This is a genomic window from Streptomyces venezuelae (genome assembly GCF_008642275.1).
GTDB classification, from domain to species: Bacteria; Actinomycetota; Actinomycetes; order Streptomycetales; family Streptomycetaceae; genus Streptomyces; species Streptomyces venezuelae_E.
Map to the genome: position 1 here is coordinate 1347831 of NZ_CP029189.1, position 111905 is coordinate 1459735.

Genomic DNA, 111905 nt, shown 5'->3' on the forward strand with positions numbered 1-111905 from the left:
TGTCCATCGCGCTCGACCCCCTATCGGTCCCTGCGGGTTCCGTCCGGCCCGAACGGCGCCCAGAACTGGCTGAAGGCGGTCGCCGAGTCCCCGAAGAGCCCGTCGCGGCCCTCGACGATCCGGCCACCGCGCCACCGCATGAAGTGGAAGACCGGGTAGTCCATCCGCTCGTACGGGGACGTGCTCGTCTCGTCCGCGCCGTCCCGCAGAGCCACGTTGCGGCACACGTCGGCGCTGCAGTCCTCGCCGACGAGGACCGCCTGGATGTCCATCCGGAAGGTGCCGCCCGTGAGCTTGTGGGTCTGCCCCATCAGCTCCAGGAAGGCGTCCAGGCTCTCGTACCAGCCGGCCAGCGGGTGGCCGCCCGGCACCAGCCAGCGCAGGTCCTCGGAGTAGTAGTCGAGGATGCGCGCCCGGTCGCCGGAGCCGAGGGCGGCGTAGGCCGCCTCCACCCGCTCCCGTGTCACTTCGGTCATCGTCGCTTCTCCTTCGCCGGCGCTCAGAGCGAGCCGGAACCGGGCATCGGCGCCAGGTCGTTGACGGTGTACTGCCTGATCAGCGGTCCGTCCGGACCGGCCACGACCGTCCAGGTCTGGTCGGCGTCGAAGCCCAGCCACTGGCTGCGGGCGGCCGGCGGGTCCCAGATCTTGGCCTGCCAGTTGACGAGGACCCGGACGACCGCCCGGTCGCCCTCGATGACGGGCTCCACCTTGGTGACGGTGTGCACCTCGTCGAAGAAGCGGTGGGTGACGGCCGCGTACCAGCGGCCGAACCCCTCGTGCCCGAGGAAGGTGTCCTCGGGGACCTTGAACTCCAGGTCCTCGGTGATCAGGGCGAGCACGTCGTCCAGACCCACGTGCTGGTCCAGCGCCACGTACCAGTTCTCGGCGAAACTGCGGATCGCGTCCTCGGTCAGCTGCCGCTCGGCGGGCATGCGCTCTCCTCCTGTCCGTGCTGCGTGAGTGCTCTGGTCAGATCTGGACGTCCACGAGGAACGGTCCGGGGTGGGACAGCATCCGGCCCACGGCGGCGACCGCCTCGTCCGGCTTCTCCACGCGCATTCCGCCGGCGCCCAGCGACCGGGCCAGCCCCGCGAAGTCGATCTCGGGGTGGGAGAGGTCGAAGGAGTGCGGGAAGCCGTGCTCCGGGATGTCCCGCTCCCGCCAGTACTGGGCGATGTTGTCGTCCAGCAGCCGGTACTTGCGGTTGTTGCACACCACGAACTTGGCGTCGATGCCGTGCCGGGCCGCCGTCCACAGCGCCTGGTACGTGTACATGGACCCGCCGTCGCCCGCGAAACCGACCACCAGCCGCTCCGGCCGGGCCAGCTTGGCCCCGACCGCGCCCGGGAAGCCCACGCCGAGCGAACCGCCCCTGGTGAGGTGGTAGTCGCCGGGACGCTCCGCCGGCAGGTACCGGGTGACCAGCGGCGAGGTGGTCAGCGCCTCGTCGAAGACGATCAGGTCCCCGCCGGTGCGCTCGGCCAGGGTCCTCAGGAAGACGGCCATCGGCGTGCCGTCGTCCGTCTCCGGCCCCGTCTGACGCACCTCGCGGACCCGCTCCCGGATCCGTACGTCGATCCGGGCGGCCGCGGCGGCCCGGCGCTGGGGGGTCAGCTGCCGCTCCAGTACCCCGGCCAGCGCGCGCAGCGCCTGCCGGGGATCCGCGGCCAGGCCCAGGTCCACCGGGTGGTTCTTGGCGATCTCGTAGGCGTTGAGGTCGATGTGGACGACCTTGGCGCCCGCCCTGAAGGGGCTCTCCAGCTCGGGGAAGACCTCCGGGAAGACATAGGTGCCGACGATCAGCACCCCGTCGGCGTCCCCGACGAGCTCCTTGCTGTGCGGTCCGAACATGTGCCCGGTCTGGCCCCGCCGCAGCGGGTGCGACGCCGCGATGTTCACCTCGGACGAGTCGACCTCGTACACGTCGGCGCCCAGCAGCTCGGCGACGGCGACCAGCTCGGCCTGTGCCCCGGAAAGCGCGACCCCGTCCCCGACCAGGATGACCGGCCGCTCGGCGGAGGCGAGCAGGGCGGCCGCCCGCCCCACCGAGGCCGGCGAGGGCGCGACGTCCGTGAGGACCTCCGTGGACGGCAGGACGGGCTCGGAGTTGAGCTCGTCCAGCACGTCCATCGGCAGCGCCACGAACACGGGCCCGCGGGGCGGGGTGAGCGCGATCTTCACGGCCCGCCGGACGGTGCGGAGCACGGACCGCGGGTCGGTGACCCGCGTCGCGTACTTGGTCACCGGCCTGGCCATCGCCACCAGATCGCACGCCATCTGCGCGTCCATGGCGTCGTAACGCACCCCCGCGTCGCCGGCGACCACGACGAGCGGGGTGTGACCGCGCAGCGACTGGTAGAGCATGCCGATGCCGTTGCCCAGGCCGACGCCGGAGTGCAGCTGGAGCAGGGCCGCGCCGCCGGTCGCCCGGGCGTACCCGTCGGCGATGCCGGCGGCCACGGTCTCCTGGAGGGCGAGGACGTAGTGGAAGTCCTCCGCCGCGTCCACCGCGTCGAGGAATCCCTGTTCCACCGTCCCCGGATTTCCGAACATCACATTCAGGCCGTCGGCCTTGAACTGCTCGATCAGCCTTTCCCGTCCGGGAGTGGCTTCCATGAATTCCCCCTCGACTCTCGTATTTCCCAACGGCCTCCGGGATCACCAGCCGTATCGGGTGAGACCGTCCTCCAGGACTTCCACGATCTTCTGCCCCGTGAGATAGGAGTCGGGGGTGGAACGTCCGGTGACGAAGGGGAAGTCGACGATGACCGACACCGGCTTGCCGAAGTTCCCGTGGTAGGCGCCGCGCGGTCCCGTCGCGTCGCGCAGGATGTATTCCAGCGGGTACGGCGGCGGCCCCATGTTGAAGTCGGTACCGAGGAATCCGGTCCCGTCCTTGTAGTCGTACTCCTTGCAGTGACCGGTCACGTGCTTGCCCCAGATGATGCTCTTGCGGTCGCCCCAGTCGCGGGCGAAGGCCAGGCAGGCGACGCCGTAGCACTCGGCGGCGACGACCTTGCCGGCCTTCTCGAAGGCCAGGATCAGGGCGTGCACACGCTCGTTGTTGGCGAGGTCGGCGATCGGGCCGCTGCCGCCGACGATGAGGATCGCGTCGTAACCGGCGATGTCGGCGTCGAGCTTGTCGAGATCGCGGTGGTACTGCTCCAGCTTGGGCAGATAGCCCTCGTCGCTCGTGTACGGGCGCTCGGGGACCCACGCCTCGATGTCGAGCGGCGAGTCCAGCCGGCTCGACTGCTCGAACTCCCGCCCCAGCCGGGCGTTCTCCTCGGTGGTGACCGAACGTCCCAGCGGAGGATCGATGTAGTTCGCGTCGAGGCTCGGCGGAAGAGCGTGTGCACGCTTTCCGGTCGGCGTGGCGAATACGACCTCGTAGCCCCGCTCGTCGAACTTGGACACGGGGCCTATCAGTTCCTCGGCCCAGTAACCGTGTTCCGAGACAATGACCAGAATCTTTCTGCTCACGAATTCCTCCAGGCGCCGCCTGTTGTCGTTGGCGTCCCCCACACTGGCCGCGCCCGGGGGCTTCGTCAAAGCGCTGGTATGCGACTTCGTGAGGTAGCGGGCCAGGTCGTGGCGGCACCTCAGGAAGTCGCTCGCAGACGTCATGAAGTAGCTTCAGGACTACCTGACTTCGGCCGAATCGATGAACCATTCCGGCGGCTCCGCCCTATCGTCTGGACGCGCCGTGAATCACGGGCGTACGAGCCGGTTCGGTGGACGAGCGACACCGAGGGCGTCCGCACGGGCGACAGCACTCGCGACAGGACACGCGAGTGCACGGGCAAGAGCGCAAGAGCACGAGGAGAGGGACGGGGACGATGACGATGGACCTGTTGTGCACACACATCGATCAGATACGTCCGGTGAAACCCACGGCCGTGGGCTGCGAGGAGTGCCTCGCCTCCGGCGACACCTGGGTACACCTGCGGCTGTGCCTCAGCTGCGGGCACGTCGGCTGCTGCGACTCGTCGAGGAACCGTCACGCCACCCGGCACTACCGGACCACCGAGCACGCCATCGCGGCCTCCCACGAGCCCGGCGAGGACTGGGCCTGGTGCTACGCCGACCAGCTGATGCTGGACCCGGCATGAGCGCGGCCCCGGAGAGTTCCGCCGCCACCGCTTCCGCCTCCGGTCCGGCGGCCGCGGCTGCCGAACGCGCGGAGCACAGGAAGCCGGTCATCCTCGCCGTGGACGACGATCCGCAGGTGCTGCGCGCCGTCCGCCGCGATCTGCGCAGCGCATACGGCGACCGCTACCGGGTGCTCGGCGCCTCCTCGGCGGCCGACGCCCTGAAGATCCTGGACTCCCTCGACGAACGCGGCCACGACCCGGCGCTGTTCCTCGTGGACCAGCGCATGCCGGACGTGACCGGCGTCGAGTTCCTGCTGGAGGCGGTCAGCCGCTTCCCCGACGCCCGCCGCGTCCTGCTGACGGCGTACGCGGAGACCGACGCCGCGATCACCGCCATCAACCGGGTCCGGCTGGACTACTACCTGCTCAAGCCCTGGGACCCGCCGCACGAGCGGCTCTTCCCGGTCCTGGACGACCTGCTGTCGGACTGGCTGGCCACCTACCGGCCGGCGTACGACGGGATCATCGTCGCCGGCCACCTCGTCTCCCCCGGCACCCACGCCGTCCGGGACTTCTTCACCCGCAACGGCCAGCCGTTCCGCTTCCTCAACGTCGAACGCGACCCCGAGGCGCTGACCCTGCTCGCCGCCCAGCCCGACGGGGCGCTCCCCCTCGTCCGCTTCCCGGACGGGTCGGTCCTCTCCGCCCCGACCGACACCCAGCTCGCCCAGCGCCTGGGCCTGGCCACGACCGCCTCCCGCCCGCACTACGAGTGCGTCATCGTCGGCGCGGGCCCGGCAGGTCTGGCCGCGGGCGTCTACTCGGCCTCGGAGGGCCTGTCGACCCTCATGCTGGACTCCCGCGCGCCGGGCGGCCAGGCGGGCACCTCCAGCCTGATCGAGAACTACCTCGGCTTCCCCTCGGGCCTCTCGGGCGGCGACCTGACCCGCCGGGCCACCATCCAGGCCTCCCGCTTCGGCGCCGAGATCCTGCACCCGGTGGAGGTGGTCTCGCTGACCCGGGACGACCCCGCGAAGATCCTGACCCTGGCGGACGGCACGGAGATCTCCGCCGAGACGGTGCTGCTGGCCACCGGGGTCTCGTACAACCGCCTCGACGCCCCCGGCGCGGACCGGTTCGAGGGAGCCGGCCTCTACTACGGCGCGGCCACCACGGAGAGCTCGGCGTGCATCTCGCAGCACGTGTTCATCGTCGGCGGGGCGAACTCCGCGGGCCAGGCGGCGGTGCACTTCGCCAAGTACGCCGCCCGGGTGACGATCCTGGTCCGCGCGGCCTCCCTGGACGCGAGCATGTCCCGCTACCTGATCGACGAGATCGACCGCACCCCGAACATCGAGGTGATGGTGCGCACGACGGTGGTCCGGCTGGACGGCGACGAGCACCTCGAACGCCTCACCCTCCACGACGCGGACACGGGTGAGGACACCGAGATCCCGGCCCGCTTCATGTTCACCTTCATCGGGGCCCGCCCGCACACCGACTGGCTCGCGGGGGTGGTCGAGCGCGACGAGTACGGCTTCGTCCTCACCGGCTCGGACCTGATCTCGAACGGCGGTGAACTCCCGGCCGAATGGAGCCTGGAGCGTGCCCCCTACCCCCTGGAGACGAGCGTCCCGGGAGTCTTCGCAGCGGGCGACGTCCGCGCCCATTCGGTGAAGCGGGTCGCCTCCGGGGTGGGCGAGGGGGCGATGGCCGTCTCCCTGATCCACCGCTACCGCTCGATGGGCTGAGAGCGAACGCCGCGCCGCGAGCCTTGCGATCAAGGCCACAACGGATGCAACGTTGATTACATGATTACAGCCGAACAGAGCGAACAGCTCCGCGCGTGGTTCGCCGAGCGCCTGCCGGTCGACGTCTACGAGTCCCTGGACTCGGTCACCCTCGACCGCGAGGAGATCACGGTCGTCGGCGTCATACCCGCGGCCGAATCGGTCAAGGAGTTCCGCGAACGCACCCGCGAACAGCGCATCGAGGTGGCCCGCGAGGCCGAGGAGCTCTACCGGCGGAAGGTCGCCTGGGGCGTGCGGGTGGGTGAGGAGACGACCCTGTTCACCCACCTCGCCGTCCCGGTGATGACCCGCCTGCGCCAGTCCGAACGCCAGGTCCTCGACACCCTGGTCGCCGGCGGCGTGGCCCGCAGCCGGGCCGACGCCCTCGCCTGGTGCGTCCGGCTCGTCGGCCGCAACACGGACGAGTGGCTGACCGAGCTGCGCGACTCCCTGGACAAGGTCCAGCGGGTCCGCGCCCAGGGCCCGGACATCTCCGAACCCACCGACTCCATGAAGTCCGACTCCGATTGACGAATCCGCCCCACGGCGGCGCGTGATCGCGTAAGGCTGGCGACGACCTACACCCAGGGAGAGGCACGCACCCATGACCACCACCGTCGAATACATCCGCTACCGGATCGCATTGGACGACCAGTCGGCCTTCGAGGACGCGTACGCCCGGGCCGCCGAGTCCCTGGCCGCTTCGCCCGAGTGCATCGACTACGAGCTGGCACGCTGCGAGGAGGAGAAGGAGCGCTACATCCTCCGGATCCGCTGGACCTCGATCGAGGACCACCTGGGCGGATTCCGCAAGGGCGAGCACTTCCCGGCCTTCTTCAACGCGATCCGTCCGTACGTGACGGCCATCGAGGAGATGCAGCACTACCTCGTCACGGGCGTCGTCGGCACGGGAAAGGCCGCCGGATAACGATGAGCACCACACCCACCATCTACGAGTGGATGGGCGGAGCGGAGGCGATGAACCGCCTCACGGACGCCTTCTACGCCCACGCCCTGCAGGACGAGATCCTGGCCCCGGTCTTCGCCGGCATGGACTCGGAGCACCCGCAGCACGTCGCGGTCTGGCTGTCGGAGGTCTTCGGCGGCCCCGCGGACTACACCGCCCACCACGGCGGCCACCAGCACATGGCCACCAAGCACCTGGGCCGGGCGATCACCGAACAGCAGCGCCGCCGCTGGGTGGATCTGCTGATGGACACGGCCGACGAGGTCGGCCTCCCGACCGACCCGGAGTTCCGGGGGGTGTTCGCCTACTACATCGAGTGGGGCACCCGCATGGCCCTGATCTACTCGGGCCCCAACCCACCCCCGGTCGACGCGGCCAAGATCCCGGTCTGGTCCTGGGGCCAAACCCCACCCTGGATCCCGAACACCCCCGAAACCTGACGAGGTGGGGGCAGGCCCACGCCCGCCCCCACCTTTCCGGCACCATCCCGCCCCACCGGCACCATCCAGCCCGCCCGGCACCATCCGGCCCGCCCGGCACCATCCAGCCCCGCCGGCGTTTGAGGCGCTCTTTCAGCCCCGCCGGCGTTTGAGGCGCGGGGTCCGGGGCGGAGCCCCGATCATTCAGCCCCGCCGGCGTTTGAGGCGCGGGGCCCGGGGCGGAGCCCCGGCAACCGGCCCGGGCCCGGCCTCACCCTCGGCCAGAACCACCACCAGCTCCGGCCCGCCGCCCCCAGGCGCCCGCTCCCGCCAGAAGTCCACGCCCTCCTCCAGCACCTCAAGCAACGTCTCCCACTCCCCCGGACAGGCATCGGCGTACCCACGCCAAGAGGTCACCGCCACCAGCCACCCCCCACCACGCGGCATCCGCATCGGCATCGGCTGCGGCAACCACGACAGGTCCCGCAGCGCATCGGCCAGCGCGTCCCAGTTCCCGCCGACCCACTCCGGCAGGAGCAACGCATCCGCGCACCGCCGCATCAGCCCGGCCTTGCCACGTACCCCGCCCAGGTCCAGCCGTACGGTCGTCCGGCCCGCCGCTTCGGCGGCTTCGAGCGCCGGGGCGAGCGGCTGCGGGTCAAGGCTCATCGGAGAACCGCCTTGAAGGTGTCGTAGTGGTCGTCCGTGTAGAAGAACTCCCCACCCTCACCCGTCACGATCCGACGGGCTCCGCGATCACGCTCTCCCGGCGTCCGCACGGTGTACTCGTGGTAGTAGCCACGTTTCTGCTCGGGCAGGGCCTTCTCGAAGTTCCCGAAGACCGTGCCGTCCTGCCGGTGGGGATACGGCCCGCCCTTGTCGATGAGCGCGAGCACGTCGCGGGCCTGCCGCGGCAGCCCGTCGGCCCGCACGGCGGCCATCCCCTTCGCCCAGCCCGGGAGCCCGGAGGCACTCGCACTGGCGGCGGCAGGGACGGGTCCCTGGCCGCCACAACCCACCGCACCGACCAGCGCGGCACAAAGGAACAGGGCCCCCAGCAAACGCAGCAACGATCGGGGCACGTTCCGAAAGATCATGCACCGATCGTGCCAAATATCCGATTCGCTCGCGAATCGCCCGGTGGCCTCAGAGCGCGGCCATCTTGGTGTAGGGACTCAGGATTCGCTTCTGGACCGAACCGAAGTCGACGAGAACAGCGATCCCCTCCTCGATTCCGACGACACGGCCGAGACCGTGCTCGTCGTGGGTGACCCGGTCGCCGACGTTGAACTGCCGGATGGGCTGCTCCACGGGGGCCTTGAACGGGCTGGACGGCAAATGGCGGCGAGGTACTGCTGACTTTGTCATTGGAACCAGTATGCGCCCCGCAGGCCGCCGCGCGGCCCGCCGTTCGGATCTCAATTCCAGCACCATCCACATCGAAGGCGGCGGCAACGGCCGCCACGGCCCGTCATGCCCGGTCAGGGCCCGGACCGAGCCCGTCAGTCGTCCGGGTCGGCCCGGTCCAACGCCGGCCGCAGTCCTGGGGCCGACTCGGTGAGGAGGTAGTCGGCGACCGCCGTGTCGGTGACGAGGCTGGTCACCAGCCCCGACCTCAGCACGGCCCCGATCGCCGCGGCCTTGCGCAGTCCGCCCGCGATCGCCACGACCTCGGGGATCCGCCGCAGCCGGTCCGCCTCCACGGTGATGCACCGTTCGCCGAGGTCCCGGCCGACGCGACGCCCCTCGGCGTCGAACAGGTGCGCGGACATCTCCGCGGCCACGCCCAGCGAGGCGTAGTGCTCCCGCTCCTCGTCGGTCAGCATGTCGTGCACCGTCGAGATACCCGGCTCCCACGAGCCGATCGACACCGCCGCGACCGTCACCTTGTCGAAGTACTCGAAAGCGCGCGCGATCCCCGTCTGGCTGCGCAGCGCCGCCGCGGTCGCCGGATCGGGCAGCAGCATCGGCGCGTAGATCGGGTGCGCGTCACCGCCCGAGACCTGCGCGGCCCGGCGTACGGCCTCGACCGAACCGCGTTCGGCCGTCCCCGCGTCGTACACGCCGGTCAGCTGCACCACGGTGCACTGCGGCAGCCGGTGCAGGGAGGCGGCCATGTGAATGGTCGACCGCCCCCACGCCAGGCCCAGTACGTCGCCTTCGTTGACCAGCTCGCCCAGCAGATCGGCGGCGACCGCGCCCAGGTTCTCCGGGTCGGGCGCGTCCTCGGTGGCGTCGGCGGGCGACTCCACGACGACGGCGTGCCGGAGCCCGTACCGGGCCCTGAGCGCGTCCGACCGCTCGGCATCGAGCTCGGCCGGTACCCGGATCTCGATCCGTACGAGGTCACGTTCGAGGGCGGTCTCCAGGACCCGGGCCACCTTGAAGCGGCTCACGCCGAACTCCTCGGCAATCTGGATCTTGGACTTGCCCTCCAGGTAGAAGCGGCGTGCCATGGCCGCCGCCTGCACCAGCTCCGCGGGTCCCATCCGCAGGGCTGACCGTCCCGCCGACATTGCAGACACCGCGCTCTCCTCACTGCTGTTCACACTCTCGACTCGCCGTTCATCCTGTCAGATCCGACGGCCGTTGATCAGCCTGGACAGCTCCCGTTCACCGAGCTGTTCATCAACCCTTGGTTCAGTGGTCGCACGCCCACGGCGCGGCGGCGATCGCCGCACCCGCCTGCTCACGCAGCGTGCGCACGGCGGTGGCGGGATCGACCGCCCCGTAGACCGCGCTGCCCGCCACGAAGACGTCCGCTCCGGCCTCGGCACAGCGCTCGATGGTCGAGGCCGAGACCCCGCCGTCGACCTGGAGCCACAGCTCCAGACCGTGCTTCGCGATCAGCTCCCGGGTACGGCGGATCTTCGGGAGCATGATGTCGAGAAAGGGCTGGCCGCCGAAGCCGGGCTCGACCGTCATGATCAGCAGCATGTCGAGCTCGGGAAGGATGTCCTCGTACTGCTCGATCGGCGTCGCGGGCTTGAGGGCCATCGAGGCCCGCGCCCCCTTGGCCCGGATCTCCCGGGCGAGCCGTACGGGCGCGGCGGCGGCCTCGGCGTGGAAGGTGACCGAGCCCGCGCCGGCCTCCACGTACTGGGGGGCCCAGCGGTCCGGGTCCTCGATCATCAGGTGAAGGTCGAGCGGGATGTCCGTGGCCCTGCTCAGGGACTCCACGATCGGCATACCGAGGGTCAGGTTCGGGACGAAGTGGTTGTCCATGACGTCGACATGCAGCCAGTCGGCCCCCTCGACGGCCTTCGCCTCCTCGGCGAGACGGGCGAAGTCGGCGGACAGGATGCTGGGATAGATCTGAGCGGCCATGCCCCAAGCCTGCCATGCCCCCACCGGGTTCCGGCCACGACCCCGCAAGTCTCCCCACGCGGGACCGCACAGCAAGCCCACCCCCGGCACAGCCGTACCGGGGGGCGGGATCCGGCCGGGCGGGGGTGGGGGCGGGGGTTCCGGGTGCGGAAGCCGAGAAGCGGGCGGGGCTTCGGATGAGCGGGAGCCGCCGGGGCGGTGGTCGGTGATGCGGGTGGGGTTTCCCGTCAGTCCCATCGTCCCTCCGGGGCGGGCCGGTCCCTCAAGGGCGCTCCTCCTACGTCGTCGCGTCGCTACGCGATGGCCTCCGGCCACCCTTGACCGACCGACCCGCCCCGGAGACACGAAAGACTGCCGGGAAACCCCCAGAAGAACGGGCCGGTCGATACTTCCAGGGACGGGGCGGTCGACGATGCCCGGCAGGGTCGGGCGTGGGGACGACCGGGAGACGAGCCCGTCCAGACCCGAGCCCGGGGCGGTGCCGAGGAGGCGCACCAGATCGCTACGCGCTCCTCAACTCGCTGCGTCTGGCGACCGTCTGTGGCTGGACATAGGCCGCCCACGGCCTCGATCCGTCCTTTCGACCTGCGTCCGACGGCCGGCCTGGGCTGGGCATAGGCCGCCCACGGCCTCGATCCGTCCTGCGTCCGACGGCCGTCGCGCGTGGCAGGGGCTTCCGGAGGGCGGTGTTCGGTGCCCTCCGGGGTTCCCTACGCCGTGCGCCTCAGGAGTGCCAGGTACATCGCGTCCGTGCCGTGCAGGTGGGGCCACAGCTGGATGTCCGGGCCGTCGCCCAGGGCCGGGACGCCCGACATGAAGGGCCTCGCGTCGATGAGTTCCGCGGACACCGGGGAGTGGCCCGCGCCACGGCCCTTCAGGACGTCGTCCACGACGACCCGGGTCTCCGCGAGGTGCGGCGAGCACGTCGCGTAGCCGACGACGCCGCCCACCCGCACCGCCGCCAGCGCCTCACGCAGCAGCCCGCGCTGGAGCGGCGCGAAGCCCTCCAGATCCTCCGGGCGGCGGCGCCAGCGGGCCTCGGGGCGGCGGCGCAGCGCGCCGAGGCCCGAGCAGGGGACGTCCATCAGGACGCGGTCGAAGGAGCCCGGCAGCCAGGCCGGGCGGGTGCCGTCGGCCGCGATGACCTGGTACGGGCCGGGGTTGCCGGCGAGGGATCGCTCCACGAGCCGGGCCCGGTGCGGCTGCTTCTCCGAGGCCAGCAGGAACGCCCCGCGCTGCGCCGCGAGCGCCGCGAGCAGCGCCGCCTTGCCGCCCGGGCCCGCGCAGCCGTCGAGCCACCGCTCGTCGCGGCCTTCGACCGGTGCGGCCGCGAGGGCCATGGCCACCAGCTGGCTGCCCTCGTCCTGGACGCCCGCACGGCCGTCGCGGACCGCCTCCAGCGCGCCCGGTTCGCCGCCCTCGGCCATCCGGACGGCGTACGGCGACCAGCGGCCCGGCAGCGCCGAGTCCTCGCCGACGGCCTCCAGGAGTTCCTCCGGCGTGGACCGGCCCGGGCGGGCGACCAGGGTCACCTCGGGCCGTTCGTTGTCGGCCTCCAGCAGGTCCTCGATGCCCGCACGCCCGCCGCCCAGCGAGTCCCACAGGGCGCTGACGACCCACCGGGGGTGCGAGTGGTACACCGCGAGGTGTTCCTCGGCGTCCTCCTCGTAGGGCGGGGCGACGCGCTCCAGCCAGCCGTCCAGATCGTGCGCGGCGATCTTGCGCAGGACGGCGTTCACGAACTTGGCGCGCCCGTCTCCGAGCACCACCCGGGCCAGTTCCACGCTCGCCGAGACCGCGGCGTGCGTGGGGATGCGGGTGCCGAGCAGCTGGTGGGCGCCGAGCGAGAGCACGTCCAGCACCGGCGGGTCCACCTCCCGCAGCGGGCGGTCGATGCACGCCTTGATGACGGCGTCGTAGGTGCCCTGGCGGCGCAGTGTCCCGTAGACCAGCTCGGTGGCCAGTGCCGCGTCCCGTGCTTCGAACTTCTCGTCCTGGCGGGCCTTCTTGAGCAGCGGCGGCAGTACGAGGTTGGCGTAGGCGTCGCGCTCGTCCACCGCCCGGAGCACCTCGAAGGCCAGCATCCGGACGGGGTCCTTCTGCGGCCGGCGGTAGGGCTTGGCCTGCTTGCCACCGGCGCCTGCGGGGGCGGGCTTGCGACGGGGCTGACGGGGCTGTTCGCTCACGTGAAAGGTGCTCCGGGGTTACGAGTGCTACGGGTGATACCGGTGTGGGTACTGCGCCTGTTACGGGTGCGAGTGCCGCCGGTGCTGCGGGCGTTTCGGGCGTCCGGGTGGCTCCGGTCCCGAAGCCCGCCCGGCCCGGCCTCCCGGCCGGGCAGGTGGTGCGTGGGTACGGCCGCGTCCGGGCGGCGTCCCCACCGGTCAGCCTACGTCGGCTCCGCCGAGCCGCTCGCCGGGAGCGATCCGTACACCGCGCGCCCAGTCGGCGGCGCGCATCGGCTTCTTGCCCTGCGGCTGCACCCACAGCAGTTCCACGGCATGCGAGCCGGTGCCCGCGTACACGTTGTTCTTGGCGGGGGCCAGCTCGCCCGGCGCCAGGTCCGTGCGGTCGGGCACCAGGCCCAGCGAGATCAGCTTCAGGCGTTCCCCGCGGAAAACGGTCCAGGCGCCCGGGGCCGGGGTGCAGCCGCGCACCACGCGGTCGGCGCGCATCGCGGGGGCGGTCCAGTCGATCCGGGCGTCCTCCACGGTGATCTTGGGCGCGTGGGAGACCCCGTCGTGGGGCTGTTCGACGGCGCGCAGGGTGCCGTCCTCGATGCCGTCCATGGTGGCGGCGAGCAGCCCGGACCCGGCGAAGGCGAGCCGGGTGAGCAGGTCGCCGCTGGTGTCGGTGGGCCGGATCTCCTCGGTGAGGATGCCGTAGACCGGGCCGGTGTCCAGGCCTTCCTCGATGCGGAAGGTGGAGGCGCCGGTGACCTGGTCGCCGGCGATGATCGACTGCTGGACGGGCGCGGCTCCGCGCCATGCGGGCAGCAGCGAGAAGTGCAGGTTGACCCAGCCGTGCCGGGGGATGTCGAGGGCGCTCTTGGGGAGCAGGGCGCCGTAGGCCACGACCGGGCAGCAGTCCGGGTCGATCTCGCGCAGCCGGGCCTGGAAGTCGGGGTCGCGGGGGCGGACGGGCTTGAGCACCTCGATGCCCGCTTCCTCGGCGCGTTCGGCGACCGGGCTGGCGACGAGGCGGCGGCCGCGGCCGGCCGGTGCGTCGGGCCGGGTGACGACGGCGGCGACCTCGTGCCGCCCGGAGGCGATCAGGGCGTCCAGGGCGGGTACGGCAACCTCGGGGGTGCCTGCGAAGACGAGCTTCACTGGGGGACTACCTCGCTATCTCGGCTGTCAGCAGCACACCAGTCTATGGGGCGCCGGTCGGGCCGCCCACCTGTGGTGTTGAGGGGGCGTACGGACAAGCGCGCGCCCCTCGCATATGCCGACACGCCCCCACAGCGTGACCTGGGCGACGGGTGGCGCGTTGGTCAAGAGAGATTGACCAAAACGGGCCGCGTGTGAACGGTTTCTGCGGCCCGATCCGCCCTTCAGCACCGGTTCGAGAGGCTTCTTCATGGCCGACCACGCCACCCACGACGCTCAAGCCCGGGCCAGCCTGCACCTCCTGGTACGGGACATCGAGCGGGTTCGCCGGCAGGTGGATGCCCTGCGTACGCTCACCGCCCAGCTCGGCAACGTGTACCGCCCGCGTCGATCGGGTCCCTCCACCGGCTTCGTCGTCTACGGCCGGGCGCCCGCGCCGACGGTCCGCCTCGCCCAGGAGCTGCGGGACAGCGTCGAGACGCTGGTCACCGCGGCCGTGGACTTCGACCGCTCGCTCGGATTCTCGTGGGATGCGGTCGGTTCGGCGCTCGGTGTCACCAAGCAGGCCGTGCACCGGCGCTACGGGGCCCGGCGGGCGCAGTCCGCCGAGTCCGCGGAGCCGCTGGCCGAGGGGACGACCACCCGGACCCTGGGTCCGCTGCCGACGGTGCCGGCGGCCCGCTCGATGCCGCCGCAGCCGGTGCGCGAAGAGGCCCAGGCGGCCGCCGCCGCGGCGGTTGTCCCCGGGCGCGGGCTCGCGGAGGCGCCCCGCTCCCCCGCCTTCCCCGGCCCGCGCAACGGCTGAGCCGCGTCCTGCCGCCGGGACGCCGACCCCCGACGGCCGGCCCGCGCCGGTCCGGCGCGCCTGAGTCCGCCCCCGGTGGGACGACCGTACGGGTCGCCCCACCGGGGGTTTCGGCGTTCGGCGACGGCTTCGCACCCATCGCACGCACCGCTCCTCACCGCCCGGCACGGCACCACTGCGCACGGCCGCGCCCACACCGCCCCGCACCGCGCCGGCGCGGCCGCGTCAGCCGATGTCGGGCGGGTCGATGCGGACCCGGACGGCGTCCGCCGCCGGACCGCCCTTCGCCATCCGCGCGGCCTGCGCCGACTTCAGGGCGGCCGCCAGGGCGGCTCCGCTGCCGGGCGGCACCCGGACCAGTGCCCGCTCCCCGGGGGACCCTTCCCCGCGGCGCCCGGGGAGCGGTACGGGCCCCAGGATCTCCGCGTCGGGCGGCAGCCCGGCCCCGGCCAGGAAGGCCTCGACGGCCTCGCCCCGGCCGGCCACCGCCGCCATCCGGGACACCGGCGGGAAACCGAGCTGGGACCGCTCCGCGAGCTCCCGTACGGCATGGCCCACCGGGTCCCACCGGACGAGCGCCTGGACGGGCCGCAGGGTCGGCTCGGCGACCACCACGACCTGGCCGTCGCCCCGGACCAGGGAGGCGGCCGCGATCCACCGCCGCAGCGCGTCCTCACCGGCCCGCAGGTCGGGCCGGGTCAGCATGGCCCAGCCGTCGAGCAGCAGTGCGGCCGCGTACCCGGCGCCGGCCACGACCGGCTCGGCGCCGGGGGTGCACACCACCAGCGCGGGCCGGTCCGGAACCTCGTCGAGTACGTGGTCGCGGCCGGAGGTCCGGACGGCCACGGCCGGGAAGGCCCGCCCCAGCTCCTCGGCGGTGCGCCGCGCGCCGACCACCTGGGCCCGCAGCCGGAACGACCCGCATTCCTCGCAGTGCCAGGACGGCTCGCCGCGCCCGCACCAGCCGCACCGCAGGTCCCGCTCGTCGGGGGCCTCCAGCGGTCCCGCGCAGACCGTGCAGCGGGCGGGGGTCCGGCACCGCTCGCACGCCAGCCGCGGCACATAGCCGCGCCGCGGTACCTGGACCAGTACGGGCCCGGTCTTCAGTCCTTCCCGTACGGTCTCCCAGGCCAGGCTCGGCAGGCGTGCGGCCCGGGCGGCCTCGTCGCGGGCGAGCAGTTCGTCCCCGACGGTCCGGATCCGGGGCGCGCAGGCCCGTACGGTCTCGCGGTCGGCGATCAGGGGCCTGGCCCAGCCGGACTCGACCAGCTGGGCGGCCTCCACGGTGCAGCTCGTGCTGCCCGCGAGGAAGCCGCAGCCGTCGCTCACGGCGCGCAGTTCCAGGACCTCGCGGACGTGCGGGAAGGGTGCGTTGTCGTCGCTGTGGCTGGAGTCGCCGTCGTCCCAGACGGCGACCAGTCCGAGGTCCCGTACGGGTGCGAACATCGCGGCCCGGGTGCCGATGACGGCCCGCACGGAGCCGCGGTGCACGGCCAGCCACTGGCGGTAGCGCTTCTCGGGCCCCGACTCGGCGGTCAGCAGGGCGTGCCGGCCTTCGCCGAGGAGGGCGGTCAGCGCGTCGTCGACGCGGGCGGCGGTCCGCCCGTCGGGGAGCACGGCGAGGGCCCCGCGCCCGGAGGCCAGGGTGGCGGCCATGGCGCGGGCGAGTTCGTCGGCCCAGCCGGGGCCGGGCAGTGCGGTCCACACGGCGCGCGGGGCGGCGCCCGTGGCGAGGGCGCGCAGGAAGCCGGGGCCGGAGCCGTACCGCTCCCAGCCGCCGGGCTCGGGGGCGGCGGGCGGCGGCAGCGGCTCCGGGGAGGGCTTGGCCTCGGCCTTGGCGTTGCGCGGAGGCAGGGCGAGCTGGAGCACGTCGGCGAGGCTGCCGGCGTACCGGTCGGCGACGGCGCGGGCCAGGGCGAGCATGCGGGGGCTGAGGACCACCTCGGGCGAGACCACGTGGGCGAGGGCGGCCAGTGCGCCTTCGTAGTCGGACTCGGCGCGGCGCTCGACGATGAAGCCGTCGATGAGGCTGCCGCCCTCGCGGCGGCCGCCGCGTACGTGGTGGGAGCCGGCGCCGAAGCGGACGCGGACGCGGACGCCGGGCTGGGCGGCCTCGGAGAGCTCGGCGGGCACGGCGTAGTCGAAGGTCCGGTCGAGGTGGAGCACGCCCTTGTTCACGAGGACCCGGGCGACGGGCAGCTCCTCGGCCAGGGCCGCGCCCCGCCAGGTGCGCGGCTTCGCCTTGGGCGCCTTGGCCTTCGCCTCGGCGACCATCTCCCGGATCAGCGCGAGCTGCTCCGGCGGGCCCCCCGCGTCGGTCTCGCTCTCGCCGTTGTCGCTGCTCACAGCAGCATTCTTACAAACGGCACCGACAGCGGACGCTCTCCCGGCACCGAGGTGGGCGGCGCGGGCAGCGGCTGTCCGACGCGATACGGCCCCGGACCAGCGAGGGTCCGGGGCCGTACGTGTCCGCCGTGGGGCGGGGTGTGCCTACAGGCCGGCGGCCGCGCGCAGCGCGTCCACGCGGTCGGTGCGCTCCCAGGTGAAGTCCGGCAGCTCACGGCCGAAGTGGCCGTAGGCGGCGGTCTGGGCGTAGATCGGGCGCAGCAGGTCCAGGTCGCGGATGATCGCGGCCGGGCGCAGGTCGAAGACCTCGCCGATCGCGTCCTCGATCTTCTGGACCTCGACCTTGGCGGTGCCGAAGGTCTCGACGAAGAGACCGACGGGCTCGGCCTTGCCGATGGCGTACGCGACCTGGACCTCGCAGCGCGAGGCGAGGCCGGCGGCGACCACGTTCTTGGCGACCCAGCGCATGGCGTAGGCGGCGGAGCGGTCGACCTTCGACGGGTCCTTGCCGGAGAAGGCGCCGCCGCCGTGCCGGGCCATGCCGCCGTAGGTGTCGATGATGATCTTGCGGCCGGTGAGGCCGGCGTCGCCCATCGGGCCGCCGATCTCGAAGCGGCCGGTCGGGTTCACCAGGAGGCGGTAGCCCTCGGTGTCGAGCTTGATGCCGTCCTCGACGAGCTGGGCCAGGACGTGCTCGACGACGAACTCGCGGATGTCGGGCGCGAGCAGCGAGTCGAGGTCGATGTCCGAGGCGTGCTGGGAGGACACCACGACGGTGTCCAGGCGCACGGCCTTGTCGCCGTCGTACTCGATGGTGACCTGGGTCTTGCCGTCGGGGCGCAGGTACGGGATGGTCCCGTTCTTGCGGACCTCGGAGAGCCGACGCGACAGACGGTGCGCGATGTGGATCGGCAGCGGCATGAGCTCGGGGGTCTCGTCGCATGCGTAGCCGAACATCAGGCCCTGGTCGCCGGCGCCCTGCTTGTCCAGCTCGTCCTCGTCGCCCTCGACGCGCTTCTCGTAGGCGGTGTCGACGCCCTGCGCGATGTCCGGGGACTGGGCGCCGATGGACACCGACACGCCGCAGGAGGCGCCGTCGAAGCCCTTCTTCGAGGAGTCGTAGCCGATTTCGAGGATCTTGTCCCGGACGAGCTGCGCGATCGGCGCGTAGGCCTTCGTCGTCACCTCTCCCGCGATGTGCACGAGACCCGTGGTGATGAGGGTCTCCACGGCGACGCGCGAGGTGGGGTCCTCGGTGAGGAGCGCGTCGAGGATCGTGTCGCTGATCTGGTCAGCGATCTTGTCGGGGTGGCCCTCGGTGACGGACTCCGAGGTGAACAGACGACGGGACACAACGCTCCCTGGGGTTGCAGCGGCTGCTGGCTGATCATTTGGCGGAACCACATCGGGGGCTGCGCCCGATCACGTTCCGGATGCAGTTTATCGGTCGCCACCGTTTCCTGGACCACCCGTCTCGCCTTATGGGAGCCGTGTGACCTGCGGCACTCCCATTCTTGCGCACGGAGGTGACCTGGAGAAGAGGAACGGACTCAGGCGCGTCGCGGCTCCAGGCGGACCGCCACCTGGTCCCACATCACGTCAGCCAAGGCTTCCTTCGGACCATAGGGCACCTGAGTCTCAGTGCCGTCAGAGGCCAGGATGACCGCTTCATTCTCCTCGGAACCAAAGGTTCGGGTCTCCCCGACCTCGTTCACGACGAGCAGGTCGCAGCCTTTTCGGGCGAGCTTCGCGCGGCCGTTCGCGAGGACGTCGTCGGTCTCGGCGGCGAATCCCACGATCACCTGTCCGGCCCTCGCGCGATCGGCCGAGAGCTCCGCGAGAACGTCCGGATTGCGTACGAGCGCCACCGGCGCCGGCTCCTGTCCGTCCTTCTTCTTGATCTTTCCGCTCGCGTATTCGGCGGGCCGGAAATCGGCGACGGCCGCGGCCATCACCACGGCGTCGGCGTCCGCGGCGGCCTTGAGCACGGCCTCCCGCAGCTGCACGGCCGTCCCCACGCGTACGACGTCCACCCCGGCCGGGTCGGCCAGCGCGGCGTTGGCCGAGACCAGGGTGACCCGGGCCCCCCGGGCGACCGCGGTACGGGCGAGGGCGTAGCCCTGCTTGCCGGAGGAGCGGTTGCCGAGGAATCGGACGGGGTCCAGCGGCTCCCGCGTTCCGCCCGCGCTGATCACCACGTGCCGCCCGGCGAGGTCCGCCTCGGCCACTCCTCGGGCCAGGACGCGGCGGCAGACCTCGAAGATCTCCTCGGGGTCGGGCAGCCGCCCCTTGCCGGTGTCCTTGCCCGTGAGCCGGCCGACGGCGGGTTCGATGACGAGAGCACCGCGGCGGCGCAGTGTGGCCACGTTCTCCTGGGTGGCGGGGTGCTCCCACATCTCGGTGTGCATGGCCGGGGCGAAGACCACCGGACAGCGGGCGGTGAGCAGGGTGTTCGTGAGCAGGTCGTCGGCGAGTCCGTGGGCGGCCTTGGCCAGCAGGTCGGCCGTGGCGGGGGCGACGACGACGAGGTCGGCGGACTGCCCGATGCGCACGTGCGGCACCTCGTGGACGGATTCCCAGACCTCGGTGGAGGCCGGGTTCCCGGAGAGGGCGGACCAGGTGGCCTCCCCGACGAAGTTCAGGGAGGAGGCCGTGGGCACCACCCGCACGTCGTGGCCGGACTCGGTCAGCCGGCGCAGCAGCTCGCACGCCTTGTAGGCGGCGATGCCACCGCTGACTCCCAGTACGACCTTCGGCTTGTCCACCACGTACTTCCCTTCGACGGCTGCGACGCGTTCGGCTCTGATCGTCGTCGTACCCACCCATGACACACCACAGGCCCGGCAGATGTTCTGCCGGGCCTGTGGTGAAAGGGCTTCTGGCGCTCTACTGGGCCGGGGCCTCGATGGCCTCGGAGGTCAGCAGACCGGCGTTGATCTCGCGCAGCGCGATCGAAAGCGGCTTCTCGTGGACGTGGGTGTCCACCAGCGGGCCGACGTACTCGAGCAGGCCCTCACCGAGCTGCGAGTAGTACGCGTTGATCTGACGCGCGCGCTTGGCCGCGTAGATCACGAGGCTGTACTTCGAGTCGGTAGCCTCGAGCAGCTCGTCGATCGGCGGGTTGATGATGCCCTCGGGCGCGGTGATGGAAGAGGACACGCTCTACCTTCCGAAGATGGGTGAAAGATTGGGCCGTCCTGGAATCGACCGAATCAAGAAGATCGATCAACGATCAGACAACTGCCATCAAGGCTAGCAGCTCACGGGCTACGTCCTCGACGGAGGTGTTGACCAGGGTGGTGTCGAACTCGGATTCGGCAGCGAGTTCGATCTTGGCGGCGGCCAGCCGGCGCTCGATGACCTCCGCCGATTCGGTGCCCCGGCCGGTCAGCCGGCGGACGAGCTCGTCCCAGCTCGGCGGAGCCAGGAAGACCAGCTGGGCGTCGGGCTTGGACTCGCGGACGAGCCGTGCGCCCTGGAGGTCGATCTCCAGCAGCACCGGTTCGCCGTTGTCCAGGCGTTCCAGCACCGCGCCGCGGGGGGTGCCGTAGCGGTTGCCCGCGAACTCGGCCCACTCCAGCAGCTCGCCGTTGGCGATCAGCTTGTCGAACTCGTCGTCATTGACGAAGAAGTAGTGGACTCCGTGTCGCTCACCGGGCCGCGGCTTGCGGGTGGTGGCCGACACCGAGAGCCATACCTCGGGGTGAACCTTGCGCATATGCGCGACGACCGTGCTCTTGCCGACCCCTGAAGGGCCGGAGAGCACGGTCAGCCGCGGACGAACCTCTGCTGCCATAGAGCGATTATCCAGGTTCTCGGGACTGCCTGAGAACGCCGGGAGAACTTCAGGCGACGCCTCAGGCGCCGGTGCTGCCGAACTCGCGCTCCAGAGAGGCGATCTGGTTGGAACCGAGACCTCGGACACGCCGGGACTCGGAGATGCCGAGACGCTCCATGATCTGCTTGGCGCGCACCTTGCCCACGCCCGGCAGGGACTCCAGCAGGGCGGAGACCTTCATCTTGCCGATGACGTCGTTCTCCTGGCCCGTCTTGATGACCTCTTGGAGCGAGGCACCGGAGTGCTTGAGTCGATTCTTGACCTCGGCCCGCTCCCGGCGAGCCGCGGCGGCCTTTTCGAGCGCGGCTGCGCGCTGTTCAGGGGTAAGGGGCGGAAGAGCCACGCCTACGTCACCTCGGATGTCGAACTGTCGGATACGGACCGGTGGGCAGCCCGAAGGCACCACACCTGGCGAGCTCCCGAACAGCGATCGAAACGCGTTCGCTGCACGTTCACTCTGGTCGGAGACTAGCGGCCAACAACGCTCCAGTCAGCGAGAACGGACGAAAAGTCCTGGTCAGCCTCCACTGAACCGTACATCACGGACAAAATACCCCGGTTTTGTCCGATGAAGAGCGTTCGAGTTTCGCCAAGAAGTGCGAGAGGCCGAGCCGCGGAGGTGCGGACGGCCTCTCCGGAGGACCGGATCACGCGGTGACGGCCGCGTGGATCTCGTCCGCGAAGCGCCGCGCCGAGTCGCGCAGGGCACTCACGTCCGGACCGTGCTTCAGGACTCCCCGCGAGACGTTCGGGACCACGTTGCGCACGGCCTTGCCGAAGACACCCGGCAGGTCCGCCGCCGTCGCGCCCTGCGCGCCGATGCCGGGGGCCAGCAGCGGCCCGTTGATGTCGAGGTCGAAGGAGGACAGATCACCCAGTGTGGCGCCGACCACCGCGCCGAAGGAGCCCATGGGCGCGGCGTCCGCGTTCTCCGCCGCCAGGTGCGCCAGCATCGTCGCGCCGATCGTCCGGCCGTCCTCGCGGACCGCCCGCTGGACCTCGGCGCCCTCCGGGTTCGAGGTCAGCGCCAGGACGAACAGGCCCGCGCCCGACTCCCGGGCCAGGTCGACCGCCGGCTTCAGCGATCCGTAGCCCAGGTACGGGGAGACGGTGAGCGCGTCGGAGAACAGCGGCGACGCCGGGTCCAGGAAGGCCGAGGCGTACGCCGCCATGGTCGAGCCGATGTCACCGCGCTTCGCGTCCATGACGACCAGGGTCCCGGCCGCCCGGGCGTCCGCGACGGCCCGCTCCAGGACGGCGACGCCCCGGGAGCCGAACCGCTCGAAGAAGGCCGCCTGGGGCTTGAAGACCGCCACCGACTCGGCGAGCGCCTCGACGACCGTGCGGGAGAACCGCTCCAGGCCCGCGATGTCGTCCTGCAGGCCCCACTGGGCCAGCAGGGCGGCGTGCGGGTCGATGCCGACGCACAGCGGACCCCGGGAGTCCATCGCCGCGCGCAGGCGGGTGCCGAACGGGGTCACAGTCACTTGGTGGCCTTTCGGGTCTCGGCGCCCACCGCTTCGGCGAGCGTCGCGTACGGGCTGTTGGCCAGGCGCGCGGCGAGGCCCTTGTGGATGGCGCGGGCGTAGAACGGGCCCTCGTAGATGAAGGCGCTGTAGCCCTGGATCAGCGTGGCGCCGGCCAGGATCCGCTGCCAGGCGTCCTCGGCGTTCTCGATGCCGCCGACCCCGACCAGGACCAGGCGGTCCCCCACGCGGGCGTACAGGCGGCGCAGGACCTCCAGCGAGCGCTCCTTGACCGGGGCGCCGGAGAGCCCGCCGGTCTCCTTCACCAGGGACGGGGCGGACTTCAGGCCCAGCCCCTCGCGGGCGATGGTGGTGTTCGTCGCGATGATGCCGTCGAGGCCCAGCTCCAGGGCCAGGTCGGCAACCGCGTCGACGTCCTCGTCCGCCAGGTCGGGCGCGATCTTCACCAGGAGCGGCACCCGGCGGCCGGTCACCGTACGGTCGGCTGCCTCGCGCACGGCCGTCAGCAGCGGGCGCAGCGACTCGGTGGCCTGGAGGTTGCGCAGGCCCGGGGTGTTCGGGGAGGAGACGTTCACCACGAGGTAGTCGGCGTGCCGGGCGAGGCGCTCGGTGGAGGTGACGTAGTCCCCGACGGCCTCCTCCTCGGGCACGACCTTCGTCTTGCCGATGTTGACGCCGACGACCGTCTTGAAGACGGCCTCGCGGGCGGCCAGGCGGGCCGCCACGGCCGCCGAGCCCTCGTTGTTGAAGCCCATGCGGTTGATCAGCGCGCGGTCCGCCACGAGGCGGAAGAGGCGCTTCTTGGGGTTGCCGGGCTGGGGCTCGGCCGTGACCGTGCCGATCTCGACGTGGTCGAAGCCGAGCATCGACATGCCGTCGATGGCGACGGCGTTCTTGTCGAAGCCCGCGGCGAGGCCGAAGGGGCCGTGCATGCGCAGGCCGAGGGCCTCGGTGCGGAGCTCCTCGTAGCGCGGGGCCAGGGCGGCCGCGGCGAAGGTGCGCAGCACGGGGGTGCGGGCGGCCAGGCGGATCCAGCGGAAGGCCAGGTAGTGGGCCTGTTCCGGGTCCATCCGCTTGAAGACCAGGTTGAAGAAGGTTTTGTACATCGTCGGAAAATCCCTCTGCGCTCGTGAAGAGGGGGACACCCGTCGTGAAACCGGTGTCCCCCTCCCCGTGTCCGGGCTGGCTGTACTGCCTGGGTCAGTCGCGGGCCGCGGTCAGGTGCTCCGCGTGCTCCTGGAGGGAGCGGACGCCCACGTCGCCTCGGTTGAGAGCGTCGATGCCCTGGACGGCGGCGGCGAGCGCCTGGACCGTGGTCAGGCAGGGGACGCTGCGGGCCACGGCCGCCGTGCGGATCTCGTAGCCGTCGAGGCGGCCGCCGGTGCCGTACGGCGTGTTGACGATCAGGTCGACCTGGCCGTCGTGGATCAGCTGGACGATGGTCTTCTCGCCGTTCGGGCCCTCGCCCTCGCTGAGCTTGCGCACGATGGTGGCGTTGATGCCGTTGCGGCGCAGGACCTCGGCGGTGCCGGAGGTGGCCATCAGCTCGAAGCCGTGGTTGACGAGCTCGCGCGCCGGGAAGATCATCGAGCGCTTGTCGCGGTTGGCTACGGAGATGAAGGCGCGGCCCTTGGTGGGCAGCGGGCCGTAGGCGCCGGCCTGCGACTTGGCGTAGGCGGTGCCGAAGACGGCGTCGATGCCCATGACCTCGCCGGTCGAGCGCATCTCCGGGCCGAGGACGGTGTCCACGCCGCGGCCGTGGATGTCGCGGAAGCGCGACCACGGCATGACGGCCTCCTTGACGGAGATCGGCGCGTCGATCGGCAGGGTGCCGCCGTCGCCGGTCTTCGGCAGCAGGCCCTCTTCGCGCAGCTCGGCGATGGTGGTGCCGAGCGAGATGCGGGCGGCGGCCTTCGCGAGCGGGACGGCGGTGGCCTTCGAGGTGAAGGGGACGGTCCGGGAGGCGCGCGGGTTGGCTTCCAGGACGTAGAGGATGTCGCCGGCCATCGCGAACTGGATGTTGATCAGGCCGCGGACGCCGACGCCCTTGGCGATGGCCTCGGTGGAGGCGCGCAGGCGCTTGATGTCGAAGCCGCCGAGGGTGATCGGGGGCAGCGCGCAGGCCGAGTCGCCGGAGTGGATGCCGGCTTCCTCGATGTGCTCCATGACGCCGCCGAGGTAGAGCTCGTGGCCGTCGTAGAGGGCGTCCACGTCGATCTCGATCGCGTCGTCGAGGAAGCGGTCGACCAGCACGGGGCGGGTCGGGGAGATCTCGGTGGACTCGGCGATGTACGACTCCAGGCGGGTCTCGTCGTAGACGATCTCCATGCCTCGGCCGCCGAGCACGTAGGACGGGCGTACGAGGACCGGGTAGCCGATCTCGTCGGCGATCGCCTTCGCGCCCGCGAAGGTGGTGGCGGTGCCGTGCTTGGGGGCCGGCAGGCCCGCGTCGGCGAGGACCTGGCCGAAGGCGCCGCGGTCCTCGGCGGCGTGGATGGCCTCCGGGGAGGTGCCGACGACGGGGACGCCGTTGTCCTTGAGGGCCTGGGCGAGACCGAGGGGGGTCTGGCCGCCGAGCTGGACGACGACACCGGCGATGGGCCCGGCCAGCGACTCGGCGTGGACGATCTCCAGCACGTCTTCCAGCGTCAGCGGCTCGAAGTACAGGCGGTCGGAGGTGTCGTAGTCGGTGGAGACGGTCTCCGGGTTGCAGTTGACCATCACGGTCTCGTAGCCGGCGTCGCTGAGGGCGAAGGAGGCGTGGACGCAGGAGTAGTCGAACTCGATGCCCTGGCCGATGCGGTTCGGGCCGGAGCCCAGGATGATCACCGCGGGCTTGGTGCGGGGCGCGACCTCGGACTCCTCGTCGTACGAGGAGTAGAAGTACGGGGTCTTCGCGGCGAACTCGGCGGCGCAGGTGTCGACCGTCTTGTAGACCGGGCGGACGCCGAGCGCGTGCCGGACCTCGCGGACGACGTCCTCGCGCAGGCCGCGGATCTCGGCGATCTGGGCGTCGGAGAAGCCGTGGCGCTTGGCCTCGGCGAGCAGCTCGGGGCCGAGCTTCTCGGCGGCGGTCAGCTCGTCCGCGATCTCCTTGATGAGGAAGAGCTGGTCGACGAACCAGGGGTCGATCTTCGTGTACTCGAAGACCTCCTCCTGGGTGGCGCCGGCGCGGATGGCCTGCATGACGGTGTTGATGCGGCCGTCGGTCGGGCGGACGGCGGTGGCGAGCAGCTCGTCCTTGTCGCCGGTGGGGCCGACGAAGGTGAACTGCGAGCCCTTCTTCTCCAGGGAGCGCAGGGCCTTCTGGAGGGCTTCGGTGAAGTTGCGGCCGATGGCCATGGCCTCGCCGACCGACTTCATGGTGGTGGTGAGGGTGGCGTCGGCGAGCGGGAACTTCTCGAAGGCGAAGCGCGGGGCCTTGACGACGACGTAGTCGAGGGTCGGCTCGAAGGAGGCCGGGGTCTGCTCGGTGATGTCGTTGGGGACCTCGTCGAGGGTGTAGCCGATGGCCAGCTTGGCGGCGATCTTGGCGATCGGGAAGCCGGTGGCCTTCGACGCGAGCGCCGAGGAGCGGGAGACGCGCGGGTTCATCTCGATGACGATGACGCGGCCGTCGGTCGGGTCGATCGCGAACTGGATGTTGCAGCCGCCGGTGTCGACGCCGACCTCACGGATGATCGCGATGCCGATGTCGCGCAGCCGCTGGTACTCGCGGTCGGTGAGGGTCATCGCGGGGGCGACGGTGATCGAGTCACCGGTGTGGACGCCCATCGGGTCGAAGTTCTCGATGGAGCAGACGACGACCACGTTGTCCTTGGTGTCGCGCATCAGCTCCAGCTCGTACTCCTTCCAGCCGAGGATGGACTCCTCCAGGAGCACCTCGGTGGTCGGGGAGAGCGTGAGGCCCTGGCCGGCGATGCGGCGCAGCTCGTCCTCGTCGTGGGCGAAGCCGGAGCCGGCGCCGCCCATGGTGAAGGAGGGGCGGACGACGACGGGGTAGCCGCCGAGGGTGTCGACGCCCTGGATGACGTCGTCCATGGAGTGGCAGATGACCGAGCGGGCGGACTCGCCGTAGCCGATCTTGGCCTTGACGGCCTCGACGACGCCCTTGAAGAGGTCGCGGTCCTCGCCCTTGTTGATGGCCTCGACGTTGGCGCCGATGAGCTCGACGCCGTACTTCTCCAGCACGCCCTGCTCGTGCATGGAGATCGCGGTGTTGAGCGCGGTCTGGCCGCCGAGGGTCGGCAGGAGCGCGTCGGGGCGCTCCTTGGCGATGATCTTCTCGACGAACTCGGGGGTGATCGGCTCGACGTACGTGGCGTCGGCGATCTCCGGGTCGGTCATGATCGTCGCGGGGTTGGAGTTCACCAGGATGACCCGCAGGCCCTCGGCCTTGAGGATGCGGCAGGCCTGGGTGCCGGAGTAGTCGAACTCGGCGGCCTGTCCGATGACGATCGGGCCGGAGCCGATGACCAGGACGGACTGGATATCGGTGCGCTTAGGCACGCTCGGCCTCCATCAGGGCGGTTTCCATCAAAGACGTGAAGCGGTCGAAGAGGTACGCGGCGTCGTGCGGGCCGGCGGCCGCCTCGGGGTGGTACTGGACGCTGAAGGCCGGCTGGTCGAGCAGCTGGAGGCCTTCGACGACGTTGTCGTTCAGGCAGACGTGGGAGACCTCGGCGCGGCCGTAGGGGGTCTCGGTGACCTTGTCGAGGGGCGCGTCGACGGCGAAGCCGTGGTTGTGCGCGGTGATCTCGACCTTGCCGGTGGTGCGGTCCTGCACCGGCTGGTTGATGCCTCGGTGGCCGTACTTCAGCTTGTAGGTGCCGAAGCCGAGCGCGCGGCCGAGGATCTGGTTGCCGAAGCAGATGCCGAAGAGCGGGGTCTTGCGGGCGAGGACGTCCTGCATGACCGAGACCGCGTGGTCGGCGGTGGCCGGGTCGCCCGGGCCGTTGGAGAAGAACACGCCGTCGGGCCGGACCGCGTAGACGTCCTCGACGGTGGCGGTGGCGGGCAGCACGTGCACCTCGATGCCGCGCTCGGCCATCCGGTGCGGGGTCATGCCCTTGATGCCGAGGTCGACCGCGGCCACGGTGAAGCGCTTCTCGCCGATGGCGGGGACGACGTACGTCTCCTTGGTGGCGACCTCGGCGGAGAGGTTCGCGCCCTTCATCTGGGGCTGTTCCTGGACCTTGGCCAGCAGGGCCGCGTCGTCGGCGACGATCGCGCCGGAGGCACCGGTGAGGGCCGTGCCGGAGAAGATGCCGACGCGCATGGCGCCGCGCTCGCGCAGGTGGCGGGTCAGGGCGCGGGTGTCGATGCCGGAGATGCCGACGACGCCCTGCTTGGCCAGCTCCTCGTCCAGCGAGCGCCGGGAGCGCCAGTTGGACGGGACGCGGGCGGGGTCGCGTACGACGTAGCCGGCCACCCAGATGCGGGAGGACTCGGGGTCCTCGTCGTTGACGCCGGTGTTGCCCACGTGCGGCGCGGTCATCACGACGACCTGCCGGTGGTACGACGGGTCGGTGAGGGTCTCCTGGTAGCCGGTCATGCCGGTGGAGAACACGGCCTCGCCGAAGGTCTCCCCCACAGCGCCGTAGGCGCGGCCGCGGAAGATCCGACCGTCCTCCAGGACGAGTACGGCGGGAGCTTTGGCTGCTCCCCTGGTGGAGGTCGTCATCGTTCGGCGCCTTCCGTCGTGATGGATGAGTTCTGTGTTACGAGCGTGTCGATGCTTCGAACCCAGGCGGCGTGTTCGGCCGCGCGGTCGGAGCGGAATCCGGAGTCGATCAGCTTGTCGCCGTGCGCCCAGGTGACGACCAGCAGACCGCCCTCGGTGAGTACCTTGCCCGCGATTCCCTTGTCGAGGCGGGCGCCGCGCAGCTGCGCGACCGGTACGAAGAAATCGCCTGCCCCCGGTCGGACCACGTCGAGGCCCGCGTCGGTGAGCGTGAGCTCGACCCGGCTGCGCAGGCCCAGACCGTGGGCGACGATCCGGTCGAGCCACTGCCCGGCGGTGGTGGACCCGTGGTACCGGCCGGTCAGGGCCAGCCGGTGCTCGGGCAGGCCGTCGGGTGCGGCGGGCAGCTCCGGCAGATCGTTCTGCAGAGCGCCGCGCCATTTCCAGCCCTGCCGCATCAGCCAGTAGACGAACGCGACGAAGACGGCCAGGCCGATCACCCACGCCATGCGGGCACCGAAGCTGGTCACCTCCGCCGACTGTCGTTCGGCGGCCTCGGCGGCCAGTTGGATTACTGCAGGTGTCACGCCAGTTTCCCGTCCACGACCGTTGCCCGGCCCCGCAGGAAGGTATGAGTGACGCGCCCCGGCAGCTCACGGCCCTCGTAAGGCGTGTTGCGGCTGCGGGAGGCGAAGTGTGCGGGGTCCACGACACCACGGTACGAGGTGTCGACCAAGGTCAGGTTCGCGGGTTCACCTGCCGAGACGGGACGGCCGTGGTTCCCCAGGCTGCCGATGCGCGCCGGAGCGAAGGACATCCGCTCGGCGACTCCCGCCCAGTCGAGCAGTCCGGTCTCGACCATCGTCTGCTGGACGACGGAGAGCGCGGTCTCCAGGCCGACCATGCCCATGGCGGCGGCGGCCCATTCGCAGTCCTTGTCCTCGTGCGGGTGCGGGGCGTGGTCGGTGGCGACGATGTCGATCGTGCCGTCGGCGAGCGCCTCGCGCAGGGCCAGCACGTCGCGCTCGGTGCGCAGCGGCGGGTTGACCTTGTAGACCGCGTTGTACGAGCGCACGAGCTCGTCGGTGAGGAGGAGGTGGTGCGGGGTGACCTCGGCGGTGACGTCGATGCCGCGGGACTTGGCCCAGCGGACGATCTCGACGGATCCCGCGGTGGAGAGGTGGCAGATGTGGACGCGGGAGCCGACGTGCTCGGCGAGCAGGACGTCACGGGCGATGATCGACTCCTCGGCGACGGCGGGCCAGCCGCCGAGACCGAGTTCCGCGGAGACGACGCCCTCGTTCATCTGGGCGCCCTCGGTGAGCCGGGGCTCCTGGGCGTGCTGGGCGACGACGCCGCCGAAGGCCTTCACGTACTCCAGGGCGCGGCGCATGATCACCGCGTCGTCGACGCACTTGCCGTCGTCGGAGAAGACGGTGACGTTGGCGGCGGACTCGTGCATGGCGCCCAGCTCGGAGAGCTGCTTGCCCTCCAGGCCGACGGTGACGGCGCCGATGGGCTGCACGTCGCAGTAGCCGGACTCCTTGCCCAGGCGCCACACCTGCTCGACGACGCCGGCGGTGTCGGCGACGGGGAAGGTGTTCGCCATGGCGAACACGGCGGTGTAGCCGCCGGAGGCGGCCGCGCGGGTGCCGGTGAGGACCGTCTCGGAGTCCTCGCGGCCGGGCTCGCGCAGGTGGGTGTGCAGGTCGACGAGGCCGGGGAGGAGGACCTGGCCCTCCGCCTCGATGACGGTCGCGCCTTCGGCGGAGAGGTTCTGCCCGACCTCGGCGATGGTCTCGCCGTCGATCAGGACGTCCTGCGCCTGGCCGCCGAGTACCTTCGCGCCACGGATAAGGATCTTGCTCATGGTTACTTGCTCTCCTCGGTACGGGCGGCGGCGGGGGTGGTGGTGACGGCGGGCTCGGAGCCTCCGAGCAGCAGGTACAGGACGGCCATCCGGGTGGAGACGCCGTTGGCGACCTGCTCGACGGCCGTGCAGCGGTCGGAGTCGGCGACCTGGGCGGTGATCTCCATGCCGCGGTTCATGGGGCCGGGGTGCATCACGATGGCGTGCTCGGGCATCTTCGCCATGCGGTCGCCGTCGAGGCCGTACCGGCGGGAGTACTCGCGCTCGGTCGGGAAGAAGGCGGCGTTCATGCGTTCGCGCTGCACACGCAGCATCATCACCGCATCCGACTTCGGCAGCACGTCGTCGAGGTTGAACGAGACCTCGCACGGCCAGGTCTCGACGCCGATCGGGACCAGGGTGGGCGGGGCCACCAGGGTGACCTCGGCGCCGAGGGTGTGGAGCAGGTGGACGTTGGAGCGGGCCACGCGGCTGTGCAGGACGTCGCCGACGATGGTGATGCGGCGGCCGTTCAGGTCCTTGCCGAGGCCCGCGTCACGGCCGACCAGGCGGCGGCGCATGGTGAAGGCGTCCAGCAGGGCCTGGGTGGGGTGCTCGTGGGTGCCGTCGCCGGCGTTGACGACGGCGGAGTCGATCCAGCCGGAGGTCGCGAGCCGGTAGGGGGCGCCGGAGGAGTGGTGGCGGATCACGACCGCGTCGGCTCCCATGGCCTCCAGGGTCAGCGCCGTGTCCTTCAGGGATTCGCCCTTGGAAACGGAGGAACCCTTCGCGGAGAAGTTGATGACGTCGGCCGAGAGCCGCTTGGCGGCCGCCTCGAAGGAGATCCGGGTGCGGGTCGAGTCCTCGAAGAAGAGGTTGACGACGGTGAGGCCGCGCAGGGTGGGCAGCTTCTTGATCGGCCGGTCCGCGACACGTGCCATCTCCTCGGCGGTGTCGAGGATCAGGACGGCGTCGTCGCGCGTGAGGTCGGCGGCCGAGATGAGGTGGCGCTTCATCTGGATGGCTCCGTGGGTGGGAGGGCAGGCGGACGGGCAGGGGTGTGGGCGGAGCAGGGCAGGCCTCGGCGCGGGCCCGGTCGGGGCCCGTCACTCGGACGGTCTACTGACCTGCTGCCGGGGTGGTCCGCTGACCGAGCAGCACGGCGTCACGGCCGTCCTCCTCCTGGAGCTGGACCTTGACGGTCTCCCGCAGCGACGTGGGGAGGTTCTTGCCGACGTAGTCGGCGCGGATCGGCAGTTCGCGGTGGCCTCTGTCGACGAGGACGGCGAGCTGCACGGCGCGGGGGCGGCCGAGGTCGCCGAGGGCGTCGAGGGCGGCGCGGATGGTGCGGCCGGAGAAGAGCACGTCGTCGACGAGCACGACGAGGCGGCCGTCGAGGTCGTCGCCGGGGATCTCGGTGCGGCCGATCGCGCGGGCTGGCTTCATCCGCAGGTCGTCGCGGTACATGGTGATGTCGAGGGAGCCGACCGGGATCTTCGTACCGGTGATCTCTTCGAGCTTGGCGGCCAGCCGGCGGGCGAGGTAGACACCGCGGGTGGGGATGCCGAGGAGCACCACGTCGTCGGCGCCCTTGGCGCGTTCGACGATCTCGTGGGCGATACGGGTCAGGACCCGCGCGATGTCCTGCGCTTCCAGTACGGGGCGCGTGGACGCGGTGTTCTGCTGGGTGTCCATGAAAAGGACCTCCTTCTCCGCCTCACGGGACGGACCTTAAAGGACGTCTGATGTACGTCTCACACGGTACCAGGGAGCGGCCGGTGACTCGGACCGGGCCGGTGGGGAACGGCTCTCACAGGACTGCTGGGACGAGCACCCCGGGGGGCGACGAAGACCATTCGGCTTGACGCATCCAAGTAACGCTGCGTAACCTCACAGTGAGTTACCAGCCGCGCGGCGGAGCCGCACGTAGTTACGTAGTTACGTAGTCGCAGTGTCCACCAGTCACAGCGTCACAGCGTCCGGGAGCGTTATGTCCAGCGAATACGCCAAACAGCTCGGGGCCAAGCTCCGCGCCATCCGCACCCAGCAGGGCCTTTCCCTCCACGGTGTCGAGGAGAAGTCCCAGGGCCGGTGGAAGGCCGTCGTGGTCGGTTCCTACGAGCGCGGGGACCGCGCCGTGACCGTCCAGCGTCTTGCCGAGCTGGCGGACTTCTACGGGGTTCCGGTTCAGGAGCTGCTGCCGGGTACGACGCCCGGCGGGGCTGCCGAGCCGCCGCCGAAGCTGCGCCTCGACCTGGAGCGCCTGGCGGGCGTCCCGGCCGAGAAGGCCGGCCCGCTGCAGCGTTACGCGGCGACGATCCAGAGCCAGCGCGGCGACTACAACGGCAAGGTGCTGTCGATCCGCCAGGACGACCTGCGCACCCTGGCCGTCATCTACGACCAGTCCCCCTCGGTCCTGACCGAGCAGCTGATCAGCTGGGGCGTGCTGGACGCGGACGCCCGTCGCGCGGTGGCGCACGAGGAGCTCTGAGTCTCGGGCTCAGGACCAGCAGAAACGTTTACCGGTGGGCGCCGGACCCTTGCGGGGGTTCCGGCGCCCACCGGTTTTTCGTGCCCGTGCCCGTGCCTCACTCACCGCGGCCCGCTCCCCATGCCTCCTCGCGCCGTTCTCCGCTCCGCATACGGAAGGGCCCGCAACGCGATGCGTTGCGGGCCCTTCCGTATGGCGGTGCCGGCGCTGGGCCGTGCGCTCAGCTCTCGCTGCGCCGCAGGCTCGGCTTCAGGTCCTTGAACCGGGCCAGCAGCCCGTTCACGAACGAGGGGGACTCGTCCGTCGAGAACTCCTTGGCCAGCTGGACGGCCTCGTCGATGGCCACGGCGTCCGGGGTGTCGTCCACCCAGATCAGCTCGTAGGCACCGAGCCGCAGGATGTTCCGGTCCGCGACCGGCATGCGGTCGAGGTCCCAGTCCACGGCGTAGGTGACGATCAGATCGTCGATGCGGTTCACCTTGTCGGCGTAACCCTCGACGAGATCCATCGTGAAGGCGCTGACCGGCGGCTGCCGGTCGTCCGACCGCGCGTGGCGGATCCAGTCCGCGAGGACCTCGCGTACGGGCACCCCGCGCTGGTCGGCCTCGAAAAGGATCTGGAAGGCGCGCTTGCGCGCATTGCTCCGAGCAGCCACGGGTTAGTTGCTCTTCCGGCCGAGGTAGTCGCTGGTGCGGGTGTCGACCTTGACCGTCTCGCCCGTGGTGATGAAGAGCGGGACCTGGATCTCGTAGCCGGTCTCCAGGGTGGCCGGCTTGGTGCCACCGGTGGAGCGGTCGCCCTGGACGCCCGGGTCGGTGTGCTGGATCTTGAGCTCGACCGCGGCCGGGAGCTCGACGTAGAGCACCTCGCCCTCGTGCTGGGCGACGGAGGCGGTGAAGCCCTCGATCAGGAAGTTGGCGGCGTCGCCGACGGCCTTGCGGTCGACCATCAGCTGGTCGTAGGTGTCCATGTCCATGAAGACGAAGTAGTCGCCGTCCATGTACGAGAACTGCATGTCGCGGCGGTCGATGGTGGCCGTGTCGACCTTGACGCCGGCGTTGAAGGTCTTGTCGACGACCTTGCCCGAAAGCACGTTCTTGAGCTTGGTGCGCACGAAGGCCGGGCCCTTGCCGGGCTTGACGTGCTGGAACTCGACGACGGACCAGAGCTGGCCCCCGTCGAGCTTCAGCACCATGCCGTTCTTGAGGTCGTTCGTGGAAGCCACGGTTGCGGAATCTCCTGCACTGGAAGACCACGGGTGCGCGCACAGCCCGGCAGAACCGGCTAGAGCGCGAGCAGCTCCTTGGTCGTAATGGTGAGTAGCTCGGGACCGCCGTCCGCCTCGGGGCGCACGACGAGCGTGTCATCGATCCGGACACCTCCCCGGCCCGGGAGGTGAACCCCCGGTTCGACGGTGACCGGCACGCAAGCGTCCAGTTTACCCATTGCCGTAGGTGCAAGCTGCGGGTCCTCGTCGATTTCGAGGCCCACGCCGTGTCCGGTCCACGGAGCGAGGGCTTCCGTGTGGCCCGCGGAGTCCAGGACGGAGCGTGCGGCACGGTCGACTTCCCGGTACGCGGCCCCGGGCAGCAGGGCCTCGCGCCCGGCCCGCTGGGCGGTGAAGACGAGGTCGTACAGCTCGATCTGCCAGTCGGCCGGGCTGGTGCCGATCACGAAGGTCCGGCCGATCTCGCAGCGGTAGCCGCGGTAGTTGGCGCCCAGGCAGACCGTGAGGAAGTCGCCCTCCTCCACCCTTCGGTCGGATGGCCGGTGCCGGGAGCGGCCGGAGTGCGGGCCCGTGCCGACGGAGGTCGGGAAGGCCGGGCCGTCCGCCCCGTGGTCGACGAGCCGCCGCTCCAGCTCCAGCGCGAGGTGCCGCTCGGTGCGCCCGACCAGGATGGACTCCAGCAGCTCCCCCAGGGCCTGGTCGGCGATCTCGGCGGCGATCCGCAGGCAGGCGATCTCCTGCTCGTCCTTGACGAGGCGCTGCTGCTCCACGGCGGTGCCGAGGTCGGCGAGGCGCAGTCTGGGCGCGACGGAGCGCAGGGCCCGGTGCCGGCCGACGGTGAGGTGGTGTTCCTCCACCGCGAGGGATTCGGCCCGGACTGCGGCGGCCAGATCGGCGGCCGCGACGGCCGGGTCCCCGCCGGGGCTGCCCAGGACGGAGACGTTCAGGTGCTCGTCGAGGCGGCCCTCGTCGGCTTCGCCGGTGGGCGCGCCGGAGCAGAAGAGCATGTCCTCGGTGGGGCCGACGAGCAGCACCGCGCCGAGCGGGGACGCCCCGGAGAGGTAGCGGACGTTCGCCGGACGCGTGATCAGTGCGGCGGCGTTCCCCGCGGCGGCGCATCGGTCGCGAAGCAGGTCCCGGCGGGCGGCGTACACGTCTGACATGTCTTCGAGCGTACGAGCGCACCGCCGATCCGGCCCGGCGAGCGCGTCCGGACGGGCCCGGGCCGCCCGTTCCCGATCCAGGCCGTCTCGTCCGGATCCTGCCGGGCCCGCGGCGCCGGCTCGATCCGGCAGGGACTGCGCCTGGGCTGCCTACGGGGTCCAGCCGCCGGGGGCGGACAGGGCGCGGGCCAGGGCCTCGTCGAGGGCGCGGGCGGTGCCCTCGACGTCGAGGTGGGTGTTGTCGATGATCGGCAGTCCGGAGCCGTACCAGCCGGCCATCCGGCCGTGGATCCGTGCGACTTCCTCGTCGGAGAGCCGGCGGTTGCCGGAGCGCTCGGCGTTGCGCTCCAGCACGATCTCCAGGCCGGGCAGGAGTACGACCGGCAGCAGGTTCGGCCCCACGTGCCGCTTCCAGCCGCCCAGACCGACCACGGGCCGGTCGGGGAAGACGGCGTCGTCCAGGATGCAGGAGATGCCGTTCGCCAGGTAGTTGCGGGCGGCGAAGCCGCAGGTGCGGCGGGCGAGCCGGTACTGGGCCTCGGAGTGCTCGTTCCAGCCCGCCTGGGGGTCCGCGAAGCCCGAGCAGACCCACTCGCGGACGTCGTCCAGGCTGACGTGGGCGGTCGGCACGGGCCGGGTGCTGGCCCAGTGCCGGGCGACCGTGGTCTTGCCGGCGCCGGCCGGGCCGATCAGCAGCACGGCGAGGACGGCCCCGCCGGTGCCCGGCACCGCGGGAGGCAGCGGGATGTGCCCGGTTGCCTCCGGCACGGCGGGCACCGGCTGGGACTGGTGGTGCTGGTGGTGCTGGTGGTGCTGGTGAAGCGGCTGGTGGGGCGGGTGCGGTGGCTGCTGCGGCGGAGACTGCGGCGGGGGCGAACCCGGCCAGCCCTGCGCCGGGGCCATCGGCGGCTGCGGGGGCACCGACGGCTGCGGTCCGGGTTGCCCCCAGCCCGCAGCTCCGCCCCCGCCCCCCACTCCGTGCTGCATCCGCTGCCACTCCGTCTCGTTCCGGCGACTGATGCGAGAACGTTATATGACTGCCGGGGCCCGGCCGTCCACCAGCACCGTCAGGCAGGGTGTCAGCCGGAGATCTCGTCCGCCAGTGCGCGCAGCGCCAGCCGGTACGAACCGATGCCGAAGCCCGCCACCGTTCCGGTCGCCACGGCCGCGATGACCGAGGTGTGACGGAACTCCTCGCGGGCGTACGGGTTCGAGATGTGCACCTCGATCAGCGGCGCCGTGCGCTGCGCGGCCGCGTCCCGCATGCCGTACGAGTAGTGGGTGAAGGCCCCCGGGTTGATGACCACGGGGATCTTCCCGTCGGCTGCCTCGTGCAGCCAGCGGATCAGCTCGCCCTCGTCGTTGGTCTCACGGACCTCCACGTCGAAGCCGAGCTCCTCGCCCAGCGAGCGGCAGCTCTCCACCAGTCCCGTGTACGAGGTGGCCCCGTACACGTCGGGCTCGCGCGAGCCGAGCCGGCCCAGGTTCGGGCCGTTCAGCACGAGGACTCGGCGGCTCACGCCGACACCTCGCCGTAGGCGGCGACGAGGTGCGCCGGGTCGGGACCCTCCAGGACGGTCGGCTTGGCCAGCCCGTCGAGGACGATGAAGCGCAGCAGGTTGCCGCGGGACTTCTTGTCGACCTGCATGGTCTGGAGCAGCTTGGACCACTGGTCGCCGCGGTAGGTAAGCGGCAGCCCGACCGAGGCCAGGACCGCCTTGTGCCGGTCGGCCGTCGCGTCGTCGAGCCGGCCCGCGAGCCGGCCGAGCTCGGCGGCGAAGACCATGCCGACGGACACGGCCGCGCCGTGCCGCCACTTGTAGCGCTCGTTCTTCTCGATGGCGTGCGCGAGGGTGTGGCCGTAGTTGAGGATCTCGCGCAGTCCCGACTCCTTGAGGTCGCTGGAGACCACGTCGGCCTTGACCTGGATGGAGCGCACGATGAGCTCGGCGGTGTGCGGGCCCTCGGGCGTACGCGCCGCCGCCGGGTCCTCCTCGATCAGGTCGAGGATCACCGGGTCGGAGATGAACCCGGCCTTGATGATCTCGGCGAGGCCGCTGACGTAGTCGTTGACCGGCAGCGAGTCGAGGGCCGCCAGGTCGCAGAGCACGCCGGCCGGCGGGTGGAAGGCACCCACGAGGTTCTTGCCCTCGGCGGTGTTGATGCCGGTCTTGCCGCCGACCGCCGCGTCCACCATCGCGAGGACGGTGGTCGGTACGGCGACCCAGCGCACGCCGCGCAGCCAGCTGGCCGCAACGAAGCCCGCGAGGTCGGTGGTGGCTCCGCCGCCGACGCCGACGATCACGTCGGTGCGGGTGAAGCCGGACTGGCCCAGCGCCTTCCAGCAGTAGGCGGCGACCTCGACCGTCTTGGCCTCCTCGGCGTTCGGCACCTGGATGGCGACCGCCTCGTAGCCCTGCTCGGCCAGGTCGTCGCGCAGTGCCTCACCGGTCGAGGCCAGCGCCTCGGGGTGGATGACGGCGACCCGCTGGGCCTTCGTACCGATCAGGGAGCCGAGCTCGCCGAGCAGCTGCCGCCCGACCAGCACGTCGTACGGGTCATGGCCGGCGCTTCCGCCGACGTGGATCCGCGTCACCTGGTCTGTCATACGTCCTTCAACTCCAGAGCGTCGAGGACCGCCTGGGCGACCTCTTCGGGGGTGCGGTCGTCGGTGGCCACCACGACGCGCGCGACTTCGGTGTACAGGGGGCGCCGGGCGTCCATCAGCTCGCGCCACTGGCGGCGCGGGTTGACGGCGAGCAGCGGGCGGGCGGCGCCGAGGCCCACGCGCCGCACCGCTTCCTCGACGTCCATCGAGAGGTAGACGACGGGCAGGCCGGCGAGCAGGGCGCGGGTGCCCTCGTCGAGGACGGCGCCGCCGCCGAGGGCGAGGACTCCGGTGTGCCCGGAGACGGCGGCCGCGACGGCCTGCCGTTCCAGCTCACGGAAGTACGGCTCGCCCTCGTCGACGAAGATGTCGGAGATCGGCCGCCCCTGGGCGGTGACGATGTCGGCGTCGGTGTCCCGGTAGGGGACGCCGAGCCGCTCGGCGAGCAGCGCCCCCACCGTGGACTTGCCGGATCCCATGGGTCCGACGAGGACGACGAGCGGTCCGGCCGTCACCGGATCTGCAGGTTGTCGAGGTACGCCCGGACGTTGCGGCGGGTCTCCGGGACGGAGTCGCCGCCGAACTTCTCGACGACCGCGTCGGCCAGGACGAGGGCGACCATGGCCTCGGCGACGATGCCGGCGGCGGGCACGGCACACACGTCGGAGCGCTGGTGGTGGGCCACCGCCGCCTCGCCGGTGGCCACGTCGACGGTCGCCAGCGCGCGCGGGACGGTCGCGATGGGCTTCATCGCGGCGCGGACGCGCAGCAGCTCGCCGGTGGTCAGGCCGCCCTCGGTGCCGCCGGAGCGGCCGGAGGTGCGCTTGATGCCCTCGGGGGTGGAGACGATCTCGTCGTGGGCCTTGGAGCCGGGCACGCGGGCGAGCTCGAAGCCGTCGCCGACCTCGACGCCCTTGATGGCCTGGATGCCCATGAGGGCGGCGGCGAGGCGGGCGTCGAGCCGGCGGTCCCAGTGGACGTGCGAGCCGAGGCCGACCGGGACGCCGTAGGCGAGGACCTCGACGACGCCGCCGAGGGTGTCGCCGTCCTTGTGGGCCTGGTCGATCTCGGCGACCATCGCCTTGCTGGCGTCGGCGTCGAGGCAGCGCACCGGGTCGGCGTCGAGCTTCTCCACGTCGGCCGGGGTCGGGTAGACGCCGTACGGGGCCTTGGCCGCGGCCAGCTCGACCACGTGGGAGACGATCTCGATGCCCGCGACCTCCTTGATGAAGGAGCGGGCGACGGCGCCGAGGGCGACGCGGGCGGCGGTCTCACGGGCGCTGGCGCGCTCCAGGATCGGCCGGGCCTCGTCGAAGCCGTACTTCTGCATGCCCGCGAGGTCGGCGTGGCCGGGGCGCGGACGGGTCAGCGGCGCGTTGCGACCGGTCTCCTTCAGGAGCGAGGGGTCGACCGGGTCGGCCGACATCACGGTCTCCCACTTGGGCCACTCGGTGTTGCCGATCATGACCGCGACCGGACCGCCCTGGGACAGGCCGTGCCGGACGCCGCCGAGGAAGGTGATCTCGTCCTGCTCGAACTTCATGCGGGCACCGCGGCCATAACCGAGTCGGCGACGGGCCAGGTGATCGGCCACCAGCTCGGTGGTGACCGGGACGCCGGCGGGAAGACCCTCCAGCGTCGCGACCAGTGCCGGGCCGTGCGACTCTCCTGCGGTCAGCCAACGCAACCTGCTCAACGATGCTCCTCATGCTCGCGCCTGGTACAGCGACGGCGCGATCGGGTGCGCGGCCCTGACCCGCCTCACCCGATCCTCCCACGTCCGGAAGGGTTTCTCGGGCCCCGGTCCAGCTATCGGACGCCCGAGGCGTCAGCGGGACCTCCGGCCGCGCTCACGCTGCCAGGTGATCCCGTACCAGAGGATGACGGAAGCAAGGAGTCCGATGATGAGCGCCTTGGCCCACAAGGGGAGCCCGCCGAAGGCCACCCGGGCCGCGGTGCCGATGACGACGGGGAGGTCCCACTTCGACGCGAGTACCTCGTCCGTGCTGTTGCCGTCCATGCCGCCCCCCTGTGCGTACGCAGGCGGAAAGCCTAACGGGCGGCGAGCGCCCGCTCTCCGGCGGCCCTCATCGCGGCGAGCGGCCCCGGGGTCCGGCCCGTCATCCGCTCGACCTGGAGCACGGCCTGGTGGACGAGCAGGTCGAGTCCGCCGACGACCTGGCCGCCCTGCCGGGACCAGGCCTCGGCCAGCGCGGTCGGCCAGGGGTCGTAGAGGACGTCGAAGAGGGTGCCCGCCCCAGCGGGTACGGACGCCGCCAGGGCGTCGGTCGTACCGGCCGGTGTGGTGGCGATCACCAGGGGCGCGGACAGCGCGGCGGCCGCCTCGGACCAGTCGGCCGTGCGGACGGGCACGCCGAGCCGCTCGCCCCACTGCCGCATCTCGTCGGCGCGGGCCGCCGAGCGGACGTACGCGGTGACCTCGCCGGAGCAGATCCGCGAGAGCGCGGCCAGCGCCGAGGAGGCCGTGGCCCCGGCGCCGAGGATGGCGGCCGAGGACACCTTCTCGACGCCGCGCTCGTGGAGCGCGGCGACGATGCCGGGGATGTCGGTGTTGTCGCCGAGGCGGCGGCCGTCCTCGGTGAGGACGACGGTGTTGACCGCCTCGACGGCGGCGGCCGTGTCGCTGATGCCGTCCAGCAGCGGCATGATCGCCCGCTTGAGCGGCATGGTCAGGGACAGCCCGGCCCACTCGGGGCCGAGTCCTGCCACGAACTCCGGGAGCGCGGCCTCGTCGATCTCGAAGCGGTCGTAGGACCAGTCGTCGAGGCCGAGCTCCTGATAAGCGGCGCGGTGCAGCACCGGTGAGAGAGAGTGCTCGATGGGCGAACCCAACACCGCGGCCCTTATGCGTGACATGTCCTGCTATCCGCCGTTCTTCTGCTTCTGCCGTTCCTGGAACTCGTTGGCCAGCTTGGTGTGCTCTTCGTAGGTCTTGGTGAAGGTCGTGGTCTTGCCGTCGACCGACACGAAGAACATCCAGCCGCCGTGGTCCGGGTTGAGCGTAGCGGTCAGCGCGTCCAGGCCCGGGTTGTTGATCGGACCGGTGGGCAGTCCCCTGACGAAATGCGTGTTGTAGGGGTTGTCGAAGGCCTGGGCTTCCTTCAGGTTGAAGTTGATCTCGCTCTGGTTCTTCACGTAGTTGTACGTCGAGTCGAACTGGAGCTTCTGGTTCGTGACGTCGTTGGTCTTCTTGAGGCGGTTGTAGACCACCTCGGCCATCTTCCGGAAGTCGTCGTGGTTCTTGCCCTCGGCGTTGACGAGGCTCGCGACCGTGACCACCTGGAGCGGATTCTCCAGGCCCAGTTCCTTGGCCTTGCCTTCGAGGCCGAGCTCCGCGTACTTGTCGGTCGCGTTCTTGACCATCTGCTTGAGCAGGGAGTCGGGGGTGCTGTCCTTGCTGAGGTCGTAGCGCGCCGGGTACAGGAAGCCTTCGAGCGGGTCGATCAGCTTCGGGTTGTTGTTCGCCCAGGCCGGCAGGCCGAGGTTCTTGATCTCGCGCTTGGCGATCTCGGCGGTGGTGCCCTCCTGCTGGCCCAGCTTCTTGTCGATCGCCGCGTACACCGCGGTGTTGCGCATGCCCTCGGTGACCGTGATGACGTTCAGCTTCGAGGGGTCGCTCATCACCTCGACCGCGGAGGCGGCCGACATCTTCTTCCTGAGCGGGTAGACACCGGCCTGGATGGCCTTGCCCGGGGGGAGCTTGGCCGCGGCGTCGACGAACGCCTGCCCACTGGCGACGACGCCCGCCTTCTTGAGGATCAGGCCCATCTGCAGGAGGCCCGAGCCCTTGGGGATCTCGACCTCGACGATGTCGCCGCTGCCCTCGCCCGCGAAGTCCTCGGCCGAGCTGAACCTGGCCTTGATGTAGTTGTAGCCGTAGTAGCCGCCACCGCCGACCACGCCGAGGACGACGACCGCGGCGACCAGGCAGGCCGTGCCGCTGCGCTTCTTGGGCTTGCCGCCCTTGGAGCGGCCACCCCGGCGGTCGTCGCCGTCGTCTCCGTCGCCGTCACCGCCGCCACCGGCGGTGAGCAGGTCGTTCTCCGGCTCCTCGGCCGGCTCCGGCTCCTCGGCGGGTTCCGGCTCCAGGTGCCGCCGTCCCGGGGGCTGCGGCGGCTCGTAGGCGTCCTCCGTGGTGTAGAGGTCCGGAGCCTCACCGGGGTAGCCCGCCACGGGCTGCTGGGTGTAGGGGTCCACGCCCGCGTACGGGTCGGTCCGCACCGCCGCCGCGTACTGGCCCTGGCCGGTGTCCCAGCCCTGGCTGTCGTACACCGGCTGCTGCGGCTGGGGCTGCTGTGCCTGCTGCTGCGGGGCGTAGGCCTGCTGCTGCCCGGCGTACTGCTGCGGGTACTGGCCCTGGCCCTGGCCCTGGCCCTGGCCCTGGCCCTGCATGTACTGCTGCGGCGGCTGCTGCTGCTGCGCCTGCTGCGGGTACTGCCCCTGCGGGTACTGCGGCTGCTGGTGCTGCTGGTACTCCGGGTACTGCTCGTACTGCGGATGCTGGGGGTACTGCTGCTGGTACTGCGGCTCCTGTGGGTACTCCTGCTGCTGCGGGGCACCGCCGTGAGGCACCTGGCCCTGCTGGGTCTGGTGCCCGGTCCACCCCTGGTCCCCGTAAAGGGGGTCCTCGGGGTGCCAGGGTTCGGGGCCACGGCCCCGGCCATACTCAGTCATCGGTCCCCTAGAGCCGCGAGACGGAGGCCACGGACTCCTTCGTCCATGGCACCCGGGTCCGCCTCTTTGACGGTGGGCGACGGCTGTTCGAATGCCGTCTCATCGCGCGGAACGTTACCGTATCGCGATCAGACAACCACTTCGACGCACTCACCGGGCGGATTACCTGATACCCGTTCGGTCTCAAGAGCGTTCTGAAGGATCACCACAGCGGCTGCCTGGTCGATGACCGACCGGCCCTTCTTGGCGTTCTTCCCCGAGGCCCGCAGACCCTGGGCGGCGGTGACCGTGGTCATCCGCTCGTCCACCAGACGGACCGTCACCGGCTTGATCCCCTTCGCGAGTTCGTTCGCGAAGGCGCGCACCTTGGCCGCGGCCGGCCCCTCCCGCCCGCTGAGCGAGCGGGGGAGGCCGACCACGACTTCGAGGGGCTCGTACTCCTCGACGAGCTGCCGCAGCCGCCGGTGGGCGAAGGGGATGTCCCGGCCCGGAACGGTTTCCACCGGTGTGGCCAGGACCCCGTCGGGGTCGCAGGACGCGACCCCGATCCGGGCGTCCCCGACGTCGATGGCGAGCCGTCGGCCGCGGCGCAGAGTCATCGTCAGACCGTCTCGACGACGAGGCGCTCGACGGCGCTGATGGCCTCCGGCACGGCGGCCGCGTTCTGGCCGCCGCCCTGGGCGACGTCCGGCTTGCCGCCACCGCCGCCGCCGAGGGTCTTGGCGGCCGTACGGACCAGGTCGCCGGCCTTGAGGCCGCGCTCGCGGGCGGCCTCGTTGGTGGCGATCACGGTCAGCGGGCGGTCGTTCGCCACGGTGAACAGGGCCACGACGGCCGGACGGTCGCCCTGGATGCGGCCGCGGACGTCGAGGACCAGCTTGCGCAGGTCGTCGGCGCCGACGCCGTCCGCCACCTGGCCGACGACGAGGGCGACGCCCTTGACGTCCTGGGCGTTCTGGGCGAGACCGGCGGCGGCCTGGAGGACCTTCTCCGCGCGGAACTTCTCGATCTCCTTCTCGGCGTCCTTCAGCTTGCCGAGCATGGAGGCGATCTTCTCCGGCAGCTCCTCCGGACGGCCCTTGACCAGCTCCTGGAGCTGGGCGACGACCGTGTGCTCCTTGGCGAGGAAGTTGTACGCGTCCACGCCCACGAGGGCCTCGACGCGGCGCACGCCGGAGCCGATGGAGGACTCGCCGAGCAGCTTGACCAGGCCCAGCTGGGCGGTGTTGCCGACGTGCGTGCCGCCGCACAGCTCCTTGGAGAAGTCGCCGATGGTCACGACGCGCACGCGCTCGCCGTACTTCTCGCCGAACTCGGCGATGGCGCCCTGCTTCTTCGCCTCGTCGATGCTCATGATCTCGGCGGTGACGTCGAGCTCGCGCGACAGCACGTCGTTGATCTTCTGCTCCACGTCGGTGAGGACCGAGCCGGGGACGGCGTTCGGGGAGCCGAAGTCGAAGCGGAAGCGGCCCGGGCTGTTCTCCGAACCGGCCTGGGCGGCGGTCGGGCCGAGGGCGTCGCGCAGCGCCTGGTGGGTCAGGTGCGTGGCCGAGTGGGCGCGGGCGATGGCCCGGCGGCGGTGCACGTCGATGGCGGCGTACGCGGAGGCGCCGACCGTCACCTCGCCGACCTGGACGGAACCCTTGTGCACGGAGACGCCCGGGACCGGCTGCTGCACGTCGCGGACGACGATGACGGCGCCCGAGTCGAGCTTGATGCGGCCCTGGTCGGCGAGCTGGCCGCCGCCCTCGGCGTAGAAGGGGGTGCGGTCGAGGACGACCTCGACCTCGTCGCCCTCGGAGGCGGCGGGCGCGGAGACGCCGTTGACCAGGAGGCCGACGATGGTGGACTCGCCCTGGTTGGTGGCGTAGCCGGTGAACTCGGTGGCGCCGGAGCCGTCGGCGATCTCCCGGTAGGCGGACATGTCCGCGTGGCCGGTCTTCTTGGCCTTGGCGTCGGCCTTGGCGCGGTCGCGCTGCTCCTGCATCAGGCGGCGGAAGCCGGGCTCGTCCACGGTCAGGCCCTGCTCGGCGGCCATCTCCAGGGTGAGGTCGATCGGGAAGCCCCAGGTGTCGTGGAGCAGGAACGCCTTGTCGCCGGAGAGGACCGTGCCGCCGGTGGCCTTGGTCTCGGTGACGGCGGTGTCGAGGATGTTGGTGCCGCCCTTGATGGCCTTCAGGAAGGCGGCTTCCTCGGCGAGCGCGACGGTCTCGATGCGCTTGCGGTCGGTGACGAGCTCCGGGTACTGCTGGCCCATCGTGTTGATCACGACGTCGACGAGGTCCTGGACGACGGGACCGGTGGCACCCATGAGGCGCATGTTGCGGATGGCGCGGCGCATGATGCGGCGCAGCACGTAGCCGCGGCCCTCGTTGCCGGGGGTGACGCCGTCGCCGATGAGCATGGTCGAGGTGCGGATGTGGTCGGCGACCACGCGCAGCGAGACGTCCGTGCCCTGGGCGGCGCCGTAGCGGACACCGGTCAGCTCGGTGGCCTTGTCCATGACCACGCGCAGGGTGTCGGTCTCGTACATGTTCTGCACGCCCTGCAGGATCATCGCGAGGCGTTCGAGGCCCAGGCCCGTGTCGATGTTCTTCGACGGCAGGTCGCCGAGGATCGGGAAGTCCTCCTTCCCGTCGCCGGCGCCGCGCTCGTACTGCATGAAGACCAGGTTCCAGATCTCCACGTAGCGCTCGTCGTTGACGGCCGGGCCGCCCTCGACGCCGAACTCGGGGCCGCGGTCGTAGTTGATCTCGGAGCACGGGCCGCAGGGGCCCGGGACGCCCATGGACCAGAAGTTGTCCTTCTTGCCCAGGCGCTGGATGCGCTCGGCGGGGACGCCGATCTTCTCGCGCCAGATCTGCTCGGCCTCGTCGTCGTCGAGGTAGACGGTGATCCAGAGCTTCTCGGGCTCCAGGCCGTAGCCGCCGTCCGCCACGGAGCTGGTCAGCAGCTCCCAGGCGTACTTGATGGCGCCTTCCTTGAAGTAGTCCCCGAAGGAGAAGTTGCCGCACATCTGGAAGAACGTGCCGTGGCGGGTGGTCTTGCCGACCTCTTCGATGTCCGGCGTGCGGACGCACTTCTGGACGCTGGTGAGCGTCGGGGCCGGAGGCTTGGTCTCACCCAGGAAGTAGGGCTTGAACGGCACCATGCCCGCGGGCACCAGCAGCAGAGTCGGGTCGTCCGCGATGAGCGACGCCGAAGGGACAACGGCGTGACCGCGCTCCTCGAAGAAGCTCAGCCAGCGGCGGCGAATCTCAGCCGACTCCATCAGTGGTCCTCATTCCGGTCGTACGACATTTTGGGTCGGTAGGTGGTCTTGGTGTTCTCGATGGCCCGCAGCCGCCGGGGCCCGGGGAGGGCCGTGACGTTGTCGGGCCGGTCGGGATCCTGGTGGAGTCCCAGTGCGTCGTTCAGCTCGTCCTCGCGCTGCGTCATTCCCGCTCTGACGTCGAGGGCGAAGTCCTTGAGGCGGTGTCCCGCCTCCACGGCCTTGTCGGCCGCCTGGGCGGCGAGACTCTCCGGCGTCAGCTTCTTCAGCTGGCGGTTGACCTTGGTGGTGGCCCACACGCCGGCGGCTGCGCCGGCGGTGAACCAGAAGGCTCGGCGGAACATCGGCGGTCTCAGCCCTTCTGCTTGCGGCGCCGGGCGGCCGGCACCGTACGTCCGACGATCACGGTTCGTCGGGATGTCTTCGACGGCGTACCGCCCGACGTCGCGGCATCCCCCTTGCCCAGCGCCTTGCGGACGCCGTAGCCGAAGGCCGCGACCTTCACCAGCGGCCCGCCGAAGGCGGTGGCCACGGTGGAGGACAGCGCGGAGGCGTTGGAGGTGACCTCCTGCACGTCGCTCGCGATGGCGTCGACCCGGTCGAGCTGGGTGCGCGCGGAGCGGACGGTGGTGGAGGCGTCGGCGAGCAGGGGGACGGCCTGGTCGGTCACGTCGGCCACCAGCTTGGTGGCCGCCCTGAGCACCTGGGCCAGCCTCACCAGGGCCACGGCGAGGAAGGAGATCAGGATGGCCCAGAAGACGGCCACGATGATCCCGGCCACCTCTACACCGGACACGTCACACCGCTCTCTGTCTGTACCTGAACCGCAGGACTATTCGCCCTCCGACCCTATCGCGCCGGAGATCCCCGGCCGTACCGGAAATCCGGGAGGACCGGACCCGCCTTGAACGCAGCGCGTCCGGAGCAGTACTCTCCGTGTCCCATGGGACAGAGACCCCTTCGTAGTACCGCCGGGGGCAATCTTCCCTCGGAGCTCGGCCGGTTCGTCGGGCGGGGTGGCGAACTCGCCGAGCTGGGGCGGCTTCTGGAGTCCTCGCGGCTCGTGACGGTGACCGGCGTGGGCGGAGTGGGCAAGTCCCGGCTCGCGCTCGCGGCCGCCCGGGCCGCCGCCGAGGGATCGCAGGAACGCTACTGCGACGGGGTGTGGCTGGCGGAGCTGGCCACCGTACGGGATCCCGCGCTGCTGGAGCTGGCCCTCGCCGAGGCGCTGGAGCTGACCGACCACACCACCCGGCCGCTGCGGACGGTTCTGGCCGAGCACCTGGCGGGACGCCGGCTGCTGCTGGTCCTGGACGGCTTCGAGCACCTGGTCGACGAGTGCGCCGTCCTGGTACGGGACCTCCTGCGGCGCTGCCCCGGCCTGCGCGTCCTGGCGGCCGGCCGGCGCCCGCTGGCCCTGGACGGGGAGCTGGCCTTCCCGCTGGCCCCGCCCGCCGCCGAGGAGGCGCTGGCCCTGCTGGTGGCGCGGGCGTCCGCGGCCGACCCGGCCTTCGCGGTGACCCCGGAGAACCGGCCCGCGCTGGTCGATCTGTGCGCCCGCCTCGACGGGATCCCGCTGGCGCTGGAGCTGGCCGCGGGCCGGCTCCGGACGCTGTCCCCCGCGCAGGTCCTGGCCCGGCTGGAGGACCGGTTCGCGCTGCTGACGGGCGGTGCGCGCGGCGGGCTCGCCCGGCACCGGGCGCTGCGGACGGCGATCGGCTGGAGTCACGAGCTGTGCACGCCCGCGGAGCGGCTGCTGTGGGCACGGCTGTCGGTGTTCGCCGGGCAGTTCGACCTCGACGCCGTCGAATACGTGTGCGCGGGTCCGGATCTGCCGGTGGAGGAGCTGCTGGACCTGGTCGGGGAGCTCCAGGCCCAGTCCCTGCTGGTCCGGGAGGAGACGCCCGCCGGGGTGCGCTTCCGGATGCTGGAGACCGTACGGGTGTACGGGGCGGGGTGGCTGGAGTCGCTGGGCGACGCGGGACGGCTGCGGCGGCGCCACCGGGACTGGTACGTGGGGCTGGCGACGTGGTGCGAGCTGGACTGGTTCAGCCCGCGCCAGCAGGAGGTGGCCGCACTGGTGGAGGCGGAGCTGGCCAACATCCGGCTCGCCCTGGAGTGCTGCCTGGACGAGCCGGACGAGGCGCATCTGGGCCAGTACCTGGCGGGGACCCTGTGGTTCTACTGGGCCGGCTGCGGGCGCCTGACCGAGGGGCGGCACTGGCTCGACCGGGCCCTGGAACCGGTGGACCAGGCGGTGGAGTACGAGGGCTCGCGGCTGAAGGCGCTGTGGGTGCTGGGCTACGTCGCCGCCTTGCAGGGGGACGCGACGGCCGCGATGAGCGCCCTGTACGAGTGCCGGGACGGGGCGGCGCGGAGCGGAAACCCGGTCGCGGCGGCCTACGCGGTGCACCGGATGGGCTGCCTGGCGCTGGTCTCGGACGACATGGCGCGGGCCCGGGAGCTGCTGGGCGCGGCGCTGGAGCAGTACCGGTCGGCCGGCGAGCTGAACAGCAACGTACTGATGTGCCAGGTGGAGCTGGGGATGGCGCTGGCCTTCCTCGGTGACCTGCCGGGGGCGCTCGCGCTGTGCGGGGAGGTCCGGGAGATCTGCGAGGAGCGCGGGGAGCGCTGGACGAAGGCGTACGCCCTGTACGTCCTCGCGTACGCGGCCCTCGAAGCGGGGCGCACACGGGAGGCGCGGCAGCTGCTGACCGAGTGCGTGGCGATCAACCACGTCTTCCACGATCTGGTGGGACTGGTGCTCGCGCTGGAGCTGCTCGCGCTGGTCACGGTGGCGGAGGGGGACGCGGCCGAGGCGGCGGTGCTGCAGGGCGCGGCGGAGCCGATGTGGGGCGGGGTGGGGCTGCAGCTGTTCGGCTCGGGGTACTTCAACGCCCCGCGGCTCATGTGTCGGGAGCAGGCGGGCGAGCTGCTGGGCGCCGAGCGCTACGCCGCGTACGAGGCCGAGGGGCGGGAACTGAGCCGTGAGGCGCTGGTCGGGCGGGCGCTGAGCGGTCCGCAGGAGCGCGCCGGCGGGGTGCCCCGGCAGGCGGGACGGGCGGGCGGCGGGGCGCGCGGCTCCCGGGTGACGACGGGCGCGGCGGAGCGTCCGCAGCCCTGAGGCGGCCCGGGGGTGGTCCTGAGACGGTCCGGGGGCAGTCCTGAGGCGGTCCGGGAAACGGAAAACCCGCCGCCCCCCGGAGGGGACGGCGGGCTGACCAGTCGGTGAGACTAGGCCTGCATCAGCGGGCGTAGTACTCGACGACGAGCTGCTCGTCGCAGATGACCGGGATTTCCTTGCGGTTCGGGTCGCGGTCCAGGCGGAAGGCCAGGGCCTTCAGGTTGACCTGCAGGTAGCGCGGGGTCTCGCCCTCGCCTGCGTAGCCACCCTCACGGGCGACCTGGAACGGAACCTTCTCGCGGCTGCGCTCGCGCACGGTGATGACGTCGTCCGGACGGACACGGAACGACGGCTTGTCGACCTTGTCGCCGTTGACCTCGATGTGGCCGTGAACGACCATCTGGCGGGCCTGGTAGATGGTGCGGGCGATGCCCGAACGCAGGACCAGGGCGTCGAGGCGACGCTCGAGCTCGACGACAAGCGCCTCGCCCGTCTTGCCTTCGGCCTTCTTGGCGCGGTCGTACGCGCGGGCCATCTGACGCTCGGAGATGTCGTACTGAGCGCGCAGACGCTGCTTCTCCAGCAGACGGACCTTGTAGTCCGAGTTCTGCTTGCGGCCACGGCCGTGCTCGCCCGGCGGGTAGGGGCGGGCCTCGAAGTACTTGACGGCCTTCGGCGTCAGCGCAATGCCGAGGGCGCGAGACTTCTTGACCTTGGGTCGCTTCTGGTTCACGGGGAACCTACCTCCATGTAAGTTAGGTGAGGCTTACCTTAGCGAGGAGGACGTAATGTCTCGACCACATGGGATCCCCCTGCCCAGTGCGCAACGCAGTTCGGATTCCAACGAAACGGAATCCGCTTGCGCCGACGATAAGCAAGGTCAGCCGCGTCCCAGGGAAGGCGTTCGGCAGCTCACCGGAGCCGAACGCGTACGAACCCTCGTAGAGTCCAACGCCTCAGTATCCCTCACGCTGATCGGTGCTCGTGACAGTCACGAGTCCGAGGAGTTCGGGACAGGGCTGCCGGTCGCGCGGACCGTCACCCCGGACGGGGACGTGATTCTCCTTGTTTCCGGGGAATCCGCGGCTGCCAGGGCTGCCGCTCACGCCCAGGACGACGACCTCACCGCCGTGATCGAGATCACGGATGTGGCGCCGGTGTCCGTCCCACATCGTATCCGAGGCCGCGCCTGGCTGGCCGGGTGGCTGACGCCCGTGCGCGGGGGCGACCGCGCGGCCTGCGCCGCACTGCTCGCGGAGCGGCAGCCGGTGGGCGAGCTGCTGGGCCTGCGGGAGTCCCTCGACGCCCCCCACACCGGGCGCCCGGCCTGGATGATGCTGCGCCTGGAGGTCGGAGAGATCTCGGTGGACGACCTGTGGGGCGCCGAGCACGTGGACCCGGAGGACCTGGCCGCGGCGGAACCGGACCCGATGGTCGCGCACGAGTCGGAGCTGCTGCAGCACCTGCACTCCGCCCACGGCGACCGGCTCGGCGAACTGCGCGGCCTGCTCGGCGCCCGCGAAGCCCACGGGATGAGCGCCGTGCCGCTCTCCCTGGACCGCCTGGGCCTGCGCATCCGCTTCTCCGGCGGCCCGGCCGGCTCCTTCGACGCCCGCTTCGACTTCCCGGAGCCAGTCGCGGACATCTGCGGCCTGCGCCGGGCCATGCACTCCCTGTTCTCGGCGGCCTCGGCTTAGGCCGTCTCTTCCGGATCCTGCCGGGCCCGCGACGCCCGGCACCGCACCCGGCCGCGTTGTCGGGGCCGCCCGAGTACGTCCAGTACACGGGCGGCCCTCCGCCTTGCCGGGCACGGCACCGGACGCCGCGGGCTCGGCCGACAAGATCCGAAAGAGGCGGCCTAAGCCGTGCAGCTGGCCAGCATGTCCTGGAGGGCGAGCTTCTCCGGGGCCGTCACGGACAGGCCGTACTCGGTCTTGATGCCGGTGTAGCGGCGCGCGTACTCGCACCAGTACGCACGCCGGGGCGGCCGCCACTTGTCGGCCGTCCTGCTGCCCTTGTCCTGGTTGGTCTGCTTGTCCACGGCGAGCAGTACGTCGAGGTCGTTGGCGTACTCCAGCCGGCGCTGCGGGGTCCACGCGTACGCGCCGCCCCGCCAGGCGGCGCCGAGCGCCACCACGTGGTCGGTCTGGATCTGCGAGGCGCGCCGGTAGGTGTAGGGCAGTTCCTTGCCCGTGTACGGGTCGTGCAGCACCCCGGAGAGCACGACACAGGGGTTCCGGTCCCCCACGCGGAGCTCCTTGAGGTCCCGGCGCAGCACGTCGTCGCGGGTGTCGCAGCCGTTGCGGCCGCCGACGGCGTCGGTCTCGTCGGACCAGTACCGGCCGAAGTCCTCACGCTTGTACGTCTGCCAGTTGCGGCCCCACTCGACCTTCAGCCGGGCCAGCTGCGCCTTCGCGGCGGCCGCGTCCGGCGGGAACCCGGCGCGGGTGAGCGGCACCTGCGCGACCAGGGCGACGGCGCTGGCCTGCGCGGCCGCGGTGTCGTCGTGGTGGCACCCGGCCGCCGCCGGCCCGGCGAGGGCGAGCGCGAGGACGGCGGCGAGCGGCCGGGAGGGACCCATACCGCGAGCCTAGGAGCTCTCCCGGCGATCGGGCCGGATCAGCGCGCGGCGCCGTTCACCGCGCGGTCGAGGGAGCGCCAGGTCCGCTGGGCCCAGTCCAGGTCGGCGGGGTCCTCGTAGGTGCAGTAGATCCCGGCGGCGGTTCCCGCGGTGACGGCCATGCCGTAGAACTCGTGGCGCGGCCGGCCGTTGTCCTGCCGGGTCAGCCAGAACGCGTACCGCACGCCCTCCCCCAGTGCCTCGCGGAGCCGCTGGGCCGGCCGCGTGTCGGGGGCCCCGGACAGCAGGGCGTCGAGGAAGTCCTCGGGGGCGCGGCCGGGGACGTCGTCCCGCATCAGGCTGACGGAGGCGCTGCGGTCCGGGGCGGTGAAGTGGTCGGCCCCGTCGGCGAAGGAGGCGGTGAGACCGGCGCTGCGCAGCACCGACCAGCGGCCGCCGAGGTCGGTGCGCACGTCCACCGGCAGCGGGTACGGGAAGCGGCTGAGGACGTGGTCGCGGTCCCAGGTCCGGGTCAGGACGCGGGAGGCCACCGGGTGGCGCACCTCGACGACGCAGGGCAGTTCCTCCGGGTCGGCGACCTTCGCGGTGACCGCTGCGCCGAGCAGGTCGTCGCCCCAGGGCTGGATCCGGTTGGCGAAGGTGCCCTCGATCGACAGGTCCGCGTAGCCGGGCTGCTCCCACAGCTCGTCGGCGCGCCGCAGGGTGTCCTCGTCCACCTCCACCCAGGCGCCGAGGACCAGCTCGGTGCCGTGCGTGAGCCGGACGGCCAGCAGGCAGCGTATGAAGCAGCCGACCCCGTCCACCCGGAGCAGGCCGCGCACGCCGAGCCGGTGGACGGCCTCCTCGGGCAGGCCGAAGGCGGCGTCGGGCAGGTCGTAGCCGAAGTCGATGCGGCGCTCGTCGGCGAGCGTCTCGCCGCAGCAGGCGCAGGAGGGGAGGTGCGTGGTCATCCGGGCAGCTTAGACATGCCGCTCGTCCGGTCGATACGGCGGCCGCTGCGCGGAGCGGTCCCCGGCCCGGCATTCGAGGCACGGGGGTCCCGGGGCAGCGCCTCCGCATCGGCGGCGCGCGTCAGGCCCCGGTGCCCCGCAGGCGTTCGCGGACCTTCTCCACCACGTCCGCGTAGCGGGCCTCGGCGCCGTACCGGGTGGGCTCGTAGTACCGCTTGCCCTGGATCTCGTCCGGCGCGTACTGCTGCGCGGCGATCGCGCCCGGCACGTCGTGCGGGTAGACGTACCCCTGTGCGTGCCCCAGCTTGGCCGCGCCCTTGTAGTGGCCGTCCCGCAGGTGCGTCGGGACGGAGCCGGCGAGGCCCGCCCGTACGTCGGCCAGCGCCGCGCCGATCGCGGTCGTGGCGGTGTTCGACTTCGGGGCCAGGGCCAGCGCGATCGTGGCGTGCGAGAGGGTCAGCGCCGCCTCCGGGAAGCCGATCATCGCCACCGCCTGGGCCGCGGCCACCGCGATCGGCAGGGCCGTCGGGTCCGCCAGGCCGATGTCCTCGCTCGCGGAGATCATCAGGCGGCGGGCGATGAACCGGGGGTCCTCGCCTGCCTCGATCATCCGGGCCAGGTAGTGCAGCGCGGCGTCGACGTCCGAGCCGCGGATCGACTTGATCAGCGCGCTGGCCACGTCGTAGTGCTGGTCGCCGTCCCTGTCGTACCGGACCGCGACCCGGTCGACGGCCTCCTCCAGCGTCTGGAGGGTGATCTCGTCCTCGCCCTTGGCGATGGCCGACCCGGCGCCCGCCTCCAGCGCCGTCAGTGCCCTCCGGGCGTCGCCGCCGGCGATCCGCAGCAGGTGCGCCTCGGCATCCTTCGGCAGGGAGACGGCCCCGCCCAGGCCCCGCTCCTCGGTGAGCGCGCGCCGCATCAGGGCGCTCAGGTCCTCGTCGGTCAGCGGTTCCAGCGTCAGCAGCAGCGAGCGCGACAGCAGCGGGGAGATGATCGAGAAGTACGGATTCTCGGTGGTGGCCGCGATCAGCGTCACCCAGCGGTTCTCGACGGCCGGGAGCAGCGAGTCCTGCTGTGCCTTGCTGAAGCGGTGGATCTCGTCGAGGAAGAGGACGGTCTCCTTGCCGTAGCCCCCGGCCGCGCGCTTGGCGCCCTCGATGACGGCCCGTACCTCTTTGACGCCCGCGGTGATGGCGGACAGCTCCACGAACCGCTTCTGCGTGGCCTGGCTGACGACGTACGCCAGGGTGGTCTTGCCGATGCCGGGCGGGCCCCAGAGGATCACCGAGGAGGCACCGGCCGGGCCGCCGGCCCCTTCCCCGACCAGCCGCCGCAGCGGTGATCCGGGCTTCAGCAGGTGCTGCTGGCCGACGACCTCGTCCAGGGTGCGCGGGCGCATCCGGACGGCGAGCGGAGAGCTCGCGGGGTCCTTCTCCTGGCGTTCTTCGGCAGCGGCGGTGAACAGGTCTGGTTCCACACAGGAAGCCTATGCGAGCCCACCGACAGGGCCGCCTCCGCTCAGGAGGTCCAGAAGTCCCACCAGCGGGTCAGGATCAGCATCCCGATGATCCCGACGTGCAGGACGGGCAGGACCCAGGTGAACTCGTCGAGGAAGGACCTGAGCCAGCCCGGGGCGGGCAGCAGCCCTTCGCGGACGTTGTGCGCGGTGACGTACCAGAACATGAAGATCGTGGCGACCCAGGCCAGGCAGCACCACAGGCAGAGCGAGTTGATGTTGTACAGCGACTGGTACATCAGCCAGGCGCAGAAGACGACGCCGAAGAGGGTGCCGGCGTTGAAGGTGAGCCAGTACCAGCGGCGGAACGAGGCCCCGGCCAGCATGCTCATGCCGACGCAGATCACGATCCCGTAGGCGACGAGTCCGAGCATCGGGTTCGGGAAGCCGAAGGCCGACGCCTGGTCGCTCGTCATGATGTTGCCGCAGGAGACGATCGGGTTGAGGCTGCAGGCGGGCTTGAAGGTCGGGTCCTCCAGCAGCTTGAACTTGTCGATCGTGATCACCCAGGCGGCGAGCAGGCCCGCGGCCCCGGTGATGACCAGGAGCAGGGCCAGCGCCCGGCTTCCCGCGACGGTCCTGCCCCGGGCGGTGTCCGCGTCCGCGCTTCGTGTCGTCATACCGCCCGCTCCACATCTGCCAGGTGATCAAGCACGGGCCATTGTGCCGTACGAGCCTGTGAACGGACGGGGCCGGGGAAAGATCCCCGGCCCCGTCCGACGTGCTTCCCGCTCAGGCGAGGCGGGCCTTGACCGTGTCGATCAGCTCGGTCACGGGCACGGCCGACTGCTCGCCGGACTCCATGTCCTTCAGCTGGACGACGCCCTCGGCGAGGTCCCGGTCGCCGGCCACGACCGCGAAGCGGGCACCGCTGCGGTTCGCGTCCTTCATGGCGCCCTTGAGGCCCTTGCCGCCGTACGACATGTCGGCCGCGACGCCCGCCTTGCGCAGCTGCGTCACCAGGCCGAACACGGTCGCCTTCGCCTCGCCCAGCGCCACCGCGAACACCGAGGTCGACGCGGGGATGTCGAGCTCGACGCCCTCCTTCTCCAGCGCGAGGACCGTGCGGTCCACGCCGAGCGCCCAGCCGACCGACGGCAGCGCGGGGCCGCCGATCATCTCGGACAGGCCGTCGTAGCGGCCGCCGCCGCCGACCGCGATGCCCAGGCCCTCGTGGACGAACTCGAAGGTGGTGCGGGTGTAGTAGTCCAGGCCGCGCACCAGCTTGTCGTCGTCCTCGAAGGCGACGCCGGCCGCGGTCACCAGGACCCGGACCTGCTCGTGGTACGCCTTGCACGCGTCGCACAGGTAGTCGCGCAGCACCGGGGCGCCGACGAGCTGCTTCTGGACGTCGGCCCGCTTGTCGTCGAGCACGCGCAGCGGGTTGATCTCGGCGCGGCGCATCGTCTCCGCGTCGAGGTCGAGGCCCCTCAGGAAGGACTGCAGCGCCTCCCGGTACACCGGGCGGCACTCCTTGTCGCCCAGCGAGTTCAGCAGGATCCGGAAGTCGCTCAGGCCGAGCGAGCGGTAGGCCTGGTCGGCCAGGATGATCAGCTCGGCGTCCAGCGCCGGGTCCTCGGCGCCGATCGCCTCGGCGCCGACCTGCGAGAAGTGGCGGTAGCGGCCCGCCTGCGGCTTCTCGTAACGGTAGTACGAGCCGGAGTACCAGAGCTTGACGGGCAGGTTGCCCTTCTTGTGCAGGCTCGCCTCCAGGGCGGCGCGCAGCACGGAGGCGGTGCCCTCGGGACGCAGGGCGAGCTGGTCGCCGCCCTTGGTCTCGAAGGCGTACATCTCCTTGGAGACGATGTCGGTGGACTCGCCGACGCCGCGGGCGAAGAGGCCCACGTCCTCGAAGCCGGGGGTCTCGATGTAGCCGTAGCCGGAGTTCCGCAGCGGGGCCGCGATGGCCTCGCGAACCGCCAGGTACTTCACGGAGACCGGCGGGATCAGGTCGTACGTGCCCTTGGGGGCCTGAAAAGTAGCCACGAAGCTTTCGTCACATTCCTCGTCGTGGAGCGGCGGTGCCGTCTCCGAGCCCGGCGGCGACTTCCCGGAGGTACGGGTTGGTCGCGCGCTCGCGGCCGATGGTGGTCTGGGGACCGTGGCCGGACAGCACCACGGTCGAGTCGTCGAGCGGCAGGCACACGCGGGCCAGCGACTCCAGGATCTCGGTGTGGGAGCCGCCGGGCAGGTCGGTGCGTCCGATGGAGCCGGCGAAGAGCAGGTCACCCGAGAAGAAGACCGGCGGGACGTCGGCCAGCTCGGGCATCCGGAACGTCACCGACCCCTTGGTATGCCCGGGTGCGTGCGCCACGGAGAAGTCCATTCCGGCCAATTTCAGGGCGGCCCCGTCGGCCAGCTCACGGACGTCGTCCGGCTCGCCCACGGTCAGCTCGCCCATGAGGGGCATCCCGATGGAGCGGCCGAGGGCCTTCTCCGGGTCGCTCATCATGTAGCGGTCCTCGGGGTGGATCCAGGCCGGTACGTCGTGTGCTCCGCACACCGGGACCACCGAGGCCACATGATCGATGTGTCCATGGGTCAGCACGACCGCGACGGGCTTGAGCCGATGCTTCTTCAGCGTCTCCTCGACACCCTGGGCGGCCTGGTGGCCCGGGTCGATGATGACGCACTCCTCACCGGCGGCGGGGGCGACCACGTAGCAGTTGGTGCCCCAAGCGCCTGCGGGGAACCCGGCAATCAGCACGTTCGTCCTCAATCGTCGTCCGGTGGGAGGCTGCAGACAGGAATGTCGCTGCTCAGAGCCTACCGGCGCCGCTCATTACACAGCGAACCCATATACGGTACGGCCTATCCCAGCCCGGACAGCAGTAGCAGACACGTACAAGGAGACGACCCGGTGGTCACGAGCGATCAGCGACGGCGACAGCTCGCCAAGGAGAAGTACGAGCGCCAGCAGAAGCGCCGGGCCGAGGCCCGCCGGAAGTCGCGTCAGCGCGCGGCCGTGATCGGCGCGGCCGTGGCCGTGGTGATCGCGACGCTGGTGGGTCTGATCGTGGGCGGTGTCTTCGACAAGGACAAGAAGGACCAGGCCGCCGACCCGTCCGCGAACCCGTCGGCCTCGGCGAGCGAGCCCGCGCCCAAGCAGTCCCCCTCGCCGGAGATGGCGATCGACCAGAAGGCGAAGTACACCTTCGCGCTGAAGACCAGCGCGGGTGACATCAACTTCACGATGGACGCGGCGAAGACCCCGCAGACCGTGAACTCCTTCAAGTCGCTCGCCGACAAGGGCTACTTCGACAACACCAAGTGCCACCGGCTGACGGCCGGCGGGATCTTCGTGCTCCAGTGCGGCGACCCCGAGGGCACCGGCCGCGGCGGTCCGGGCTACAACATCCCGGACGAGAACCTGGACTCGCTGGGCAAGGCCAACGAGCAGGGCCAGGTCGTCTACCCCGCCGGCACCGTGGCGATGGCCAACACCGGTCAGCCCGGCTCGGGCGGCAGCCAGTTCTTCCTGGTCTACAAGGACAGCCCGCTGGCACCGTCGTACACGCCGTTCGGCAAGATCGACGCGGGCGGCATGAAGGTCCTGGAGGAGATCGCGAAGGCCGGTACGGTCGACGGCGGCCAGGACGGCGCGCCCAAGACCGAAGTGAAGATCGAGAAGGGCACCGTCACCCAGAACTGACGGGATCCGCCGACCCCGGGCCCGGCCGGCCCGCAGCCCGTACGCCGATATTCCGTCGTGCGGGATGCGGACAGCCGGCCCGGCGGTCGCCTATGTTGGCGTTGTGCAGGGCGGGCGCGGCCCGCCCCAGGAAACTGTGGACGATGCCCAGGGGGTGAACCCCTCGCAAGGCATCAGGTGGAGGAGGCGCTGTGAGCAGCGACCCGTGGGGCCGAGTCGACGAGACGGGCACCGTGTACGTGCGTACTTCCGAGGGCGAGCAGGTCGTCGGATCGTGGCAGGCCGGCACCCCTGAGGAGGCCCTGGCCTATTTCGAGCGCAAGTACGAGGGCCTGGTGGTCGAGATCGGCCTCCTCGAAAAGCGGGTGCGGACCACTGATCTGTCCGCCAAGGACGCCCAGACGGCGATCGACCACCTGCGGACGCAGGTCGACGAGCACCATGCCGTGGGTGACCTGGACGCCCTGCGCGTGCGGCTGGACAAGCTGGTCACGACCGTGGAGTCCCGGCGCGAGGAGCGCAAGGCGGCGAAGGCCAAGCAGACGGACGAGGCCCGTGCGGCCAAGGACGCCCTGGTCGTCGAGGCCGAGCAGCTGGCCCAGAGCGACCAGTGGCGCAGTGCCGGTGAGCGGCTGCGTGCCCTGGTGGACATCTGGAAGGGGCTGCCGCGCCTCGACCGCAAGTCGGACGACGAGCTGTGGCACCGGTTCTCCCACGCGCGTTCCGCCTTCTCCAAGCGCCGCAAGGCGCACTTCGCCTCGCTGGACGCGCAGCGCGAGGATGCCCGCAAGGTCAAGGAGAAGCTGGTCGCGGAGGCCGAGTCGCTGTCGAAGTCGACCGACTGGGGTCCGACGGCCGCCCGCTACCGCGAGCTGATGGCCGACTGGAAGGCGGCGGGCCGGGCGCAGCGCGAGTCCGAGGACGACCTGTGGAACCGCTTCCGCGGTGCGCAGGACGTGTTCTTCGCGGCCCGCAGCGAGGTCTTCGCGGAGCGTGACGCCGAGCAGATCGAGAACCTGAAGCTCAAGGAGGAGCTGGCCGACGAGGCCGAGAAGCTCGTCCCGATCACGGACCTGAAGGCGGCCCGTGCCGCGTTCCGCTCCCTCAACGAGCGCTGGGAGGCCATCGGCCACGTGCCGCGGGACGCCCGGCCGAAGGTCGAGGGCCGGATGCACTCGGTCGAGCGGGCGATCCAGGAGGCCGAGGAGGGCGAGTGGCGTCGTACGAACCCGGAGGCGCGGGCCCGTGCGGCCGGTCTGACGGGTCAGCTGCAGGCGGCGGTCGACAAGCTGCGTGAGCAGATCGACGCGGCGCGTGCGGCGGGCAACAACGCCAAGGCCGACAAGCTCTCGCGCGAGCTGGAGGGCCGCCAGGCCCTGCTGGACCAGGCGCTGAAGGGCCTGGAGGAGTTCGGCGGCTGACCGGTCTCCCGGCCGGCCCGCGGACGGGCGGGCACCACCGCGACGGCGGTGGTGCCCGCCCGTTTCCGTTTCCCTGTCAGGTCCGGGCCCGGCTGCCGTCCTGGAACAGGTCCAGCGCGTGTTCCAGGACCGCGCAGGCCTGGACGTGGTTGCCGGACTCCTGGAGCAGCGCGGCCAGCCGCCGGCACACCTGGACGGACTCGGGCCCGTAGAAGCGGTGCACCTGCTGAAACGCCTGCTCCAGCACTTCCACGGCCTCGCGCGTCTGTCCGGTCTCCTCCAGCATGTCGGACAGTTCGAGCTGCGCCGCGAGGAGGTCGCCCTCTCCGTCCGGCGCCCGTTCCTGGAGTGCGAGGCGCAGGACGGGCAGCGCGTCCCGGGTGCGGCCCACGGCCCGCAGGGTGCGGGCGAGCCCGAGCCCGGCCACCACCATGGCGGAGCGGACGTCGGCGGCGAGGACCGGCCCGGCGGGGGTGCCGCGTACGGCGCGCGCCCGGTTGCGTACGAGCCGCAGCCGGCCCATCCCCATCTCCTGGGCGTGCTGGGGCAGGGGGCGGTTCTTGGCCCGGAGCCGGCCCTCCATGGTGCGGCAGAGGGTTTCCAGGTCGATCAGTTCGGGCCCTTCGGGGATCCCGTCGCGCAGGATGGTCAGCAGTTCGCCCGTGAAGGCGGTGTGGCGCTCTCCGTCGGGGGCCAGGGCGACCCGGTCGCGCGGGGAGGCCGTGAGGACGTACGCGCCCTCCACGGCGGCCTGGGCGGCGAGTGCGTCCTGGTCCCCCGCGAGGGTGGAGGCGGCCCGGCCGCTGAAGCAGCAGTCGAGGACGACCACCTTGCGCCGGGCCCCCGAGTCGCGCAGGGCGGAGCGCAGGTGCTGGTAGGCGACGGCGGTGTACCCGACGTGCTCGCGGGAGTCCTGGAGGGCGAGGTAGAGGTCAGCGGTCGCCGCGTCCCGCATGCCGTGCCCGGCGTAGTAGACCAGGAGCGTGTCGGTGGCCTCCTCCCCCGCCCGGCCCACGGGGTCGAGGAGCTCGGCGGGGTGCTGCGGGTCGAGGACGACCGTGCAGTGCTGCGCGGGCAGCCCCCAGACGGTCACGTCGCACAGTTCGGCGGCGAGGTCCTTGACGTTGGCCTCGACGGCCGGGAGGGCGGCCAGGTGCCGGTACGCGGCGCTGCCGATGACGACGGCGCGGGAGGCCGAGGGGTCAGGCAGTCCCGTCATGGGCCCCGTCCGGGTCCGCGTCACCGCTTCCGTTCTCCAGCGCCGCGACGATGCGGTCCAGGGCTGCGGGGTCGCCCGCCTCGTCGCCGGTGAGCGTGACCTCGTACGCGCCGTGGCGCACCGTGAGGGCGGGTCCCCGGCCGCGCCGGGACGCCTGCCACTGGAGCACCGAGACGACCAGCGACCCGGTGGACAGGGCCGATCCGACGGTCAGCTGGAGGAGGTCGAAGCCGGACGTCCCCATGGCCGTGCCGCCGGCCGCGGTGACCGGGGCGCCGCTGCGGATCCGTCCGCGCGCCTCGCGGTGCACCGTCTCGTCCTCGCGCAGCCAGAGATGAAGCGACCGCAGTTCGGCCTCCGGGCCGAGTCCCGGTCTGTTCGGATCCACCTGTAATCCGTACTCACGCATCCGTGGTGTCCCTCCCCTGTCCGTGGTGTGCGCCGACCCGTGCGAACAGTTCCAGCGCCTTCTTCGCCCGGCCCATCCGGGCCAGACACACAGCCTGCCAGTACTGGCAGGCGAGCGTGGTCGGATGGTCCGGCCCCAGCGTCTCCTCGCAGAACGGGGTGATGCCGGAGAGCAGGTGGGCGGCTTCCTTGAGCTCGCCCCGGAGCACCAGTCCGACCGCCTCCCGCTGGCGGGACAGGGCGGTGGCGGCGGTCATCCGGCTGTGCACGAGCTTGCGGGTGACCTCGCTCAGTGTGACCGGGCCCGTGGGGTGGGCCGGCGGCCACTCGTCGTGGTCCTGCTCGGGGTGCGTCGCGTGGTTGTCCAGGGGGCGTACCTGCTGGGGTGCGGGCACGGGCACGGCCGGGTCCGTGACGTCGACCTCGGACCAGTCGTACTCGGGGGCTTCCGCGGGGTGCGCGGGGGCGGCCTCGCCGTGCCGCAGGTGGCGGGTGATGAGTCGTTCGACCTCTTCCCTGCCGCCGTCCGCCCAGCGGCGCAGCAGCGCCGCCGCGGTGCCCGCGTCGGTGGGCCGTTCGCGGAAGTCCCTGGCGCACAGCGCGTCCACGGCCTCGATCAGGCCGTCCGGCAGACCGGCCACGCCCCGGGTGCGCAGGGAGGGAATGCCCCGGGCGGCCCGCAGGACGAGATCGCCGAACTCCTCGGGGTCGCTCTCGAACGGCGGTCTGCCGGTGAGCATGAAGTGCAGGCAGGCGCCGACGCCGTAGAGGTCGGTGGCCTCCACCGGGGTGAGCCCTTCGATCCGCTCCGGCGCCATGTACTGCGGGGTGCCGATCAGCCGGTCGTCGCCGCGGGTGCTGCGCGGCTGCTCGGTCACCACCGCGAGGCCGAAGTCGTAGAGGATCACGTGGCCGGTCCGGCTGACCCGGATGTTGCCGGGCTTCACGTCGCGGTGGAGGACCCCGCTCCTGTGGGCGGAGTCGAGGGCGTCGAGGGTCTCGGCGGCGATCCAGCAGGCGGCCGGGACCGAGAGCGCGTCGGCCGCGAGGGCCGACAGGTCGGCCCCGTCGAGCATCTCCATCACCAGGTACGGGGTGCCGCTGAGCGTGTCGAACCCGGAGTCGTGGATGCCGACCACGCCCCGGTGCCGGATCCGGGCGAGTGCGATGGCCTCTCCCACGAACCTCCGCTGCATCTCCTGCGGCAGGCTCGCCCCGACTGCGGAGAGCACCTTGACCGCGACGCGCCGCCGCAGCCGGGTGTCCTCGGCCTCGAACACCACGCCCATGCCGCCCCGCCCGAGCACGTCGACCGGGCGGTAGCGGCGGGCGAGCCCCGCGGGGAAGACGTCGTTGCCGGCCACGTGGTCCCCCCGGGGTGGCGTCAGAGAACGGCGGTCGGGCCCGGGTCAGGGCCTTCGTGCTGACGTCACACGGTAGACGTCGTAGACGCCCTCCACACCCCGAACGGCCTTCAGGACGTGTCCCAGGTGCTTGGGGTCACCCATCTCGAAGGTGAACCGGGAGGTGGCGACCCGGTCGCGGGAGGTCTGGACGGCCGCCGAGAGGATGTTGACGTGCTGGTCCGACAGGACCCGGGTGACGTCGGACAGCAGCCGGGAGCGGTCCAGCGCCTCGACCTGGATGGCGACCAGGAAGACCGAGGACTGGGTGGGCGCCCACTCGACCTCCAGCATCCGTTCGGGCTGCTGGGAGAGCGAGTCGACGTTGACGCAGTCCGCGCGGTGAACCGATACGCCGCTGCCGCGCGTGACGAACCCGATGATCGGGTCGCCGGGCACCGGGGTGCAGCAGCGGGCCAGCTTGACCCACACGTCGTCGACGCCCTTGACGACGACACCCGGGTCGGCGTTGCTGCGCCGCTTGCGGCCGCGCGCGGGCGGGATCGATTCCTCGATGTCCTCGTTGGCCGCTTCCTCGCCGCCGAGGGCCGCCACCAGCTTCTGTACGACGCCCTGCGCGGCCACGTGGCCTTCGCCGATCGCCGCGTACAGGGAGGAGATGTCGGGGTAGCGCATCTCGTGGGCGAGGGTGACGAGCGAGTCGCCGGTGAGGATGCGCTGGATCGGCAGGTTCTGCTTGCGCATGGCCCGGGCGATGGCGTCCTTGCCGTGCTCGATGGCCTCGTCGCGGCGCTCCTTGGAGAACCAGGCGCGGATCTTGTTGCGGGCCCGCGGGGACTTGACGAAGCCGAGCCAGTCACGGGACGGGCCCGCGCCCTCGGCCTTGGAGGTGAAGACCTCGACCAGGTCGCCGTTGTCGAGCGTGGACTCCAGCGGGACCAGGCGTCCGTTGACCCGGGCCCCTATCGTCCGGTGGCCGACCTCGGTGTGGACGGCGTACGCGAAGTCCACGGGGGTGGCCCCGGCGGGCAGCGCGATGACGTCGCCCTTGGGGGTGAAGACGAAGACCTCGTTGCGGGAGAGGTCGAAGCGCAGCGAGTCGAGGAACTCGCCCGGGTCCTCGGTCTCCTTCTGCCAGTCCAGCAGCTGGCGCAGCCAGGCCATGTCGTTGACGGTGTCCTGGCCGGCGCTGCCCTTGGCGGCCTGCGGGACGTCGGTGCGGACCTTGGAGGTGCCGGCGACGGTCTGCTGCTTGTACTTCCAGTGCGCGGCGATGCCGTACTCGGCGCGGCGGTGCATGTCGAAGGTGCGGATCTGCAGCTCGACGGGCTTGCCGCTGGGTCCGATGACCGTCGTGTGGAGCGACTGGTACATGTTGAACTTGGGCATCGCGATGTAGTCCTTGAACCGGCCGGGGACCGGGTTCCATCGCGCGTGCACGGTGCCCAGGGCCGCGTAGCAGTCCCGGACGGTGTCGACGAGGACGCGAATGCCCACCAGGTCGTAGATCTCCGCGAAGTCACGGCCGCGGACGATCATCTTCTGGTAGACGCTGTAGTAGTGCTTCGGGCGGCCCGTCACGGTGGCCTTGATCCGGGCGGCTCTGAGGTCGACCTGTACCTCGTCGGTGACGACGGCGAGGTACTCGTCGCGCTTGGGTGCGCGCTCGGCGACCAGGCGCACGATCTCGTCGTACATCTTCGGGTAGAGGATCGCGAAGGAGAGGTCTTCGAGCTCCCACTTGATCGTGTTCATGCCCAGCCGGTGGGCCAGCGGAGCGTAGATCTCCAGGGTCTCGCGGGCCTTCTTCTCCTGCTTCTCCCGCTTGAGGTAGCGCATGGTGCGCATGTTGTGCAGCCGGTCGGCGAGCTTGATGACCAGGACGCGCGGGTCCTTGGCCATCGCCACGACCATCTTGCGGACGGTCTCCGCCTGGGCGGCCTCGCCAAACTTCACCCGGTCCAGCTTGGTGACGCCGTCGACGAGCAGGGCCACGGCGTCGCCGAAGTCGCGGCGCAGGTCTTCGAGGCCGTACTCGGTGTCCTCGACGGTGTCGTGCAGCAGACCGGCCATGAGGGTGGCCGGGTCCATGCCGAGCTCGGCGAGGATGGTGGTCACCGCGAGCGGGTGCGTGATGTACGGGTCGCCGCTCTTGCGCTTCTGGCCGCGGTGCCAGCGCTCGGCCACCTGGTAGGCCTGCTCCAGCTGGCGCAGCGTCGACGTCTCGATCTTCGGGTCGTTGCTGCGGACTATGCGCAGCAACGGCTCCAGAACCGGGTTGTACGGGTTCGAGCGCTGCACGCCGAGCCGGGCGAGACGGGCGCGCACCCGGTTGGAGGACCCGGCGGACTTCACGGGCGCGGGCTTGACCGGGGCCACCGGCGGGGCCGGCGGGGGCGTGGCCGGGGCCGCCGTGGTCGGCTCGGCCTGCGGGTCGGGCTGCGCGGCGGAGATTGGCTGGACCTCGTCTGGCAAGAGCGCTCCTCACGGGGGTCCCCCCGAACGGAGTCCGGGGGAGGATCCGGTGCCCGTGTCCGGTCCGGACAACCCATGGTAGCGAGGGTTCGCCCACCCCGTTCCCCCAGCCTCCGCGCCGGCCGAAGCCCCGCTCCGCAGCCCTGGCGTCCCCACCCAACCCCGCCGGCGTTCGAGGCGCGGGGGTCCGGGGGCGGCACCCCACGCTTTCAGCCTCGCCGGCGTTCGAGGCGCGGGGGTCCGGGGGCGGCGCCCCCGGCAGCGGTGCCGCACACGAAAGCGGCGGGTATCCGGGACGTCCCGGATACCCGCCGCTTCGGCACAGCAGGGTCAGACCACGATCAGCGCGTCCAGCGGAGCCTCACCCAGGGCCTCGCCCAGCCGCAGGCGCCCCGGCAGGAACGACAGTTCCATCAGGACCGCCACGCCCGCGACCTCCGCACCGGCCCGCCGGATCAGCGACAGCGAGGCCTCGGCGGTACCACCGGTGGCCAGCACGTCGTCGATGACCATGACCCGGTCACCCACCGACAGGTCCTCCGCGTGGACCTCGATCTCCGCGGTGCCGTACTCCAGCTCGTACGACTGCGCGAGCGTCGCGCCCGGCAGCTTTCCGGCCTTGCGCACCGGCACGAAACCGATCCCGGCCTGCACGGCGACCGGAGCCGCGAGGATGAACCCCCGCGCCTCCAGGCCGACGATCTTCGTCGCGCCGTACCGTCCCGCCAGGTCCACCAGCGCGTCCGTCAGCGCGGCGAACGCCTTGGGGTCGGCCAGCAGCGGGGTGATGTCCTTGAACATCACGCCCGGCTTCGGGTAGTCCGCCACGTCCTTGATCCGGCTCAGGAGCAGGTCACGGGCGTCCTCGGACAGCAGCGCGGTCAACGCCGCCGCCCCGGCCGGCCCTGCGCCACGACCTGCGGCTCGTCCTCGGCCTCGTAGGCCTCGTCCGGGGACTCGCCCTTGGCCACCGCGGCCGCCCGCTTGGCGAGCACCCGCTTCTTCAGCGCCTTCATCGCCGGCTCGCGCTCCTTGAGGTCCACGACCAGCGGGGTCGCGATGAAGATCGAGGAGTACGCGCCGGCCGCGAGGCCGACGAACAGCGACAGCGAGATGTCGTTCAGCATGCCGGCGCCCAGGAAGCCACCGCCGATGAACAGCAGCGCGGCGACCGGCAGGAGCGCCACGACCGTGGTGTTGATCGAGCGGACCAGGGTGCCGTTGATGCTGCGGTTGGCGACCTCGCTGTACGTCCAGCGGGTCTGCTTCGTGATGTCCTTCGAGCTCTCCTTCAGACCGTCGAAGACGACGACGGTGTCGTAGAGGGAGTAACCGAGGATCGTCAGCAGACCGATGACCGTACCCGGGGTGACCTCGAAGCCGACGAGCGCGTACACGCCGACGGTGATGGTGAGGTCGTGGATCAGCGCGATCAGCGCCGCGACCGCCATGCGCCATTCGAAGGCGATGGCCAGGTAGATCACCACGAGGACCATGAAGATCCCGAGGCCGGTCCAGGCCTTGTTCGCGATCTGCTCGCCCCAGCTGGGTCCGACCAGGTCGGCGTTGATGGAGGCCTGGTCGACCTTGAGGTCGGCGGCGAGCTTCTGCTTGATCTCGGTGGCGGCGCCGGTGTCCACACCCGAGATCTGGATGCGCAGTCCGCCGGTGCCCAGCTCCTGCACGATCGCGTCGTGGCCCGAGACCTTCTCGGCGGCCTCCGTCGCCGCGGCGACGGAGACGGTCGTCTTCGGGGTGGTGAAGACGGCACCGCCCTTGAACTCGATGCCCATGTTGAGGCCCTGGACGGCCAGGGCGACGATCGCCGTAATGGTGATCAGGATGGAAACGCCGTACCAGAGAAAGCGCTTGCCGACGAAGTCGTAGCCGACCTCACCGCGGTACAGCTTGGCGCCGAGATCTCCCAGCTTCGACATCTCTCACGCCTCCTTTGCGTCGACGGGGGCGGGGGCGGAACCGGTGCGGCGGGACCGTCGCAGCGGAGGCTTGGCGCCCAGCCGCTTCGGGTCCAGCCCGGACCACGGGTGACCGCTGGCGAAGAAGTTCGTCCGCGCCACCAGGGTCATGACGGGCTTGGTGAAGAGGAACACCACGACCACGTCGAGCAGGGTGGTAAGTCCCAGTGTGAAGGCGAAGCCCTGGACCTTGCCCACCGTGACGATGAACAGCACCGCCGCGGCCAGGAACGACACGAAGTCGGAGACCAGGATCGTGCGACGGGCGCGCGGCCAGGCGCGCTCGACGGCCGGACGCAGGGTGCGGCCCTCACGGATCTCGTCCCGGATGCGTTCGAAGTACACGATGAACGAGTCCGCCGTGATGCCGATCGCCACGATCGCGCCGCAGACGGCGGGCAGGTTCAGCGCGAAGCCGATGCCCTTTCCGAGCAGCGACATGATCGTGTAGGTCAGGATCGCGGAGACCAGGAGGCTGACGATGGCGATGAAGGCCAGACCCCGGTAGTACACGAGCAGGTAGATCACCACGAGGGCGAGGCCGATGGCGCCGGCGATCAGACCGGCCTTCAGCTGCTCGCCGCCGAGCGCGGCGGTGACGGTGGTGACGCTGTCCTCGGTGAAGGAGAGCGGCAGGGCGCCGTAGGAGAGCATGTTGCCCAGGTCCTGCGCGGACTGCTGGTTGAAGCCGCCCGAGATCTCGGCGTTGCCACCGGTCAGCGCCTGGCTCACGGACGGGTCGGAGATGACCTTGCCGTCGAGCACGATCGCGAACTGGTTCTGCGGCATCTGCTTGGTGGCCAGCTCACCGGTGATCTTGGCGAACTTGTCGGCGCCCTTGTCGGTGAACTGCATGGTGACGATCCACTGGCCGCGCTGGGGGTCGATCTGCCCCTTGGCTTCCTTCACGTCCTGGCCGTTGACCTGGGCCGGGCCGAGGACCCACTTGCCCCAGGCGTCGCCGCGCTGACCACAGGCGATCATCGGCTCCTCGGGCTTGGCGCCCTGGCCGGCGGCGGCGCGCTGCGCCGGGTCGTTGCAGTCCAGTGCCGCGAACTTGGCCTGGAGGGCCGCGGCGGCGGCCTCGTCACCGGTCGCCGGTGCGGAGGCGGAGGCGGAGGGCGACGGGGCCTTGGTGTCGTCTGCCTTCTTCGACTCGCTCGCGGAGGGCGAGGGAGTGGGGGCGGCCGGGGCCTTGAGGGCCTCACTGAGCGCGCGGCCCTGGGAAGTGGCGCTGGACGACGGGGTGGCGGAGGGGCTGGTCTTGCCGTCCCCGGCCTTGGGAGCCGTGGAGCCGCTCGCGGAGGGGCTCGGGCTCGGGGTGCCCTCGGGAGCGGCCGGGGAGCCGTCCGCGAAGGCGATGACCGGGCGGAAGTACAGCTGGGCGGTCGTACCGACCTGCTCGCGCGCCTGCTGCTCGTTCGTCCCCTTGGGGATGTTCACGATGATGTGGTCGCGGCCCTGGGTCTGGACCTCCGCCTCGGACACGCCGAGACCGTTGACGCGGCGGTCGATGATGCCGACCGCCGTGTTCATGTTGGTCTCGTTGATGGCGCTCTCTTTGCCGGGCTCGCTCTTGGCCTTGAGCGTGATGCTCGTGCCGCCGGCGAGGTCGATGCCCAGCCTGGGAGTCGTCTGCTTCGAGAGGAACATCCCCGCGGTGAGCGCCACCATCGCGATCAGGATGATCGCCAGGGCGCGCCCCGGCCTCCCCTGAGCCCCCGTGGGCCGCCGGCCCTTCTTCGGTGCTGCCACCTTGTCGTTTCTCCCTGTCCAACCGTCCCGCGCCGGGTCAGCGCGGGGACGGCCACGAAATGTGTGGTGGGGACCCCTGCCCCCCGCAGAAGTGTCACAGACGGGGACCGTGCGGGTCGCCGGTCGGGCGCCTCCACGGTCCCCCGCCGAGCGTTACTTCGCGCCGGCCTCGCCGTCGGACTTGCCGTCCTTGGGCTCGTCGTCGCCCTTGGGCGCGTCCTCGTCCTTCTTGCCCAGGTCGAGCCCCGGAGCCTCGGCCTCGCCCTTGGTGAGGTCCGCCTTCGGGGCCTCGGTCAGGGAAGAGGCGTCGTCCGGGACGACCGGCGTGTCGGTCGCCTCGTCGCCGTCGATGCCGTGGACGATGCGGTTGTACTCCGCGTCCTCCAGGACGGCACCGATGGCGTTCTTCGCGAAGATCGCGTGGACGCCGGGGGCCAGCTCGAGAGTGACCGTGTCGTCACCGATCTCCTTCACCGTGGCGTACATGCCGCCGATGGTGCGGACCCCGGTGCCGGGCGTCATGTGGTCGCGCATCTGCGCGGCTGCCTGCTGCTTCTTCTTCGCGGAGCGGGTCATCAGGAACATCGCCCCGATGAGCACGATGAACGGGAGGAGTGTCACGAGATTCACGGGACGGAGATCCTTCGCACGACCGCACGCGGACGGCGGCCTTTTCTACGGGGGTGGGCACACCGACCCGAAGGGTCGGCATCGGCGGAGTCTAGGCGAGTCCGCACCGATGGAACAACGCCCAGCATGGCACCGCAGTTCCTGAGGGGTCGAACCTCCGCGCCGTCAGGCCCCGAACAAGCCCTGTTGTCCGCTTGATCCAGTCCCGCCGTGCCGAGGCGGTACGAGTCCCAGGTGAGCCCAGGCGGCAGGCGTCGCCACCCGTCCGCGGGGGGTGCGCGCGAGGAGCCCCTCGCGGACCAGGAACGGTTCCGCGACCTCCTCCACGGTCTCCCGCTCCTCGCCGACGGCCACGGCGAGGGTGGACAGGCCCACGGGTCCGCCGCCGAACAGCTTGAGCAGCGCTTCGAGAACGGCGCGATCCAGCCGGTCGAGACCGCGCCCGTCCACCTCGTACACCTGGAGGGCGGTACCGGCCACCTCACGGTTGATCACGCCGTCCGCCCGGACCTGGGCGTAGTCGCGGACACGGCGCAGCAGGCGGTTGGCGATACGGGGAGTGCCGCGGGAGCGCCCGGCGATCTCGGCGGCGCCCGCGGTGTCGATCTCCACGTCGAGGAGGCGGGCGGAGCGGTGGATGACGCGTTCCAGCTCCTCGGGGGCGTAGAACTCCATGTGCCCGGTGAAGCCGAAGCGGTCCCGCAGCGGCGGGGGCAGCAGTCCGGCCCGGGTGGTGGCGCCGACCAGGGTGAAGGGCGGCAGCTCCAGCGGGATCGCGGTGGCCCCGGGCCCCTTGCCGACGATCACGTCGACGCGGAAGTCCTCCATGGCCATGTAGAGCATCTCCTCGGCGGGCCGGGACATGCGGTGGATCTCGTCCAGGAAGAGGACCTCGCCCTCCTGGAGGGAGGAGAGGATCGCGGCGAGATCGCCGGCGTGCTGGATGGCGGGGCCGGAGGTGATGCGGATGGGCGCGCCCATCTCGGCCGCGATGATCATGGACAGGGTGGTCTTGCCGAGGCCGGGCGCGCCGGAGAGCAGGACGTGGTCGGCGGTGGCCCCGCGCTGCTTGGCGGCCTTCAGGACGAGGTCCAGCTGCTGGCGGACCTTCTCCTGGCCGACGAACTCGCCGAGGTCCTTGGGGCGCAGCGCCGCCTCGACGGCGGTGTCCTCGCCGTCGGCGGCGGCCGCCACGATCCGGTCGTCGCTCTCGTCTTCCCAGTTCACGCTGTCAGTCTGCCTTCTCGGTTCGTACGGTGGTCTGTCGCCCGGGGCCCAGGAGCCCGGGGCCGGCGCCCCTCCCGCCCCGCACTTCCAGCCCCGCCGGCCCCACATCCAGCCCCGCCGGCGTTTGAGGCGCGGGGTCCGGGGCGGCGCCCCGGGAGGCCGGGCGGCACGGCTAGCGGGCGCGGTTCAGGGACTGGAGGGCGGCCCGCAGGAGCTGCGGAACCGGGGCCGAACCGCCGGCGGCAATGGCGGCCTCGGCCTGCGGCGTCACCGCTGCCACCGCGTCCTCGGCCTCGCGCGAGGCGTAGCCGAGGCCGATCAGGGCGGCGGAGAGCTGCTCGGTCCAGGGAGCGGGCCCGGAGGCCGCGGCGCGCTGCGCACCCACGAGGCCGCTGCTGCCCAGCGGGGCCCCCAGCTTGCCCTTCAGTTCGAGGAGTAGTTTCTGGGCGCCCTTCTTGCCGATGCCCGGCACCGCCACCAGCGCCTTCTCGTCACCGGTGGAGACGGCCAGGCGCAGCGCGTCGGGGCTGTGCACGCCGAGCATCGCCTGGGCGAGCCTCGGCCCGACCCCGCTGGCGGTCTGCAGGATCTCGAAGACCTGGCGCTCGTCGTCGTCGGCGAAGCCGTACAGGGTCAGCGAGTCCTCGCGGACGACCAGGGAGGTGGCGAGCCGGGCCGTCTCCCCCATCCGCAGGCCGGAGATGGTGGTGGGCGTGCACTGCACGGCCATGCCCACTCCCCCGACCTCGATCACGGCAACGGTGGGGGCGAGTGCGGCGACCGGGCCGCTGACGAAGGCGATCATCGGGTACGGCCTTTCGAGGCGTGCAGGGCGACCGCCTGCTGGAGGCGGTTCTGGGCGGGGGCCCGCCAGATGTGACAGATGGCCAGGGCGAGGGCGTCGGCGGCGTCCGCCGGCTTGGGCGGCGCGTCCAGCCGGAGCAACCGGGTGACCATGGCGCCGACCTGGGCCTTGTCGGCGCGGCCGCTGCCGGTGACGGCGGCCTTGACCTCGCTGGGGGTGTGCAGGGCGACCGGTATCCCGCGGCGGGCGGCGCACAGCATGGCGACGGCGCTCGCCTGGGCGGTGCCCATCACCGTGCTGACGTTGTGCTGGCTGAACACCCGTTCCACGGCGACGACTTCGGGCCGGTGTGTGTCGAGCCACTCCTCGATGCCCTGCTCGACGGCGACGAGCCGGTGGCCCAACTCGGCGTCCGCGGGCGTCCGTACGACCCCCACGCCGATCATGGTCAGCGGCCGTCCGGCCACCCCCTCGACCACGCCGACACCACAACGCGTCAGCCCGGGGTCGACGCCCAGTACCCGCACCCGCGCCCCCTTCTTCGCTCTCCTGTACGTGCAGCTTCGCAGGTTATCGGGTGGCACTGACAAAGCAGCGGGCCGCCGGGGTGTGTCCCCGTCGGCCCGCTGCCCGGTGCTGTGAGCGGTGGACGCCGGTCAGGCGTCGACCTTCTCCATGACCTCGTCCGAGACGTCGAAGTTGGCGAAGACGTTCTGCACGTCGTCGCTGTCCTCCAGCGCGTCGATCAGCTTGAAGATCTTGCGCGCGCCCTCTTCGTCCAGCTCGACCTGCATGGTGGGCAGGAAGTTGGAGTCGGCCGAGTCGTAGTCGATGCCGGCGGTCTGGAGCGCGGTACGGACCGCGACCATGTCGGTGGCCTCGCTGATGATCTCGAAGCTCTCGCCGAGGTCGTTGACCTCTTCGGCGCCCGCGTCGAGCACCGTCTCCAGGACGTCGTCCTCGGAGAGCTCGCCCTTGGGCAGCAGGACGACACCCTTGCGGTTGAACAGGTACGAGACCGAGCCCGGGTCGGCCATCGAGCCGCCGTTGCGGGTCATGGCGACACGCACGTCGGACGCGGCGCGGTTGCGGTTGTCGGTGAGGCACTCGATGAGCACCGCGACGCCGTTCGGACCGTAGCCTTCGTACATGATCGTCTCGTAGTCGGCGCCGCCGGCCTCCAGGCCGCCGCCGCGCTTGACCGCGGAGTCGATGTTCTTGTTCGGGACCGAGCTCTTCTTGGCCTTCTGGATGGCGTCGAAGAGCGTCGGGTTGCCGTCGACGTCGGCGCCGCCCATACGGGCCGCGACCTCGATGTTCTTGATCAGCTTCGCGAAGAGCTTGCCGCGCTTGGCGTCAACCACGGCCTTCTTGTGCTTCGTCGTAGCCCATTTAGAGTGGCCGGACATCTGCCTGTCTCCTTCGCGTCACCAACAATGTTCGCCTCAGATCCTACCGGGACGCCGTTACAGCCCCGCGCGCACCATGTCGACGAAGTACGCGTGAACGCGGTCGTCCCCGGTCAGCTCCGGGTGGAACGAGGTGGCGAGGACATTGCCCTGGCGCACGGCGACGGTGTGGCCGTCGTACGTGGCGAGCACCTCGGCGGCGGCGCCGACGGACTCGACCCAGGGGGCGCGGATGAAGACGCCCTCGACGGGGCCGCCCGCTATGCCCGCGAAGTCGATCTTCGCCTCGAAGGACTCGTTCTGGCGGCCGAAGGCGTTGCGGCGGACGATCATGTCGATGCCGCCCAGGGTCTCCTGGTCCTCACGGCCGTCCAGGAGCTTGTCCGCCAGCATGATCATGCCGGCGCAGGTGCCGTACACGGGCATGCCGGCGGCCACGCGCTCGCGCAGCGGCTCCAGCATGCCGAAGAGCACGGCGAGCTTCGACATGGTGGTGGACTCGCCGCCGGGGATCACCAGGGCGTCGACCTCGGCGAGCTCCTCGGGACGCCGGATCGGCCTGGCCACGGCGTCCGCCGCGGCCAGGGCGATCAGGTGTTCCCGTACGTCGCCCTGGAGAGCCAGGACACCGATCACGGGGGTGTTCGTCATGACCGATTACCAGCCGCGGTTGGCGTAGCGCTCGGACTCGGGGAGGGTGTCGCAGTTGATGCCGACCATGGCCTCGCCCAGGTTGCGGGAGGCGTCCGCGATGATCTTCGGGTCGTCGTAGAAGGTGGTGGCCTTCACGATGGCGGCGGCGCGCTTGGCCGGGTCGCCCGACTTGAAGATGCCGGAGCCGACGAAGACGCCCTCGGCGCCGAGCTGGCGCATGAGCGCGGCGTCGGCCGGGGTGGCGACGCCACCGGCGGAGAACAGCACGACCGGGAGCTTGCCGAGCTCGGCGACCTCCTTGACGAGCTCGTACGGGGCGCGCAGCTCCTTGGCGGCGGCGAACAGCTCGTTGTTGTCGTAGCCGCGCAGGCGGGCGATCTCGTTCTTGATCTGGCGCAGGTGGCGGACGGCCTCGACCACGTTGCCGGTGCCGGCCTCGCCCTTCGAGCGGATCATGGCCGCGCCCTCGGCGATGCGGCGCAGAGCCTCGCCCAGGTTGGTGGCGCCACAGACGAAGGGGGTGGTGAACGCCCACTTGTCGGAGTGGTTGACCTCGTCGGCCGGGGTCAGGACCTCGGACTCGTCGATGTAGTCGACGCCGAGGGACTGCAGGACCTGGGCCTCGACGAAGTGGCCGATGCGGGACTTGGCCATGACCGGGATCGAGACGGCCTCGATGATCTCTTCGATCATGTTGGGGTCCGACATGCGCGCGACGCCGCCGTCCTTGCGGATGTCGGCCGGGACCCGCTCCAGGGCCATGACGGCCACGGCGCCGGCGTCCTCGGCGATCTTCGCCTGCTCGGCGTTGACCACGTCCATGATCACGCCGCCCTTCAGCTGCTCGGCCATGCCGCGCTTGACGCGCGAGGTGCCGATCGCCGACTCGGCGGACTGGGGGGAGGTGGGAAGCGTGCTCACGGATTGACCTCACTCGAAAGGAAGACGGGGTACTGCTCGTGCTACTCGGCTGAGGAAACCCCAGAGGACCAGTCCACTACAAGGGCCAATGTGGAGCCTGTGGCTCTTTGATTTGTCCCTCGCGGCCCTTGGAAGCCCTAAACCGGCCGATCTGCAAGATCCACCGGCGGTTCGTCGTCCATTTCGAAGGCGAGCGGGAACGGCGCGTGCCCGGCCAGTCTGAACCAGCGGACCTTGCGATGCCTGCGCAGCGCGCGGGCGGCCCGCACCGAGTCGTTGAGGAAGCGCCGGGCCATCGGCACCCGGCGGACGGCCGCCGCAAGCTCCTCCGTGGCCTCCGCCCCGCCGGGGGCCGCCTTGAGCACGTCGACCTGGTCGGCATCGGCGAACACCGCCCGCAGCGCCTGGCTCAGCTCGCTCTCGGCGACCTCTCGGTGGTCCTCCTCGGCCTGCCGGGCGGCGTGCGCGGCCTCGTAGAGCACCAGGGAGGAGGCGGGGTCGAGCACTCCGGAGGTGGCCACCTCCAGCACGACGGAGGCCCGGCGCACGAGCTGCGCGTCGAGCGCGGCCCGCGCGGCGTCCATCCGCGAGTGCAGCCGGTCGAGCCGGCCGGCGGTCCAGCTGAGGTAGACCCCGATGACTCCGAGAGCCAGGGCGATCCAGACAAGGGTTTCGATCACGCTGCGCGACCCTACCGCTCCGGGCCCCCCGGGCCGCCATCGGGCCCGGCCGCGGCCGCCACGGACCGCGTAGGGTCCATGATCCACACCTATGGGGGGACACCGGGACATGGCGCCGTACCGCAGACCACTGGCCATCGCCCTGACCGCAGGGGCGGCCGTCCTCGTGGCGGGCGCCCTGATCGCCTACCGCTGGGGCGGTTCGGACGGCGGTCTCGTCATCCTGAACGAGGTGCACGCCCACTTCGTCGCCATGGGCTGGCTGGCGCTGGTCTCCCTGATCGCGGCGGCCCTGCTGGGAGCGCGGCGGCCGTACACGCGCGTCGCCCTCACCCTCCCGGTGGCCGTCCTCGGCATCCCGATCATGACCATCTTCACCATGCTGAGCCTCCTGGCCGGCGGGCAGGAGCGGAGCGAGAGCCTCGAAGCCCCCGGCCGCGAGGACCGGCGGCTGGTCGTCGAGGAGGGTTCGGCCATGATCGACCCGCTGTGGTTCGTGTACGTGCACCAGGGCGAGGGCCTGTGGGAGCGCCGCTGGGCCGTGGGCTACTTCAACGGCGACGCCGAGGACAACGAACTCCGCGAGGCCGTGTGGACGGCGCCCGACCGGATTCGCCTGACCACCTCCGGCGGTGTGGTCGAGGAAGTGACCATCACCGCCGACGGCCGGCCGGACCGGACCGTCTCCGCCGGGTGACGGCCGGCGCGGGGATCCCCGGCCCGGCCGGCCCGACGGAGCGGCGGTCGACTCAGGAGGACGAGACGTCCTTCGAGAAGCCCAGGCGGGTGCGGAGGCCGGTGCTGCGGTCGTCCTCGGCCACCGCAGCCGCGCCGTCCGTCACCGTCTCGTAGACGGCCAGGATGTCCGCCCCGACCGTGGACCAGTCGAAGCGGCGGACGTGCGCCGAGCCGCGGGCGCTGAGCTCGGCCCGGCGCTCCGGGTCCCGCAGCAGGGTGATCGCCGCCGCCGCCAGCGCGTCGGCGTTCTCGTTGGCGAAGAGGTCGCCCGCCCCGCCCTGGTCGAGGACCTGCGCGAACGCGTCCAGGTCCGACGCGAGCACGGCCGCGCCCGCCGACAGGGCTTCCACCAGGATGATGCCGAAGCTCTCGCCGCCGGTGTTCGGGGCGACGTACACGTCGACGCTGCGCAGCAGCCGCGCCTTGTCCCCGTCCGAGACCATGCCGAGGAATTCGACCCGCTTGCGCAGGTCCGCGGGCAGGGAGGCCACCGCCTCCTCCTCGTCGCCCCGGCCCGCCACGAGCAGCCGTACGTCCGGGCAGGCCTCCGCGATCTTCGGGAACGCCGCCATCAGCACCGGCAGCCCCTTGCGGGGCTCGTCGATCCGGCCGATGAAGCCCAGGGTCTGCCCGGACCAGTCCGGGTTGGGCTCGGCCTTGGCGAAGAAGTCCACGTCGACGCCGTTGGGGATGACCACCGCGTCGCCGCCCAGGTGCTCCACCAGCGTGCGCCGCGCGTACTCGCTCACCGCGATCCGGGCGTTGATCTTCTCCAGGGCCGGCTGCAGGATCGGGTACGCCGCGATCATCGCCCGGGACCGGGGGTTCGAGGTGTGGAAGGTCGCAACGATCGGCCCCTGCGCCGCCCAGCAGGACAGCAGCCCCAGCGAGGGCGAGGCCGGCTCGTGGATGTGGATCACGTCGAAGGTGCCGTCGTGGAGCCAGCGCCGCACCCGGGCCGCCGACAGGAATCCGAAGTTCAGCCGGGCCACCGAGCCGTTGTACGGGACCGGCACCGCCCGCCCGGCCGAGACCACGTACGGCGGCAGCGGGGTCTCGTCGTCCGCCGGGGCGAGCACCGACACGTCGTGGCCGAGCCGGATCAGGTGCTCCGCCAGGTCCCGGATGTGGAACTGGACGCCACCGGGCACGTCCCACGAGTACGGGCACACGATGCCGATCTTCACTACGGGCGCTCCTCCAGGTCGTCCAGCCACAGCCGCTGCAGCATGTGCCAGTCCTCCGGGTGCTCGGCGATGCCCCACGCGAAGGCGTCCGCCACCGCCTGGGTCATGAGGGTGGTCTTCTCGGTCCGGGTCCCGGTCTTCGGCACCTGCACCTCGGGGTGGATCCGGCCGTACATCTTCGGCGTGTCGCCGTAGTGCAGGGTCGCCGGGAGCAGCACCGCACCCGTCTGCTGGGCCAGCAGCGCCGGTCCGGCCGGCATCCGCGCCGTGGCGCCGAAGAAGTCGACCTCGACCCCGGAGGCCGACAGGTCCCGGTCCGCGACCAGGCAGACCAGTCCGCCGGAGCGCAGCCGCCGGGCGAGGGTGCCGAAGGCGGCGCCGCCGCTGTGCGGGAGGACCTCCATGCCCAGGCTCTCGCGGTAGGCCACGAACCGGTCGTAGAGGGTCTCGGGCTTGAGCCGCTCGGCGACCGTGGTGAACGGCGCCTTCATGTGGCCGATGGCCCAGGCCCCGGCGAGGTCCCAGTTGGCGAGGTGCGGCAGGGCGACGACGACTCCGCGCCCGGAGTCGAGGGCCTCGCGCAGGATGTGCTCGTCCTGGAACTCGACGTCCGTGCCGAACCGCTGCGGATCCATGGCCGGCAGCCGGAAGGACTCCATCCAGTACCGCATGTACGAGCGCATGCCCGCCTGCGACAGCTCGCGCAGCCGCTCGGGACCGGCGTCCGGCACCACCCGGGCGAGGTTCGACTCCAGCCGCAGCACGCTCTTGCCGCGCCGCTTCCACGCGACGTCGGCGATGCGCCGGCCCAGGGCCACGGCGGCCGGTTCGGGCAGCTTCTTGACCCCGGCCCAGCCGAGCCCGTACAGCGAGTCGACCACCTTGTCCTGTATGGCACCCATCAGGCCGCGCCGCCCTCGGCGGCCGACGCCGCGGCGTCGGCCTCGGCCGACTCCCGGCGCACGGTGACGACCCGCTGGATCAGGGTGACGAGCGAGCCCACCGCCACGATCCACAGAGCGATCGGCAGCAGCACGCCGATCCAGGACGGCACGCCGAAGGTCTGCAGACCGGACAGGCCGGCCGCGACCAGCGAGATCACCAGTCGCTCGGCCCGCTCGATGAGCCCGTTGACAGCCACCGGCAGTCCGATCGACTCACCGCGTGCCTTGGTGTACGAGACCACCTGGCCGCTGGCCAGGCAGAAGATCGCCACCGCGCACAGCGCGTTGTCGTTCCCGTTGCCCGCGTACCAGAGCGCGAGGCCGCCGAAGATCGCCGCGTCCGCCACCCGGTCGAGCGTGGAGTCGAGGAAGGCTCCCCACCGGCTGGAGATCCCGGCCTGGCGGGCCATGTTCCCGTCCACCAGGTCGGAGAAGACGAAGAGGGTGATGGTGATCGTGCCCCAGAAGAACTCGCCACGGGGGAAGAACCACAGCGCTCCGGCCACCACTCCGGCCGTTCCGATCAGGGTGACCGCGTCCGGGCTCACCCCCCGCCGGAGCAGAAAAGCGGCGAATGGCGTGAGAACACGCGTGAAGAATGCACGCGCGTACTTGTTCAGCATGGCCTTCCCGGAGGGTCGCTGGGCCGCACGGCCACCACGGCCACCGGCTGGCCCATCGTAGCCAGCGCGCCACCGCGCGGACGCCGCGCACCCACCGGTTCGTGCCACGTAAGACGTACTTCACGCCGTCGACCGGCTCCGGTCGGCCCCGCGTACGTCCCCGGTACGACGTATGGACGGAATGTGACACCAGTGCAAAGCTCGAAGAATCCCGCATTCCGCCTCCCCGGAGGCGGCCGGGCCACCAGGTCCGGACGCCGGTCCGGGCACCCGACCCCCACACCACCCGACCCTCCTCACCGTCACCACCGGGAGGTACGAGCATCATGGGAGCCACATCACACCAAGCCGGAGCCGCCGGCAGGGCACTGACGGCCGACCGCCCCTCGTCCATACGGAACGTCGTGCTGGTCGGCCACAGCGGATCCGGCAAGACCACACTGGTCGAAGCCCTGGCCCTGACCGCCGGAGCGGTCAACCGGGCCGGTCGGGTCGAGGACGGCGCCACCGTCTCCGACTACGACGAGATCGAACACCGCCGGCAGCGCTCCGTCCAGCTGTCCCTCGTTCCCGTCGAATGGGGCGGAATCAAGATCAACATCCTGGACACCCCGGGATACGCCGACTTCGTCGGAGAACTCAGGGCCGGTCTGCGGGCCGCGGACGCGGCCCTTTTCGTCGTCTCGGCCTCGGACGGGATCGACGGCGCCACCCGCATGGTCTGGGACGAGTGCGAGGCCGTCGGCATGCCCCGCGCCATCGTCGTGACCCACCTGGAGGCCGCCCGCTCCGACTACACGCAGATGACCACCGTCTGCGGCGAGATCTTCGGCGCCGACGACCCCGATGCGGTCGTCCCCCTCTACCTCCCCCTGCACGGCCCGCCCGGCCCCGACGGCCACGCCCCCGTCACCGGCCTGCTCGGGCTGCTGTCCCGGCGCGTCTACGAGTACGCCTCCGGCGAGCGCGTGGAGCGCGACCCCGACCCGGCCGAGCTCGCCCTCATCACCGACGCCCGCGCCCGGCTCATCGAGGGGATCATCGCCGAGAGCGAGGACGAGAGCCTCATGGACCGCTACCTGGGCGGCGAGGAGATCGACCTCAAGACCCTCGTCGACGACCTGGAGCGGGCGGTGGCGCGCGGCACCTTTCACCCCGTCCTGATGGCGGCCCCCGCCACCGACGGCGCCCGCCAGGGCCTGGGGACCGTGGAACTCCTCGAACTGGTCACCGGTGGCTTCCCCACCCCCCTGGAGCGCGCCGCCGTCACCGTCACCCGCCCCGACGGCTCCGCCCGCCCGGACGTCACCTGCGATCCCGACGGCTCCCTCGTAGCCGAGGTCGTCAAGACCTCCTCCGACCCCTACGTCGGCCGGGTGTCCCTCGTACGCGTCTTCTCCGGCACCCTGAAGGCCGAGGAGACCGTCCACGTGAGCGGGCACGGCCTCGCCGACCGCGGACACGAGGACCACGACGTCGACGAGCGGGTCGGCACCCTCTCCTCCCCCTTCGGCAAGCAGCAGCGCGTCCTCACCCGGTGCATCGCCGGCGACCTGGCCTGCGTGGCCAAGCTCACCCGCGCGGAGACCGGCGACACCCTCTCCGCGAAGGACGACCCGCTCCTGATGGCGCCGTGGACCATGCCCGACCCGCTGCTCCCCCTCGCCATCGAAGCCCACAGCAAGGCCGACGAGGACAAGCTGTCCCAGGGCCTGGCCCGGCTCGTCGCCGAGGACCCGACCATGCGGCTGGAGCAGAACCCGCACACCCACCAGGTCGTCCTGTGGTGCCTCGGCGAGGCCCACCAGGACGTCGCCCTGGAACGGCTGCGCACCCGCTACGGCGTCCAGGTCGACCCCGTCCCGCACAAGGTGAGCCTGCGCGAGACCTTCGGTGCCAAGGCCGCCGGCCGCGGCCGGCACGTCAAACAGTCCGGCGGCCACGGCCAGTTCGCCATCTGCGAGATCGAGGTGGAGCCGCTCCCGCCCGGCAGCGGTATCGAGTTCGTCGACAAGGTCGTCGGCGGTGCCGTGCCCCGCCAGTTCATCCCGTCCGTGGAGAAGGGCGTACGTACCCAGGCCGCGCGCGGGGTCGCCGCCGGCTATCCGCTGGTCGACGTGCGCATCACCCTCCTCGACGGCAAGGCGCACTCGGTGGACTCCTCCGACGCCGCCTTCCAGACGGCCGGGGCCCTCGCCCTGCGCGAGGCCGCCGCCGAGGCCCGGATCGACCTCCTCGAACCGGTCGCCGAACTCGCCGTCGTCGTCCCCGACGAGTACGTGGGCCCGGTCATGAGCGACCTCGCCGGCCGCCGCGGCCGCGTCGTCGGCACCGACCAGGCCACGCCGGGGCGCACCCGGGTCCGCGCCGAGATCCCGGAGATCGAGATCGGCCGCTACGCCGTCGAGCTGCGCTCCGTCTCACACGGCACCGGCCGCTTCGCCCGGGCGTACGCGCGCCACGAACCGATGCCGCCGCAGATCGCGGAAAAGGTGCGTGAACAGGCCGAGAGGGGAACCTGACTGGTGTAGCAGGGGATCGGCCGCCCACCCAACCAGCTTGCGGTGGGCGGCATTTCCCTGTCCCATGACCATGGGGTGAGATCCGCCGATAGGCTCGTCGGCGCATCAAAAGAGCAGGAACGCAAGGCGATGGGGGTGGGGCAGCGGTGGCGGACGACGGATTCGACTTCAGGCCCGGAGCGCAGGTCCCGCTGCAGGGGGGCGGTGGGCAGACGGCGGCGACCAACGCGCTGGCTTCGGCCGCGTACCGCGACGGCGGCAAGGACAGCAAGCTGGACAAGATACTCACCGCCAACAGCGAGAACCATCCTGCGACGGTCAAGCCGCCGAAGCTCTCCCTCTTCGAGCCGAGCCTCGGCGAGGCCTTCTGCCGTGCCGTCGAGGCGCGCACCCTGAGCCCCGGCCGCAAGCCGCTCATCCAGTCCTTCGGCGCCGATCCGCAGACCGTGGTGGAGCACTGCCTGGCCGCCTCGCACATCCGCAAGGACCGCGACCGCAAGCTCCGGCTGATCATGCTGGTCTGCGGTGTGCTGTTCCTGCCCGGTCTGCTGCTGTGGCTGGGCCTCTTCCAGCTCCGCAAGACCCTCGCCTCCAGCACGGGCAGGCACAGCTCCTGGCTGGGCACCGTGATCCTGGTCGGCGTCGGCGTCGTGGTGGCCATCTTGATGTTCCGGCTGCCGCTGACCGGTTTCCTCGGCCTCTACGCCCGCGGCATGGTCATCGCCCCGGTCCTGGGCTGGCTGCTCGCCCGCCGGGTCTGTGAGGCCACCGCCCGGGACCTGCGCTCCCGCTGGGACGGGCTGCTGTCCGGCGGCGGGGTCGGCGCCAAGATCCCCGAGGCCGTGCCCGGCAACCCCGACGAGAAGGCGCGCGAGGACCTGCGCCACCAGCTCGCCAAGCTCACCGCGGAGGACCGCAGCAACCAGGTCTTCTACGCGGGCCCCAAGGGCATCCTGGGCATGGGCACCCGGTGGGGCAGCTGGCAGATGGCCGAGGAACTGGCCCCCAAGAGCGAGGGCATGGAGATCCACCCGTTCCGCAGCTGGGACGTCGTGCGCGCGATCGACGCCCAGCTCCGCAAGCTGGAGCGGGGCCCCCTGCACACCGGCGGCTTCCCGCCCGCCGCGATCCAGCACTGGATCGTCACCCCGATCGGCGAGGGCGCCGCAGAGGTGGCCCGCCCCACCGGCGAGAACGTCGACGCCTTCCTCATCAAGCCGCACGAGATCACCCGGATCTGCAACGAGCAGCAGTTCAGCGCCGGGAACCGGCACTACCTCGGCATCCAGTACCCGCTCTGGGACGGCCAGCTGGTCATCAACATGCTGGTCACGGTGACCGTGCTCTACAAGACCCTGCGCGTGGACGTCACCGCCCACGCCCTGGGACCCGTGCACGGCCTGTTCACGACGAAGTCGGCGGCCCCGGTCGTGGAGGTGCCCAAGAGCGTCCGGTTCTGGGAGACCGTGGAGCGCCCGCTGCCCCTGGTGGACACCCAGGAGGTGGTCCGCCTCGCCGTCCGGGCCCCGCTGACCTGGTACCCGCCGGTCCTGGACTTCTTCGGCGGCAAGCTGGTCCTGCCGGAGCCCTTCGGTCTGCGCCACGTCTGGGCGAGTTCGATGTGGCGGCACCGGTTCATGGCGGACGACGCCCTGCGGACGGTGGCGCCGGTGCTGCGGTCGATCCACGCGGCGACCTTCAAGGTGCTGGAGGAGAACGGTGTCGACACCGAGCGCTTCACCAACCGCTCCTCGATCATGAGCGGCCTCATCCAGGAGCCGGCCCCGCGCAAGGCCGACGTCTACGACGCGTAGCCCGTACCCGGTGCCGCCGGTCCTTTGCCCGCGCTGGCGGGAGGCGGCGGCACCGGACGGCGCGGGCCCGTGGTTCAGGGGCCCGCGGTCAGGCTCACCTCGGAGATGCGGCCGACGGCGTCGAACCCGATCCGTACCGCGCTCCCGCCGGGGAGCAGGGCCGTGACCAGGTCTCCGGCCTCGTCCACCGGTACGCCGTGGTGGTCGAAGTAGCCGGTGACGACGCTTCGCGGGGAGTGCCCGAGGAGCCCGGCTCCGGTGACCAGGGTCCGGGGCAGGGTGACGGGGTCCAGGGCGGCCCGGGGGACCTGCGGGTCGTCCGGCAGGAAGTAGATCCGCGTGGTGGGCCCGGCCGGGGCACCGATGTAGCCGGGGGCCCCTGCCACGCCCATCCCGGCGAACGCCAGGGTCTCCGCCGCACGCCAGGGGTCCGCGAAGCCCGACAGGTCCAGGGTCTCCTCGGTGAACTCGGGGATGCCCTGCTTCCTGCCGTAGCGCTCGACCGCGGCCGCGAGGGCGACGACCTCGGTGCCGCGCAGGCCCGGGTTGGCCCAGCCCCACATCCAGGTCCCCTCTTCCAGGTCGAAGGTCCCCAGGACCGAGACGCGCAGTTCGAGCCCGCCCTGGCGGTAGGCGCAGGTCTCCAGGTCCGCTGTCCAGGGCCCCTCGGGCAGGAAGGAGGTCAGGGTTTCGAGCTGGGCGGCTCCCCAGGCGCTGTGCCGCTCGGTCTCGTTCAGGAACGCGTCGCCGAATCTCGTGATCATGGGCAGCGACCCTACGTGAGGGACGGCCGGCCCCGTCCGGCAGGTGGCCTGAGTAGGCTGGCAGGGCGGAGTGCGATCCCCAGGAACCGAGGAGGCACCGTGACCGAGCGCAAACCGCCTGGCGTCAGCGTCGAGTCCTTCGTGGACCGGCAGATCCGGGAGGCCACCGAGCGCGGCGAGTTCGAGGACCTGCCGGGCTGGGGCAAGCCGCTGGCCTCGCTGGACGCGCCCTACGACGAGCTGTGGTGGATCAAGGGCAAGATGCACCGCGAGGGCTTCGCCGTCCTGCCGCCGGCGCTCGCGCTGCGCAAGGAGGCCGAGGACGCCCTGGAGAAGGCCCGGGCCGCCCGCTCCGAGCGCCAGGTACGGGACATCCTCACGGAGATCAACGAGAAGATCGCGGCGGCCCTGCGCATGCCTCCGCCGGGCCCGCCCCTGGGCCTGACGGAGTTCGACGTCGAGGCCGAGGTGCGGACCTGGCGCCGGGACCACCGGGACCCGGCCTGACGACCGGCAGGACTCCCGCTGGCGCCGTGACCTGCGGGATCCACCGGGACGCGGCCCGGCACGACGCTAGTCGACGGGCCAGGCGTCCGCGAGCATCTGACGGGTGTCCGCCAGGAGTTGGGGCAGCACCTTGGTGTGTCCCACGACCGGCATGAAGTTCGTGTCCCCGCCCCAGCGGGGCACGATGTGCTGGTGCAGGTGCGCGGCGATGCCGGCACCGGCGGCCGCGCCCTGGTTCATGCCGATGTTGAATCCGTGCGCGCCCGAGGCCTTGCGCAGCGCGACCATCGCCCGCTTGGTGAGGTCGGCGAGCTCTGCCGTCTCCGGCCCGTCCAGCTCCGTGTAGTCGGCGACGTGCCGGTACGGGACGACCATCAGGTGGCCGCCGTTGTACGGGTAGAGGTTCAGCACCGCGTACACGTGCCGGCCGCGCGCGACGACCAGGCCGTCCTGGTCGGACATCTCCGGAATCCCGCAGAAGGGACAGCCGTCCCCGGCCTCCGGGCCGGTCGGCTTGTTCTCCCCCTGGATGTAGGCCATCCGGTGGGGCGTCCACAGTCGCTGGAACGCGTCCTGCGTGCCCACACCGATCTGCTGCTCCGGCTGAGTCGTCATGGCGGCAAGCATATGACCTTGGCCTGGCGTACGAGGAAGGCCCCCGGAAAGTGATCACTTTCCGGGGGCCCGATCCCCGCAGCGGCGGGGAGCATGGAACCTTCAGCTTCTGGTGGTTCCGAATCTTGGGAGCACCCCCACCACGGCGGGGACGACGTCAGATCTGGATCCGACGCTCCACCACGTCAACGAGCTTAGCCAGTGCCTCGTCACGGGGGATTCCGTTCTCCTGCGAACCGTCGCGGTAGCGGAAGGAGACGGTGCCCGCCGCCATGTCCTCGTCACCGACGATGATCATGAACGGGACCTTCATGCGCTGCTGGTTGCGGATCTTCTTCTGCATCCGGTCGGACGAGGCGTCCACCTCCACCCGCAGGCCCTTCTTCTTCGCCTCGGCGGCGAACTCCTGCAGGTACTCCACGTGCCCGTCGCCGATCGGGATGCCGACCGCCTGGACCGGGGCCAGCCACGGCGGCATGGCGCCCGCGTAGTGCTCCAGCAGCACGGCGAAGAACCGCTCGATGGAGCCGAACAGCGCACGGTGGATCATGACCGGCCGCTGGCGCGAGCCGTCGGGCGCGGTGTACTCCAGGTTGAAGCGCTCCGGCAGGTTGAAGTCGAGCTGCACGGTCGACATCTGCCAGGTACGGCCGATGGCGTCCTTGCACTGCACCGAGATCTTCGGACCGTAGAAGGCGGCGCCGCCCGGGTCCGGGACCAGCGGCAGGCCCTGCTTCTCGGCGACCTGCGCGAGGACGGCGGTCGCCTCCTCCCAGGCCTCGTCCGAGCCGACGAACTTGACCGGGTCCTTGGTGGACAGCTCCAGGTAGAAGTCGGTCAGACCGTAGTCGCGCAGCAGGTTCAGCACGAAGGTGAGGGTGCGGTCGAGCTCTTCGGCCATCTGCTCACGGGTGCAGTAGATGTGCGCGTCGTCCTGGGTGAAACCGCGGGCCCGGGTCAGACCGTGCACGACGCCCGACTTCTCGTACCGGTACACGGTGCCGAACTCGAACAGGCGCAGCGGCAGTTCACGGTAGGAGCGGCCGCGCGCGTCGAAGATCAGGTTGTGCATCGGGCAGTTCATGGGCTTGAGGTAGTAGTCGGTACCACCGTCGAGCTGCATGGGGGGGTACATGCCCTCCGCGTACCAGTCCAGGTGGCCGCTCTTCTCGAAGAGGGCGCCCTTGGTGGCGTGCGGGGAGTAGACGAACTCGTAGTCGGCTTCCTCGTGCTTCTTGCGCGAGTAGTCCTCCATGACCCGGCGGATGATGCCGCCGCGCGGGTGGAAGACGGCGAGGCCGGAGCCGATCTCGTCCGGGATGGAGAAGAGGTCGAGCTCGTTGCCGAGCTTGCGGTGGTCGCGCTTCTCGGCCTCGGCGAGGAAGTCGAGGTGCGCCTTCAGCTCCTCCTTCGACGGCCACGCGGTGCCGTAGATGCGCTGGAGCATCGGGTTCTTCTCGCTGCCGCGCCAGTAGGCGGCCGCGTTGCGCATGAGCTTGAACGCCGGGATGTTGCGGGTGGTGGGCAGGTGGGGACCGCGGCAGAGGTCCTTCCAGCACAGGTCGCCGGTCTTCGCGTCCAGGTTGTCGTAGATGGTCAGCTCGCCGCCGCCCACCTCGACGTTCGCGCCGTCGTCGGTGGACGCGGAGCCCTTGATGCCGATGAGCTCCAGCTTGTACGGCTCGTCGGCGAGCTCCTCGCGGGCCGCCTCGTCGGTGACCACGCGGCGGGAGAACCGCTGGCCGCGCTTCTGGATCTCCTGCATCTTCTTCTCGATGGCCTTGAGGTCATCGGGGGTGAAGGGGCGGGCGACGTCGAAGTCGTAGTAGAAGCCGTTCTGGACCGGCGGGCCGATGCCCAGCTTGGCCTCGGGGAAGAGCTCCTGCACGGCCTGGGCCATGACGTGCGCGGTCGAGTGGCGCAGGATGTTCAGGCCGTCCTCGGAGGAGATCTCCACCGGCTCGACGGTCTCGCCGTCCTTCACCTCGTACGCGAGGTCCTTGAGCTCGCCCGCGATGCGCGCGGCGACGATGGTGCGCTCGCCGGCGAAGAGCTCCGCCGCCGTAGTGCCCGTGGCCACCACGCGCTCGTCCCGCTCGGAATCGCGTTGGATGATCACACGGACGTCTGACACCGGTCTCTCCTGACTCAGGGGGTGCGCGGGCGAACGCCGCGCGCCTGAATCGTACCGAGCGGAGTGGCCGCGCCGCTAAACGGTTACCGGGTGGCCCGCCGGACGGGGCCTCCCGGCCATGGCCCGCCCGGTGTGCCCCCACCCCGCCCGTTGCCCGGCGGTGGACGCCGGTAGCGTGGCCCGCCATGCAGATACGCGCGCTGGACCTGAGCGACGACGCCACCGCGACGGTGGTCCACCGGATCGGGCACGCCGCGTACGCGGTGGAGGCCGAGCTGATCGGCTTCGACGGGATCCCGGCCCTGGGTGAGAGCCTCGCCGAGCTGCGGCGGGCCGGCCTCCGCTGGGTGGGTGCCTTCTCGGGGAACGGCGTCCTGGCCGGCTTCCTCGCCTGGGCGTCCGAACCGGAGGACGGGGTCTCCATCGACCGGCTGTGCGTGGCTCCGGCCTGGTTCCGGCGGGGTGTCGCCTCGTCGCTGCTGCGCCACGCCCTGACGGAGGTGTTCCCGGGTCGCCCCGTCACGGTCACCACCGGCGCCGCCAATGCCCCCGCCGTGGCCCTCTACGAGCGTCTCGGCTTCCGCCGCGGCCCGGACTTCTGCCCCGTCCCGGGCCTGACCATGGCCTCCTTCGGGCGAGCCGCCGGGGACACCCCGTGGGAAGGTGGAAGGGGATCTTCCGACCTGGCATGAGGTGACACCCATGAGAGTGACCAGGAAGGCGGCTGCCCTGGGCGCCGCGACGGCCCTGCTGGCGGGCGGAATGCTCGCGGGTACCCCCGCGGTGGCGGCGCCCGCCGCCGCGTGCACCGGCGACCAGCTCTCGGACACCGGCGCGGAGCGGACGGACTCCACCCATGTCCGGTTCACGGTGGTGGTCAACAGCGGCCCTGCCTGTGAGCTGCGGGGCTTCCCGACGGTCGCACTCGCGGGCCAGGGGTCCCCGGACCGCAACAAGCCGCTGCGCGTCGTCCCCCGGGGTGAGGCCCGGCCGGTGCTGCTGTCCGTGGGCGGAACCGCCTCGACCGTCCTGACCTTCACCCCGGTCCTCGGCGAGGCGGACGGCTACTGCGCCTCCGGCGCCGATCCGACCGTCGCCCCCTCGCTGGTGGTGGGCGTCGCGCGCACCGGGTTCCAGGTGGCCCCGAGCGACGGCGGCCAGTTCGCCCTGTGCGGCGACACCGTCCGCGCCACGGCCTTCCGCTCCCCCTGAGGGCAGTCCCGCATCCGGAAGAGACGGCTCAGTCGTCGTTCGGCAGGACGTCCTCGGGGTCGAAGGCCGCGTCCAGGGACTTCATCAGCCGGTCCCGCTCGACCTCGTCCATCGGTACCGGTGCCACGTCCGCCGCGTCCGACAGCCGCCGGAAGCCGCCGCGGCGTTGCAGCCGGCCGGTGACCCGGACCGGCAGGCCCACCAGGTGGGCGTGGCCCGCGATGCGGTACGCCTCCTCGTCGAGGGCGGCCCGGACGTACGGGACCTCCGCCCCGGCCAGCACCCGCAGCCGGACGGTCCCCCCTCCCCCGGCGGCCTTGCGCCGCATCCGTACCACGGCCCCGGCGAGCCGGACCGGCACGGCGGGTTCCGCGCGGGTGTAGCGGGCGGCGGCCTCACGCAGCACGGGCAGGTCGCCCGGGGAGAACTCCACCGGCTCGGGGCGGGCCGCGCAGCCCGCCGGGACACCGGCCGCCGGCGCCCAGGCCAGTGCGATCCGGGCTCCCTCCGAGCCCCGGACCAGGGCGATCAGCGCGTCGGCGAGTTCCCGGCTGACCCCGGCGGCCACCGCCGCGTCGAAGGCCTCCATGCCGCCGGTGGCGCGCTGGTAGTCCACCGCCTCGCGGGCCGCGTGCAGGGCGTGGTGCAGCCGGATCACCGGCCCCCGGCCGCCGTCCACGGGGACGTACGCGGTCAGCCGGCGCCCGCCCGGGGAGGGCCCCACCAGGACCCCGTCCAGGGTGCGTTCGGCCTGCGCCTGGTGCCGGGCCCCGTAGTACCCGGCCCGGGCCCGGTCGGCGAGCGCACCGGCCAGCAGGAGCCGGCGGGCGGCCGAGCGCAGCTGTTCCTGCACGGGCCAGGAGGCCTCGCCCTGGTACCCGTAGGGCGCCTCCGGGATCTCCCGTTCCCAGCGGATCTCGTCGCTGGGGACGCTCAGCCCGAGGAGCACCTCGCGCGCCGAGGGCAGGCCGCCGTGCGCGAGGGCGCCGAGCGCCTCCTCCAGCAGGTCCGCGCAGTCGGGGAAGGCACGGCTCTCCGGGACGAGCAGGCTGGTGCCCGGGCGGCCGGGCGGGGTCCAGCGGCCGTACCGGCCGGCCGCGCCGCCGCGCCGCAGCCATCCGTGCCGGTGCAGCAGCGCTCCCAGCACCTGCGGGTCGACCTGTGCCGGATCGGGACCACCCGGGGTGTACCGCGGGGACGGGAGCGGTTCGAGGTGCGGTGAGTGCAGGTTCATCAGGGTGTCCCTCCCGACCCGACCCGGGTCATGATCTCGCACAGCGCACGGTCGTCGAAGATCCGCGTGGTCGGGATCCGTACGGTGGTGCGGCGCCGGCCGGTCACGGGGTGTCCGGCGAGGTTGGTCCAGTAGCAGCAGTGCCTCAGGTCGAGCCGGTCGTGTCCGGCGGCGAGCCACTGGTCGCGCTCCCTCGGTACGAGCATCACCACGAGGATCTTGTGCACGGCGACGGGCGTCCGGGCCAGCTTCACCAGGTGCTCGTTGTCGAGGGTGAAGGCGAAGGTGGCCCCGGCCGGCCGCGGCGGTATCTGGTAGGTCGCCTTGAGCTGCACCTTGACGGTGACCTCGTCGTCGACGACGTGTTCGGGTGCTCCGTGGGAGACGTGCCAGTCGATGCCGTTGTCGGGGAAGGGCTGGGAGAGCGAGCACCCGGCGGCTGCCGCGACGGCGTGCAGGTATCCCACCTGGAGGGTCTCCATGCAGGCGGTGGTGGCGAGCGTGCCGCGCAGGGCTCCGGTCCGCGGACCTGTCCCTTCGCGCAGCACCCCGCCCGGTTCGGGCTGTGTGAGCGCCATGGCCGGCTCCCCCGTGCCTTGCGGGCTCTGCCGCGAGCGGTGCTGGGTGACGGCCGGTCATACGTACGGCCCCCCATGGAAGTTGTCTCCGCACCCGACTGCCCGCAAACGGCGTACGGGGCAAACAGCCCGGGTATCACCGATGCGGCGGGGGTCATGTGTCCAGGAAGCTCCACCCGCCGCTCGGGGACGAGGAGTTCGCCATGACACGCTGGTACGAGGGCCCGCTGGCCGCATTCGACACGGAGACCACCGGGGTGGACGTCGAGCAGGACCGGATCGTGTCCGCCGCGCTCATCGTCCAGGAGTGTGCGGGCGGCCGGGTCCGCACCACGCGCTGGCTGGTCAATCCCGGGATTCCGGTGCCCCCGGGCGCCACGGAAGTGCACGGGCTGACCGACGAGCACCTGCAGCGCCACGGGCGCTGGCCCGCGCCGGTGGTGGAGGAGATAGCCCGGGCGCTCGGGGAGCAGCAGGTGGCGGGCCGGCCGGTGGTGGTGATGAACGCGCCGTTCGATCTGACGCTGCTGGACCGGGAGTTGCGCCGGCACCGGGCGTCCTCGCTGTCGCGGTACCTGGACAACCGGCCGCTGACGGTGCTGGACCCGCGCGTACTGGACAAGCACCTGGACCGGTACCGCAAGGGCCGCCGGACACTGACGGACCTGTGCGCGCACTACGGGATCGAGCTGGAGGGCGCCCACGACGCGGCGGCGGACGCGATGGCCTCGCTGGAACTGGTCCGGGCGGTGGGACGGCGGTTCGCGGCCCGGCTGGAGCGGCTGACGCCGGCCGAGCTGCACACCCTGCAGGCCGTGTGGCACGCGGCGCAGGCGCGGGGCCTGCAGGCGTGGTTCGCGCGTCAGGGGACGCCGGAGCCGGTGGATCCGCACTGGCCGCTGCGGCCGGACCTGTCGACGGCGGCGTAGGCGGAAGCAGTCCGGGAATGCGGAAGGCCGGTCCGTCGATGACGGACCGGCCTGTCCCGGTGGGCGATACTGGGATCGAACCAGTGACCCCTTCGGTGTGAACGAAGTGCTCTCCCGCTGAGCTAATCGCCCGGGAACGGACTGAACAATACAGAAGGCTCGGGGCTGGTTCAAACCGCTTCTCCCCGGCGGCCCCCCGGGCCGTGCGCCGGGTACCTACTCAGGACGCATCTGAGTACGCACGCCCATGTCCTGACTGCGTGACCGCCGCCACACTCCGGTTATGAACATGCCTCTGCCGCCCGCCGAAGAGCTGGCGCTCATCGACCGCGAGCTGGCCCAACTCGATGCCCGGCGGCTGTATTTGCTCGGCCGGCGGGACTGGCTGCTGCGCCTGCTGCACCAGCCCGGGTCCGGTCCGGCTCCCGTCCGCTGGGGGCCCGCGGTGTCCGGCGTGCCCGCCGGGCCCGCGAAGGAGGCCTCCGCCCCGAGCGCGCAGAACGTGCTGCTCGTGCTGGGCGCGGTGCTGCTGGCGGTCGCCGCGCTCGCGTTCACGCTGGTGAGCTGGGGGTCCATGGGGATCGCCGGGCGCTCGGCGGTGCTGGCCGCGGTGACGGCGGCGGCGCTGGGCGCCCCCGTGCTCCTGCTGCGCCGCGGACTGCGGTCGACGGCGGAGTCGGTCGCGGCGGTCGGCCTGCTGCTGACGGTGCTCGACGCGTACGCGCTGTACGCGGTCGGCATGCCGGACACGGACGGCACCGGCTACGCGGCGGGGGCGGCAGCCGTGCTCGCGGCCGCGTGGGCCGGCTACGGCGCGGGGCTGCGGCGGCTGCGGCTCCCGCTGCCGGCCGCGCTGCTCGCGGCGCAGTTCGCACTGCCGCTGGCGGCGCTGGCGGCGTGGCCCGGCCCGCAGGCCCTCGGCTGGGCGCTGCTGGCGACGGCGGCGCTGGACGCGGCGCTCGCCCTTCGGGTCGGGGCGGCGGCGGTCCCGGCGGCCGTGACGGGCGTGGGCGCGCTGCTGATCGGTGCGGCCCAGTCGTGGTCGGCCGGGTCGGCGGCGCAGGCCGCAGCTCCGGCGGCGCTGCTGCTGGCGGGCGGAGCGCTCGGGGTGGCGGCGGCCTGGCGGGAGCCGCGTGCCTGGGCCGCGGCGTCGGCGGGCGCCCTGGCCGCGGTGGCCGGCCTGGGCGGGGTGGCCCGGCCGGTCCTGGACCCGGCGTGGACGGTGCTGGTGCACCTGCTGCTGGCCCTGCCGCTGCTGGCGGCGGTACGGGGTGCCGCCCTTCCGGAGGCGGTCCGGCGCGGGGCGGCCCGGGCCGGGGCCGTGGTGGCGTCTGTGGCGGCCCTGTCGGCGGGTGCCGCGGTGGCGGCGGTCCTGGTGGCCCGGCTGCGGGTGCTGGGTGAGGTGTGGGCGGGAACGACCCCGGACCGGGAGGCGTACGCGTCGGGGGCGGCGGTCACGCTGGTCCTGCTGATCGCGGCCGGGGCGGCCTGGTGGCTCGCGCGGGCGCTGTCCCGGCCGGAGCCGGTGGCGGTGGCGGTGGTCCTGGGGTGGGCGGGGCTGTTCACGGCTCCGGTGCTGCTCGGGCTGCCGGCGGCGGCGGTGTTCGCGGTGCAGCTCGCGGTGACGGGCGCGGCCGGTGTCCTCGCGCTGCGCTCCCCGGGCAGCGGGGCCCGGATCGCGGCCGCGGTGTGCGCGCTGGTCGGCGCCGCGAACGTGTCCCTGGGCGCGCTGGACGGCCGGGCGGCGACCTTCGCGGTCTGGGGGCTGCTGGGCGCGGGCTGCGCCACGGCGGCCGCGTACGGGGCGGCGGCGCGTCCGCTCCGGTCGGGGGCTGCGGTGTGCGCGGTCGGGTATGCCACGGGGCTCCTGGTGGCGGCAGGCGCCGTGTCGGACCTGGCGGTGGTCTGGTGGTCGCTGCCGGTGCTCGCGGTCCCGGCAGCGGCGGCGGCGCTCGGGCCGCGGCTGGGCGGGGTGCGGCTGTCCGTCGAGATCGCGGCGGGTGTGGCGGGCGTCTTGGCGGTGGGTCTGTCGGCCGGGCGGGCCGGCACCCTGGCGCTGGTCCTGGCGCTGGCCGGAGTGGTCTGTGCGGGCTCGGCGGTGCGACCCGAGCGGCGGGTCCTGGGCTGGGCCGCGGGGGCGCTGCTCGCGGCGGCGACCTGGGTGCGGCTGGCGGAGGCCGGGGTGAGCGCACCGGAGGCCTACACGCTGCCGGTGACGGTGCCCGCCCTCGTGGTGGGTCTGCTGCGGCGGCGCCGGGACGCGCAGGCCTCGTCCTGGACGGCGTACGGACCGGCCCTGGCGGCGACGCTGGTGCCGAGCCTGCTGGCGGCCTGGGGGGACCCGGGCTGGATCCGCCCGCTGCTGCTGGGGGCGGCCGCGCTGGCGGTGACCCTGCTGGGCGCCCGGCAGCGGCTCCAGGCTCCGCTCCTGCTCGGCGGGGCCGTGCTGGCGGCGGTGGCGGTGCACGAGCTGGCCCCGTACGTGGTGCAGGTCGCGGGTGCGCTGCCGCGCTGGGTGCCGCCGGCCTTGGCGGGCCTGCTGCTGCTGGCCGTGGGGGCGACGTACGAGCGGCGGCTGCGTGACGCCCGCCGGCTGCGGGCCGCGATCGGCCGGCTGGGATAGGGCGGCTGCGCCAGGGCGTGTCCGCCTAGGGCGGCCCTCCGGGATCCGGAGGAGAGGGCCTGGAAAACGCCGGAGGCCCGGAGACGGTGAAGTCTCCGGGCCTCTGGTCCGGGTGGGCGATACTGGGTTCGAACCAGTGACCCCTTCGGTGTGAACGAAGTGCTCTCCCGCTGAGCTAATCGCCCGGACGCACCGCAAACATTACCGCATGTCAGCGGTGCTCCTTGACCATCACTGGTCCTTGAGGCTCCAGGGCATGACGAGCCCGTACTTCCACAGGTAGAAACTGATCAGCGCGCCCGCGACGGCGAGGCCCACGCTGGTCAGGATGATGTTGCGGCGGCGGACCTTCGGGTCGAGCGCCTTCTGCGCGGCCTCGGTGACCTTGCGCCTGGTCCAGCGCAGTACGAGGTGGGCCCAGGCGAACTCGGTGGCCCAGATCGCCAGGCCCGCGAAGATCGCGACCCAGCCGGGGCCGGGCAGGACGAGCATGGCGATGCCGGCGCCGATCACCGCGAGGCCGACGATGAAGACGCCGACCTGCCAGCTCAGGTGCAGGCTCCTGTTCCGCTTGATGAAGGCCGGGGCCTTCGACACGTGCGGCGTCTCCTCGGCGGCCTCGGCGGCGGCTCCCGCGTCCGATGCGGCGGTGGCTTCCGTGGCGGCGTCTTCAGCGGCGGACCCGTGGGTACCGCGGTCACTCCCCGTATTCATGGACCCGAATCTACCGGAGCTCGATGCACACGGGAATGCGGGTTTGGATCCGCCGTCCGAGGGACCCAGAGGACCGCAAAACGGTCAGAGGGGTTTACAACGGCACCGTAGGTGGCATGTCGATTTCGCCGACGTGCGAATCCCCGAGCGCACACTGAGCGAAAGGCCCTGGCGCTTATGAACACCACGGTCAGCTGCGAGCTGCACCTGCGCCTCGTTGTGTCGAGCGAGTCCTCACTGCCTGTTCCCGCGGGCCTGCGGTATGACACGGCCGACCCCTACGCCGTGCACGCCACCTTCCACACCGGCGCCGAGGAGACGGTCGAATGGGTGTTCGCCCGCGACCTCCTCGCGGAGGGTCTCCACCGGCCCACCGGTACCGGCGACGTCCGCGTCTGGCCGTCCCGCAGCCACGGTCAGGGCGTCGTCTGCATCGCCCTGAGCTCACCGGAGGGAGAAGCACTGCTCGAAGCACCCGCCCGAGCACTCGAGTCGTTCCTCAAGCGGACGGACGCCGCGGTTCCACCCGGGACCGAGCACCGGCACTTCGACCTCGACAAGGAGCTCTCCCACATCCTGGCCGAAAGCTGAGCCAGCCCTACAGCCGCTCGACACCGTCCGACTCGGGGCGACGGTGCGTGGCGGACAACCACATACGGCGATGCCGGCGCTGTTCCCGCGGAAGCCACCCGCGAGGACGGCGCCGGTGTGCTCTGCGGGACCCGCTATTGTCGGGCGGCAGCGGCGACGGCCCCCGTCCCCGCAGGCCCGGCCCCTGAGGGAGACCCCGTGCAGATCCCCCACGACACCCGTCGCGCGCTCGACGTCGTCGTCGCGCTGGTGAACACCGCGGCCGAGGCCGACCAGCCCGACGGGCTCTCGGACATCGGCGCGCTGCGCGGATTCGTCCAGGAGTACTCGATCAGCGACGTCGGCGAGCTCAGCGCCCGCGACCTGGCCGGCGTCCGGACCGTGCGCGGAAAGTTCGCCCAGGTCTTCGCCTCCCCGAACCCGCGTGCGGCTTCCACGCTGATCAACGAGCTCGTGGCCACGGCGGGCACCACCCCGCAGCTGACCGACCACGACGGCTACGACTGGCACGTGCACTACTTCGCGCCGGGCGCGTCGGTGGGCGACCACCTGGCGGCCGACGGCGGCATGGCGCTGGCCTTCATCGTGGTCTCCGGCGAACAGGAACGGCTGCGCCGCTGCGAGGCCCCGGACTGCCGAAGGGCTTTCGTCGACCTCTCCCGCAACCGGTCCCGGCGCTACTGCGACAGCCGGACCTGCGGGAACCGGCTGCACGTGGCGGCGTACCGGGCCAGGCGCAAGGAGGCCGACGCGGAGGCGTCAGAGCAGGAAGAGATCGTGCACGGCGGCGAGCAGCAGCAGGATGCCGATCACCGCTAGGAAGATCATCAGGGGTGGCTGGGAGAGCGCGAAGAGACAGCCTCGCGGCTCCTCCACCACAGGGGCGGGCACCGGCGGGTCACCGTGCGATGTGTCGAGGTGCGATGTGTCGAACATGTCGGGCCGATGATGGCGCAGGGCACCACCGACCGGCCCTCAACACGCCAGCGCCCGCGCGGGAGTTCGCTCGATCTTGTGGACGAGCCCCGGTCCGGGCCGGGTCCCGCGCCGGATCCCGTACGCGGATCCCGTACTCAGATCCCGTGCTTCTTGAGGATCGCCTCGATGTCGGAGAAGTCCTCCGCGGGAGCGGCGGACTGTGACGGCGAACCGGCACGGGCGGTCCCCAGGGAGGGCGCGGAGGCGGCCGGGGCGACGGCCTCGGCGGCCGGGCTCCCCTTGACCTTCCGCCCGGGCCTCGCAGGCTTCCCCGTCCCCGGCTCCCCCGACGCGGCGAGACCGCGGCGCTCGACGGCACGGGTGGTCATGAAGAGCAGCCAGGACAGTCCCAGCAGCCCGAAGCCGGCCCAGACGGTCGGGTTGAAGACCATCCCGGACACCCAGTCCACGAACCCGGTCATCACCAAGGCGACCGGCACGAGCGCGTACGCGGTGATCCGCGTGGCGGCGAGGAAGCGCTTGCGGTAGGCGGTGACCGCGGCGATACCCAGGCCCGCCACTGACACCGCGGAGCAGATGGTCTCGGCAAGCATGCGGTCCTCCGGACTCTCGACGGCTCGACGGTCTGTCCCTGTCCATCCTGCACCGGTCCGCGCCGCGGCGGCCAGGTTCGGGGCCCGCCCCGGACGGATCTCCGGGTCATCTCCGGGTCGCGCCTCCTCCCTGGGTCCAGGTCACGGGGCGCGGGTCCCGGTCCGTGGGGCGTGCGGGGGCTGGGAGACTGTCCGCATGACCGATTCCGTGATCCTCGACGTCTGGTGCGAACTGCAGTGCCCGGACTGCCACCGCGCCCTGGACGACGTACGCGCCCTGCGGGCCCGCTACGGCGACCGGCTGGACATCCGGCTGCGCCACTTCCCCCTGGAGAAGCACAAGCACGCCTTCGCCGCGGCACAGGCCGCCGAGGAGGCCGCCGAGCAGGGCCAGGGCTGGCCCTACACGGAGGCCGTGCTGGCGCGCACCGCGGAGCTGGCCGAGCGCGGGGAGCCGGTCCTGCTGGACGTGGCGCGTGAACTGGGGCTCGACGTCGAGGAGTTCGACACCGCCCTGATCGACGGGCGGCACATCCTGATCGTCGACGCCGACCAGGCCGAGGGCAAGGCGATCGGCGTGAGCGGCACCCCGACCTACGTGATCGACGGGCAGCGTCTCGACGGCGGCAAGAGCCAGGACGGCCTGCGCGCCCGCATCGAGGAGATCGCCGACCGCCTGCTGGCGGGCTAGATCAGGTCCTTGGCGTAGTTGAAGTCGGTGGGGCGGTAGCCGAGGGAGACGTACAGCCGCAGGGCCGGGGTGTTGTCGGTGAAGACCTGGAGCGCCAGCAGGCGGTGGCCGGCCGCGAGGGCGGCGCGCTCGGCGAGCGCCATCAGGTGGCGGCCGTGCCCGCGTCCCCGGTGCTCGGCCCGGACCTCCACGTCGTACACGTACCCGCCCGCCCCGCGCGGCGCGAGCCACACATGGCCGACCGGCTCCCCGGCCGCCTCCAGGACGACGAAGACGGCTCCCGGGGTGGCCAGGCCCTGCGGCAGCTGGCTCTCGTGGTCGGCCACCGACTTGGCCCGGGCGGCCTCGGCGGACATGCCACGGCTGCTCCAGTTGGCGGCGTAGGCCTCGACGGCCCCGTCGTACCAGCTCTCGTACTCGGCGGCCGTCATGGGACGGCCGAGGACTCCCCCGGGCAGGGCGGGCGGCTCGGCCGGCAGGTCCTTGGCCATGTTCCGGCTGTACTCGGTGTACCCGAGGGCCTCGGCCATGAGCAGCCCCGCCTCCGAGTCCGCCGGGACCGAGACGCGGACCCGGCGGCAGCCCCAGCCGCGCAGCACTTCCTCGGCGGCGAGGGCGGCCACGGTGGCCCTCCCGCGCCGCCGGTCGCCCTGCTCGACCTCCAGGTCGCGGATCTCGCCGACCGTCGGCCCGAACGGGGTGTCGCAGGCGATCAGCAGGGCGCCGACCCGCCTGCTGTTGACCCGGATCTCGTACGGGCGCGAACGCGCGCCGTCCGCCGTGTGCTGGAGCGGCCCGGACGGCCGCAGGGTGGTGGTCATCCCTTGAGTTCTACCCGTCCCGCGGCCGCCGCGACAGCCCTCCTCCGGTGGAAGGAGCGCGGTGCCCGCCGCTCTACGGGTCGAGGTCCGCGCCGGCCTTCACCTGGAAGATCCGCATCACCTCGGCGGTGACGGGTCCGGGGGCGGTCCCCAGCTCGCGGTCGTCGATGCGCAGCACCGCCTGGGCATCGCGCAGCGAGGAGGTCAGGAAGACCTCCTCGGCCCGTTCCAGCACCTCGAAGGGCAGGTCGGTCTCCTTGGCGCCGGCCCAGTCGACGATCAGGTCCCGGGTGATGCCGGCCAGACAGCCGGAGGCCAGCGGCGGGGTGTGCAGTTCTCCGTCGAGTACGACGAACACGTTGGAGCCGGTGCCCTCGCAGAGCCGGCCGAGGGTGTTGGCGAGGAGCGCCTCGGAGGCTCCCGCGCGGTGCGCGGCGGCGAGCGCGACCACGTTCTCCGCGTAGGAGGTGGTCTTCAGTCCGGCCACGGCGGAGCGCTCGTTGCGGACCCAGGGCACCGTGACGACTGCGGTGGTGTCGGGGCGCCGGGGGGAGTCCGCGACGGCGGCGATCAGCGTGGTGCCGGAGTCCCCGCGGTCGGAGCCGAGCGGGGAGACCCCGCCGGTGTAGGTGACGCGCAGCCGCCCGTGCTCCAGCGGGTTGGCCTCCAGTACGGCGGCGCAGGCGCGGCGGACCTCGTCGAGGTCGGGGTCCGGCAGGCCCAGGCCCCGGGCCGAACGGGTGAGCCGTTCCAGGTGCCGGGTGAGTGCGAAGGCGCGGCCGCGCTCCGCCTTCAGCGTCTCGAAGACGCCGTCACCCACGGTCAGACCGTGGTCGAGGACGGACACCTTCGCGCCGTCCACCTCGGTCAGGGCTCCGTCGAGCCAGATCTTCATGGTGCGGTCCTTCCGATCGTGTCGTTCGTCGCCTGCACGCCACCGCTCACCTCGTGGCCCATGGCCACCCTCAGCAGCCGGGCGGCCTTGAGCTCGGTCTCCGCCCATTCCCGGTCGGGATCGGAGCCCCAGGTGATGCCCGCTCCGGTTCCGAAGAGCAGCCGGGGGCCGCCGGCGGCCTCCCGGTCGATCCAGAAGGTACGGATGCCGACGGCGAGCTCGGCGGTGCCCCGGTCCGCGTCGACCCAGCCGATGCCTCCGCAGTAGGGGCCGCGCGGGGCGGTCTCCAGGGCTTCGATGATCCGCAGGGCGGAGGACTTGGGGGCGCCGGTGACGGAACCTGGCGGGAATGTGGCGGCGAACAGCTCGGGCCAGCCGGCTCCGTCGGCGAGTTCGCCGCTCACGATGGAGACGAGGTGGACCAGGCCGGGGTGCTCCTCGACGGCGCACAGCTCGGGGACGGCTACGGAGCCCGTCGCGCAGACCCGGCCGAGGTCGTTGCGTACGAGGTCCACGATCATCACGTTCTCGGCGTGGTCCTTGGGCAGGAGGTCGTCGACGGTGCGGCCGGTCCCCTTGATGGGGCCGGATTCGACGTGCCGCCCGGACCGGCGCAGGAACAGCTCGGGGGAGGCGGTGGCGATCTCGACGCCGTGGGCGGCGAGGCGAATCGTTCCTGCGAAGGGTGCCGGGTTGCCGCGCGCGAGGAGCGCGGTGAGCGCGTCCACATCGGCGCGTTCGGGGTGGGGCAGCGGCGCGGACATCACCCGGCAGAGGTTGGCCTGGTAGACCTCACCGGCGGCGATGTACTCACGGACGCGCCGTACGCCGGCCACGTAGGCGGCGCGGTCGAGGGAGGAGGTCCACCGGTCGGCGTCGGGTCCGCGCCAGGCACCCGGAACGGGCGCGGGAACCGGCTCACGGCGCACGTCGCCGAAGCGCGCGCAGACGAGCCGCCCTTCGAAGTCGGCGGACACCGCCCAGAAGCCGGTGGAATCGAGGGCGGCGGGATCGCTGGTGACGTCTCGGAGATCGGTCGCGAGAAGGCCGCCGAAGCGGGCCATGGGAGGCAGGTCGTGCACGGCTGCGAGTCTATGACCGGTGACGACACGGCGCCGGTGCGGTGACGGCAGGGTGACCTGTGGTGATCGTGCGGCAGCACGCTGCGGAAACGCGTTTTTGAGCTGGCCCGGTAATCCGCTAGAGTTCAACTCGTCGCCAGGGAGCGAAGGGGGAAAACCCCGGAGCGAACACGGTGACCTGCGGACGTAGCTCAGTTGGTAGAGCACCACCTTGCCAAGGTGGATGTCGCGAGTTCGAGTCTCGTCGTCCGCTCGAAGTGGGGGATCTTCCCGAGAACCCCCGCAGCTCCAGGGTGGAGTGGCCGAGAGGCGAGGCAACGGCCTGCAAAGCCGTCTACACGGGTTCAAATCCCGTCTCCACCTCCAAGGACGATTAGCTCAGCGGGAGAGCGCTTCCCTGACACGGAAGAGGTCACTGGTTCAATCCCAGTATCGTCCACTGATCCGCAAGGATCCCCGCGCGATTAGCTCAGCGGGAGAGCGCTTCCCTGACACGGAAGAGGTCACTGGTTCAATCCCAGTATCGCGCACGCAGCACCTGCACCACCTAGTTCCACCTGCGGCTTTCGAGCTGCGGAGCCCGCGCGATTAGCTCAGCGGGAGAGCGCTTCCCTGACACGGAAGAGGTCACTGGTTCAATCCCAGTATCGCGCACCACCTGAAAGCCCCGGCCGTTTCCACGGTCGGGGCTTTCGCGTTCGTCCGCACGGGTGGGTCCATGGAGGGGGCGCGTGGGAGGGGCCCACGCATGGACGTACGCGGAACGGCGTGCACGAAAAAGGGTGCTGCCCGTCCGACTCCCCAGTCGTACGGGCAGCACCCTTCACCTGCCGTCCGTCCGCCGCTCCCCCGTCCCCACGGGGTTAGGCAGGCCGATGTCCCGGTCCGGGCCGCTCTCCCGGACCCGGGGCGCCGCTCAGCGCCCCAGCATCACGCCCACGGACGACGCCTGCGCCGCCAGCTGATCGAAACCTCCGAAGAGGAAGAGCAGCAGGGCGGCCAGGGGGAGCACCATGGCCGCGGCCACCAGGGGATGGCGGGTACCGGACTCGTGGCCGTTGAACGCGAATGCCTTGCGTCCCTGCCGTGCGATGTCCGCCATGGTCCTCTCCCTGTCGTCTGGCAGCGGCGGGCTCGTGACCTCGGGGGACGAGTGCGCCACCCGCCGCTTGTCTTCAACACTAGGCGGGCGGGCGGCTCCTGGCCTCATGCCCTCGTACCCATTGCCGGGCCTCCAGGAGGATGACGGGACCTCCCCCGTGTACTCCCCTGGGTGGAGACCGCTCCCCCGCAATGAGGGACTTCCCGGAGGGGATGACCGGAGGGTAGTGACTTCGCTCACTTCCGTCACTGCCCGTTGCCGCGTGTCCGAGCACCGGCCAACGGCACGATCGACTCGGCCGCGGGCCGCCGACCGGAGCCCCGGAGTGGGACCGGACCTGCTCGGGGGCACCAATCCCCTTGGCGCAGAAGGCGCTTGGTCCGGCGGGTGGCCCCGGAAGTGCGCCCGGACGGCGGCGCCGACGCCCCCTCACGTGTGCTGTGGCGCACTGACAACCGAATCCCCCGGCGAGGGCGCGGCCTCTGAGCACGTATGCCGGATGGTCCGTAAGCTGTGCCACGTCAACAGGACGACCGGTCAGCGGGGTGGACATGGCGATGATGCGGCTCCGGCGCGAGGACCCGCGTGTCGTCGGCTCGTTCAGACTGCACCGACGGCTCGGTGCCGGCGGCATGGGCGTGGTCTACCTGGGATCGGACCGGCGCGGGCAGCGGGTCGCGCTCAAGGTCATCCGGCCGGACCTGGCCGAGGACCAGGAGTTCCGCTCGCGGTTCGCCCGGGAGGTGTCCGCGGCCCGGCGGATCCGGGGCGGATGCACGGCGCGCCTGGTCGCCGCGGACCTGGAGGCCGAGCGGCCGTGGTTCGCCACGCAGTACGTGCCCGGCCCCTCGCTGCACGACAAGGTGGCCGAGGAGGGCCCCCTGACGGCCGCACAGATCGCCGCCGTGGGTGCCGCGCTCTCCGAGGGCCTGGTCGCCGTGCACGAGGCGGGGGTCGTCCACCGGGACCTCAAGCCCTCGAACATCCTGCTGTCGCCCAAGGGCCCCCGGATCATCGACTTCGGGATCGCCTGGGCCACCGGGGCGAGCACCCTCACCCATGTGGGTACGGCCGTGGGCTCCCCCGGCTTCCTCGCACCCGAGCAGGTGCGCGGCGCCGCCGTCACCCCGGCCACCGACGTCTTCGCCCTCGGCGCCACGCTGGCCTACGCGGCCACCGCCGACTCACCCTTCGGGCACGGCAGTTCCGAGGTCATGCTGTACCGCGTGGTGCACGAGGAGCCGCACCTCCAGGGCGTGCCGGACGCGCTGGCGCCCCTGGTGCGGGCCTGCCTCGCCAAGGACCCCGAGGAGCGGCCCAGCACGCTCCAGCTGTCGATGCGGCTCAAGGAGATCGCGGCCCGCGAGGCGCAGGGGCTCTCGGACGGGCGTCCGCCGGCCCAGCGGGCCCGGGCCGAGCGGCCGACCGGGCGGCTGCCCGAGGCGGAGCGGATCGGCGGCGCGGGCGAGGAGTACCCCGGCCGGCGTGCGGAGCGTCGTACGGGCGGCAGCACCACACCCCGCGCCCAGGGCGGCGCTCCGGGCGGTCCGCACTCGCGGCCCTCGTCCTCCCGTCACCCGCAGCACCCCGGGGGCCCGTCCTCCCGGCCGACCTCGGGTCGTACGGGCGGCCGTCCGGCCCCCAGGACGACGGGGACGGGACGGCGCCCCTCACGGCCGGACCCGAAGCTGATGCGGCAGCGGCTGATCGTGTTCGTGGTGGTGACGCTGATCGTGGCGCTGGGCATCGCGGCGGCCCAGAAGCTGTAGCCCCGGCCGCGGCTCCGGCGGTCCTACCCGGCGGCGCGGCCCTGGGCTACGGCGTAGAAGGCGACCGCGGCCGCCGCGCCCACGTTCAGCGAGTCCACGCCGTGCGCCATGGGGATGCGCACCCACTCGTCGGCGGCGACCAGCGCGGGCGTGGACAGGCCGTCGCCCTCGGCGCCCAGCATCAGCGCGACCCGCTCCAGGGACTGCGGGGCGGCCACGTCGATCGGCGTGGCCTTCTCGTGCGGGGTCAGGGCGAGCAGCTTGAAGCCCGCCTCCCGCACCGAGTCCAGGCTCTTGGGCCAGGCCTCCAGGCGGGCGTAGGGCACGGAGAACACCGCTCCCATGGAGACCTTCACGGACCGGCGGTAGAGCGGGTCGGCGCAGTCGGGCGACAGCAGTACCGCGTCCATGCCGAGGGCGGCGGCGCTGCGGAAGATGGCCCCGATGTTGGTGTGGTCGTTGACCGCCTCCATGACGACCACCCGGCGGGTCGTGGAGAGCAGTTCCTCGGCCGTGGGCAGCGGCTTGCGCTGCATGGAGGCCAGGGCTCCGCGGTGCACGTGGTAGCCGGTGACGCGCTCGGCGAGCTCGGGGCTCACGGCGTAGACCGGTGCCGGGAGTTCGTCGATGACGTCGCGCATGACGTCGACCCACTTGGCTGAGAGCAGCATCGAGCGCATCTCGTACCCGGCGTCCTTGGCGCGTCTGATGACCTTCTCGCCCTCGGCGATGAAAAGGCCTTCCGCGGGTTCGCGCCTGCGCCGGAGTTCGACGTCGGTCAGGCCCGTGTAGTCGCGCAGGCGCGGGTCGTCGGGGTCGGTCACGGTGATGAGATCAGCCACAGGGTGATACTGCCTTGTCCGGGGTGCGGTGCCAACGGCCTGTCAGGCGCTGGTGGTGGGAAGGGTGGGGGCGCCCGGACCGTTCACGCGGACGACCTCGCCGATGACGATGACGGCCGGCGGTCGGACCTCTTCGGCGCGCACGGTCTCGCCGACCGTGGCCAGGGTGGCGTCGACGCGGCGCTGGGTGGCGGTGGTGCCCTCCTGGATCACCGCGACGGGGGTGTCCGCGGAGCGGCCGTGGCGCACCAGCGCCCCGGCGATCAGGCCGATCTTGTCGACGCCCATGAGGATCACCAGGGTGCCGGTGAGCTTGGCGAGCGAGGCCCAGTCCACGAGCGAGCGCGGGTCGTCGGGGCCGACGTGGCCGCTGACCACGGTGAACTCGTGCGCGACCCCGCGGTGGGTGACCGGGATCCCGACGGCGCCGGGGACCGAGATGGAGCTGGAGATGCCGGGGACGACGGTGCAGGGGATGCCGGCCTCGGCGAGGGCCTGGAGCTCCTCCATGCCGCGGCCGAAGACGTACGGGTCCCCGCCCTTGAGCCGGACCACGGCCTTGCCGGCCTTGGCGTGCTCGATCAGGGCGTTGTTGATGGCCTCCTGGGCCATGAACCGGCCGTACGGGATCTTCGCGGCATCGATGACCTCGACGTGCGGCGGAAGCTCGTCGAGCAGGTCACGGGGGCCGAGCCGGTCGGCGATGACCACGTCGGCCTCGGCGAGGAGGCGGCGGCCGCGCACGGTGATCAGGTCCGGGTCGCCGGGGCCGCCGCCGACCAGTGCCACGCCCGGGGTGGCCTTGTGCCGGTGGGCGGGGGCGGTGAGGGTGCCGTCGCGCAGGCCCTCCACGACGGCGTCGCGGACGGCGGCGGAGCGCCGGGGGTCGTTGCCGGTCAGCACGGCGACGGTGACGCCCTCGATGCGGCCGGTCGCGGGGGTCCAGGCGGTGGCGGCGGAGGCGTCGTCGGCACGGACGCACCACACGCGCTCACGCTCGGCCTCGGCGGAGGCGCGCTCGTTGTCCTCGCGGTTCTGGGTGGCGATCAGCGCGTACCAGGCGTCGGCGAGGTCACCGTCCTGGTAGCGGCGGCGCTCCCAGCGGATCTCGCCGGTCTCGGCCATGGCGTCCACCGACGGGGTGGCGGAGGGCGAGATGAGCAGGACGTCGGCGCCGGCCGCGACGAGCGCGGGAAGGCGACGCTGCGCGACCTGTCCGCCGCCGATGACGACGACGCGGCGGCCGGCGAGGCGGAGTCCTACGGGGTAGGCGGGGGTGTCGGCCATGGCGGTGCGGCTCCTGGTGCGGCAGTCGTTCTGTGTTGCCGCTGCGGCTCTGGAGCGGCGGTGTGCTGACGTGCGGGTTCTCGGTCCGGGTCCACCATACGGCGCGGGCCGTTCCGAGGCGCGGACGGGGCTGCGCCCGGCTCCCGCCGGGCCCGATGTGCGGGGTCGGCCTCGTGCCGTACGTGGGTGCCGGTCACGGATCGGGGCTCCGCCCCGGACCCCGCGCCTCAAACGCCGGCGGGGCTGATTCTGCTCGGAGGGCCGGATCAGCCGTGGGGCGGGGACACTCCGGGATGTCCCCGCGGGCCGAGCGAACCCACCGCCGGTCAACGGACCGGTCCGGCTCGGGGTTCGCGAGCCGAGGAGCCGAGGAGACGTCCCGGAGGGGCGCCGCCCCACCCGGAGCCACCCCCGCCCGGGGGGTGGCTCCGGGCAGACGGGCCGGGCTACTTCTCCGTCACGCCGGCCGAGTCGAAGGTGGCGACCTCGTGCATCGCGCGGGCCGCGCTCTGGACCAGGGGAAGGGCGAGCAGGGCGCCCGTGCCCTCGCCGAGGCGGAGGTCCAGGTCGACCAGCGGGCGCAGGCCCAGCTTGTTGAGCGCCGCGACGTGGCCCGGCTCGGCGCTGCGGTGGCCCGCGATGCAGGCCGACAGGGACTCGGGGGCGATGGCGCGGGCCACCAGGGCGGCTGCTCCGGCGCTGACGCCGTCCAGGATCACGGGGGTGCGCAGCGAGGCGCCGCCGAGGAGGAGGCCGACGATGGCCGCGTGCTCCAGGCCTCCGATGGCCGCGAGGACGCCGATCGGGTCCGCCGGGTCGGGCTGGTGGAGTTCCAGGGCCCGGCGGACGACCTCGACCTTGCGGGCGTGCGTCTCGTCGTTGATGCCCGTCCCGCGGCCGGTGACCTCGGCCGGGTCGACGCCGGTGAAGACCGAGATCAGGGCCGCGGACACGGTGGTGTTCGCGATGCCCATCTCGCCCGTGAGGAGGGCCTTGTTGCCCGCGGCGACGAGGTCACGGGCCGTTTCGATGCCCACCTCGATGGCCGCGACGGCTTCCTCGCGGGTCATCGCGGGGCCGGTGGAGAGGTCGGCGGTGCCGGGGCGGACCTTGCGCGGGAGCAGACCCGGGGTGGCCGGGAGGTCGCCCGCGACGCCGACGTCGATCACGCAGACCTCGGCGCCGACCTGGTTGGCGAAGGCGTTGCAGACCGCTCCGCCGCCCAGGAAGTTGGCCACCATCTGCGTGGTGACCTCCTGCGGCCACGGGGTGACGCCCTGGGCGTGCACGCCGTGGTCACCGGCGAAGATCGCGACCGCGGCCGGCTCGGGGATCGGCGGCGGGCAGACCCGGGAGAGGCCGGACAGCTGGGCGGAGATGATCTCCAGCATGCCCAGCGCCCCGGCGGGCTTGGTCATGCGCTTCTGGCGCTCCCAGGCCTCGCCCAGTGCCTTCGCGTCGAGCGGGCGGATGCTGGCGACCGTCTCCGAGAGCAGGTCGTGCGGCTCCTCGCCGGGCAGCGCGCGTCGGCCGTAGGTCTCCTCGTGGACCACCCAGGAGAGCGGCCGGCGCTGCGACCAGCCGGCCTGGGCCAGTTCGGGCTCGTCGGGGAACTCGTCGACGTAGCCGACGCAGAGGTAGGCGACGACTTCGAGGTGCTCGGGCAGGCCCAGTTCGCGGACCATCTCGCGCTCGTCGAAGAAGCTGACCCAGCCGACGCCGAGGCCTTCGGCGCGCGCGGCGAGCCAGAGGTTCTCGACGGCCAGGGCCGCGGAGTACGGGGCCATCTGCGGCTGGGTGTGCCGGCCGAGGGTGTGGCGGCCGCCGCGGGTGGGATCGGCGGTGACGACGATGTTCACCGGGGTGTCGAGGATGGCCTCGATCTTGAGTGCCTTGAACTGCTTGGCCCGCCCCTTGGGGAGCGACTTCGCGTAGGCCTCGCGCTGGCGCTGGGCGAGCTCGTGCATCGTCCGGCGGGTCTCGGCCGACCGGATGACGACGAAGTCCCACGGCTGGGAGTGGCCCACGCTGGGCGCGTGGTGCGCGGCTTCCAGGACGCGGAGCAGTACCTCGTGCGGGATGGGGTCGGTGCGGAACCCGTTGCGGATGTCACGGCGCTCGCGCATGACGCGCAGGACGGCCTCGCGCTCGGCGTCGGCGTATCCGGGTGCCGCCTCGCCCGCGGCGGGGTCGACGGTCTCGGCGGAGTCGACGGTCTCGGCGGGGTCGACGGTCTGGGCGGTCTCTGCGGGGGCGCTCGCCGCGGGGTCGGCGGGTGCGGCGTCCCCGGCCTGGGGTTCGGCGGCGGCCGGCTCCGGCTGGGCGTGCGCGGCCACCGGCTCGGCCGGGACGGGCCCGGCGGGCTCGGGCTGCGGCTCCACGGATACGACCGGCTCGACCGCGACCGGCTGCAGCGGCTCGGCGGCCACCGGCTCGGGCTGGACCGCCGCCTCCGGCTGCGCCTCGACGACGGGCGCGGGCTGGACGGGCTCGGGCTGGACGGGTTCGGGCGCCTCGGCCGCGACCGGCTCCGCGGGGGCGGCCGGCTCGGGCTGCGGCTCCACGGCCACCGGCTCGACCGCGACCGGCTCGGCCGGGGCCGCCGGCTCGGGCGCGGCCTCCGGCTGTGCCTCGACGACGGGCTCGGGCCGGACCGGCTCGGCCACGACGGCCGCCACCGGCTCGGGCTGGGGCTGGGGCTCCGCGGATACGGGCTGGACCGCGACCGGCTCGGGCTGCGGCTCCGGCTCGACGGCGACCGGCTGCGGCTCGGCCGCGACCGGCTGCGGCTCGATCGCGACCGGCTGCGCCGACTCGGCGGCCACCGGTTCGGGCTGGACCGCCGGTTCCGCGGGGGCCGGGACGGACTCGGGCTCCACGGGCTGCGCCGCGGCCTCGGCCGAGGGCTCCACCGGCGCTGCGGCGGGCTCCGCCACCGGCTCGGGCGCGGCCACGGGCTCCGGCGTCCACGGGGCACCGGCCTGCGGCGGGACCTCGCTCAGCTGGGCCGCGGACGCCGGGGCGGCCTCGGCCCGGATGTCCAGGTACTCGGGTCCCATGGTCGGGGGACCCGCCTGGGGGAAGGGCGCGGGCACCACCGGGGTGCTCACGGCGGCCACCGGGGCGGCCTGGGCCGGCGCCGCGGCCGGGCCGCGGTCGGCGAGGGAACGTACGACTCCGCCGTTGGCCTCGGGCACGGGCGGGCCCATGTGCAGAGGGCGCCGGACGGGGGCGGCGGGGGCCGCCGGGGGCGGGACGACGAGCCCGCCGAGGTCGAGGGAGCCGGAATCCCGGCCGCCCGTCTCGTGCGCGCCCGCGCTGTAGCCGCCGTCGGGGAACACGGGCGGGGGGAACTCGGTGTTCGCGGGGGCCTCGGCGTAGGCGGGCGCGGCCGCGTAGGACGGGTCCGTGTACAGCGGCGGCTCGCCGGGCTGGGGCGCGGGGAAGGCAGGGGCCTGCGGGACGACCTGCGGGTCGCTCCACGCGCCCTGGCCGCTCGGCATCAGCAGCAGTTCCTCGTCCTCCGGCTCGGCCGGGTTGTCCATGAGGTCCTGGAAGGCGTAGCCGGTGGGAATCGGTGCCGGGATCTGGACCGGAGCGGGGACGCTCTGCTGATCCACCATGCCCGCGTTGTCCGGGAGACCCTCGCCCGGGACCTGGCCGGTGTCAGTCATGCTTACCCCTCGCCCATCGGTGTTGCCTCTTCGATCGCCCGGTCGCCCACGAGGCCGCCGAGCGGTTTTGCCTGCGGGGTTGCGGTGCGACGAGCTCGTCTCGCATACGCCTGCACGACAACCAGTAAGCATTGTCGCGCCCGTCGGCCACCGTGGCGGCCATAACCGTCACGGTCCTCTGTGGACTGCGCCACGTCGCGCGTCCAGGCGGTGCCGCGATGCCCGAATCGTCCGAGGCAGTACGACGATCGGCCAGCCTACCCCGGCCCTCGTCTCAGCGCGTGGCGGGGCGTTCCGCTGCCAGGAGGAACACCACGGAACGGTCCTGTTCGGCCCAGGTCCGGGTGTCCAGGCCGACGGACTGGAGCAGCGCGCACTCGACGGCGTAACCGTGTTCGGTCAGTGCCCTGCCGATCGCCTCCGCCTCGTCGCGGGTGGAGGCGTGGCTGACGATCCGTTCGGGGCGGCGTTCGGCGACGGCTGCGACGACGGCGGCGCCGCCTCCGCCGACACGGACGACATCGGGCTCCGGCAGGTTCTCCAGTACGTGCGGTGCGTGCCCGGCGACGGCCTGGAGCTGCACTCCCCGCTCCCGGGCGGCGGCGGTTATGCGGTCGCGGGCGGCCGGGTCGGCGTCGACCGCGATGACGGCGGCTCCGAGGGCGGCGGCGTCCACGGCCACGCCGCCGGATCCGGCGCCGATGTCCCAGACGAGGTCGCCGGTACGCGGGCCGAGCCGGGCGAGTTGGGCCGCGCGGAGCTGGGCGGACTCGCCTTCTCCCGTGTCGGCCTGCGGCCTGGCCCAGCCGCGGTCGGCGGACCGGGCGGCGCTCTGGCCGAGGAGCCAGCCCGCTTCCGCGGGGGCCGGTCCCCCGCCACCGATGACGATGACGACGTTCGGGTCCCGCCAGCTGTGGTCGGCGGCCTTGTCGGAGGTGAGGACGCTCACCTGCTCCCGGTCCGTGCCGAGTTCCTCGCAGACGACGAAGGTGCGGTGAACTCCTTCGAGGAGCAGCGCCAGTTCCGCGGGGCCGGCTCCGGGCGAGGTGAGGACGGCGACCTTGGTGTGGGCGCGGCAGACGTTGACCGCGCGGCGCAGGGTGCGGGGGTGGGCCACGACGACCTGGGCGTCGTCCCAGGGCATGCCGGCCCGGGCGAAGGCGGCCGCCACGGAGGAGACGGCCGGGACGACCTCGACCTCCAGGCCGTGCTCCGGGGCGCGCAGGGTGCGTACGGCGCCGAAGAAGCCGGGGTCCCCGTCGGCGAAGACCACCGCGGTGCCGCGGTGGCCGGCGATGCGGCGTGCGGCGAGGCCGACGCTGCCCAGGCGGATGCGCTCGGCGGTGGGCGGTACTTCGGGGAGGGCGAGGTGGTGCGCGGCGCCGGCCACGAGGGTGGCGGCGGAGAGCGCGGACCGGGCGCCCGCGGTCAGGGGCGAACCGTCCCAGCCGATCACCGTGACCCGGTCGGCCATCGTCGTCAGTCTCCTGGTCTGGCAGGGGGCACCTCCCGGCGGCGGCCGGGGAAGGGGCGGGGTTTCGTCGGGGCGGGCACGGTGAGACTACCCGGTCATCGGTTCAGTTCCAGTCGGCGCCGACGCGGTGGCCGTGCGCGTCGGCGCGCTGCGGGAAGGCGGTGCTGCGGGCGTATCCGTCGTAGCTGTCGTAGCTGTCGTATCCGCCGTAGCCGTCGCCCTCGTCGAGGTCCTCGGGGACCAGGCTCCAGACGATGAGGTCGGTGCGGGTGTCGGCCCAGCCGCCGTCGGCGGTCTGCGTGCGCACTATCCACGCGTTGCGCAGGACGCCCTCGCTGATGCAGCCGATCTTCTGGGCCACCTGCTGCGAGGCGGTGTTGTCGGCGGCGGTGCGCAGTTCGAGGCGCTCGAACCCCTGGTCGCGGAACAGCCATTGGGCGACGGCCAGGACGGATTCGCTGGCGTAGCCCTCGCCGCGGGCCCAGGGGGCGGTGACGTAGCCGACCTCGGTGGCGCGGGTGTGCCAGTTCGTGTTCTGCAGGTGCACGATGCCGACGAGGCGCTGGGTGAGGAACTCGGTGACGGCGAAGACGATGCCGCGGCCCTCGGTGCGTTCCGCGTGGGAGTGCAGGGTGGCCCAGGAGCGCGCTTCGGTGTGGGTGTAGGGGTGCGGCACCCCGGTCCAGGCGGTGACGTGCTCGTCGTTCATCATCTCGGTCAGCGCGGTGACGTCCTCTTCCTCGAAGGGGCGCAGCACCAGCCGGTCCGTGCTGATGGTGACGTCCGGGAAGGTGGTAGTCATGCGCAGCTCCATGCCTGAGACCGTGGTGCGACCGTGGTGCGATGCGACCGCGGTGCGGGACCGTTCGTGCGGGACCGTGCGTGCGGTTCGTAGGCCACAGCATGCAGCATCGGCCGGGTGATGTGCAGGGCCGGGTTGCCCGGAAGCGGGCAGAGCTCGGCCCCGCGCGCCGTCAGGTGCGTGCGGGGCCGAGATTCATGACCGGTCCGGGAGGAACCGGATCAGGAGGTACCGGTTCAGGAGGCGGCCGGGGCACCGAAGGCCGGGATGACCGAGCCCTGGTACTTGTCCTCGATGAACTTCTTGACCTCGTCGGAGTTCAGCAGCTTGGCCAGCTTCTGGATCCGCGGGTCGTTCTGGTTTCCGTCCTTGACCGCGAGGAAGTTGGCGTAGGGGTTGCCCTCGGCCTTCTCCAGGAGCAGCGCGTCCTTGGCGGGCGACAGCTTGGCTTCGAGGGCGTAGTTGCCGTTGATGACCGCGGCGTCCACGTCGTTCAGGGCGCGCGGGACCGTGGCGGCCTCCAGCTCCTTGAACTCCAGGCCCTTCTTGTCGGTGATGTCGGACAGCTTGGCGCCGGTGCCGACACCCTCCTTGAGGGTGATCAGGTTGTTCGCGGCGAGCAGCTGGAGCGCGCGGCCCTCGTTGGTGGTGTCGTTGGGGACGGCGATGGTCTGGCCGGGCTTGATGTCACCGATGGCCTTGATCTTCTTGGAGTAGAGGCCGAGGGGCTCCAGGTGCACGTTCACGACGGGCACGACGTGCGTGCTGTTCTTCTTGTTGAAGTCGTCGAGGTACGGCTTGTGCTGGAAGTAGTTGCCGTCGACCTGGCCCTGCTCGGTGGCGGTGTTCGGCAGGACGTAGTCCGTGAACTCCTTGACCTCCAGCTTGAGGCCTTCCTTGGCCGCGAGCTTGTCCTTGACGAAGTTCAGGACGTCGGCGTGGGGGCTCGGGGAGGCCGCTATGACGAGGGGCTTGCTCTCGTCCGCCTTGCCGCCGTCGGCCTTCGCCGAGGACGGGTCCGAGGAGCTGCCGCAGGCGGTGAGGCCGAGGGCGAGCGCGGTGGCCGTGGCGGCGAGGGCGGTGAGCTTGATGTTCTTACGCACGAAGAGTGCCTTTCTTGCTGAACAAGTACCGATGACTTGCTGGTGGTGGCCCAAGCACGACAAGTGCGGGCTCTGTTGGGGGGAAAGTCTTCTCAGGTGGTCCGGCCGCGGCGGGCGAGGAGCCGGACCACGCCGTCGCCGAGCAGCTGGATCACGGTGACGAGGGCGATCAGGACCACGACGGTGGCGACCATGAAGCCGGTCTCGAAGCGCTGGAAGCCGTAGGTGATCGCCTTGGAGCCCAGTCCTTCGCCGCCGACGGCGCCGGCCATGGCCGAGTAGCCGACGAGGGTGATGACGGTGGTGGTGACGCCGGCGACCAGGGAGGGCAGGGCCTGCGGGAGGAGCACCTTGCCGACCAGGGTGGGGATGCCGCCGCCCATGGACTCGACGGCCTCGATCAGGCCGTGGTCCACCTCGCGGACGGCGGTCTCGACGAGCCGGGCGAAGAAGGGGACGGCGCCGATGGCGAGCGGGACGATCATGGCGGTGGGGCCGATGAAGGTGCCGACGACCGCGGTGGTGACCGGGATCAGGAAGATCAGCAGGATGATGAACGGCAGCGAGCGGCCTATGTTCACGATCACGCCGAGGACCTTGTTGAGCGGCTGGTTCTGCAGGAGGCCGCCCTTGTCCGTGAGGACCAGCAGGATGCCGATGGGCAGGCCGCCGAGCACGGTCACCAGGGTGGACCACAGCACCATGTAGAGGGTGTCGTAGGTGCCCTGGGTGAGCAGGGGCTGCATTTCGGACCAGGTCACTTGGCACCGTCCTTGACCAGTTCGGCCAGCTCGTTGTCGATCCCGTCGACGACGTCGACCTGGAGGCCCTGCTCGCGCAGGAAGCCGACCGGGACGACGTTGTCCTCGTAGCCGCCGGGCAGTTCGATGCGCATGCGGCCGATCTGCCGGCCCGCGACGGTGTCCATCGCGGCGCCGAGGAT

109 protein-coding genes and 7 tRNA genes (2 of these 116 cut by a window edge) are annotated in these 111905 nt (G+C 71.9%); 28 read left to right on the forward strand and 88 right to left on the reverse strand.

The window, feature by feature from the left end:
* The 5 genes in view from DEJ51_RS05365 to DEJ51_RS05385 are tightly spaced (at most 42 nt apart) and all read right to left on the reverse strand, a layout consistent with a single transcriptional unit that may run on beyond the window.
* A protein-coding gene (locus tag DEJ51_RS05365) for a nuclear transport factor 2 family protein (RefSeq protein ID WP_150256549.1) crosses the window boundary here: on the reverse strand, positions 1-7 show its beginning. Its footprint begins 377 nt before the window's first position; only the first 7 of its 384 coding nucleotides appear in the window; the start codon lies at positions 5-7; its stop codon lies beyond the left edge, outside the window.
* 13 nt (positions 8-20) lie between these two features.
* Entirely contained in the window at positions 21-476 is a 456-nt protein-coding gene (locus tag DEJ51_RS05370) for a nuclear transport factor 2 family protein (RefSeq protein WP_223835681.1), read from the reverse strand.
* Positions 477-499: 23 nt separating this feature from the next.
* The gene (locus DEJ51_RS05375; RefSeq protein WP_150256551.1) at positions 500-934 is read right to left on the reverse strand and encodes a nuclear transport factor 2 family protein; all 435 of its coding nucleotides are present in this window, start codon (positions 932-934) and stop codon (positions 500-502) included.
* A gap of 37 nt (positions 935-971) precedes the next feature.
* On the reverse strand, positions 972-2618 hold the full coding sequence (locus tag DEJ51_RS05380) for a thiamine pyrophosphate-binding protein (protein WP_150256552.1): 1647 nt from the start codon (positions 2616-2618) through the stop codon (positions 972-974).
* 42 nt (positions 2619-2660) lie between these two features.
* Entirely contained in the window at positions 2661-3485 is an 825-nt protein-coding gene (locus DEJ51_RS05385; protein WP_150256553.1) for a type 1 glutamine amidotransferase domain-containing protein, read from the reverse strand.
* Between the two features lie 356 nt (positions 3486-3841).
* Between DEJ51_RS05385 and DEJ51_RS05390 the strand changes: the two genes are divergently transcribed.
* From DEJ51_RS05390 to DEJ51_RS35700, 5 genes are all read left to right on the forward strand, one after another.
* The gene (locus DEJ51_RS05390; RefSeq protein WP_411757285.1) at positions 3842-4114 is read left to right on the forward strand and encodes a UBP-type zinc finger domain-containing protein; all 273 of its coding nucleotides are present in this window, start codon (positions 3842-3844) and stop codon (positions 4112-4114) included.
* On the forward strand, positions 4111-5847 hold the full coding sequence (locus DEJ51_RS05395; RefSeq protein ID WP_150256554.1) for an FAD-dependent oxidoreductase: 1737 nt from the start codon (positions 4111-4113) through the stop codon (positions 5845-5847). The genes DEJ51_RS05390 and DEJ51_RS05395 overlap by 4 nt, the downstream gene beginning before the upstream one ends.
* 60 nt (positions 5848-5907) lie before the next feature.
* Positions 5908-6417 carry a hypothetical protein gene (locus tag DEJ51_RS05400; protein WP_150256555.1) on the forward strand — a complete coding sequence of 170 codons (510 nt, stop codon included), beginning with the start codon at positions 5908-5910 and terminating at the stop codon, positions 6415-6417.
* Between the two features lie 73 nt (positions 6418-6490).
* Positions 6491-6814 (forward strand): putative quinol monooxygenase, encoded by a 324-nt coding sequence (locus DEJ51_RS35695; protein ID WP_189740336.1) that lies wholly within the window; start codon positions 6491-6493, stop codon positions 6812-6814.
* Between the two features lie 2 nt (positions 6815-6816).
* On the forward strand, positions 6817-7293 hold the full coding sequence (locus DEJ51_RS35700) for a group II truncated hemoglobin (RefSeq protein WP_190620220.1): 477 nt from the start codon (positions 6817-6819) through the stop codon (positions 7291-7293).
* 183 nt (positions 7294-7476) lie between these two features.
* Here DEJ51_RS35700 and DEJ51_RS05410 read toward each other — a convergent pair whose 3' ends face one another.
* The 7 genes from DEJ51_RS05410 to fmt form a co-directional block, all read right to left on the reverse strand.
* Positions 7477-7941, reverse strand: a complete 465-nt coding sequence (locus DEJ51_RS05410) for a barstar family protein (protein ID WP_150256556.1) — start codon at positions 7939-7941, stop codon at positions 7477-7479.
* On the reverse strand, positions 7938-8369 hold the full coding sequence (locus tag DEJ51_RS05415) for a ribonuclease domain-containing protein (RefSeq protein WP_150256557.1): 432 nt from the start codon (positions 8367-8369) through the stop codon (positions 7938-7940). The genes DEJ51_RS05410 and DEJ51_RS05415 overlap by 4 nt, the downstream gene beginning before the upstream one ends.
* 49 nt (positions 8370-8418) lie before the next feature.
* On the reverse strand, positions 8419-8640 hold the full coding sequence (locus DEJ51_RS05420; protein ID WP_030012151.1) for a CarD family transcriptional regulator: 222 nt from the start codon (positions 8638-8640) through the stop codon (positions 8419-8421).
* Between the two features lie 134 nt (positions 8641-8774).
* Positions 8775-9788 carry a sugar-binding transcriptional regulator gene (locus tag DEJ51_RS05425; protein ID WP_150261715.1) on the reverse strand — a complete coding sequence of 338 codons (1014 nt, stop codon included), beginning with the start codon at positions 9786-9788 and terminating at the stop codon, positions 8775-8777.
* A 124-nt stretch (positions 9789-9912) separates the two neighbouring features.
* Positions 9913-10599 (reverse strand): ribulose-phosphate 3-epimerase, encoded by a 687-nt coding sequence (gene rpe / locus DEJ51_RS05430; protein WP_150256558.1) that lies wholly within the window; start codon positions 10597-10599, stop codon positions 9913-9915.
* Positions 10600-11309: 710 nt separating this feature from the next.
* Positions 11310-12785, reverse strand: coding sequence for an RsmB/NOP family class I SAM-dependent RNA methyltransferase (locus DEJ51_RS05440; protein WP_150256559.1), 1476 nt, complete (start codon positions 12783-12785; stop codon positions 11310-11312).
* Between the two features lie 198 nt (positions 12786-12983).
* Positions 12984-13928: a methionyl-tRNA formyltransferase gene (gene fmt / locus DEJ51_RS05445; RefSeq protein WP_150256560.1), complete on the reverse strand. Its 945-nt coding sequence runs from the start codon at positions 13926-13928 to the stop codon at positions 12984-12986.
* A 250-nt stretch (positions 13929-14178) separates the two neighbouring features.
* Here fmt and DEJ51_RS05450 point away from each other — a divergent pair, with 250 nt between their 5' ends.
* Positions 14179-14733: a hypothetical protein gene (locus DEJ51_RS05450; protein WP_150256561.1), complete on the forward strand. Its 555-nt coding sequence runs from the start codon at positions 14179-14181 to the stop codon at positions 14731-14733.
* Positions 14734-14958: 225 nt separating this feature from the next.
* Here the strand turns inward: DEJ51_RS05450 and DEJ51_RS05455 are convergent, their stop codons facing one another.
* The 14 genes from DEJ51_RS05455 to pyrR all read right to left on the reverse strand — a co-directional run bounded on the left by DEJ51_RS05455 (position 14959) and on the right by pyrR (position 31631).
* The gene (locus DEJ51_RS05455; protein WP_150256562.1) at positions 14959-17079 is read right to left on the reverse strand and encodes a primosomal protein N'; all 2121 of its coding nucleotides are present in this window, start codon (positions 17077-17079) and stop codon (positions 14959-14961) included.
* Between the two features lie 144 nt (positions 17080-17223).
* Positions 17224-18432: a methionine adenosyltransferase gene (gene metK, locus DEJ51_RS05460; RefSeq protein ID WP_030965755.1), complete on the reverse strand. Its 1209-nt coding sequence runs from the start codon at positions 18430-18432 to the stop codon at positions 17224-17226.
* A gap of 197 nt (positions 18433-18629) precedes the next feature.
* Positions 18630-19844, reverse strand: a complete 1215-nt coding sequence (coaBC, locus tag DEJ51_RS05465) for a bifunctional phosphopantothenoylcysteine decarboxylase/phosphopantothenate--cysteine ligase CoaBC (RefSeq protein ID WP_190620879.1) — start codon at positions 19842-19844, stop codon at positions 18630-18632.
* 121 nt (positions 19845-19965) lie between these two features.
* A complete protein-coding gene (gene rpoZ / locus DEJ51_RS05470; RefSeq protein ID WP_004948662.1) occupies positions 19966-20238 on the reverse strand; it encodes a DNA-directed RNA polymerase subunit omega in 273 nt (90 codons plus the stop codon).
* A 73-nt stretch (positions 20239-20311) separates the two neighbouring features.
* Entirely contained in the window at positions 20312-20875 is a 564-nt protein-coding gene (gene gmk / locus DEJ51_RS05475; RefSeq protein WP_030008745.1) for a guanylate kinase, read from the reverse strand.
* 61 nt (positions 20876-20936) lie between these two features.
* Positions 20937-21260: an integration host factor gene (locus DEJ51_RS05480; RefSeq protein ID WP_030008746.1), complete on the reverse strand. Its 324-nt coding sequence runs from the start codon at positions 21258-21260 to the stop codon at positions 20937-20939.
* Between the two features lie 304 nt (positions 21261-21564).
* The gene (gene pyrF / locus DEJ51_RS05485; protein WP_150256564.1) at positions 21565-22404 is read right to left on the reverse strand and encodes an orotidine-5'-phosphate decarboxylase; all 840 of its coding nucleotides are present in this window, start codon (positions 22402-22404) and stop codon (positions 21565-21567) included.
* Positions 22401-23510, reverse strand: a complete 1110-nt coding sequence (locus DEJ51_RS05490) for a quinone-dependent dihydroorotate dehydrogenase (RefSeq protein WP_150256565.1) — start codon at positions 23508-23510, stop codon at positions 22401-22403. Before DEJ51_RS05490 ends, pyrF begins: the two co-directional genes overlap by 4 nt.
* A gap of 94 nt (positions 23511-23604) precedes the next feature.
* Positions 23605-26913, reverse strand: a complete 3309-nt coding sequence (gene carB, locus DEJ51_RS05495) for a carbamoyl-phosphate synthase large subunit (protein ID WP_150256566.1) — start codon at positions 26911-26913, stop codon at positions 23605-23607.
* Complete coding sequence (gene carA / locus DEJ51_RS05500; RefSeq protein ID WP_150256567.1) at positions 26906-28087, reverse strand: glutamine-hydrolyzing carbamoyl-phosphate synthase small subunit; 1182 nt, start codon at positions 28085-28087, stop codon at positions 26906-26908. Before carA ends, carB begins: the two co-directional genes overlap by 8 nt.
* Positions 28084-28674, reverse strand: coding sequence for a hypothetical protein (locus DEJ51_RS05505; protein ID WP_150256568.1), 591 nt, complete (start codon positions 28672-28674; stop codon positions 28084-28086). The genes carA and DEJ51_RS05505 overlap by 4 nt, the downstream gene beginning before the upstream one ends.
* Positions 28671-29957 carry a dihydroorotase gene (locus tag DEJ51_RS05510; protein WP_150256569.1) on the reverse strand — a complete coding sequence of 429 codons (1287 nt, stop codon included), beginning with the start codon at positions 29955-29957 and terminating at the stop codon, positions 28671-28673. Before DEJ51_RS05510 ends, DEJ51_RS05505 begins: the two co-directional genes overlap by 4 nt.
* A gap of 2 nt (positions 29958-29959) precedes the next feature.
* Positions 29960-30952 (reverse strand): aspartate carbamoyltransferase catalytic subunit, encoded by a 993-nt coding sequence (locus DEJ51_RS05515; RefSeq protein WP_150256570.1) that lies wholly within the window; start codon positions 30950-30952, stop codon positions 29960-29962.
* 103 nt (positions 30953-31055) lie between these two features.
* Positions 31056-31631: a bifunctional pyr operon transcriptional regulator/uracil phosphoribosyltransferase PyrR gene (gene pyrR, locus DEJ51_RS05520; protein WP_150256571.1), complete on the reverse strand. Its 576-nt coding sequence runs from the start codon at positions 31629-31631 to the stop codon at positions 31056-31058.
* Positions 31632-31926: 295 nt separating this feature from the next.
* Here pyrR and bldD point away from each other — a divergent pair, with 295 nt between their 5' ends.
* A complete protein-coding gene (gene bldD, locus DEJ51_RS05525; RefSeq protein ID WP_030008755.1) occupies positions 31927-32427 on the forward strand; it encodes a transcriptional regulator BldD in 501 nt (166 codons plus the stop codon).
* Positions 32428-32647: 220 nt separating this feature from the next.
* Here bldD and nusB read toward each other — a convergent pair whose 3' ends face one another.
* The 15 genes from nusB to DEJ51_RS05605 all read right to left on the reverse strand — a co-directional run bounded on the left by nusB (position 32648) and on the right by DEJ51_RS05605 (position 46188).
* Complete coding sequence (gene nusB, locus DEJ51_RS05530) at positions 32648-33082, reverse strand: transcription antitermination factor NusB (protein WP_150256572.1); 435 nt, start codon at positions 33080-33082, stop codon at positions 32648-32650.
* Positions 33083-33085: 3 nt separating this feature from the next.
* Entirely contained in the window at positions 33086-33652 is a 567-nt protein-coding gene (gene efp, locus DEJ51_RS05535) for an elongation factor P (RefSeq protein ID WP_030706328.1), read from the reverse strand.
* Between the two features lie 59 nt (positions 33653-33711).
* Complete coding sequence (locus tag DEJ51_RS05540; protein WP_150256573.1) at positions 33712-34818, reverse strand: aminopeptidase P family protein; 1107 nt, start codon at positions 34816-34818, stop codon at positions 33712-33714.
* Between the two features lie 150 nt (positions 34819-34968).
* Entirely contained in the window at positions 34969-35805 is an 837-nt protein-coding gene (locus tag DEJ51_RS05545; protein WP_150256574.1) for an AAA family ATPase, read from the reverse strand.
* Between the two features lie 92 nt (positions 35806-35897).
* Positions 35898-36338, reverse strand: a complete 441-nt coding sequence (aroQ, locus tag DEJ51_RS05550; RefSeq protein ID WP_150256575.1) for a type II 3-dehydroquinate dehydratase — start codon at positions 36336-36338, stop codon at positions 35898-35900.
* Positions 36335-37426, reverse strand: coding sequence for a 3-dehydroquinate synthase (gene aroB, locus DEJ51_RS05555; RefSeq protein WP_150256576.1), 1092 nt, complete (start codon positions 37424-37426; stop codon positions 36335-36337). Before aroB ends, aroQ begins: the two co-directional genes overlap by 4 nt.
* Positions 37423-37941: a shikimate kinase gene (locus DEJ51_RS05560; RefSeq protein ID WP_150256577.1), complete on the reverse strand. Its 519-nt coding sequence runs from the start codon at positions 37939-37941 to the stop codon at positions 37423-37425. Before DEJ51_RS05560 ends, aroB begins: the two co-directional genes overlap by 4 nt.
* Positions 37938-39122 (reverse strand): chorismate synthase, encoded by a 1185-nt coding sequence (aroC, locus tag DEJ51_RS05565; protein ID WP_150256578.1) that lies wholly within the window; start codon positions 39120-39122, stop codon positions 37938-37940. Before aroC ends, DEJ51_RS05560 begins: the two co-directional genes overlap by 4 nt.
* Positions 39123-39254: 132 nt before the next feature.
* Complete coding sequence (locus tag DEJ51_RS05570) at positions 39255-39446, reverse strand: hypothetical protein (protein ID WP_150256579.1); 192 nt, start codon at positions 39444-39446, stop codon at positions 39255-39257.
* 32 nt (positions 39447-39478) lie between these two features.
* Complete coding sequence (locus DEJ51_RS05575; RefSeq protein WP_150256580.1) at positions 39479-40303, reverse strand: shikimate dehydrogenase; 825 nt, start codon at positions 40301-40303, stop codon at positions 39479-39481.
* A 6-nt stretch (positions 40304-40309) separates the two neighbouring features.
* Positions 40310-42121: an endolytic transglycosylase MltG gene (gene mltG / locus DEJ51_RS05580; protein WP_150256581.1), complete on the reverse strand. Its 1812-nt coding sequence runs from the start codon at positions 42119-42121 to the stop codon at positions 40310-40312.
* Between the two features lie 128 nt (positions 42122-42249).
* Entirely contained in the window at positions 42250-42720 is a 471-nt protein-coding gene (gene ruvX / locus DEJ51_RS05590; protein ID WP_150256582.1) for a Holliday junction resolvase RuvX, read from the reverse strand.
* 2 nt (positions 42721-42722) lie between these two features.
* Positions 42723-45392, reverse strand: a complete 2670-nt coding sequence (alaS, locus tag DEJ51_RS05595; protein WP_150256583.1) for an alanine--tRNA ligase — start codon at positions 45390-45392, stop codon at positions 42723-42725.
* Complete coding sequence (locus tag DEJ51_RS05600; RefSeq protein ID WP_150256584.1) at positions 45392-45736, reverse strand: DUF6167 family protein; 345 nt, start codon at positions 45734-45736, stop codon at positions 45392-45394. The genes alaS and DEJ51_RS05600 overlap by 1 nt, the downstream gene beginning before the upstream one ends.
* Positions 45737-45744: 8 nt before the next feature.
* A complete protein-coding gene (locus tag DEJ51_RS05605; RefSeq protein WP_150256585.1) occupies positions 45745-46188 on the reverse strand; it encodes a DUF948 domain-containing protein in 444 nt (147 codons plus the stop codon).
* 147 nt (positions 46189-46335) lie between these two features.
* Between DEJ51_RS05605 and DEJ51_RS05610 the strand changes: the two genes are divergently transcribed.
* The gene (locus DEJ51_RS05610; protein WP_150256586.1) at positions 46336-48516 is read left to right on the forward strand and encodes an ATP-binding protein; all 2181 of its coding nucleotides are present in this window, start codon (positions 46336-46338) and stop codon (positions 48514-48516) included.
* A 121-nt stretch (positions 48517-48637) separates the two neighbouring features.
* Here the strand turns inward: DEJ51_RS05610 and rpsD are convergent, their stop codons facing one another.
* On the reverse strand, positions 48638-49249 hold the full coding sequence (gene rpsD / locus DEJ51_RS05615) for a 30S ribosomal protein S4 (RefSeq protein WP_008740451.1): 612 nt from the start codon (positions 49247-49249) through the stop codon (positions 48638-48640).
* A 55-nt stretch (positions 49250-49304) separates the two neighbouring features.
* On the opposite strand from rpsD, the gene DEJ51_RS05620 reads away from it, so the two are divergent.
* Positions 49305-50213 carry a DUF2470 domain-containing protein gene (locus DEJ51_RS05620; RefSeq protein ID WP_223835682.1) on the forward strand — a complete coding sequence of 303 codons (909 nt, stop codon included), beginning with the start codon at positions 49305-49307 and terminating at the stop codon, positions 50211-50213.
* A 161-nt stretch (positions 50214-50374) separates the two neighbouring features.
* Here DEJ51_RS05620 and DEJ51_RS05625 read toward each other — a convergent pair whose 3' ends face one another.
* The 6 genes from DEJ51_RS05625 to DEJ51_RS05650 all read right to left on the reverse strand — a co-directional run bounded on the left by DEJ51_RS05625 (position 50375) and on the right by DEJ51_RS05650 (position 56270).
* Positions 50375-51097 (reverse strand): HNH endonuclease family protein, encoded by a 723-nt coding sequence (locus DEJ51_RS05625; protein WP_150256587.1) that lies wholly within the window; start codon positions 51095-51097, stop codon positions 50375-50377.
* 38 nt (positions 51098-51135) lie between these two features.
* Positions 51136-52047 carry a DUF2199 domain-containing protein gene (locus DEJ51_RS05630; RefSeq protein WP_150256588.1) on the reverse strand — a complete coding sequence of 304 codons (912 nt, stop codon included), beginning with the start codon at positions 52045-52047 and terminating at the stop codon, positions 51136-51138.
* A 121-nt stretch (positions 52048-52168) separates the two neighbouring features.
* On the reverse strand, positions 52169-53524 hold the full coding sequence (locus DEJ51_RS05635; RefSeq protein ID WP_150256589.1) for a replication-associated recombination protein A: 1356 nt from the start codon (positions 53522-53524) through the stop codon (positions 52169-52171).
* 41 nt (positions 53525-53565) lie between these two features.
* A complete protein-coding gene (locus tag DEJ51_RS05640; protein WP_150256590.1) occupies positions 53566-54183 on the reverse strand; it encodes a vitamin K epoxide reductase family protein in 618 nt (205 codons plus the stop codon).
* Between the two features lie 112 nt (positions 54184-54295).
* Positions 54296-55549 carry a histidine--tRNA ligase gene (gene hisS, locus DEJ51_RS05645; protein ID WP_150256591.1) on the reverse strand — a complete coding sequence of 418 codons (1254 nt, stop codon included), beginning with the start codon at positions 55547-55549 and terminating at the stop codon, positions 54296-54298.
* A gap of 10 nt (positions 55550-55559) precedes the next feature.
* Positions 55560-56270, reverse strand: a complete 711-nt coding sequence (locus DEJ51_RS05650) for an MBL fold metallo-hydrolase (RefSeq protein WP_150256592.1) — start codon at positions 56268-56270, stop codon at positions 55560-55562.
* A gap of 153 nt (positions 56271-56423) precedes the next feature.
* On the opposite strand from DEJ51_RS05650, the gene DEJ51_RS05655 reads away from it, so the two are divergent.
* Positions 56424-57215, forward strand: coding sequence for a peptidylprolyl isomerase (locus DEJ51_RS05655; protein WP_150256593.1), 792 nt, complete (start codon positions 56424-56426; stop codon positions 57213-57215).
* A 191-nt stretch (positions 57216-57406) separates the two neighbouring features.
* A complete protein-coding gene (locus DEJ51_RS05660; RefSeq protein WP_150256594.1) occupies positions 57407-58636 on the forward strand; it encodes a DUF349 domain-containing protein in 1230 nt (409 codons plus the stop codon).
* Positions 58637-58712: 76 nt separating this feature from the next.
* On the opposite strand, the gene DEJ51_RS05665 is transcribed toward DEJ51_RS05660, so the two are convergent.
* From DEJ51_RS05665 to DEJ51_RS05735, 15 genes are all read right to left on the reverse strand, one after another.
* The gene (locus DEJ51_RS05665; protein WP_150256595.1) at positions 58713-59855 is read right to left on the reverse strand and encodes a caspase domain-containing protein; all 1143 of its coding nucleotides are present in this window, start codon (positions 59853-59855) and stop codon (positions 58713-58715) included.
* Positions 59839-60243 carry an effector-associated constant component EACC1 gene (locus tag DEJ51_RS05670; protein WP_150256596.1) on the reverse strand — a complete coding sequence of 135 codons (405 nt, stop codon included), beginning with the start codon at positions 60241-60243 and terminating at the stop codon, positions 59839-59841. Before DEJ51_RS05670 ends, DEJ51_RS05665 begins: the two co-directional genes overlap by 17 nt.
* 13 nt (positions 60244-60256) lie before the next feature.
* A complete protein-coding gene (locus DEJ51_RS05675; protein WP_150256597.1) occupies positions 60257-61627 on the reverse strand; it encodes a serine/threonine-protein kinase in 1371 nt (456 codons plus the stop codon).
* Positions 61628-61672: 45 nt separating this feature from the next.
* Positions 61673-64102, reverse strand: coding sequence for a RelA/SpoT family protein (locus DEJ51_RS05680; protein ID WP_150256598.1), 2430 nt, complete (start codon positions 64100-64102; stop codon positions 61673-61675).
* A 330-nt stretch (positions 64103-64432) separates the two neighbouring features.
* Complete coding sequence (locus DEJ51_RS05685; RefSeq protein WP_411757381.1) at positions 64433-64978, reverse strand: adenine phosphoribosyltransferase; 546 nt, start codon at positions 64976-64978, stop codon at positions 64433-64435.
* A 5-nt stretch (positions 64979-64983) separates the two neighbouring features.
* The gene (gene secF / locus DEJ51_RS05690; RefSeq protein WP_150256600.1) at positions 64984-66039 is read right to left on the reverse strand and encodes a protein translocase subunit SecF; all 1056 of its coding nucleotides are present in this window, start codon (positions 66037-66039) and stop codon (positions 64984-64986) included.
* 3 nt (positions 66040-66042) lie between these two features.
* Positions 66043-67833, reverse strand: coding sequence for a protein translocase subunit SecD (gene secD, locus DEJ51_RS05695; protein ID WP_150256601.1), 1791 nt, complete (start codon positions 67831-67833; stop codon positions 66043-66045).
* A gap of 153 nt (positions 67834-67986) precedes the next feature.
* Positions 67987-68463 carry a preprotein translocase subunit YajC gene (gene yajC / locus DEJ51_RS05700; RefSeq protein ID WP_150256602.1) on the reverse strand — a complete coding sequence of 159 codons (477 nt, stop codon included), beginning with the start codon at positions 68461-68463 and terminating at the stop codon, positions 67987-67989.
* 165 nt (positions 68464-68628) lie between these two features.
* Positions 68629-69690, reverse strand: a complete 1062-nt coding sequence (gene ruvB / locus DEJ51_RS05705; protein ID WP_150256603.1) for a Holliday junction branch migration DNA helicase RuvB — start codon at positions 69688-69690, stop codon at positions 68629-68631.
* Positions 69691-69862: 172 nt separating this feature from the next.
* Positions 69863-70495 carry a Holliday junction branch migration protein RuvA gene (gene ruvA, locus DEJ51_RS05710; RefSeq protein WP_150256604.1) on the reverse strand — a complete coding sequence of 211 codons (633 nt, stop codon included), beginning with the start codon at positions 70493-70495 and terminating at the stop codon, positions 69863-69865.
* The gene (gene ruvC, locus DEJ51_RS05715; RefSeq protein ID WP_150256605.1) at positions 70492-71022 is read right to left on the reverse strand and encodes a crossover junction endodeoxyribonuclease RuvC; all 531 of its coding nucleotides are present in this window, start codon (positions 71020-71022) and stop codon (positions 70492-70494) included. Before ruvC ends, ruvA begins: the two co-directional genes overlap by 4 nt.
* 129 nt (positions 71023-71151) lie before the next feature.
* On the reverse strand, positions 71152-71904 hold the full coding sequence (locus DEJ51_RS05720) for a YebC/PmpR family DNA-binding transcriptional regulator (RefSeq protein ID WP_150256606.1): 753 nt from the start codon (positions 71902-71904) through the stop codon (positions 71152-71154).
* Positions 71905-71961: 57 nt separating this feature from the next.
* Positions 71962-72555, reverse strand: coding sequence for a pyridoxal 5'-phosphate synthase glutaminase subunit PdxT (gene pdxT / locus DEJ51_RS05725; RefSeq protein WP_033222573.1), 594 nt, complete (start codon positions 72553-72555; stop codon positions 71962-71964).
* A 6-nt stretch (positions 72556-72561) separates the two neighbouring features.
* The gene (pdxS, locus tag DEJ51_RS05730; protein WP_030010552.1) at positions 72562-73479 is read right to left on the reverse strand and encodes a pyridoxal 5'-phosphate synthase lyase subunit PdxS; all 918 of its coding nucleotides are present in this window, start codon (positions 73477-73479) and stop codon (positions 72562-72564) included.
* Between the two features lie 137 nt (positions 73480-73616).
* The gene (locus DEJ51_RS05735) at positions 73617-74159 is read right to left on the reverse strand and encodes a membrane protein (protein WP_030723593.1); all 543 of its coding nucleotides are present in this window, start codon (positions 74157-74159) and stop codon (positions 73617-73619) included.
* A 91-nt stretch (positions 74160-74250) separates the two neighbouring features.
* Here DEJ51_RS05735 and DEJ51_RS05740 point away from each other — a divergent pair, with 91 nt between their 5' ends.
* Positions 74251-74856 (forward strand): hypothetical protein, encoded by a 606-nt coding sequence (locus tag DEJ51_RS05740; RefSeq protein ID WP_150256607.1) that lies wholly within the window; start codon positions 74251-74253, stop codon positions 74854-74856.
* 52 nt (positions 74857-74908) lie between these two features.
* Here DEJ51_RS05740 and DEJ51_RS05745 read toward each other — a convergent pair whose 3' ends face one another.
* The 3 genes from DEJ51_RS05745 to pgsA are packed head-to-tail and all read right to left on the reverse strand — an operon-like array spanning position 74909 to position 77651.
* Positions 74909-76084, reverse strand: a complete 1176-nt coding sequence (locus tag DEJ51_RS05745) for a glycosyltransferase family 4 protein (RefSeq protein ID WP_150256608.1) — start codon at positions 76082-76084, stop codon at positions 74909-74911.
* Positions 76084-76986, reverse strand: coding sequence for a phosphatidylinositol mannoside acyltransferase (locus tag DEJ51_RS05750; RefSeq protein ID WP_150256609.1), 903 nt, complete (start codon positions 76984-76986; stop codon positions 76084-76086). The genes DEJ51_RS05745 and DEJ51_RS05750 overlap by 1 nt, the downstream gene beginning before the upstream one ends.
* Positions 76986-77651: a phosphatidylinositol phosphate synthase gene (pgsA, locus tag DEJ51_RS05755; RefSeq protein WP_150256610.1), complete on the reverse strand. Its 666-nt coding sequence runs from the start codon at positions 77649-77651 to the stop codon at positions 76986-76988. Before pgsA ends, DEJ51_RS05750 begins: the two co-directional genes overlap by 1 nt.
* A gap of 326 nt (positions 77652-77977) precedes the next feature.
* Here pgsA and DEJ51_RS05760 point away from each other — a divergent pair, with 326 nt between their 5' ends.
* A complete protein-coding gene (locus DEJ51_RS05760; protein WP_150256611.1) occupies positions 77978-80173 on the forward strand; it encodes an elongation factor G-like protein EF-G2 in 2196 nt (731 codons plus the stop codon).
* A 146-nt stretch (positions 80174-80319) separates the two neighbouring features.
* On the forward strand, positions 80320-81987 hold the full coding sequence (locus tag DEJ51_RS05765) for a hypothetical protein (protein ID WP_150256612.1): 1668 nt from the start codon (positions 80320-80322) through the stop codon (positions 81985-81987).
* Between the two features lie 74 nt (positions 81988-82061).
* Here DEJ51_RS05765 and DEJ51_RS05770 read toward each other — a convergent pair whose 3' ends face one another.
* On the reverse strand, positions 82062-82751 hold the full coding sequence (locus tag DEJ51_RS05770) for a DUF6882 domain-containing protein (protein ID WP_150256613.1): 690 nt from the start codon (positions 82749-82751) through the stop codon (positions 82062-82064).
* Between the two features lie 99 nt (positions 82752-82850).
* Here DEJ51_RS05770 and DEJ51_RS05775 point away from each other — a divergent pair, with 99 nt between their 5' ends.
* Positions 82851-83258 (forward strand): DUF1992 domain-containing protein, encoded by a 408-nt coding sequence (locus DEJ51_RS05775; protein WP_150256614.1) that lies wholly within the window; start codon positions 82851-82853, stop codon positions 83256-83258.
* 66 nt (positions 83259-83324) lie between these two features.
* Here DEJ51_RS05775 and DEJ51_RS05780 read toward each other — a convergent pair whose 3' ends face one another.
* Both DEJ51_RS05780 and thrS read right to left on the reverse strand, forming a co-directional pair.
* Entirely contained in the window at positions 83325-83885 is a 561-nt protein-coding gene (locus DEJ51_RS05780; RefSeq protein WP_030387176.1) for an HIT family protein, read from the reverse strand.
* A 145-nt stretch (positions 83886-84030) separates the two neighbouring features.
* The gene (gene thrS, locus DEJ51_RS05785; RefSeq protein WP_150256615.1) at positions 84031-86007 is read right to left on the reverse strand and encodes a threonine--tRNA ligase; all 1977 of its coding nucleotides are present in this window, start codon (positions 86005-86007) and stop codon (positions 84031-84033) included.
* A gap of 185 nt (positions 86008-86192) precedes the next feature.
* On the opposite strand from thrS, the gene DEJ51_RS05790 reads away from it, so the two are divergent.
* Together DEJ51_RS05790 and DEJ51_RS05795 are read left to right on the forward strand one after the other, a co-directional pair.
* Complete coding sequence (locus DEJ51_RS05790; protein ID WP_150256616.1) at positions 86193-86699, forward strand: GNAT family N-acetyltransferase; 507 nt, start codon at positions 86193-86195, stop codon at positions 86697-86699.
* A gap of 10 nt (positions 86700-86709) precedes the next feature.
* The gene (locus DEJ51_RS05795; RefSeq protein ID WP_150256617.1) at positions 86710-87219 is read left to right on the forward strand and encodes a DUF4232 domain-containing protein; all 510 of its coding nucleotides are present in this window, start codon (positions 86710-86712) and stop codon (positions 87217-87219) included.
* 28 nt (positions 87220-87247) lie between these two features.
* On the opposite strand, the gene DEJ51_RS05800 is transcribed toward DEJ51_RS05795, so the two are convergent.
* On the reverse strand, positions 87248-88453 hold the full coding sequence (locus DEJ51_RS05800; protein ID WP_223835683.1) for a hypothetical protein: 1206 nt from the start codon (positions 88451-88453) through the stop codon (positions 87248-87250).
* Positions 88453-89031 carry a DUF4365 domain-containing protein gene (locus DEJ51_RS05805; RefSeq protein ID WP_150256618.1) on the reverse strand — a complete coding sequence of 193 codons (579 nt, stop codon included), beginning with the start codon at positions 89029-89031 and terminating at the stop codon, positions 88453-88455. Before DEJ51_RS05805 ends, DEJ51_RS05800 begins: the two co-directional genes overlap by 1 nt.
* 203 nt (positions 89032-89234) lie before the next feature.
* On the opposite strand from DEJ51_RS05805, the gene DEJ51_RS05810 reads away from it, so the two are divergent.
* A complete protein-coding gene (locus DEJ51_RS05810; RefSeq protein WP_150256619.1) occupies positions 89235-89960 on the forward strand; it encodes a 3'-5' exonuclease in 726 nt (241 codons plus the stop codon).
* Between the two features lie 60 nt (positions 89961-90020).
* Here the strand turns inward: DEJ51_RS05810 and DEJ51_RS05815 are convergent.
* Positions 90021-90092: transfer RNA gene (locus DEJ51_RS05815), tRNA-Val, on the reverse strand.
* Positions 90093-90243: 151 nt separating this feature from the next.
* Between DEJ51_RS05815 and DEJ51_RS05820 the strand changes: the two genes are divergently transcribed.
* Positions 90244-92583, forward strand: a complete 2340-nt coding sequence (locus DEJ51_RS05820) for an SCO7613 C-terminal domain-containing membrane protein (RefSeq protein WP_150256620.1) — start codon at positions 90244-90246, stop codon at positions 92581-92583.
* 113 nt (positions 92584-92696) lie between these two features.
* On the opposite strand, the gene DEJ51_RS05825 is transcribed toward DEJ51_RS05820, so the two are convergent.
* Both DEJ51_RS05825 and DEJ51_RS05830 read right to left on the reverse strand, forming a co-directional pair.
* A tRNA-Val gene (locus DEJ51_RS05825) sits at positions 92697-92768 on the reverse strand.
* Positions 92769-92814: 46 nt separating this feature from the next.
* Positions 92815-93297, reverse strand: a complete 483-nt coding sequence (locus tag DEJ51_RS05830; protein WP_150256621.1) for a TIGR02611 family protein — start codon at positions 93295-93297, stop codon at positions 92815-92817.
* Positions 93298-93474: 177 nt separating this feature from the next.
* On the opposite strand from DEJ51_RS05830, the gene DEJ51_RS05835 reads away from it, so the two are divergent.
* On the forward strand, positions 93475-93888 hold the full coding sequence (locus DEJ51_RS05835; RefSeq protein WP_030011909.1) for an SsgA family sporulation/cell division regulator: 414 nt from the start codon (positions 93475-93477) through the stop codon (positions 93886-93888).
* A 198-nt stretch (positions 93889-94086) separates the two neighbouring features.
* Positions 94087-94707 (forward strand): CGNR zinc finger domain-containing protein, encoded by a 621-nt coding sequence (locus DEJ51_RS05840; protein WP_150256622.1) that lies wholly within the window; start codon positions 94087-94089, stop codon positions 94705-94707.
* Here the strand turns inward: DEJ51_RS05840 and DEJ51_RS34410 are convergent.
* A complete protein-coding gene (locus DEJ51_RS34410; RefSeq protein WP_190620222.1) occupies positions 94648-94824 on the reverse strand; it encodes a hypothetical protein in 177 nt (58 codons plus the stop codon). The genes DEJ51_RS05840 and DEJ51_RS34410 overlap by 60 nt on opposite strands.
* A gap of 137 nt (positions 94825-94961) precedes the next feature.
* Positions 94962-95420: a hypothetical protein gene (locus tag DEJ51_RS05845; protein WP_150256623.1), complete on the reverse strand. Its 459-nt coding sequence runs from the start codon at positions 95418-95420 to the stop codon at positions 94962-94964.
* A gap of 196 nt (positions 95421-95616) precedes the next feature.
* Between DEJ51_RS05845 and DEJ51_RS05850 the strand changes: the two genes are divergently transcribed.
* Positions 95617-96111 carry a DsbA family protein gene (locus tag DEJ51_RS05850; RefSeq protein ID WP_150256624.1) on the forward strand — a complete coding sequence of 165 codons (495 nt, stop codon included), beginning with the start codon at positions 95617-95619 and terminating at the stop codon, positions 96109-96111.
* Here the strand turns inward: DEJ51_RS05850 and DEJ51_RS05855 are convergent.
* The 3 genes from DEJ51_RS05855 to DEJ51_RS05865 all read right to left on the reverse strand — a co-directional run bounded on the left by DEJ51_RS05855 (position 96108) and on the right by DEJ51_RS05865 (position 98909).
* Positions 96108-96932 (reverse strand): GNAT family N-acetyltransferase, encoded by an 825-nt coding sequence (locus tag DEJ51_RS05855; RefSeq protein ID WP_150256625.1) that lies wholly within the window; start codon positions 96930-96932, stop codon positions 96108-96110. The two genes, DEJ51_RS05850 and DEJ51_RS05855, sit on opposite strands and share 4 nt — an antisense overlap.
* A gap of 73 nt (positions 96933-97005) precedes the next feature.
* On the reverse strand, positions 97006-97827 hold the full coding sequence (locus DEJ51_RS05860; RefSeq protein WP_150256626.1) for an aminotransferase class IV: 822 nt from the start codon (positions 97825-97827) through the stop codon (positions 97006-97008).
* Positions 97824-98909 carry a chorismate-binding protein gene (locus DEJ51_RS05865; RefSeq protein WP_150256627.1) on the reverse strand — a complete coding sequence of 362 codons (1086 nt, stop codon included), beginning with the start codon at positions 98907-98909 and terminating at the stop codon, positions 97824-97826. Before DEJ51_RS05865 ends, DEJ51_RS05860 begins: the two co-directional genes overlap by 4 nt.
* A gap of 180 nt (positions 98910-99089) precedes the next feature.
* Here DEJ51_RS05865 and DEJ51_RS05870 point away from each other — a divergent pair.
* The 5 genes from DEJ51_RS05870 to DEJ51_RS05890 all read left to right on the forward strand — a co-directional run bounded on the left by DEJ51_RS05870 (position 99090) and on the right by DEJ51_RS05890 (position 99566).
* A tRNA-Gly gene (locus DEJ51_RS05870) sits at positions 99090-99162 on the forward strand.
* A 39-nt stretch (positions 99163-99201) separates the two neighbouring features.
* Positions 99202-99275 (forward strand) — tRNA-Cys (locus DEJ51_RS05875).
* Position 99276: 1 nt separating this feature from the next.
* Positions 99277-99348: transfer RNA gene (locus DEJ51_RS05880), tRNA-Val, on the forward strand.
* Between the two features lie 19 nt (positions 99349-99367).
* Positions 99368-99439: transfer RNA gene (locus tag DEJ51_RS05885), tRNA-Val, on the forward strand.
* A gap of 52 nt (positions 99440-99491) precedes the next feature.
* Positions 99492-99566 (forward strand) — tRNA-Val (locus DEJ51_RS05890).
* A 259-nt stretch (positions 99567-99825) separates the two neighbouring features.
* Here DEJ51_RS05890 and DEJ51_RS05895 read toward each other — a convergent pair.
* The gene (locus DEJ51_RS05895) at positions 99826-100035 is read right to left on the reverse strand and encodes a hypothetical protein (RefSeq protein ID WP_371589784.1); all 210 of its coding nucleotides are present in this window, start codon (positions 100033-100035) and stop codon (positions 99826-99828) included.
* A 527-nt stretch (positions 100036-100562) separates the two neighbouring features.
* Here DEJ51_RS05895 and DEJ51_RS05900 point away from each other — a divergent pair.
* Positions 100563-101780, forward strand: coding sequence for a serine/threonine-protein kinase (locus tag DEJ51_RS05900; RefSeq protein WP_411757286.1), 1218 nt, complete (start codon positions 100563-100565; stop codon positions 101778-101780).
* 23 nt (positions 101781-101803) lie between these two features.
* Here the strand turns inward: DEJ51_RS05900 and DEJ51_RS05905 are convergent, their stop codons facing one another.
* From DEJ51_RS05905 to DEJ51_RS05940, 8 genes are all read right to left on the reverse strand, one after another.
* Positions 101804-102622 (reverse strand): TrmH family RNA methyltransferase, encoded by an 819-nt coding sequence (locus tag DEJ51_RS05905; protein ID WP_150256629.1) that lies wholly within the window; start codon positions 102620-102622, stop codon positions 101804-101806.
* A 42-nt stretch (positions 102623-102664) separates the two neighbouring features.
* On the reverse strand, positions 102665-103909 hold the full coding sequence (gene cobA, locus DEJ51_RS05910) for a uroporphyrinogen-III C-methyltransferase (protein ID WP_150256630.1): 1245 nt from the start codon (positions 103907-103909) through the stop codon (positions 102665-102667).
* Between the two features lie 446 nt (positions 103910-104355).
* A complete protein-coding gene (gene cobT / locus DEJ51_RS05915) occupies positions 104356-107583 on the reverse strand; it encodes a nicotinate-nucleotide--dimethylbenzimidazole phosphoribosyltransferase (protein ID WP_150256631.1) in 3228 nt (1075 codons plus the stop codon).
* Between the two features lie 274 nt (positions 107584-107857).
* Positions 107858-109057: a precorrin-6y C5,15-methyltransferase (decarboxylating) subunit CbiE gene (gene cbiE, locus DEJ51_RS05920; RefSeq protein ID WP_150256632.1), complete on the reverse strand. Its 1200-nt coding sequence runs from the start codon at positions 109055-109057 to the stop codon at positions 107858-107860.
* 103 nt (positions 109058-109160) lie between these two features.
* Complete coding sequence (locus DEJ51_RS05925) at positions 109161-109859, reverse strand: GNAT family N-acetyltransferase (protein ID WP_150256633.1); 699 nt, start codon at positions 109857-109859, stop codon at positions 109161-109163.
* Positions 109860-110095: 236 nt separating this feature from the next.
* Positions 110096-110962, reverse strand: a complete 867-nt coding sequence (locus DEJ51_RS05930; protein ID WP_150256634.1) for a MetQ/NlpA family ABC transporter substrate-binding protein — start codon at positions 110960-110962, stop codon at positions 110096-110098.
* A gap of 92 nt (positions 110963-111054) precedes the next feature.
* Positions 111055-111723, reverse strand: coding sequence for a methionine ABC transporter permease (locus tag DEJ51_RS05935; RefSeq protein WP_150256635.1), 669 nt, complete (start codon positions 111721-111723; stop codon positions 111055-111057).
* Positions 111720-111905: the 3' portion of a methionine ABC transporter ATP-binding protein gene (locus DEJ51_RS05940; protein ID WP_150256636.1), read on the reverse strand. Its footprint extends 861 nt past the window's final position; the window shows 186 of its 1047 coding nt (coding positions 862-1047); its start codon lies beyond the right edge, outside the window; its stop codon occupies positions 111720-111722. The genes DEJ51_RS05935 and DEJ51_RS05940 overlap by 4 nt, the downstream gene beginning before the upstream one ends.

Excerpts from the sequence above, each read along its gene's own strand:
- cbiE (WP_150256632.1), bottom strand. The coding sequence starts at position 109,057 with ATGGCCGACCGGGTCACGGTGATCGGCTGGGACGGTTCGCCCCTGACC.
- DEJ51_RS05640 (WP_150256590.1), bottom strand. The coding sequence starts at position 54,183 with ATGACGACACGAAGCGCGGACGCGGACACCGCCCGGGGCAGGACCGTC.
- bldD (WP_030008755.1), top strand. The coding sequence starts at position 31,927 with ATGTCCAGCGAATACGCCAAACAGCTCGGGGCCAAGCTCCGCGCCATC.
- aroB (WP_150256576.1), bottom strand. The coding sequence starts at position 37,426 with ATGACAGACCAGGTGACGCGGATCCACGTCGGCGGAAGCGCCGGCCAT.
- DEJ51_RS05425 (WP_150261715.1), bottom strand. The coding sequence starts at position 9,788 with ATGTCGGCGGGACGGTCAGCCCTGCGGATGGGACCCGCGGAGCTGGTG.
- DEJ51_RS05540 (WP_150256573.1), bottom strand. The coding sequence starts at position 34,818 with ATGTCAGACGTGTACGCCGCCCGCCGGGACCTGCTTCGCGACCGATGC.
- pyrR (WP_150256571.1), bottom strand. The coding sequence starts at position 31,631 with ATGGACACCCAGCAGAACACCGCGTCCACGCGCCCCGTACTGGAAGCG.
- rpe (WP_150256558.1), bottom strand. The coding sequence starts at position 10,599 with ATGGCCGCTCAGATCTATCCCAGCATCCTGTCCGCCGACTTCGCCCGT.
- DEJ51_RS05380 (WP_150256552.1), bottom strand. The coding sequence starts at position 2,618 with ATGGAAGCCACTCCCGGACGGGAAAGGCTGATCGAGCAGTTCAAGGCC.
- DEJ51_RS05770 (WP_150256613.1), bottom strand. The coding sequence starts at position 82,751 with ATGATCACGAGATTCGGCGACGCGTTCCTGAACGAGACCGAGCGGCAC.
- DEJ51_RS05855 (WP_150256625.1), bottom strand. The coding sequence starts at position 96,932 with ATGACCACCACCCTGCGGCCGTCCGGGCCGCTCCAGCACACGGCGGAC.
- DEJ51_RS05415 (WP_150256557.1), bottom strand. The coding sequence starts at position 8,369 with ATGATCTTTCGGAACGTGCCCCGATCGTTGCTGCGTTTGCTGGGGGCC.
- DEJ51_RS05820 (WP_150256620.1), top strand. The coding sequence starts at position 90,244 with ATGAACATGCCTCTGCCGCCCGCCGAAGAGCTGGCGCTCATCGACCGC.
- DEJ51_RS05600 (WP_150256584.1), bottom strand. The coding sequence starts at position 45,736 with ATGTTCCGCCGAGCCTTCTGGTTCACCGCCGGCGCAGCCGCCGGCGTG.
- DEJ51_RS05830 (WP_150256621.1), bottom strand. The coding sequence starts at position 93,297 with ATGAATACGGGGAGTGACCGCGGTACCCACGGGTCCGCCGCTGAAGAC.
- DEJ51_RS05375 (WP_150256551.1), bottom strand. The coding sequence starts at position 934 with ATGCCCGCCGAGCGGCAGCTGACCGAGGACGCGATCCGCAGTTTCGCC.
- DEJ51_RS05860 (WP_150256626.1), bottom strand. The coding sequence starts at position 97,827 with ATGAAGATCTGGCTCGACGGAGCCCTGACCGAGGTGGACGGCGCGAAG.
- DEJ51_RS05925 (WP_150256633.1), bottom strand. The coding sequence starts at position 109,859 with ATGACTACCACCTTCCCGGACGTCACCATCAGCACGGACCGGCTGGTG.
- DEJ51_RS05625 (WP_150256587.1), bottom strand. The coding sequence starts at position 51,097 with ATGGGTCCCTCCCGGCCGCTCGCCGCCGTCCTCGCGCTCGCCCTCGCC.
- DEJ51_RS05845 (WP_150256623.1), bottom strand. The coding sequence starts at position 95,420 with ATGCTTGCCGAGACCATCTGCTCCGCGGTGTCAGTGGCGGGCCTGGGT.
- DEJ51_RS05665 (WP_150256595.1), bottom strand. The coding sequence starts at position 59,855 with ATGACGGGACTGCCTGACCCCTCGGCCTCCCGCGCCGTCGTCATCGGC.
- DEJ51_RS05850 (WP_150256624.1), top strand. The coding sequence starts at position 95,617 with ATGACCGATTCCGTGATCCTCGACGTCTGGTGCGAACTGCAGTGCCCG.
- secF (WP_150256600.1), bottom strand. The coding sequence starts at position 66,039 with ATGTCGAAGCTGGGAGATCTCGGCGCCAAGCTGTACCGCGGTGAGGTC.
- DEJ51_RS05835 (WP_030011909.1), top strand. The coding sequence starts at position 93,475 with ATGAACACCACGGTCAGCTGCGAGCTGCACCTGCGCCTCGTTGTGTCG.
- DEJ51_RS05545 (WP_150256574.1), bottom strand. The coding sequence starts at position 35,805 with ATGCAGCACGGAGTGGGGGGCGGGGGCGGAGCTGCGGGCTGGGGGCAA.
- cobT (WP_150256631.1), bottom strand. The coding sequence starts at position 107,583 with ATGACTGACACCGGCCAGGTCCCGGGCGAGGGTCTCCCGGACAACGCG.
- DEJ51_RS05510 (WP_150256569.1), bottom strand. The coding sequence starts at position 29,957 with ATGAGCAAGATCCTTATCCGTGGCGCGAAGGTACTCGGCGGCCAGGCG.
- DEJ51_RS05450 (WP_150256561.1), top strand. The coding sequence starts at position 14,179 with ATGGCCGACCACGCCACCCACGACGCTCAAGCCCGGGCCAGCCTGCAC.
- DEJ51_RS05810 (WP_150256619.1), top strand. The coding sequence starts at position 89,235 with ATGACACGCTGGTACGAGGGCCCGCTGGCCGCATTCGACACGGAGACC.
- DEJ51_RS05720 (WP_150256606.1), bottom strand. The coding sequence starts at position 71,904 with ATGTCCGGCCACTCTAAATGGGCTACGACGAAGCACAAGAAGGCCGTG.
- DEJ51_RS05575 (WP_150256580.1), bottom strand. The coding sequence starts at position 40,303 with ATGTCACGCATAAGGGCCGCGGTGTTGGGTTCGCCCATCGAGCACTCT.
- DEJ51_RS05610 (WP_150256586.1), top strand. The coding sequence starts at position 46,336 with ATGGGACAGAGACCCCTTCGTAGTACCGCCGGGGGCAATCTTCCCTCG.
- DEJ51_RS05805 (WP_150256618.1), bottom strand. The coding sequence starts at position 89,031 with ATGGCGCTCACACAGCCCGAACCGGGCGGGGTGCTGCGCGAAGGGACA.
- DEJ51_RS05780 (WP_030387176.1), bottom strand. The coding sequence starts at position 83,885 with ATGCTTGCCGCCATGACGACTCAGCCGGAGCAGCAGATCGGTGTGGGC.
- DEJ51_RS34410 (WP_190620222.1), bottom strand. The coding sequence starts at position 94,824 with ATGTTCGACACATCGCACCTCGACACATCGCACGGTGACCCGCCGGTG.
- DEJ51_RS05800 (WP_223835683.1), bottom strand. The coding sequence starts at position 88,453 with ATGAACCTGCACTCACCGCACCTCGAACCGCTCCCGTCCCCGCGGTAC.
- carA (WP_150256567.1), bottom strand. The coding sequence starts at position 28,087 with ATGACGACCTCCACCAGGGGAGCAGCCAAAGCTCCCGCCGTACTCGTC.
- DEJ51_RS05390 (WP_411757285.1), top strand. The coding sequence starts at position 3,842 with ATGACGATGGACCTGTTGTGCACACACATCGATCAGATACGTCCGGTG.
- DEJ51_RS05410 (WP_150256556.1), bottom strand. The coding sequence starts at position 7,941 with ATGAGCCTTGACCCGCAGCCGCTCGCCCCGGCGCTCGAAGCCGCCGAA.
- ruvA (WP_150256604.1), bottom strand. The coding sequence starts at position 70,495 with ATGATCGCCTTCGTCAGCGGCCCGGTCGCCGCACTCGCCCCCACCGTT.
- pdxT (WP_033222573.1), bottom strand. The coding sequence starts at position 72,555 with ATGACGAACACCCCCGTGATCGGTGTCCTGGCTCTCCAGGGCGACGTA.
- DEJ51_RS05740 (WP_150256607.1), top strand. The coding sequence starts at position 74,251 with ATGGGGGGACACCGGGACATGGCGCCGTACCGCAGACCACTGGCCATC.
- DEJ51_RS05400 (WP_150256555.1), top strand. The coding sequence starts at position 5,908 with ATGATTACAGCCGAACAGAGCGAACAGCTCCGCGCGTGGTTCGCCGAG.
- DEJ51_RS05760 (WP_150256611.1), top strand. The coding sequence starts at position 77,978 with ATGGGAGCCACATCACACCAAGCCGGAGCCGCCGGCAGGGCACTGACG.
- pgsA (WP_150256610.1), bottom strand. The coding sequence starts at position 77,651 with ATGCTGAACAAGTACGCGCGTGCATTCTTCACGCGTGTTCTCACGCCA.
- DEJ51_RS05750 (WP_150256609.1), bottom strand. The coding sequence starts at position 76,986 with ATGGGTGCCATACAGGACAAGGTGGTCGACTCGCTGTACGGGCTCGGC.
- mltG (WP_150256581.1), bottom strand. The coding sequence starts at position 42,121 with ATGACTGAGTATGGCCGGGGCCGTGGCCCCGAACCCTGGCACCCCGAG.
- DEJ51_RS35695 (WP_189740336.1), top strand. The coding sequence starts at position 6,491 with ATGACCACCACCGTCGAATACATCCGCTACCGGATCGCATTGGACGAC.
- DEJ51_RS05570 (WP_150256579.1), bottom strand. The coding sequence starts at position 39,446 with ATGGACGGCAACAGCACGGACGAGGTACTCGCGTCGAAGTGGGACCTC.
- DEJ51_RS05395 (WP_150256554.1), top strand. The coding sequence starts at position 4,111 with ATGAGCGCGGCCCCGGAGAGTTCCGCCGCCACCGCTTCCGCCTCCGGT.
- alaS (WP_150256583.1), bottom strand. The coding sequence starts at position 45,392 with ATGGAGTCGGCTGAGATTCGCCGCCGCTGGCTGAGCTTCTTCGAGGAG.
- DEJ51_RS05630 (WP_150256588.1), bottom strand. The coding sequence starts at position 52,047 with ATGACCACGCACCTCCCCTCCTGCGCCTGCTGCGGCGAGACGCTCGCC.
- gmk (WP_030008745.1), bottom strand. The coding sequence starts at position 20,875 with ATGGCAGCAGAGGTTCGTCCGCGGCTGACCGTGCTCTCCGGCCCTTCA.
- DEJ51_RS05370 (WP_223835681.1), bottom strand. The coding sequence starts at position 476 with ATGACCGAAGTGACACGGGAGCGGGTGGAGGCGGCCTACGCCGCCCTC.
- DEJ51_RS05515 (WP_150256570.1), bottom strand. The coding sequence starts at position 30,952 with ATGAAGCGCCACCTCATCTCGGCCGCCGACCTCACGCGCGACGACGCC.
- DEJ51_RS05490 (WP_150256565.1), bottom strand. The coding sequence starts at position 23,510 with ATGTACAAAACCTTCTTCAACCTGGTCTTCAAGCGGATGGACCCGGAA.
- cobA (WP_150256630.1), bottom strand. The coding sequence starts at position 103,909 with ATGGCCGACACCCCCGCCTACCCCGTAGGACTCCGCCTCGCCGGCCGC.
- DEJ51_RS05620 (WP_223835682.1), top strand. The coding sequence starts at position 49,305 with ATGTCTCGACCACATGGGATCCCCCTGCCCAGTGCGCAACGCAGTTCG.
- ruvX (WP_150256582.1), bottom strand. The coding sequence starts at position 42,720 with ATGACTCTGCGCCGCGGCCGACGGCTCGCCATCGACGTCGGGGACGCC.
- DEJ51_RS05420 (WP_030012151.1), bottom strand. The coding sequence starts at position 8,640 with ATGACAAAGTCAGCAGTACCTCGCCGCCATTTGCCGTCCAGCCCGTTC.
- DEJ51_RS35700 (WP_190620220.1), top strand. The coding sequence starts at position 6,817 with ATGAGCACCACACCCACCATCTACGAGTGGATGGGCGGAGCGGAGGCG.
- DEJ51_RS05900 (WP_411757286.1), top strand. The coding sequence starts at position 100,563 with ATGGCGATGATGCGGCTCCGGCGCGAGGACCCGCGTGTCGTCGGCTCG.
- DEJ51_RS05790 (WP_150256616.1), top strand. The coding sequence starts at position 86,193 with ATGCAGATACGCGCGCTGGACCTGAGCGACGACGCCACCGCGACGGTG.
- DEJ51_RS05795 (WP_150256617.1), top strand. The coding sequence starts at position 86,710 with ATGAGAGTGACCAGGAAGGCGGCTGCCCTGGGCGCCGCGACGGCCCTG.